We start from the raw sequence: 115,343 nt of genomic DNA on the forward strand, positions 1-115,343 counted from the left end.
AAATCACCGTAGCGTTGCCGTGTTCGTAATAGCCGATGTTGTTATCAATGGAGATCGGATTGATGCTGATGGTGGTGTCCGCCGCCGCGGCGGCCAACAGGCTGCTCTCTCCGGCAACGGCTGCCATCGACGGTTCAGTGACGGCGACAGACGGAACGGCAACCGCTTCAGCGTCGGCGGCAGACGCCAGACTGGTCAGCAGCGTCGTTTCAGAAAAAGGGAGGGCAGCGGCAAGCCGTTGCTGGTTCGTGGTGTTGGCCATAAAACACTCCTGTGGCACCCGTTGAAAAAAGTCGTTAGTAAACGCATCCTGCGGAAAAATCCGGGATGGTCTGCATAACATTATTTATCCTTTCATTACCCGAAAACGGGATCTGGTGCGCACCAGAGCTAAGTCAGCCCAATAACAAGGAATAAAAAGGTTAACTAAAAATCGCTAGTTAGCGAAATGCGCGAACAGATATAAAGAAAAGAGACGGCCGTAGCATCTCTGTCGGCTAATCATATCGATTAATAAAATTAATGGATGGTACCAGGAAAGCTCAGACGGGTTTCTATCTGGTTTTGCTTAAGCGACGCTAAATCCCTGAAAAAATGCAGGCTGTTTTTATACATCCGGCTGCGCTGTGAACGTCCGTTGCCGCTTTCGATCGTGCCGGATATCTCTGGTTAAATGTCGGTACTTTTAGGATTTAACCTGGTCAGGCCAGTTATGGATTTTTTATGGTCTGGCGAAAAGTTGCTTCAAAACAGCATTGCCAGTGAGTTAACGAATAAATCAGCCAGTCAACGACGCTACCTGACTGGCAAAGAAGGTTTAATGTTTAGTGGTATTTGTGACGGCTTTCCGATCCCCCACTATCAAATCTTGATAGCTTTAAGCGCGTTAAAAAACCCTCTGATTTGTGGGACATCACATTAGTACCAGCAAAATAAGGAACCGCTGTGGCATTACATGGAAGAATGATTTTGAATGGCGCTGATTACGCTCCGTTCAATCTGTACGGCGTTGGCGTATTTATGGCGCATTCGGGGTTGAGCGCCTACCGGAACAATGCAAATTGTGGGGCTGTTCCAAACACAGGCCCCATCCCCCCAGGTAAATACTGGATTATTGATCGTAAAGAAAGTAATTGGTTCTCTCAAAAGAAGGAAGAAATCCACGACGAAATTAACCGAATCATTGGGCGGCATGAGTTTGGTAGAACCGATTGGTTTGCACTCTGGCGTGATGACTGGGGAATTGATGATTACACGTGGATTGAAGGTGTAAGAAGGGGAAATTTTAGACTGCACCCCGGCACTATTTCTAAAGGGTGCATAACCATCGCCCATAATTCTGATTTTGCCTCGATCCGTAATGCGCTTATAAATACATCGCTTATGCAGGTTCCCTGTAAACGGACACTTATGGCTCGCGGCTGGGTGGAGGTAGTAGCTGGTGGCTATAAAAACAGCTGTCCGTAGAACCAGTAAAGTTATCTACTTTACTGTTTTGTTATTCTTTGTCGGACATATATTGCCGCCGCCTGAATCCTATATTAATTACGATGCCGCCAGAAAATTTGCGTTATTCATTAACAATAATGAAAATGCAGAATCTATGTATGAAGCTTATTCATACATAGACTGGTTTACGATACTGGTTATTATCGTCACGTTTTACATCTTAACAATGAAGTTAATCAGAAAAATAAGGAACGCATAACATGCCTATCCCTCCGTATATGTGGCTTAAAGATGATGGCGGCGCAGATATTAAGGGTTCTGTCGATGTACAAGACCGCGAAGGAAGCATAGAAATCCTGGGGCTTAGTCACGGCATCACCTCCCGGTAGACAGTACCAACGGGAAAATTACCGGTACACGCCAGCACTCATCTATGATGATTGAAAAGGACGTTGATAGCTCTACGCCCTATTTATATAAAGCTGCGGCCACGGGCCAGACGCTAAAAAGTGCGGAGATTCATTTTTACCATATTAATAACGCCGGGCAGGAAGTTTGCTACTACATAGTGTTTATGGAAAACGTGAAAATTACTGGCGTTAATTGTGGTGTGCCTAACGTTAAATTAGCGGGCAATGACAAAATAAACCATGTTGAGAGCGTCAGTATTCAGTATGAAAAAATTACCTGGCGCATCGTTGATGGAAATATCCAGTATACTGACGCCTGGAGCGAACGCCCTTCTGCCTAAAAAAACGGGGCGCATGGCGCCCCGTTTAACGCACTTTCCTGGCGTTACACCACCTGTACCTGCAGGTTATGCTGCACCAGCACATCGCCCAGCGTATCGTTCGAGGCCAGCGCTGAGTTGTGATAGACATCGTACAGCTGTCCATCTATTTCACGCTCACCGCTGTTACTCCATACGCCATCGCTGGTGTTCGCCAACGTGACGCGGTTGCCGTCGGCACCTTTAATCAGCAGATCGTCCTCCGGCCTGTCGGTGATATTCAACGCCTCATCCAGATCCAGCTTCACGCTGTTAGTGCCTGACAGCCCCAGGTTAAGGATTTCAATATGCTCCACCTTCAGCCCCAGCGCGGTGAGATCAAGTTCCATATGTTCACCATTCAGCACCAGCGTATCGGTGCCGGCGCCGCCGTCGATATGGGTAAAGTTCAAATCATTGACCGTTACCGTATCGCTGCCGCTGCTGCCGGTCACCTCCTCGCCCTGCTGCTGCGTACCGTCGGCCAGCAGGATAGTCACCCCGCCGATGGTAAAGGTTTCCGCGTCGTCCGCCACGGCACCAGGCGCGGCAGCGGTGGTCTCCTCACCGCTGACCACGGCGCCGCTGGCAGAAGTAGTGGTATCCGCCTCGGTAGTCAGCGTGGAATCCACCACCTTACTGGCGGTGACCAGTGTGCCAGTCTGCTCTGTGGTGCTGGTCGTGGCGCTGGTATGCTGGCTTTGATCGGACGCCGCCAGCGCATCGTCTGCCGTGACCGCCATCAGCGACATCGCCGCCACTTCGGTAGTGGACGCCACCGGCAGCAGCGATCCCAGCAGTAGCGTGGTGGTGGTGGACGCCGGGTTGCCCGCCGCATCCACCGCCCTGACCGTTACCAGCGAGTTCAGGTTTAGCGCCGTTAGCAGTCCACCGCTGAATTTCACGCTATAGCGTCCCAGCGCATCGGTGGTGGTTTGCAGCGTGGTGCCGTTTAGCGTAACGTTTACCGTAGTGCCCTGCCGCAGGTTCAGCGTGCCGCCGGTGATCGTCAGTCCGGTAAGCAGTACGCTCACCAGGCTGAGTACCGGATCGACGCCGATCGCCGGCAAGTTATGGGTAATCGCGTTAAAGCTACCGCTGGTGGAAGCGGTATTGCCGACCGCATCGCTGACCGACACGTTAACCGAATGTCCGCCGTCAGAAATATTGCGCAGCGTGCCTGACGGCACACTGACGCTCCAGCTTCCGTTGCTGCCGACCGTGGTGGTGAACTGAGTGCCCGCCACGCTGACGGTTACCGTACGGCCAGCGGCGTTAGTCGCGCTGCCGCTGATGGTTCCTGTAGCGTTCGCCTCCGCCAGGTTGAGATAGCCGTCACCGCCAAAGAAGCTGTTTAAGGTGACGGTCGGCAGCGTATGGGTGCCCACCTGCACCGTGCCGCTGGCGCTGCCGCTGGTGCCGGCGCTGTTGGTCACGCTGACGTTCACCGTCTGCGAACCGTCGGCAATGGCCAGCAGGCTGGCGGACGGTACGGCGATGCTCCATGCGCCGTTCGCGCCTACGGTGCCGGTATAGCGGTTGCCCGCCAGGGTCACGGTGACGGTCGAGCCTTCCGCATTGGTTGATGTCCCGGTAATGGTCTGCGCCGTCAGCGCATCGGCTGCGTTAAGCAAACCATCGCCGAAGATGGAGCCGATGGTTAAGGTCGGCGGCGTATGGGAAATCACGCTCACGTTGCCGGAGGCATTGGCGACGTTGCCATAGGCATCGGTGGCGCGCACGCTGACCGTCTGCGTGCCGTCACTGAGCGCCGCCAGATCGGCCCTCGGCACGCTCAGCGTCCAGCTGCCGTTGCTGCCGACGGTAGTGGTATAGCTGCGTCCGTTGAGCGAAACCACCACGCTGCTGCCGCTGCCAAGGTTGCTGCTGCTACCGCTAATCACCTGTGTGGTGTTGAGATCCGCCGCGCTCAGCACGCCGTCGCCGAATACCGTATTCAGGGTTAATGACGGCGGATTTTTGATGCCCACCTGTACGCCGGTGCTGACGCTGGCAACGTTGCCTACCGGATCGGTTACCGACACGCCCACGGTGAGATTGCCGTTCAACAGCGTACCAAGAATATCGGGGGCGACCGCCGCGCTAAAGCGTCCATCACTGCCAACCGTGGCGCTCACCACCGTGTTGCCAAGATTAATCCGTACCTGGCTGCCCGCTGCCGCGTTCGCCACGGTGCCGGTGATGTTCTGCGTAATCAGCGATTCAGCGATATTCAGAATGCCATTGCCAAACAGCGGATCGAGCGTAATGACCGGCAGATTATGAATGCCGACCAGCGCGCCCGCCGTGGCGCTGGTGCTGTTGCCTGCGCTGTCGGTAACTGTGACGGTGGCCGTCAGGTTGCCGTCCGCCAGCCCCTGTAGCAGCGCTGGCGTCAGCGCCACGCTGAAGGTGCCGTTCGCGTTAGCGGTTGTCGCCAGCGTCTGGCCGCCGATGGCGATAGTTACCCTGGCGCCCGGCTCGACATTGCCGACGGTGCCGCTGATGGTTTGCGTCAACAGCGCATCCGCCGCATTCAGCAGAGCGTCGCCAAACAGCGGATTAATGTTCAGCGTCGGTGGCGTAATATCCACCACCAGCCCGGCGTTAACCTGGCTGGTATTGCCCGCCGCATCGGTCACGCTGGCACCAACGGTAAGGTCGCCTTCGGTCAGCGTTCTCAAAATATCGGGCGCGACGGTGGCGCTGAACACGCCGTTATTGCCAACCACGGCGGTCACCGTGGTACTTCCCAGGTTGATATTTACCGTTGAGCCGGCGGCGACATTCTGTACCACGCCGCTGATGGTCTGGTTAGTCAGCAGATCGGCGGCATCAAGGAAACCATTGCCGAAAATCGGATTGAGGCTAATCACCGGCGCGGTGCCGAAAATACCCACATTGACTGACTGCGAGGCGGTGTTGCCCGCCGGGTCAACCACCGTTACCCCCAGCTCCAGCGTGCCGTCGAGCAAATTCCCCAGATCCGCCGCCGGAATGGTAAGGCCCCAGTTACCGCCAGCGGTCACCTGCGTCTGGTAGCTCTGGCTGCCGAGCGTGACGGTGACCGTTGAGCCGGTCGCCGCGTTCAGCACCCCGCCGATGGTCTGGTTCTGGGCCAGATCGCTGATGTTCAGCAGGTTGTCGCCGCCGAACAGTCCGCTAAGATTGCCGATAACCGGCACGTTATCCACGATGGCCGTTACGGTTTCGCTCGCGGTGCGCTGGTTGCCCGCGGCGTCGGTCAGCGTCAGGTTGAGATCGATATTGCCATCCTGCAACAGCTCCAGCACGCTCGGCGGCACCACGATTGCCCATTTACCATCCTGCCCGACGGCGGCAGTCAGCGTCGTTCCGCCCAGCGTCAGGGCCACGGTCGCGCCGATACCTGCCGAGCTGGCGATACCGCTGATGGTTTGACCGACGGCGGTATCCGCAGCGTTAAGGAAACCGTCGCCAAAGACCGAATCCACCACCAGATTCAGCGCCTGGTTCACCACTTTATTCACGGTCAGCGTGGCGTTGGTCTGGTTGCCCGCCTCATCGCCGACGCGCACACCTAACACCAGCGCCCCTTCCGCCAGGCTGCCCAACACCTCCGGCGTCAAATCGATGCTGAAGGTGCCATTCTCGTCCACTACGGCGGTGGCGATAGGGCTGCCGTCGCCAAGGTAGATGCCGACGGTTTGTCCTTCCGCGCCGCTGGCCCGGCCGGTCAGCACCTGAGTGGTCAGAATATCGGCGGCGTTAAGAATGTTATTGCCTAACAGCGCATCCACTTCCAGCAGCGGCGCGGCGGTATCCAGCGTTACCGTGCTGGTCGTCGTGGCGGTGTTGCCTGCCGCATCGCTCAGGGTGGCGGTAATGGTGCTGGTGCCGCTGTTTAGCGTCTGCAGATCGGCGGCGGGCACGTTGGTACGCCAGCTGCCGTCGGACTGCACAATGGCGTTATAGCTATTGCCGTTCAGCGTGACTGTCACCGTCCGACCGACTTCAGAAGCCGAGGCGGTGCCGCTGATGGGCTGCGAGTTGGCAATCTCGCTGCTGTTAAGGAAGCCGTCGCCGGTAAATTCATTAATTGTCAGCGTCGGCGACGTGCGATCGACAATCACCGTCGAGTTGGTGGAGATATTGCCCGCCGCGCTGGCGGCGGTGACGGAGACGGTATAGCTGCCATCGCTGGGGAAAGCGCCGGCGGCTGGCGTAATGCTCCAACTGCCGTCGGCGCTGGTCACTGTGGTGGTGCCGACCGGCGTGCCGTTCACCAACAGCGTGACGGTGCCGCCCGCGGCGCCAAAGTTAGCAAAGCTGCCGCTAAAGGTCGGCGTGCCTTCGTCTGCGTTAATAATATTGTCGCCAGTTACCGACGCCAGCGTCAGCAGCGGGCCAGCCGGCGGCGTCAGATCGACGCTGACCGTGGCGCTGGCGTTGGCGCTGTTGCCTGCCGGATCGGTAATGGTCACCGCAATGGCGCCACTGGGCGCGCTAAGCTGCGCCAGCGCTTCCGGCGGCACGTTAACGCTCCAGCTGCTGTCAGCGGCGACAATACCGCTAAGCTGGCTGGTGCCGATGGTGACGGTAACCAGCGAGCCGGTTTCCGCGCCGGTACTGGTGCCGCTCAGGGTCTGCGACACAATACTTTCCGCATAGGTCAGCGCGTTGTCGCCGGTAAAATCATTAATGGCGATGGTCGGCACGCTGGTATTGACGGTGAACTGTTCGCTGACGCTGGCGCTGTTGCCGTTGGCATCGGTAGCGGTCACGGTCAGGCTGTTATTGCCCTGCGGCAGCGCGGTAAGCACGCCCGTCGGCACTGCCAGTGTCCAGCTGCCGTCAGCGTTGACGGTAGCCGGATAAGCCGTGCCGCCGAGAGTGACGCTGATGGCGGCCGCGCCACCGGCGGTGCCGGTTAAGGTCGCGCCCGCTGCGGCATCGCTGCTGTTCAGCAGGCTGTCGCCGAAGGCCGGATCGATGGTCGGCGCAGGCGGCGTTAACGCCGTGGTAAAGCTCTCGGTGCGTTCAACTACGTTGCCCGCGCTGTCCACTACCGTCACCACAATGTTATGTGTGCCGTCGCCGAGGCCGCTTAGCGCGCCGTCAGGCAAGTTCACCGTCCAGTCGCCGTTTTCATCAACCGTGCCGGTATACACCGCGCCGCCCACGTCGATGCTTAACTGCACATCCTGATTATTACCGGTGGTGCCAGTGTTGCCGCTCAGCGTCAGCGTGCCGGAGGCTTCATTAATATTCAGCACGCCATCGCCAAACGGCGTATTCACCACCGGTTCCGGTGCGGTTACGGCGGTAATCACCTCCAGCGGTGCGGTGGTGCTGACGTTGCCTGCTGCATCGCTGGCGGTCACCGTAATGGTATGGGTGCCGTTGCCAAGCGTATCCATCTGTTCCGGCGTCAGGTTCAACGACCAGTTGCCCGCGCCATCTACGTTGGCAGCGATCGGCCGGTCGCCGTTCAGTCCGCTAATAACCACGTTGACCGTCTGGCCTGCGCCAGTAATGCCGGTTTTACCGCTCAGGGTTTGCGTAACGTCCGCCTCCGCTGCATTCAGCGCGCCGTTGCCGAACGGCAGATCCAGCGTCGCCGCAGGCAGGGTATTGACGATAACCTGTACCGTGTCGCTATCGGTAGCAGTGTTGCCTGCCGCGTCGGTTACGGTGACGGTGATCGGCAGCGTACCGTCCGGCAGCGACTGCAGCTGTTCCGGCGTTAAGGTAACCGTCCAACCGCCTTCGCCGTCGGTGGTAACCGGATAAGCGCTGCCGTTGATGGTGACCGTCACGGTTTGCTCGCCAACGATGCCAGTATTACCGCTTAAAGTAGCGCCGTTAGCCGCTTCCGTCGCGTTCAGAGAGCCATTACCAAATGGCGTATTCAGCGTTGCTTCCGGCAGATCGTTCACGATGACGGTGAAATCTGTCGAAGCCGTGTCGCTGTTGCCTGCGCGATCGGTGACGGTCACGGTGACGGTATGCGTCCCGTCATTCAGGCTGGCGAGCTGCTGCGGCGTCAGTGCCAGCGACCAGTTGCCATTCGCGCCCACGTCCGCCGTCAGCGGCTGCTCGTTATTCAAACCGCTAATCACGACGCTGACAGTCTGGCCCTCGCCAACAATGCCGGTGGTGCCGCTCAGCACCTGCTCTGTACCCGCCTCCACCGCATTCAACGCAGCGTCAGTAAATGGCGTATTGACCGCTGCTTCCGGCTGGGTCGCGATTACCAGCTCGACGCTGCCCTGCACGCTGGCCGGGTTGCCTGCCGGATCGCTGGCGCTCACGACAATCTGCGCCGTACCGTCCGGCAGCGCGTTCAGCGCATCGGCCGGTACGGTAACCTGCCAGTTGCCGTCCGCATCCACTGTGGTGTTCAGAATCAGCGAACCAACCGTCACCCTTATCGCCGTGCCTTCGGCCAGGTTGGTTGCGCTGCCGCTGAGCGTTTGCTCCACGGCGGCCTCGGCGGCGCTAATGACGCCGTCGCCGAACGGCGCGTTCAACGTCAGCGCTGGCAAGGTGTTGAGCGCAACTGTGATCTCCACGCTGTCGCTGTTGACGTTGCCGTTCGCATCGGTGACCGAGACCACAATGGTTGCCGTGCCATCGCTTAGCTGCTGCAGATCCCCGCTGGGGATCGGTACGCAAGCCGCCGTCGCCGTCGGCGATACCGTTATAAGTGCGGCCATTCAGTGTGACCGTCACCTGCTGGCCTGGCGCGCTGAGACCGACGATATTAATGCCCGCCAGCGCCTCCAGCTGATTAAGAATGCCATCGGCGCCAACGCCTGCCTCGACGTCAAACAGAATCGGACCGGCGGTATCGACGGTAAACGGATAATTAGCCTGCGCCGGGTTGCCGGCCACATCCGCGCCGCTGACGGTAACGCTGTTGTCACCCTGCGGCAACGCCTGCACTGCCGCAGGCGGCACCGTCACGCTCCAGTTGCCGTTAGCGTCAACGCTGGCGGCGTAATCCGGCCGTTCAGCGTCACGGTAATCGGGGTTCCCGCTGGCAGACGCTGGCTGCTGCCGGTGAGGGTCAGCCCCTGTTCCGCCTCCTGCGCGTTAACAATGTCATCGCCCGTAATCGGATTAACGCTGATGGTCGGCTGGCTGGCGGCGCTGGCGACAACGGTGAAGCTGCCTTCCACCGCAGCCGGATTGCCCGCCGCATCCGTTGCCCGCACAATAAAGTTTTGCGTACCGTCGGTCAGCTGCGACACCGCCGCCTGCGGCACCGTCACACTCCAGTTGCCGTTGTCATCTACGGTGCCGGTATAGCTGGCACCGTTCAGCGTCACGGTAACCGTCCGGCCGCTTTGCAGCGCGGTGCTGCTGCCGGTCAGCGTTAATGACTGTCCCGCTTCCGTCTGGTTGAGGTAGCCGTCGGTAGCCACTTCATCCAGCGCCAGCGTGGGCAGCGAGTCCGTACTGGCAACCACGGTTAATGGACGATTAACGGTGGTGCTGTTGCCCGCCGCATCGGTCAGCGTCACGCTGACCGGCGTTTCGCCGTCAGGCAAGGTTTGCAACACGCTGGCAGGCACCGTTACGCGCCAGGTGCCGTTGTTCAGCACCACCGCCTGCAGCGTCTGACCGTTAAAGCTCACCGTTACCGTTTGACCGATATCGCTTTCGCCAGCGGTACCGCTGATAACCAGATCGCGTAGCGACTCCGCCGCGTTAAGGATGTTATCTGTCGCGATGGCATTAAGCGTCAGGCTCGGCGCGTTGTAATCCACCGTCACCGCATGTTCGACCGTGCCGACATTGCCTGCGGCATCGGTGGCGGTAACCACCAACGGCAGCGTGCCGCCAGCAAGGCCCTGGAGCGTGTCGGTATCCAGCGACAGCGTCCAGTTGCCGTTGGCATCCACCGTGGCCGGATAATCAACGCCGTCCAGGGTAACCACGACGCTTTGTCCCGCGCCGGTTGCGCCGCTGTTGCCGCTCAGCGTCTGCGCGCTTTCCGCCTCAATGCTGTTAAGGTAGCCGTCGCCAAATGGCGTCGTGATGGTCGGCGCCAGCACGCTGTTTTGTACCGTCAGGGTGCTGGTGCTGGTGACCGGGTTGCCCGCCGCATCACTTACCGTCACGCTCAGCGGATAATCACCATTGCTGATGCCCGCCAGCGCGCCGGCTGGCAAATCGAGCGTCCAGTCGCCGTCGCTGCCCACCTGGGTGGTCCAGGTTTGGCCATTGAGTGACACGGTGATTGTCTGGCCTTCGCCCGCCGTGGTGCTGCCGCTGATGGTGACCGGTGCGGCGGCTTCTGCGGCGTTAATGCGGTTATCACCCGCGACCGGATCGAGCGTTAAGGTTGGCGGCGTCCTGTCGACCGTTACGCTGCTGTCCACGGTGCTGCTGTTGCCTGCGGCATCGCTGACCGTAACCAACAGTGGCGAATCGCCGGTCGGCAGCGCGCCCAGCGCGGCGGCAGGTAGCGTGACGCTCCAGTTACCGTTCGCGTCAACCGTGCCGCTGTAGTCAACGCCGTTTAAGTTGACCGTAACGCTTTGACCGTCGCCGGTAACGCCGGTGTTGCCCTGAAGTAGCTGCGGCGCGGCGCTCTCCGTCGCATTAAGTATGCCGTCGCCAAACGGCGTTTGCAGCGTGGCGTCAGGCAGCGTATTAACCACAACCGTCAGGTTGCTGCTGTTACTGACCGCATTGCCCGCGGCATCGGTCGCGCTGACCGTCAGCGGCAGCGTGCCGTCAGGCAGACCGGCCAGCGCGGTGGCCGGAATGGTGACGCTCCAGCTGCCGTCGGCAGCAACGGTGGCGGTATAGGTACGATCGTTAAAGGTGACAGTAACCGGCGTGCCGGCAGTCAGATTTGCGCTGCTGCCGTTGACCAATAGATCGCTGGCCGCCTCGCTATAGCTTAAATAGCCGTCGCCGCTGAGCGGCGCGACAGAGATGCCCGACAGCGCATCATTAACGGTAACGTCCAGCGTTTGCGTCGCGGTATTGCCCGCCGCATCGCTGACCGCGGCGCTGATGGTTGCGGTGCCGTTAGCCAGCGCCGCCAGATCGGCAGCAGGTACGCTGACGCTCCAGAGGCCGCTCGACTGCACCACTGCGCTGTAAGTCAGGCCGTTGAGCGTAATAGTAACGGTTTGACCCGGTTCGGTGTTGGTGGTGGAACCGGAAAGCAGCTGAGCCGCTTGCTGCTCTGCGCCGTCCAGAATGTTATTGCCGACAAAGTCATCGATGGTCACCGTGACCTCGCCGCTGGCGGTCACGCTTAGCGTATAGCTGCCGTCCGGCAGGACCCCGAGATCCGTCGCCGGGATTTGCAGCGACCACTGACCGTCGTTGCCCACGGTGGTGGTGTAATCGGTGCCGTTCAGGGAGACGGTAATGGTGCTACCCGCCTCGCCGCTGCCGTTAACATCGAGCGGCTGGGCGACTTCGCTGGCGTTGAGCGTGCCACCGCTGACCGGCGTGGTCAGCGTGACCGGCGGCGCGTTGGTATCCACGGTCACCGTCGCGTTGCCGCTGGCGCTGTTGCCTGCCGCATCGCTGACCGTCACCGCCAGATTATTGCTGCCCTCCTCCAGTGCGCCCAGTGCCGCTGCGGGCAGCGTGACGCTCCAGCTGCCGTCGGCGGCGACCGTACCGGTGTAGGTGTTGCCATCCAGCGTCACCGTCACTGCCTGGCCGTTGCCGCTGACGCCGGTGTTGCCGGTCAGTACGCCATCCTGCGCAACCTCGGCGGCGCCCAGAATACCGTTGCCAAACGGCGTATCCACGGTAAGCGTCGGCTGGGCGGTAACCGCAACATTCAGCGTGGAATTGGTGGTCACCGTCGCGCCGGTTGCATCCGTTACGCTGGCGGTTACGGTGAGCGGCCCGTCGGCCAGGGCGCTCAGGCTGCCTGCCGGAACGGTAAGGCTCCAGCTGCCGTCGGCGTTGACCGTGGCGCTAAAGTTCTCGCCATTGAAGGAGACCTGCACAACGCCACCGGCCGGAACGTTGGCGCTGGTGCCGTTAATCACCAGATCCTGCGCCGCTTCCGCCGCATTCAGGTAGCCGTCGCCCGCCAGCGGAGCCAGCGCAATGCCGCTGCTGGCAGTGTTAACCGTAAAGCTGCCGTCAGCGCTGGCGCTGTTGCCTGCCGCATCATTAACGGTGACGGTCAGCGCCTGGCTGCCGTCGCCGAGGCTGTTCAGCGCCTCCGCCGGCAGCGTCACGCTCCAGTTACCATCGCCGTCCACCACGCCGGTAAAGCTGGCACCGTTCAGGGTGACAGTAACGGTTTGTCCCGCTTCGACATTGCTGGTAGTGCCGGTAAGCACCTGCGCAACCTGCTGTTCAGCGCTGTCCAGCACGCCATTACCGGCAAAAGTATCAACGGTAATCGCTACCGCTGGCAGGCTGGCCTGACCGGCATCCACCGTTAAGGTGGTCTGCTGGCTGGTGACGTTACCGGCGGCGTCGCTCTGCGCAACGGTAATCGTATTCGGGCCGTCACTCAGCGCGGTCAGCGTGGCGGAAGGGATCTCTATCGCCCATTGACCGTTGACGCCGGTAGTGCCGGTAAAGGTCTGGCCGTTAATGGTAACGGTAATGGTGCTGCCCGCCTCGCCGCTGCCGGTCAGCGTTAAAGGTAGTTGCTGTTCCGCGGCGTTGAGCAGGCCGTCGCCCGATGGCGGATCGATGGTTAATGCCGGTGCAGCCGCATCTACGCGCAGCGACGACTGGTCGCTGTTGCGGTTGCCGTTAGCGTCAACGACCAGCACATTTACCGGATAGCTGGTGCCGTCGGTTAAGGCGGCAAGATCGGCAGCAGGCACGTTGACCGACCAGTTTCCGTCACTGCCGACGCTGGTGGCGTAGTTGACGCCGTTCAGCGTAATGGTGACGCTGTCCCCGGCGCTGCCGGTGCCGCTGATGCTCAGCGGCTGCCCCTGTTCGGTAGCGTTAAGAATATTATCGTCCGCCAGCGGATCGAGGGTGAAAGCAGGCGCGGCGGTGGCAATCGCCACCGGCTCCAGCGCCGTCACGCTGCCGCCGTCAGGACGGGTGGCCGTGACGCTAAGATCGTAACGACCGTCGCCCAGCGCCTGAATCACGCTGGCCGGCACGCTTACGCTCCAGCTGCCGTCGGCGGAAACCGCGGCCGGATAATCGACGCCGTTAAAGGTCAGGACAACGCTACTGCCTGCATCGGCCGTCCCGCTGACAATCAACGGATTGCCCTGTTCGCTGGCATTGACTACACCATCGCCGGAAGGCGTATTGATCGTTAAGATCGGCGGCGTGGTATCGACGGTAACCGGCACGCTGCTGCTGGCGGTGTTGCCCGCCGTGTCGGTCACGGTGACCGTCACCGGGTTGCTGCCCGCCGGCAGCGCCTGCAGATCGGCCGACGGGACGGTGACCGTCCAGTTGCCGTCGCCGTCCACCGTGGCCGGATAGTCGGTGCCGTTCAGGGTCACCGTCACCGCCTGGCCGGTACCGCTGATGCCGGTGCTGCCGCTCAGCGTCTGGTCTGTATTCAGCTCCGGCCCCGACAGCACGCCGTCGCCGAACGGCGTGTCCACCACCGGGTCAGGCAGCGGCGCGGTCGCCACGTTCAGGGTGCTGCTGCTGCTCAGCGTGCCGCCGCTGCCGTCCGGCACGCTGGCGGTGATGGTCTGCGGCCCGTCCGCCAGCGCCGCCAGGTCGTCAGCCGGCACCGTCACGCTCCAGCTGCCGTCGCCGCCCACCGTGCCGGTGTAGTCGGTGCCGTTCAGGGTGACGGTGACGGTGGTGCCCGCCGCCACGTTGCTGGCGCTGCCGCTGATGGTCAGCGGCGCGCCCGCCTCCTGGGCGTTCAGGTAGTTATCGTCCGAGACCGGTGCGATGGCCAGCGCGCCGCCGCCCGCCGGCTGCACCGTAAAGGTGTCGCTGGCGCTGGCGCTGTTGCCCGCCGCGTCGCTCACCGTCACGTCCAGCGTCTGGCTGCCGCTGCCCAGCGCCGCCAGGTCCGCCGCCGGGACCGTCACGCTCCAGCCGCCGCCCGCCTGCACCGTGCCGGTGTAGGCGGTGCCGTTCAGGGTCACGGTCACCGTGCTGCCCGCCGCCACGTTGGCGGCGGTGCCGGTCACCGTCTGGTTAACGCCCTGTTCCGCGCCGTCCAGCACGTTGTCGCCGGTGAACGGATCGAGGGTAACCGTCGGCAGGGTGGCCGGATCGGCGATCACCACCAGCGGGCTGCTGTTGGTCGCCACGTTGCCGATAGTATCCGTGGCGCTGACCGCCAGGCTGTAGCTGCCGTCGGGCAGCGCCGCCAGGTCGGCGGCCGGAATGGTGACCGTCCACTGACCGCTCTGCGGCACGGTAACGGTGTAATCAATGCCGTTCAGCGTCACGGTGACGGTGCTGCCCGCCTCCGCGCTGCCGGTAACCGCCAGCGGCTGGCCTGCCTCGGCGTTATTCAGGTAGCCGTCGCCCGCCAGCGGCGCGTCAATGGTAAGCGCCGGTGGTGTGGTATCAACGGTTAACACCGACTGTTCGGTAAAGACAGCGCCTGCGGTACTGGTCGCCGTTGCGCTCAGCAAATAATCGCCATCCGTTAACGCTGCCAGATCGCTGGCGGGAATGGTTACCGACCAGCTGCCATCGCTGCCGACCGTAGTAGCATAAGCAATGCCGTTCAGCGTTACGCTAATCGCATCGCCCGGACTGCCGCTGCCGGTCAGCGTCAGCGGCTGATCCTGTTCGGGGCCACTAAGGATACCGTCGCCCGCGACAGGATCCAGCGTTAGCGTCGGTGAGGAGAGTGATGGATCCACAGTCAGCGGCGTTTCGCTAATTACCGTGGTGGTGCCTGCCGCATTGGTGATGGAAACGGTGAGTGGATAGTCACCGCTGTCCAGGTTGGCCAGCGCGTTGGCCGGAACGGTAACGACCCAACGGCCATTCGCGCCGACAAAGGCAAAATAGCTGACGCCGTTAAAGCTGACCGTGACGCGATCGCCCTCGGTGCCGGTGCCGCCGATCAATAAATCTTGCTGTAGTTCGTCGCCGCTCAGCACGTTATCGCCGGAAATGGGCGTATCTACCGTGCCGCTGGCTGGCGCGGTATTCACATTAACGGTGCTGGTTGTGGTGCCAGTGTTGCCTGCCGCATCGGTTACCGTTACGGAAATGGTATTGGTGCCCTGCGGCAACGCCTGTAGTACCGCTGATGGGATGGTGATGCTCCAGCTGCCGTCGCTGCCGGGCGTAACGGTGTAAGTGTTATCACCGATGGTGACGCTGACGCTTTGTCCTGCGCCAGTAATACCGGTATTGCCGGTGATCGTCTGGTCGCTGCCCGCTTCAGTATCATCCAGCGTGCCGTCGGTGAAAGGCGTATCAATGCTGGGCTGCGGCGTAGTGGTGATTACTGTCAGCTGGCTGCTGTCGCTGACGGTGCCGCCGGAGGCGTCGGTTACGCTGACCGTAATATTCTGGGGGCCGTTCTCCAGCCCTGCCAGCGCTGCCGCCGGTATCGATACGCTCCAGCTGCCGTTGCTGCCTACGGTCGCGGTATAGTTTACGCCGTTAAATGTAAGCGTAACGGTACTGCCTGCGTTAACGCCGGTCGTAGTACCGCTGATCACCAGCGCCGACTGGGTTTCGCCCGCGTTCAGATATCCGTCACCGCTAATGGGCTCGGTAATGGTAATGGTGCCTTCCACCGGTTCTGGCGTGCCGCCGTCTCCGTCTCCGTCTCCATCACCATCGCCGTCTCCGTCTCCATCACCATCGCCGCCGCCGTTATCACCGTCGCCATCTCCGCCGTTATCGCCATCGCCGCCGCCGGGATTATCATCGTCTCCGCCGCCGCCTCCACCGCCGCCTGCAGAGGCTACGCCAATACCCGCCAGTCCTAACACGCCAGCAATACCGGCTGCGGTGGTCAGGTTATCGCCTATCAGCGTGTTATCAGCCAGCAATAAGGGATCAATATCACTAAGGGATTCATAGGTTGGCGTCACGGCCATTGCCGTTGTCGCATCGGCTCCGCCGCTGGTTACCGGGAATAATGCATGTTCAGGCGGATTAACGCCGTCATCAAACACCAGTTCACTGTGCAGACCGTTTTCATCAAGGAAAAAACGCTGATAGCGCACTACGGTGCCGCCCTGCATATGCAGGATCAGATCGTCGCCCTGGCGCTCAAAAGAGGCCACCGTGGCGCGCGTGCCGTTAATTCTGACGACGCTGGGTTCAGTGAGTAAAACATTACGGGAAGCGTTGGTGCTGTTTTGCGAGAGTAAGGTGCCGTTTTCACGTGAAATAATATCCACGCGCCCGGAGGAGGGCTGTGCCATCTGAAACCCCTTTTGCACAAGTTGAGGTAATGTATAGAAATAATCAAAGTAAAGAGATGTTTATGATTTACAGGCGAGCGAGAAAAGTCGCCCCATATCTTTAGATTGAACCTTTCCTGGTGCAAAACAGGCGTACCGCCACAACAGAACCGCTGGCAGTACAGAATAAGTACCTTTTAAAGCGATGATTTTTATTTTTACGTTTCAGATATAATCAAAAACCGCTACGCTGGTCTTGAATAATATTTATCGAAACCATCAACAAATCCGATTGAAAACTTCATATTTACTTATGTTAATTAAGGGGAATCGATAAAATTAACTGGCAATTAAAGAGCAATTATTTGGGTTATGAAAGAGTTAGCGAGTCGTTAGCTTGTTAACGTTTGCGCATAAAACCAGCAAGGTAAACAGCAAAGAAGGTGAAAAGGACCAGCGATTATTTTTGTCAATTGGCGATCTTTTGCACAAAACCTGCAACAGCAGCGGCCCACCAGGGTGACGATCTGGTGGCAAAAACGGCGCGTTTTTATAATAAAAAATTGTTGTGCTTTTCAGCGGCAAAACCGCGCGAGATGAATCATACTTTTGCCTGGTCATTTCGTCGCACAGACGCCTGATTTTGCGCCGTTTCACCAGGAAATTTCCTGAAAAAGCGGACAAGCGGGCAAAACCAATTAACAACCGTGGCTTTATCGTTTAATAAGCTTGCTGGCGCAGACCGGCTGGCGCCGCTTTTGCGCTGGGATGAAACGCTGCTCTGCCGGTTGATTTTGTGTTAAAAAGGAACCCTTTTGCGCACCATGGATAATAAATAATGACATCAGCAGATGTTGAACAAACACGGAAGAGCCAGCCGGCAGTGCAGGTGGCAACGCGAATTGTTTTTCTGATCGCCGGTATTGCTGTTTCTGCCTGGGCGCCGCTGGTGCCCTATGCAAAAACACGGCTTGCGGTGAGCGATGGCGCGCTGGGCGGATTACTGCTGTTTCTGGGCCTCGGCTCACTAATTGCAATGCCGTTAACCGGATCGCTGGTCGGCAAACAGGGCTGCAAGCGCGTCATTATTTGCGGTTCGCTGATCGCCATGCTGATGCTGCCGTTGATGGCAACCCTCTCTTCTCCCGTCACGCTTGCCATGGCGCTGATGCTGTTTGGCGCTGCGATCGGTACGGTGGATGTGGCGATGAATATTCAGGCCGTTGAGGTGGAGAAAGCGGCGGAACGTACCATGATGTCCGGCTTTCACGGCTTTTACAGCGTTGGCGGCATCGCCGGAGCCGGACTGGTCAGCGCGCTGCTCTGGCTGGGCCTTGCGCCGTTATCGGCGGTGCTGTTAGTCGTTGTGCTGCTGGTGGCGCTGCTACTGAGCAGCCAGCGTTGGTTATTGACCGAGCGGATGCAGCAGCAAAATACGCCGCTGTTTGTGGTGCCGCGCGGCTGGGTGCTGTTTCTCGGCCTGCTCTGCTTTATTCTGTTTCTTACCGAAGGCGCGGTGCTGGACTGGAGCGCGCTGTTGCTGACGCAGGAACGGGCGATGCCCGCCGCGCAGGCTGGCCTGGGCTATGCGGTGTTTTCTATCGCGATGAGTATTGGTCGCTTAACCGGCGACCGCGTGGTGAGCCGCTTTACTAACAGCCAGGTGCTGGCTGGCGGCTGCCTATGCGCCGCGCTGGGCGTGTTACTGCTGATTACGGTAGATAACGTGCCGGTTGCGCTGTTCTCTTTTTTGCTGATCGGCTTTGGCGCGGCGAATACCGTGCCGATTTTGTTTAGCGCTGCCGGTCGTCAGACCGCAATGCCGGTGAATATGGCGATCTCTGCCATGACAACTATCGGTTATGCCGGTATTCTGGCAGGTCCGGCGTTAATCGGTTTTGTGGCTCACGGCTTTAGCCTGGTGACCGCCTTTGCTGCCATCGTGGTTCTGCTGGTGGCGGTTGCTGCCAGCGCACGGCTGGTGACACGTTAAAATGGTCAGGTGTTCCCTTTCATCATGATGTATAAGTTTCCTTTGTCCTCCAGCAACGTTACGCGCTTTTTCATGATATTTATTATGCTGCTGTTGCTGGCGCTGGGCTTTATGGTTCATAACGCGGTCAACGCCTGGCTGATGGAAAAGCGCTATGCGATGGCGGATATTACCCGCGCGGTGCAAAAGCGCATCGATACCTATCGCTTCGCCACCTGGCAGATTTATGAAAATCTGGCGGCCAGCGCCGCCGGTAGTACACCTTCAGCCAGCCTGCAGGAGACCCGGCTGCGTCCTGACGTTTACTATCTGGAAAAAATGCGGCGCAAAACCGAGGCGCTGATTTTCGGATCGCACGACAGCAGCACGCTGGATATGACGCTGCGCATGTCCAGCTACCTGGATACGTTGTGGGGTGCAGAGAACAGCACCTGGTCGATGTATTTTCTGAACGGGCAGGATAACAGCCTGATCCTGATCTCGACGCTGCCGTTGAAAGATATGGCGACGCGTTATAAAGAGAGCGCTATTAGTAATATCGTTGACGCGCGCCGCACTGAGATGCTGCAACAGGCCAATGCGCTCGACGAGCGCGAAAGCTTCTCGCCGCTGCGCCGCTTCGCCTGGCAAAACGACCACTACTTTACAATGCGCACCACCTTCAACCAGCCGGGCCATCTGGCTACCGTGGTGGCGTTTGATATGCCGGTTAACGACCTGATCCCGCATAATATGCCGCTGGAGAATTTTCAGCTGAAGCAGGATGGTGCGCTGAGCAGCAGCGTCGTTAGCGACGATGAGTTACAAAATACCCGCATTACCTTAAATAACCCCAATGTCGAGATTGCCGCCTCGTTGCCCAGCACGCCGCTGCAGCTGGTCTATCGCATTCCGATCAGTACGCTTGCGCTGGATACACTGCGCAATCTGATGTGGCCGCTGATGGCGAACCTGCTGTTGCTGCTGCTGTCGCTGGCGGGGCTGTTTTTGTTGCGCCAGCAGTCGCTGCGCCCCGGCGAAAACAAAAGCGTCGAGCTGGACGCGCTGCGGATGCTGAATGAAGAGATTGTCGGTTCCCTGCCGCTCGGTCTGCTGGTGTATGACTTTGCCAGCAATCGCACCATTATCAGCAATAAAATCGCCGAACATCTGTTGCCACACCTGAACCTGCAGAAGATCGTCAATATGTCCGATCAGCATCAGGGCGTGCTGCAAGCGACGGTAAATAACGAAGTGTATGAAATCCGTCACGCCCGTAGCCAACATTCGCCGCATACGCAGCTGTTTTTGATGCGCGATCAGGATCGTGAGCTGCTGGTTAATAAAAAGCTGCAGAAAGCACAGCAGGTGCTGGATCGCAATCATCAGCTGCGTCAACAGCTGTTGCAGAATTTGGGGCATGCGCTGCATCGTCCGCTTCAGCAGGTGGTCGCGCAGCTGCAGGCATTGAGCGAAGCGTGCGAGGATGGCCATGCGCTCGACGCGCTGGAAAACAGCCAGGCGCTGGCGCGTCTGGTGGATGATATTGTGCTGTTGAACCGGCTGGAAACCCACGACTGGGCGCCGGATGCCGCCTCGTTTAATCTGCAGTCGCTGCTGGATGAGTTGACGCTGGAACTGCTGCCGCTATCGCGCCGCAAAGGGCTGACGCTGCTGGTGCGCAATCACCTTAACAGCGATGAGATGCGTTTTGGCGACAGCCGGGCGATCTATAAGGTACTGTCCACGCTGCTGCACTATTCGCTGACCACCACCAGCTGGGGCAAAATCTCGCTGGAAGTGGACTCCCCTGCCGATCGTCCCGACCGTTTGACTATTCATATCGTGGATACCGGTGCCGGACTGACGCGCGATGAGCTGGGCAATAATGATTTCCCGTTTCTTGGCGAAACCTCTGAGGATCGCTTCGGTCAGGCTTCCGGCCTCGCCTTTTTCCTGTGCCGTCAGCTGTGTAAGCAGATGGGCGGTCATCTGGAGATTCTGGCCCGGCCAGAGATTGGTACGCGCTACAGCATTTTGCTGCACGTGCCGCCGGAACATCAACAGCAGCAGGAAGAGAAGCTGCTGGAAGATGTCATCATGCTTATCGACATCGCTGTCGATGACATTCGTAAGATCGTCACCCATCAGCTGGAAAATTGGGGCGCGAAGTGCATTACGCCGGATGAACGTTTTGCCGGTCAACCGCATGATATCCTGATCACCGACGATCCGGCCCGCCTGTCTGGCTGGTCGCTGTTGCTGACGGATAATGAACTGGGCTTTACCGTTCTGAATGAACAGCAGTATCGGGTTAACTTTAACCTGAGTAGCGCGTTGCAGGATGCGCTGTTACAGCTGATTGAGAAACAGCTTTCGCAGGATATGTCACCTGCCGGAGAAGATGAAGAGGAAGAAGCCGTCCCGCTGATTAGCGGTGGTTACTACCAGCTATTTGTCGAGACAGTACCGGAAGATGTACAGAGACTGTATACTGAGGCGTCGAACAGGGATTACGCGGCGCTTGCTCAGACGGCGCATCGCCTGAAAGGGGTATTTGCCATGCTTGATCTGGTACCCGGCAAGGAGCTTTGTGAACAGCTGGAACACTACATTAAAGCGAGTGACGATTTAAACATCAAAAATACCACCAGTGACATTGACGCTTACGTCAACGAACTGCTGCAGCAAGGTAACCAATAAGATGAATAATTTGAACGTAATTATTGCCGATGACCATCCAATTGTTCTGTTTGGCATTCGTAAATCTCTTGAACAGATTGAATGGGTCAACGTAGTTGGTGAGTTTGAAGACTCGACAGCATTGATTAACAGCCTCTCCAAACTGGACGCTAATGTCCTGATTACCGATCTCTCCATGCCTGGCGAAAAATATGGCGACGGCATTACGCTGATCAAATATATCAAACGCCATTACCCGGATCTGTCGATTATTGTTCTGACCATGAACAATAACCCGGCAATTCTCAGCGCCGTGCTGGATCTGGATATTGAAGGCATCGTGCTGAAACAGGGCGCGCCAACCGACCTGCCAAAAGCGCTGGCGGCACTGCAGAAAGGGAAGAAATATACCCCGGAAAGCGTGGCCAAGCTGCTGGAAAAAATCAGCGCCGGTGGCTATGGCGATAAACGCCTGTCGCCGAAAGAGAGTGAAGTGCTGCGCCTGTTCGCCGAAGGCTTTCTGGTGTCGGAAATTGCCAAGAAGCTGAACCGCAGTATTAAAACCATCAGCAGCCAGAAGAAATCAGCCATGATGAAGCTGGGCGTTGATAACGATATTGCTTTGCTGAACTACCTCTCTTCCGTCAGCACCACCGCGCCGATGGATAAAGAGTAATCAGGTAACGCGTCAGGGAAGACGCGTTATGCATGTAACTCCACTACCGACATTATAAATACCAACGCCGTTTCCTCGTTATTGGCGTAACTGTGCGCCACGTCGGTACGCGCAATGGCCGACCTTCCTGCCTCAATCCGTATAACCTGCTCCGCCACCGTTAATGTCAGCGTACCCTGTTCGATATGAAAGAGTTCTGACGTTCCCGCTGGATGCCCCGACGAACTGAATATTTCCCCCGGCTCCATAGTCCAGCGCCAGAGTTCGATCATATTCGGCCCCGCCGTGCCCGCCAGCAGCTGCGCTTTTCCGCCGCGCTCGCCCTGCCACAGCACCGGCATTTGCGCAGGCTCAATAACGTGAACCACCGGCTCGCTGGCGCCGACATCGACAATATCGGCAACGGACACGCCCAGCGCCGCCGAAAGTTTACATAAAATAGCGATGCTTGGATTAGCCACGCCCTTTTCTATTTCAACCAGCATCCCTTTACTGATGGTTGCGCGCCGGGACAGTTCGTCAAGCGAGACTTTTTTCGCTTTACGGTACGCTTTAAGCCGGGCGGCAATTGCCTGGCTCACCTGGGAAACCGTGGCGCCGGCATCGGTCGGTATATTGACTTTTACGGTCATCGGTCACTACTATGCAATAAATTGGTCAATAGAGGATTATCTTGTGGTTTCTGTTTCCCCGTCAATTGATTCAGCGCTGGCGTCTGTCGCGCCGGGTTTCAGGGCGCTCAGCATTGTGGTTGAAGCGGCGCCGGTGACACATCCCGACGTGGCCGCGCAGTTGTTAGCGCAGGCGTGCAAAGCGGTAAGAGAAGACGATTTTGCCTGGGCTGCGGATCATCTTGAGGCATGGAATACGGTATTCAAAGCCTTCGGCGCGAAGCCCAAAAAAACACCCTGCTCCGCAGAGGCCCTGCGTAAAGGCGTATTGAAAGATGGCGGGATGGCCTCGATCGATCCGGTGGTGGATATTTATAACGCGATTAGCATCCGTTATGCGGTGCCGGTTGGCGGTGAAAACCTGACGGCTTATGAAGGCAATCCCCGATTAACGATTGCCGACGGCAGCGAACCTTTCGATACGGTAAAAGCGGGCGAGCCGGCGATGGAATATCCTGAGGTCGGTGAGGTTATCTGGCGCGACGATCGGGGCGTGACCTGCCGCCGCTGGAACTGGCGCCAGGGCGTCAGAACCCGTCTCGACAGCAATGCGCAGCAGATGTGGTTTATTCTGGAAAGCCTGCCGGCAATGCCGTTATCGGCGCTGGAGGAAGCAGGTGATATGCTGATCGCGTCCCTGGAACAGCTGATGCCAGGGATGCAGGCGCAACGCCAGCTGATTGAATTACATGCCTGATGTAAGCGCTCCCGGCCACTATAAGTCGTAAAATTCATAACGCCCAATGGTCCAGGCTGCGTGAGTCAACGCATTAAAAAAGCCGCATCAGCGGCTTTTAAATTTTTTGTGACTTCTTCATCAGGGCATCTTGTAATTTTTTACGCAGCAAACTGGCAGAAGAATGTTTTTTGCCAGAGTCGAGGCTGGCTTTAAGAGCATTAAAACAGGCTGCTGGATCGTCAGCGTGATTTTTTAACTCGGCCGCGACCAACGCCTGAATGATGTTTTGCTTCCTGTTCCCTGGAGTAAGAAACACAGAACGTACCCCTTTATTGTAGTACGACATAGCAGGCTCTCTCCCTGGTAGATCTTTTGTAAGCGCGTAACCCAACCGGCAACAGCGATCGTGGCGTTTTTTTACGCAATCCGGTGCGTCGATTGTAGCGTGGTTCATTTTTCAACCCAAGGAGATAATCATAGATCTCTTCGAGAGATATTTTACGTCCCATATCAACAACCCCACCGGCAGCAGCCTGGAACACAAATCCGCCAACATTAAACTTATCCAGGTGCGCAATCATTGCCAGCGCCACAGACTGCAACACAACCGCACTGCCAAGCCCCGGAAATAGCACATGCCGAAAATCAGCCAGCATATTCATCCCGTGACAGACATCGAAATAAACCTCTGCCACACCATTAAGAGGAAAAGGTATTCCATCTGGCATTTCATAACCGATACGGGTAAATAAATTTTCATTTGTCAGTGTACCTGTGATGACTGTGTACACATTTTTACCGGCAACAAAGACATAACTATGATGAATGCGATGATCGTAGATGAATTCCTTCCGCCTCATCCCATAATCATCAAGCCAGACATCCTCTTCAAAATTAATATGCAACTATCGGCTCCTTCCTGAAGCACGTCATCAATGGGTAAGGCTGATTTTATTGTCTTTATCTGAGCCAACACACCATGCCGTCATCATTTCCTGAAGATGATTCCGAAGATAATTTACGCGTTACAGCTGTTACACAATAATTGCGAGAAAAGAGATAACGATAAGCGTGTTATATACGCTTATCGTTAATGCCCTCGACGTTCTACAATAGGGGGAATTTAATGAAAAGGCGCGGGCGACAGTCGCGCCTTGCTGAATATTAAATTTATACGCCGCGCACTTTCCTCACGCGTTCAGCATAAATAGCCAGTGACGTTTTGAGCGTATCCAGTGTTACCGGTTTCGACAGACAGTTATCCATGCCAGCCTCCATGCAGCGCTGCTTCTCCTCCGCCAGCGCGTTCGCTGTTACGCCAATAATCGGGAAGGTTTGCCCCAGCTGGCGCAGACGCTGCGTCAGACGGTAGCCGTCCATATTCGGCATATTGACGTCGGTCAGTACAATATCGATCTCGCTGCGGCTGATAACGTTCAGCGCATCGACGCCGTCCTGCGCCGTTTTAACCCGATAGCCCAGCGAGCTAAGCTGATCGGAAAGCAGCATCCGGTTGATAGGATGATCGTCTACCACCAGCACCAGAATATCGTGATTATCGATGCCCTGCTGTTCCGGTACTGGCAGCGACGCCAGTCCATCCGGCACTTCCACCACTACGCTGTAAATCCTGCCCAGCAGCGCCGGCAGTTCATGCGGCATGGCGGTGCTGTAGATCCAACGGCCCGGCTTTACTTCATACGGCATGTCGATATGACCGCCGTCGAACATAATCACCGCGCGCACCAGCTGTTCCGGCTGGAAGTCGTAATCGGTAATGACCACATCATCCGCCTGCCACGTCTGATCTTCCAGACGTTTCACCCGGATACCGTGCGCCTGAAGCAGACGCGTCATAAACTCCGCAAGGAAATCGTTCCGCAGCGCCAGCCAGATCTGTTTATCCTGTAAGCCTTCATGCAGCACCGGCGCCATCATCTGGCTGTTGTAGAGCGGAATGCGCACGATAAACTGGCTGCCCATGCCTGGCTCGGATTCCACCTCAATATCGCCATCCATCATGTTGATCAGCTTTTCGCAGATCGCCAGGCCAAGGCCGGTGCCCTGGAAGTTACGCTGTACGCCGGTGCCGACCTGGAAGAAAGGATCAAACAGCCGGGTAATCTCTTTACCGGCGATACCGACGCCGGTATCGCGCACCCGCACCGCCAGATAACCGTCGCGCACATAGGCGTGCAGAATGATGCAACCGGTATGGGTGAATTTAATGGCGTTATTCAGCAGGTTAGAAACCACCTGTTGCAGACGCATCGGATCGCCGTCCAGCGCGACCGGCACGTCATATTCGATAAAACAGTAGAGCGTCAGACGCTTTTTCACCACCAGTGACAGATAGTTGGCGGTGATATGCGTGATAATCTCACGCGGCGCAAAGGGACGCGGCTCGATCTGCAGCTGTTCCGATTCGATTTTGGAGAAGTCGAGAATGTCGCTGATGATTTTCAGCAGCAGGCTGGAGGAGTTGTTCATCGCAGTAACCAGCGACTCCACGCCCTTCGGCAGCTGTTTGGTTTGCAGCAGATCGAGGTTGCCGATAATGCCGTACAGCGGCGTGCGTAGTTCATGGCTGACGGTAGCCAGGAACATCGATTTCGACTGGCTCGCCTGCTCGGCCGCCTGCGCCATTTCCTGTAGCGACTCTTCCATTTTTACGCGCGCGCTGACATCCACCAGCACGCAAATCGCCACGTTTTCATTGCGATAGCGCGAGTGGACAAAGCTGATTTGCAGGTTGGTATTGCTGCCGGTCAGCAGATCAACAAAGTTAACCTGCTGGCCGCTGATAATTTCCGTCAACTTCTGGCGATCTTCCTGCGTCAGCATGGTGAGATAGTTATGCGCCAGCTCATTACTGAGGATATTGGTGCCGTCGCGGGTGCGCAGGATACAGATGCCGACCGGCGCAGAGGCGACAATCTTACGGTTAAACTGCTCATGCTCTTCCAGCCGGTGCGCGTTCTCTTCCGCAGGCAAAAACATGCGACGCTCAAACAGCCACGCCAGGGTAAACAGAATGATGGCGCTGATCAGGTTCAGCAGGATCGCATTAATCATCAGCAGCTTAAGTCTGTCCACCAGCACATCCGTCGGCACCGAATAGATAATGCTCAGGTTGGATGGATGCAGGGTTTTCTTCAGCACCAGCTGTTTGTAGTTATCGACATAGCCAAACCAGGCTTTTTCATTAGGGATATCATCAAGCGAAAACGCCACGCGCCCACGGTTGGAAGAGAGTACCGGCTGATTCGCTTCGTTAATCAGCGTGGCGGTAATCGGCAGGCTGCCCGGCGTAACAAAATCATCAAGGCGGATGTTCTGCTCAATGCCGAGCAGGGCCTCCAGCTTGTTGGCGATATAAATCGGCGTCACCATATAGAAGTAGCCGACGCCTGGCTGGCCATTATTGCTGACCCAGTAGAGGCTGCTTTTGCGCTCGTCCGCGCTGCTGTTGCGGTAACGCAGGATACGGTCATGCAGCGTCGTCACGGTACGCTCGCGATCGACAGAGCCGTTGCCGATACCGAAGTCGGCCATGCACAGCCCTTCTCCGCCAATGAAAAAGACCCGATTCAGCTCATAGGCTGAAGCGAAGTTGGTTCTCCAGTAGTTCAGAAAATAGCTGAGCGATTCCAGCGAGCTACGCCAGGTGTTGCTCATAGAGGAGCAGTTTGAATTGGCCGCCAGCGGATAGAACTGTGGCAGCGTCGCCTTACCGGGGAAAACGCCGTTTAACGGATCTGTCCCGTTAGCGCCGTTGCTCAGGCGGTTTTCCGCGATGTATTTCAGCTCGCGGGTAATGTCGGCGGAATGGCGCACGTACCACTGCGCCTGATCATAGTTGAGCGTAAATTCCTGACGTACCTGCGCTTCCTGTTCGTGCAGGATGCTAATAACGTAAAACGCCGTCAGCAGCGCGCCCAGCGACCAGAGCATCAGCGCCAGCGCGCGAAACAGGTAGCGGGAAATTCGGAGCGTAGTGCGAAACGAAACGAGATATTTCAAGGGAAACCCGGGCGCAACCGCCAATGATTAAAAATTTTTGATCCCGCTACAGTAGCCGCAGGCGGCAAAAAAAGCCAGCCGTTAGCCTTACTTCCCGGCTCGCCTGCGGCAATTTCAGTTTTCTCCGGCTGGGATTGTCGGACGGCACTTGCCGGTCGGGGTCAGGTTATGACAGCGCCGCCTGATTACGGGCGTAAAAAAGGCCGGTTAAACCGGCCTTTTTATGACTGGAGCGGCGATTACTCTTCTTCGCCTTCCGGGATATCATCGTCGTTGTCCACTTCCGGGGCAATATCCTCCTCCCCTTCTGCGACGCTGCCGTCGATGGCGTCCAGCTCTTCTTCTTCCACCGGCTCGGCGACGCGCTGCAGACCTACCACATTTTCGTCCGCGGCGGTACGAATCAGAATCACACCCTGGGTGTTACGGCCCACGATGCTGACTTCCGAAACGCGCGTACGCACCAGCGTACCGGCATCGGTGATCATCATAATCTGATCGCTGTCCTCAACCTGCACCGCACCAATAACCGGCCCGTTGCGATCGGTGACTTTGATCGAGATAACGCCCTGCGTGGCGCGTGATTTGGTCGGGTATTCGCTATTGGCGGTACGTTTACCGTAACCGTTCTGCGTTACCGTCAGAATCGCGCCTTCGTCACGCGGCACAATCAGCGAGACCACGCGATCCCCTTCCGCCAGCTTGATGCCGCGCACGCCGGAAGCGGTACGGCCCATGGCACGCACAGCCTGCTCGGAGAAGCGCACCACTTTACCGGCCGCCGAGAACAGCATCACTTCATTGCTGCCTTCGGTCAGCGCCACGCCGATCAGCTCATCGTCTTCACGCAGGTTGACGGCGATAATACCGGCGCTGCGCGGACGGCTGAACTCGGTCAGCGAGGTTTTCTTCACGGTACCGCTGGCGGTCGCCATAAAGATATTGGTGCCTTCGGTGTATTCACGCACCGGCAGAATGGCGGTGATACGTTCGTTGGCTTCCAGCGGCAGCAGGTTGACGATCGGACGTCCACGCGCGCCACGGCTCGCTTCCGGCAGCTGGTAGACCTTCATCCAGTAGAGACGGCCACGGCTGGAGAAGCAGAGGATCGTATCGTGCGTATTGGCCACCAACAGGCGATCAATAAAGTCCTCTTCCTTGATGCGCGCCGCCGATTTCCCTTTACCACCGCGACGCTGCGCTTCGTAATCAGAAAGCGGCTGATATTTCACGTAGCCCTGATGTGACAGGGTAACCACGACATCTTCCTGATTGATCAGATCTTCGATATTGATATCGGCGCTGTTAGCGGTGATTTCGGTGCGGCGCTGATCGCCAAACTGGTCGCGGATCGCTTCCAGCTCTTCACGGATCACTTCCATCAGGCGCTCGGCGCTTTCCAGAATGTGGATCAGCTCGGCAATTTGCTCCAGCAGCTCTTTGTACTCGTCCAGCAGCTTCTCATGTTCCAGGCCTGTCAGCTTCTGCAGACGTAAATCAAGGATCGCCTGCGCCTGCTGTTCGGTCAGATGATAGCGACCGTCGCGAATACCAAACTGCTCTTCCAGCCATTCAGGGCGCGCCGCGTTATCACCGGCACGCTCCAGCATGGCGGCAACGTGACCCAGTTCCCAGGCCTGCGCAACCAGTCCGGCTTTCGCTTCGGCCGGGTTCGGCGCACGGCGGATCAGCTCGATAATCGGATCGATATTCGCCAGCGCAATCGCCAGACCTTCCAGGATATGCGCCCGATCGCGCGCCTTGCGCAGTTCAAAAATGGTACGGCGCGTGACGACTTCGCGACGATGGCGCACAAAGGCTTCCAGAATATCCTTCAGCGGCATAATCTTCGGCTGGCCCTGATGCAGCGCCACCATGTTGATGCCGAAAGAGACCTGCAGCTGCGTCAGCGAATAGAGGTTATTCAGCACTACTTCCGCTACTGCGTCGCGCTTCACTTCAATCACGATGCGCATGCCGTCTTTATCGGACTCGTCGCGCAGCGCGCTGATGCCTTCGATACGCTTATCTTTCACCAGCTCAGCGATTTTCTCGATCAGGCGCGCTTTGTTGACCTGATAGGGAATTTCGTGAATGACGATAGTTTCGCGACCGGTTTTGGCATCGGTTTCCACTTCGCCACGGGCGCGGATATAAATTTTACCGCGACCGGTACGATAGGCTTCTTCAATACCGCGACGACCGTTGATGATAGCAGCGGTGGGGAAATCCGGTCCTGGGATATGCTCCATCAGCCCTTCGACGCTGATATTCTCATCGTCGATATAGGCCAGACAGCCGTTGATCACCTCAGTAAGGTTATGCGGCGGAATGTTGGTGGCCATACCCACGGCGATACCTGACGAGCCGTTAACCAGCAGGTTAGGCACTTTGGTCGGCAGCACTTCAGGGATCTGCTCGGTGCCGTCGTAGTTCGGCACAAAATCGACGGTCTCTTTTTCGAGATCCGCCAGCAGCTCGTGGGCAATTTTCGCCATACGGACTTCGGTATAACGCATCGCCGCTGCGGAGTCGCCGTCGATGGAACCGAAGTTGCCCTGGCCATCCACCAGCATGTAACGCAGCGAAAACGGCTGCGCCATACGCACGATGGTGTCATAAACGGCGGAATCGCCGTGCGGGTGATATTTACCGATGACGTCGCCAACGACACGGGCAGATTTTTTGTAAGGTTTGTTCCAGTCGTTGCCCAGCACGCTCATGGCAAAAAGCACGCGGCGGTGGACTGGCTTCAGGCCATCGCGAACATCTGGTAATGCACGGCCAACGATGACCGACATGGCGTAATCAAGATAAGAACTCTTCAGTTCTTCCTCAATATTGACCGGTGTGATTTCTCTGGCAAGGTCGCTCATGGAGCCGCTATCCCTCTACATTTATCCCGGATTTAAAGGTGCGAAAGTATATCACATTGCAACCAGCCGGTGAACGGAAAGCAGCGTTTTAAACGCGCTTTAGGCTTTGTCGCGCCGTGCCGATCGCCGCGAGAAGATGTATACTCCGAAAAACTTTGTCAGGAGTAAAAAAGATGGATGCGAGAGCGCAGATGAACAATGTGGATCAGGCGGAAATCGCCAAATTTGAAGCGGTGGCGTCACGCTGGTGGGATCTGGAAGGTGAGTTTAAGCCGCTGCACCGCATTAATCCGCTGCGCCTTGGCTATATCGCGCAACATGCCGGCGGTCTGTTTGGTAAGAAAGTGCTGGATGTGGGCTGCGGCGGCGGCATTCTGGCGGAAAGTATGGCGCGCGAAGGCGCGGAAGTGACCGGACTCGATATGGGCGGCGAGCCGCTGGAAGTGGCGCGTCTGCATGCGCTGGAGAGCGGCGTTACGCTGGATTACGTGCAGCAAACGGTAGAGGATCACGCCGAGCAGCACGCGGGCCGCTACGACGTGGTGACCTGTATGGAGATGCTGGAGCATGTGCCGGATCCCCGTTCGGTGGTGCTGGCCTGCGCGCGTCTGGTGAAACCGGGCGGCGACGTCTTTTTCTCCACCATCAACCGCAACGCCAAATCCTGGCTGATGGCGGTGGTCGGCGCGGAATATGTGCTGCGTATGGTGCCGCGCGGCACACACGATGCGAAAAAATTTATTCGTCCGGCGGAGCTGCTGCACTGGGTGGATGAAACCCCGCTGCGCGAAAAGCATATTATCGGGCTGCACTATAATCCGCTGCGCGACAGCTTCCGTCTCGCCCCAGGCGTGGACGTTAACTATATGCTGCATACGCGCCACGGCGAGGCCTAAGCGCCTGTCGCCGCGCCGGGCGGTTCGAGTCTACAGATGAAACTGGCTGGCGCACAGCTCCTGCTCCAGCCAGCCAAGAAAACGCTTCATTTTGTCCTTCTTTTCGCTGGCGTGCGGAAACACCAGATGATGCGCGCTAACCGGCATAGCGAAGCGGTCGTCGAAAACCGGCACCAGCTTGCCCGTGCGAATATAATCCTGCGCCAGCAGATTGCTCTCCAGAATAAATCCCATATTCATGCAGGCGGCCTCAAAGCTCATATAAGAGCGATCGAAACTAAACACAAAACTTTTGCTTTTATATTCCACGTCGTGCCATGAAAACCAAACGTCCCAGCCAATCAGCGTAATTTCAGAATTAATCAGCTCGCTAAAAACCAGCTGTTCAGGATGCGTAACAGGATGGCGCGCCAGATAGTCCGGCGAGGCCAGCACCACCATTTTTTCATTTTTAATGGTTTTTACGCTTAAGGTCGGCCATTCCGCCAGCCCGTGGCGAATATCAATATCCACATTGTCACGGGCAAACTGCAAATTTTCATAAGAGCAGGTCAGGTTAAGCTGAATATCAGGGTGCGCCTCCCTGAATTTATCCAGCCGTTTCATCAGCCACAGCAGGCCAAAGCTCGGCGAAGAATGCACCCGCAGATGCTCATGATGAATATCGTTAATTGCCTTTTCCGTCGCGCGGCCAATAATATTTAACGGACCGGCAATTTCTTTCAGATAAATCTCACCGGTTAACGTTAGCACTACCCCTTTACCGTTACGGGTAAAGAGTTTTTTCCCTAAAAAACGCTCCAGCGCGGCAATTTGATGGCTCACCGCTGATGAGGTCACATTTAAATTTTCCGCCGCACTATTCAGGCTGCCGCTATTTGCTACCTCGATAAACGCTAAAATATTTTTTAACGAGGGTAGAGGGAGGTTATTTTTTCTGGCCGTCACCGAACGCGTCTCCTGAAGATAATGTTCTGCGCCTGATTGTATCCTGCAAAACGGAGCGGAACAATTTATTAACCAGCCCCCTTAACACACCTCAACAACACCTTTAATCGCTATAAAATGTGACGAGCGTTGCATTTTTAATTCTCGCCATTGACGTTAAACCGTAATGATCATTCTCAGCTAATTGGCAAACCTTTATGAGCCCTCTCACGAATCAAATTTTTCTCAGCCACAACTGAATTTTTTTAACTTCCCATTTCTTTTTTAACGCATATAGTCAACTCACCCTAATTAACCTTCTCTCTTAAAAAAATGTAATTAAAACGTCGTCCGATGCCACGTATTTAAGGGGCTAACGCATGTTCAGAACAGAAGCCACGTCATTAGTACAAACCAGGCAGAGTTATTATCGTTTTGTTGTCCTTGCCTTAATCTTTATTGTTTACGCGGTAAATTATGCCGACAGAACGAATATTGGCGCCGTACTGCCTTTTATCATTAAAGAATTTCATATTAATAATTTCGAAGCCGGCGCTATTGCCAGTATGTTTTTCCTGGGCTATGCGCTGAGCCAAATTCCCGCCGGTTTTTTTATGGCTAAAAAAGGGATTCGCGGCGTGGTCGCGCTCTCCATATTCGGCTTTTCCTTTTTTACCTGGCTAATGGGCACCGCGTCGTCGGTGGTCGGGTTGAAATGGATCCGGCTTGGGCTGGGATTAAGCGAAGGCCCCTGTCCGGTCGGGCTGGCCTCCACCATCAATAACTGGTTTCCCGCCAAAGAGAAAGCGACGGCAACCGGCGTCTTTATCGCTGCCACCATGTTTGCGCCGATTATCGTGCCACCGCTGGCGGTCTGGATTGCGCTGGAGTATGGCTGGCGCTGGGTATTTTTTTCCTTCGCGATTCCCGGCATGATTGTCGCTGTCGCCTGGTATTTACTGGTTAAAACCAAACCCGCGGAAAGCCGTTTTGTTTCCCCTGGCGAGCTGGATATTATTCAGGCGGACAGTAGCAACAGAAATCAAACGCGCCAGAATTTAATTCTGCATCCTAAATTTGCGCGGCTGGATCGCCTTATTCGGGTAAAAAAACTCGCGCCCATCAATAACGCCAAAGATTTGTTTAAATCGAAAAATATTATCGGCGATTTCCTGGCCTATTTTATGATGGTCAGCGTGCTGTACGGTTTACTGACCTGGATTCCGCTTTATTTAGTGCAGGAAAAAGGCTTTACATTTTTAAATATGGGCTTTGTCGCTACCATGCCCTGCCTGGGCGGATTAATCGGCGCCATCGGCGGCGGATATATTTCCGATAAGCTATTAGGGCGCCGTCGTAAACCCACCATGATATTTACCGCCGTCGCCACCGTAATAATGATGTTCATTATGCTGCATATTTCCGGCGACACCTTAACGATTTGCCTCGGCCTGTTTTTTGTCGGTTTCTGCCTGAATATCGGCTGGCCCGCTTTTACCGCTTACGGCATGGCGGTGGCCGACAGTAAAACCTATCCGATCGCCGCCTCCATTATTAACAGCGGCGGCAATTTGGGCGGTTTTGTTTCCCCGATGGTCGCCGGATTTCTGCTGGATAAAACCGGCAGCTTTAATGCGGTATTTACCTATTTTGGCATCTGCGCGGCAATTGGGCTGGTGCTGATCTGCCTGCTCGACGAGCCGGAATAACGCTCACTTTATTATTACCGTTCTTAATGGAGTTAATTATGTTGCTAGAAGACAAAGTCGCCGTCATTACCGGCGCCGCATCCGTACGCGGTTTAGGCTTCGCCACCGCCAAACTGTTCGCCAGCCAGGGCGCGAAAGTGGTGATTATCGATCTCGACGCCGATGCCAGCGCGGCAGCGGCCAGCAAGCTGGGCGCGGGCCATCTCGGCCTGGCCGCTAACGTCGCCTGCGAGCAGCAGGTTAACGCGGCGATTGAGCAGGTGCTGGGCAAATATGGCCGCATCGATGTGCTGGTCAACAATGCCGGGATCACGCAGCCCATTAAGCTGATGGATATTAAACGCGAAAATTACGATGCGGTGCTGGATGTCAGCCTGCGCGGCACGCTGCTGATGTCGCAGGCGGTGATCCCGACGATGCGCAGCCAGCGCGCGGGCAGTATCGTTTGTATCTCCTCCGTTTCTGCCCAGCGCGGCGGCGGTATTTTCGGCGGCCCACACTACAGCGCGGCCAAAGCGGGCGTGCTGGGGTTGATGAAAGCGATGGCGCGCGAATTGGGGCCGGATAACGTGCGCGTCAACGCTATCGCGCCCGGCCTGATCCAGACCGACATTACCGCCGGCAAGCTCTCCGACGAGATGCGGCAGTCTATTCTTTCCGGCATCCCGCTCAACCGTCTCGGAGATGCCGCTGACATCGCTGGCGCGGCGCTGTTCCTTGCCAGTCCCCTTTCCGCTTACTCCACCGGCATTACGCTCGACGTAAACGGCGGAATGCTGATCCATTAATCGATTCCAGGGGAACAACATGTCACAGAGTGAACTACAGAAAGTTGCCGCAGCGGCCTGGCGTATCCGCCGTTACGCCCTGCGCATGGGCGAAGTACAGGGCCAGGGTTATATCGGACAGGCGCTGGGCATTGCCGATGTGCTGGCCACCGCGTTCAGCCATACCATGAACTTTCGACCAGAGGAGCCGGAATGGGAAGGACGCGATCGCTTTTTGCTGTCGCACGGCCATTACGCCATCGCTTATTACGCCGCGCTGATAGAGGCGGGCATCATCCTGGAAAGCGAGCTGGAAACTTACGGCTCGGACGACAGCCGCCTGCCGATGTCCGGCATGGCGACCTACACGCCGGGCATGGAGATCTCCGGCGGCTCGTTGGGCCAGGGATTGAGCATCGCGGTCGGTATGGCGCTGGGTCTGAAGCAGAAGCAGAGCAGCGCGCTGGTGATTAACTCCATGTCCGACGGCGAGCTGGACGAAGGCTCAACCTGGGAAGCGGCGATGTCGGCCGCGCATTATCAGCTCGCCAACCTGATTAACCTGATTGACGTCAACCGCCAGCAGGCGGACGGAAATTCGCAAAACATCCTCGGCTATGAGCCGCTGCAGGATAAATGGTCGGCGTTCGGCTGGTATGTGCAGCGCGTGGATGGCAACGATTTGAAGCAGGTGATCGCCGCGTTCGATAAGGCAAAAAATCATCAGGCCGCCGTCCCGCGCGTCATCATCTGCGACACCCTGATGGGCAAAGGCGTCCCCTTCCTTGAAGAACGGGATAAAAACCATTTTATTCGCGTCGATGCCGATGAGTGGCAGAAAGCGCTGGCAGTACTGGATACGCAACCACAAGGAGTCGCATGATGGCGCAAACGTCAACCAAACCCCGTTTGACTACCTCGGCAATGATCGCTTCTATTGCCGATGAAGGGCAGGAAACGCGCTCCGCGCCCTTTGGCCATGCGCTGGTCGAGCTGGCACGCCAGCGGCAGGATATTGTCGGCATGACCGCCGACCTGGCGAAATATACCGATCTGCATATTTTTGCCCAGGCTTATCCGGATCGCTTTTTCCAGATGGGCATGGCCGAGCAGTTGCTGATGGGCGCTGCGGGCGGCATGGCGAAAGAGGGCTTTGTGCCGTTCGTCACCACCTACGCGGTTTTCGCCACGCGCCGCGCCTACGATTTTATTCATCAGGTGATCGCCGAAGAGCATCTGAACGTCAAGATCGCCGCCGCCCTGCCCGGCCTGACAACCGGCTATGGCCCAAGCCATCAGGCGACCGAAGATGTAGCGATCATGCGCGGCATTCCCGGCATGACAATTATCGATCCCTGCGACGCGCTGGATATTGAACAGGCGGTACCGGCGATCGCTGCCCATAACGGCCCGGTTTATATGCGCCTGCTGCGCGGTAAGGTGCCGGTGGTGCTGGATAAATATGATTACCAGTTTGAAATCGGCAAAGCCAGGCTGCTGGAGGAAGGCCAGGATGTACTGTTAATCGCCTCCGGGATCATGACCATGCGCGCGCTGGCGGTGGCGGAACAGCTGCGGCGCGACAATATCAGCGTAGCGGTGCTGCATTCGCCCACCATTAAGCCGCTGGATGAAACAACCATCCTGGCGCAGGCCGCCAAACCGGGTCGCCTGGTGATGACGGTGGAAAACCACACTGCCGTCGGCGGGCTGAGCGAGGCGGTCGCCACGCTGCTGCTGCGTAACGGCGTTCATGTGGATTTCGATGCCATCACCCTGCCCGATGCGTTTCTCGATGCGGGCGCGCTGCCAACGCTACACGATCGTTACGGGATCTCCACCGCCGCCATGATCGCGCGGATCAAAGCACGCCTGGGCTGACACGCTGGCCGCTGGTAACGCCAGCGGCCTCTTTTGATCTTCACAAAAAGTTATCAATCGTTTTACTTCCACCCGCGCCGCTTTCGGCGTTAAGCCCCTTTTTACAGGCCAATTCAGCGTTCTGTTAGCAGAAAACACGTCCGGCGCAAGTTACAAAAAAGAGCAATGTTCATAAAATCGGCGTTCGATCAAAATTTCATTTTTTTTTCCCCTGGCATTGACAAGCCAGCGGCCCTTGCGAAACGCGGACTTAAGAAAAAAGCTGAAAAAAGCAAGCGCTCAACAATACAAAATCAGTATTGTGCTGAGGCGAGAACTTACTAGAATACTCACCATCTTGTTGTTCATTTACTCTTCACCCCCTATATATAGTGTTTATCCACAGAGTTACTCACAAAGAGCAAGCTGTGTATAAACGGGGGATATTTTTTCACGGACAGGTATAACGCGACATGAATCAGAGTCTGCTCGTCACTAAACGCGATGGCCGCAAAGAGCGCATCAATCTGGACAAAATCCACCGGGTTCTCGACTGGGCTGCGGAAGGTTTACAAAATGTTTCCGTTTCTCAGGTTGAGCTGCGTTCCCACATCCAGTTCTACGACGGCATTAAAACCTCCGACATTCACGAGACCGTCATCAAAGCGGCCGCCGACTTGATCTCGCGTGACGCGCCGGATTATCAGTATATGGCCGCTCGCCTGGCCATTTTCCACCTGCGTAAAAAAGCCTACGGCCAGTTTGAGCCGCCGGCGCTTTACGATCAGGTGGTGCGTATGGTCGATATGGGTAAATACGACCGCCATCTGCTGGAAGATTACAGCCGCGAAGAGTTCGAACAGATGGACGGCTTTATCGACCACTGGCGCGATATGAATTTCTCCTACGCGGCGGTGAAGCAGCTGGAAGGCAAATATCTGGTGCAGAACCGCGTCAGCGGCGAAATCTATGAGAGCGCGCAGTTCCTCTATATTCTGGTTGCCGCCTGCCTGTTCTCCAACTATCCGCGCGAAACCCGCCTGGATTACGTGAAGCGTTTTTATGACGCGGTATCGACCTTTAAAATTTCCCTGCCGACGCCGATTATGTCCGGCGTGCGTACCCCGACTCGCCAGTTCAGCTCCTGCGTGCTGATCGAGTGCGGCGACAGCCTGGATTCCATTAACGCCACCTCCAGCGCGATTGTGAAATATGTTTCCCAGCGCCGGTATCGGCATCAACGCCGGACGTATTCGCGCGCTGGGCAGCCCGATTCGCGGCGGCGAAGCGTTCCATACCGGCTGTATCCCGTTCTACAAACATTTCCAGACCGCAGTGAAATCCTGCTCACAGGGCGGCGTGCGCGGCGGTGCGGCGACGCTGTTCTATCCGATGTGGCATCTGGAAGTGGAAAGCCTGCTGGTACTGAAAAACAACCGCGGCGTGGAAGGCAACCGCGTGCGTCATATGGACTACGGCGTGCAGATCAACAAGCTGATGTATCAGCGCCTGCTGAAAGGCCAGGACATTACCCTGTTCAGCCCGTCTGACGTCCCAGGCCTGTATGACGCTTTCTTCGCCGATCAGGATGAATTTGAGCGCCTGTACACCAAATATGAGCAGGACGACAGCATCCGCAAACAGCGCGTGAAGGCGGTCGATCTCTTCTCGCTGATGATGCAGGAACGCGCTTCAACTGGCCGTATCTATATTCAGAACGTCGATCACTGCAACACCCATAGCCCGTTCGATCCCGCTATTGCACCGGTGCGTCAGTCCAACCTGTGCCTGGAGATCGCGCTGCCGACCAAGCCGCTGATGGATGTTAACGACGAAAACGGCGAAATCGCGCTCTGTACGCTCTCTGCCTTTAACCTGGGCGCAATTGAGAGCCTGGACGATCTGGAAGAGCTGGCAACGCTGGCGGTACGCGCGCTGGATGCCCTGCTCGACTATCAGGATTACCCGATTCCAGCGGCGAAACGCGGCGCAATGGGCCGTCGTACTTTGGGGATCGGCGTGATCAACTTCGCTTACTATCTGGCGAAGCATGGCGTGCGCTACTCCGACGGCAGCGCCAACAACCTGACGCACCAGACCTTCGAAGCGATTCAGTATTACCTGCTGAAAGCCTCTAATGAGCTGGCGAAAGAGCAAGGTGCCTGTCCGTGGTTCAACGAAACCACCTATGCGCAGGGCATTATGCCGATCGACACCTACAAGAAAGATCTGGATGCGATCTGCAACGAGCCGCTGCATCTCGACTGGGATACGCTACGTGAAGAGATCAAAACCCACGGCCTGCGTAACTCCACGCTCTCCGCGCTGATGCCGTCTGAGACCTCATCGCAGATCTCTAACGCCACCAACGGCATTGAGCCGCCGCGCGGTCATATCAGTATTAAAGCGTCGAAAGACGGTATTCTGCGCCAGGTGGTGCCGGAGTATGAGCGCCTGAAGGAGAGCTACGAGCTGCTGTGGGAAATGCCGAGCAACGACGGCTATCTGCAACTGGTCGGCGTGATGCAGAAGTTTATCGATCAGGCGATCTCCGCCAACACCAACTACGATCCGTCGCGCTTTGCTAATAACAAAGTGCCGATGAAACAGCTGCTGAAAGATCTGCTCACCGCCTATAAATTCGGCGTGAAAACGCTCTATTACCAAAACACCCGCGACGGTGCGGAAGATGCGCAGGACGATCTGGCGCCATCCATTCAGGATGACGGCTGCGAAAGCGGCGCCTGTAAGATTTAATCGGGTCTGGCCGGACACATCCGGCCACGACGCTTCTTTTGGTCAGGCTGCATGGCCTGACCGCAACATGGCAGGCCGTGCGATGCGCGGTCAAAACGGCTGTCAGCGCCTCGCCCCCTGCGGCAAGGCCAGCCTCCGTTAGCATGTGGAATCAACTATGGCTTACACCACTTTTTCTCAGAATAAAAACGATCAGCTGCTGGAGCCGATGTTTTTCGGCCAGTCGGTTAACGTGGCGCGTTACGATCAGCAGAAATATGACATTTTTGAAAAGCTGATTGAGAAGCAGCTCTCCTTCTTCTGGCGCCCGGAAGAGGTTGACGTTTCACGCGATCGCATCGATTTCCAGGCGCTGCCGGATCACGAAAAGCATATCTTTATCAGCAATCTGAAATATCAGACGCTGCTGGATTCCATTCAGGGCCGCAGCCCGAACGTGGCGCTGCTGCCGCTGATCTCTATCCCGGAACTGGAAACCTGGGTGGAAACCTGGGCCTTCTCTGAAACCATCCATTCCCGCTCCTACACGCATATTATTCGTAATATCGTCAACGATCCGGCGATCGTGTTCGATGACATCGTGACCAACGAGCAGATCCTGAAGCGTGCCAGCGATATTTCCGGCTATTACGACGATTTGATCGAGATGACCAGCTACTGGCATCTGCTGGGTGAAGGCACGCACCAGGTCAACGGCAAAACCGTTACCGTGAATCTGCGCGCGCTGAAAAAGCAGCTTTATCTCTGCCTGATGAGCGTCAACGCGCTGGAAGCGATTCGCTTCTACGTCAGCTTCGCCTGCTCCTTCGCCTTTGCCGAGCGCGAACTGATGGAAGGCAACGCGAAAATCATCCGCCTGATTGCGCGTGATGAAGCGCTGCACCTGACCGGCACCCAGCATATGCTGAACCTGATGCGCAGCGGCGAAGATGACCCGGAAATGGCTGAGATTGCCCAGGAGTGCCGTCAGGAGTGCTACGAGCTGTTTAAACTGGCAGCGGTGCAGGAAAAAGAGTGGGCGGAATATCTGTTCCGCGACGGCTCGATGATCGGCCTGAACAAAGATATTCTCTGCCAGTACATTGAATATATTACCAATATCCGTATGCAGGCAGTTGGGCTGGATCTGCCGTTCCAGACGCGCTCGAACCCGATTCCGTGGATCAACGCCTGGCTGGTTTCGGATAACGTACAGGTGGCGCCGCAGGAAGTGGAAGTCAGTTCTTACCTGGTGGGTCAGATTGACTCCGAAGTGGGCGAAAACGACTTCGACGATTTCCAGCTGTAATCATGGCCGGCCAGCGAATAAAGCTGTGCGTTTCCGGCGCGCAGCTTGAATGTACCGACGAGCATCCCTCCCTGCTGGCGGCGCTGGAAGCGCATAATATCTGCGTGGAATATCAGTGTCGCGAAGGCTATTGCGGCTCCTGCCGCACGCGCCTGATTAAGGGCGAGGTCAGCTATGCCGGACAGCCGTTAGCCTTTATTCAGCAGGGTGAGATTCTGCCCTGCTGCTGTAAAGCCAACGGTGATATTGAGATTGAGCTGTAGTAACAAAACGGTCGTTATCACCCCAAAGCCCAACTTCTCGTTGGGCTTTGGCATTTTATGCCTTCAGGGTTTCCACCACATCCACCCAACCGTGACCGACGGAAACGTCCATGCCGTGCAGCCAGCGGCGCAGCATATTCAACGCCATCATTGCCACCAGCTCCTGCCGCGTTTGGCGGGTGTGACGCTGGTTATTGAATTTCACCTGCTGACCAAAGGTGCCTTCCGGCGTATACAGCGCAAAGCTCAACTGTTCATCCTGCAACGCACCGATCGCCAGCGCCAGCGAAGCCTGCTGCGCCTGCGCCCGTTGCTGCGCGTGCTGGGCCAGCTCATCCAGCGTCCGGTTCTCTGCAGTCAGCACCTCGCCTGCGCGACACGGCGCATCGCCCGACGCCAGCTGCCACTGCACCAGACCGGCGGTGAACTGCTCGCTGACGGTTAAGGTCAGCTGACGCGCACGCAGCTGCTGTGCCAGCAGCGCCGGCAGCCCCTGCGTGCCTTCAAACAGCGTGCATTCCGCCAGCTGTAAACGCACCTGCTGCCAGACCTGCTCCATCGCCACCTTCTGTTCCGCCGGACCGGTCAGTTTGATTTCAATGATCGGCATCGAAGAACGGTAGCCCATCACCACGCCGTCCGGCAGCGCCAGTGGCTCCAGCTCCGCCGCCAGATCGCTCTCGCCGCGGCCAAAAGTGGTTAAGCGCAGGCAGAGCGGCGGCTCCGGCAGCGTAAAACGCGCCTTCAGGCGCGGCAGGATCTGCTGCTCCACCATCACTTTAAATTCCGACGGCACGCCGGGCGTAAAGACAATCCAGCAATCATTCAGCGTAACCGCAAAGCCGCAGGCGGTGCCGACCGGGTTATCAATGAGTTCGCTGCCCGCCGGGATCTCCGCCTGCTTGCGATTGCTGGGCGCCATCGGACGTCCGCGGCTGGCGAAAAAGGCTTCGATTTTCTCCAGCCAGGCGGGCTGCAGCTCCAGCTCAACGCCGCAGGCAGTAGCCGCCGCCTGCGCGCTCAGATCGTCGCTGGTCGGCCCCAGCCCGCCGTTTACGATCAGGACATCGGCAATGCGGCTGCGCTCGGTGAGCGCATCGACCAGCGAGGAGAGGCTGTCGCCTACGGTCGCGCGACTGGTCATCGGCAGCCCCTGCTGAAACAGCACGTCCGCCAGCCAGGCAGCATTGGTATCAATAATCTGACCGTGCAGCACTTCATCGCCCGTTGAGAGCATTTCCACTCTAATCACGTCACGTCCTCCTGTGGTTAAGACTTTTACTGTAGAAAGGCGCGCCGGTGAATACAACGTAAATATCCGGTTATGAACAGTTTCAGGGATAGCAGCAATAGCTTCTGCCAGATTGTCAGCGCACCGCTTTGGGCAGCAAAATAGCGCAAACAATAGGTTTCCCCAATTAAAAACAAGTTTTACCTCGGTAAAACCTTTGACAATCACACCGATAGAGAACAGCCTCATGAATAAAAAAGGTCTCACTACTGCTTCAGGCGCGCCGGTTGCCCATAACAATAACTCTATGTCTGCCGGTCGCCGTGGCCCGCTGCTGTTGCAAGACGTTTGGCTGCTGGAAAAATTGGCCCATTTCGATCGTGAAGTGATCCCCGAACGTCGTATGCACGCCAAAGGATCGGGCGCTTACGGCACCTTTACCGTGACGCAAGATATTACCCGCTTTACCCGCGCTAAGCTGTTCTCCGAGGTAGGCAAAAAAACCGATCTCTTTATTCGTTTCTCTACGGTTGCCGGTGAGCGCGGCGGCGCCGACGCCGAGCGTGATATTCGCGGCTTCTCGCTGAAATTTTATACCGAAGAGGGCAACTGGGATCTGGTCGGCAACAATACGCCGGTCTTCTACCTGCGCGATCCGCTGAAATTCCCGGACCTGAACCACGTGGTCAAACGCGATCCGCGTACTAACCTGCGTAACCCACTTATAAATGGGATTTCTTCTCGCACCTGCCGGAATCGCTGCACCAGCTGACCATTGACTTCAGCGATCGCGGCCTGCCGCGCTCTTATCGTCATATTCACGGTTTCGGCAGTCATACCTACAGCTTTATCAATGCGCAACAGGAACGCTTCTGGGTGAAATTCCATATGCGCTGTCAGCAGGGCATCGAAAACCTGATGGATGATGAAGCGCAGCTGTTGATCGGTCGCGATCGCGAAAGTTCGCAGCGCGATCTGTTTGAATCCATCGAGCGCGGCGATTTTCCCCGCTGGAAGTTTTATGTGCAGGTGATGCCGGAACATGAGGCGTCACAAACGCCTTATAACCCGTTCGATCTGACTAAAGTGTGGCCGCATGCCGATTATCCGCTGATTGAAGTGGGCGAATTCGAGCTGAACCGTAACCCGGACAACTACTTTGCCGAGGTTGAGCAGGTGGCGATGAGCCCGGCTAACGTGGTGCCCGGCATCGGCTTCTCGCCGGATCGCATGCTGCAGGGCCGTCTGTTCTCTTATGGCGACGCGCACCGCTATCGTCTGGGAGTGAATCACCATCAGATCCCGGTCAACGCGCCGAAGTGCCCGTTCCACAGCTATCACCGTGACGGCGCGATGCGCGTGGACGGCAACAGCGGCAACGGCGCAACCTACGAGCCGAACAGCTTTGGCGTATTCCAGGAACAGCCGGACTTTAGCGAGCCGCCGCTGTCGCTGGAAGGCGCGGCCGATCACTGGAATCATCGTGAAGATGACGACTATTTCAGCCAGCCGCGCGCGCTGTTTAATTTGCTGAGCGAAGAAGAACACCAGCGTATGTTTGCGCGTATTGCCGGCGAGCTGGTGCATGTTCCTGAGTTTATTCAGCAGCGTCAGATCGCCCTGTTCCGTCAGGTTGACGAAGCCTACGGCGCGGGCGTGGAAAATGCCCTGCGCGCCCTGCAGGGTTAAGTCAGGCGATCGCTGTTGCCGTGGTTATGCCTGCGTGCCGATCGCGGCACTGCGGCCTGCAACGTAATGATAAGCCCGACCGCAAGGTCGGGCTTTTTTATGTCCGCTGGCTGATGAGGGTGAAGTAACTTATGATCCAGAACATATGGACATCAATCTGATCGGCTTTCTTCCTGCTCTGTTACCCGTTGCGCTTTCCCCTGGCGCAAGTTTTACGCTTGCCATCAACAGTGCGCTGGCCGACGGGCGCCGGGGACTTATCGCCACGCTGCTCGGTACGGCGTTGGGCATCTATACCCATGCGTTTTTTATCGGCCTCGGCATTACGGCCATACTGGTTAGTCAACCAGCAATATTTACGCTGCTGAAGATTGCCGGAACCCTCTATCTTCTCTGGCTGGGTTGCCAGCTGATTCGCAGCGGCGTACGTGCTGACGCGCTGGATTTTACACATGACGGCGGCACGATTACGGTAAAAGCAGCCTGGCTGGCTAACGTGCTGAACCCAAAAGCCGTCCTGTTTTACCTGACCGTCGTTTCACAGTTCGCTGGCAGACAGGGCGATATTAGTCATTATTTGATTCTGGCTTCGCTCCACGTTTTTGTGATGGTCGTTTGGCTGTTGGTTATCAGCAAGGCGCTGGTTTTCTCCGCACGCCGGTTCAACCCCTTGATGCTGAAAAAAGGGGTGAATATCGCGGGCGGTCTGCTGCTTATCCTGTTTTCACTGCACGCTTTTCTGCCTTGATTCGGATAGCCTGCCCCGTTTATTCAGATGTCCCAGCGGCTATTTTGTAGCACAAGGCGATACCCGTCCCGATCCTGAAAGGTTGTTCCCTGCTTGTCCCAGTAAGGATTAAACGATGGCACCGGAATAAAACCTGCCTCTGCAAGTGTGCGGCATGCCGCCGCCCATGCTGCCTGTTCCGGGATATATAAAACCAATAAGTCTTCCGGGGAGGAAGCAGGTGAAACAGGATGGTCATGGCACAGCGTAAATTCTATATGCCATGGCAGATCGTCACGTCCTACCATGCAGCCGCTAAAACCGTCGTGATCGCTGAACTCGCCAATTTTGCGCAGCGCTAATCCACGGCAGTACATTTCACAGCTTTTTTCCAAATCGGTAACCGGGCGGGCAATACGTAAATGTTGCAGGTTCATGTTTTATCCTTCAGCCATCAGATTGACAAAAACCTTAGCACTTCACCTGCTTCCTGATGTGATCCTTTCTGCTTTGCACTCAGGAAGCCGACAAGTTAGCGCTCTCCGGGGCCGTTGCGTGACTTTGCGCCTGCAGCCACTGCGCCAGCCGCTGGCGCGATAACTTAATACCGCCCTGGTTAAGATCCTCCGGCAGCAACAGCCAGCGGTGCGGCCGCTGAAAGTTAGCCAGCTGCGGTTGCGCCCAACTGGCGACGCTTTCCAGTTGCCAGCCAGCAGCCAGCGCCAGCAGCGCCACCGGCCTGGCGCCCCACTCCTCATCAGTCTGCGGCAGAACAAACGCCTGTATCACGGCGGGATGCTGTAACAGCAGGCTTTCAATAGCTTCAGGCTGTACCGCCTCGCCGCCGCTGAAGAACAGATTATCTTTTCTGCCCAGCACCTGTAGTTCGCCATCGTGCCAGCGCCCCACATCGCGCGTAGCAAGCCAGCCGTTTTCATCGGTTAAGGGCCACAGCTGGCCGTTACGCCAGTAGCCGCTGGCTAAGGCGGCGCTACGGATCCAGATTTCATTATCAACCAGCCGTACTTCACGCCCGGCCAGCGGCCGCCCGACGCCCGGTTTGCCGTCGGCCCGTTTGCCGCAAACCGTGGCAGCGCTTTCCGTCATGCCGTAACCACACCAGCAGCGGATGCCCGCCGCTTCTGCGCGCGCCACCAGCTCCGGCGCAATAAACGCGCCGCCGAGCAGCACCGCCTTCAGTCCGGCAGGCCGCTGCGGCAGCTTGAGCAAACGCCACAGCTGCGTGGGCACCAGCGAAGTGAAGCTACACTCATCAAGCGCCTGCGCCAGCTCAGTGGTCGGTAAAACCAGACAGGCGCCCGCCAGCAGCCAGCGCCAGACGATGCCCTGGCCGGACACATGACAGAGCGGCAGCGAAAGCAGCCAGCTCTCCGCCGCGTTGAAATCCATCAGCTGATTGACGCCCGCCGCGCTGAGCAGTAAGGCCTGAAAGGTATGCGCCGCCGCCTTCGGCAGGCCGCCAGAGCCGGACGTCAGCGTGAGGGTAGCGATCGCTGCAGGCCGCCAGGCCATCTGCGGCTCGTCGGCGGCGCTGAGCAACACTATCGGCGGGATCTTCTGGTTGATCGAGGAGACCGTCTGGCTGGTGGTAAATTCTGGTGTCAGCGGCTCCGCCAGATTCAGCATAAAATCGGGCGCCAGCGCATGCAGTAGCGGCTGCAGCGTGGCGGGCGGCAGCTGGGGATTTAGCGGTAAGACGCGCGCGCCCGCCTGCAACAACGCCAGCCACGCCAGCAGCAGCGACAGGCTGTTTTTACCGCGCAGCGCGACCAGCGCATCCGTCTTTATTCCCTGCTGCTGGAAACCAGCGCACAGCCGATCCAGCCGCTGCGTCAGCGCCCGCCAGCTTAGCTGCTCGCCGCCTGCCCGTAGCGCAATGGCTTCAGGTGTCGCCTGCGCCTGGGCGCGCCATGGAAAATCATTTAAAAAACTCGCGTCCATTCTGTCTGTTCCTGTAGCGGTAATTCACAGCCGGGCCAGCGCCGCAGCAGTTGTTGACGCATCAGCGTTAAGGTGTCCAACCCCGGCAGCGACTGCGGCGTCAGCCAGTGCGCCAGACGCGCCAGTTGCGTCAGGCCGAGGCTCGACTCCAGCGCCGAGCTGATAACCGTCTGTAATCCCAGCCGCTGCGCCTCGTCGATCAGTCGCTGGATACGGGCGAGACTGCCGGTCAGGGTCGGTTTGATGACGATCGCCGCCAGTTCCGGCTGCGGCTGAAGCGTAAATCCCGGCTGACGCAGGCTTTCATCCCAGGCGATAGCAATGCCGGTTTCGGCAGCAAAATCCAGGCTTTCGGCAGGCGTACGGCAGGGTTCTTCAATAAAGGCGATGCGCGCGCGCTGCGCTGGCGACAGACGACGAGCGAACTGTCGCGCCTTTTCCGGCGTCCAGCTGCGGTTGGCGTCCAGTCGCAGCTGCAAATCGGGCAGCGCCTCCAGCAGCAGACTAATCTGCAAGCTGTCGCGCGCCGCTTCACAGAGGCCAACTTTTATTTTGGCGCAGGGGACGTTTTGTAGCTGCAACAGCAGCGCATCCGGGTCGCCATGACAGAGCGGCGCGCTCTGCCAGCTGCCCGTCTGCGGCAGTTCGTCCGCCAGCTCGGCACTGGCGCAGCTCAGGCCGAACGCCGCCGACGGCAGCAGACTGTCGCTGACCGGCTGACCGGCCAGCCACGCGGTTAGCCAGCTTTCACAGGCCTGCTGAGCCTGTTCCAGCGTTTCACCGCTGAAGCCCGGCAACGGCGCGATTTCGCCCCAGCCCTGCCGATCCTCCTGCTGAAGCAGCACTATCAATCCTTCCCGCTGCGTCAGGCGACGGTCGCGCAGCACCACGCCGCTCTCCATCGGGATGGCATAGCGCCAGAGTTTTGCCTGGCGCATCAGGGATTACGCCGGAACTGGCTGAAGTCAGGCTGACGTTTCTGATTAAAGGCGTTGCGCCCTTCCTGCCCTTCTTCCGTCATATAAAACAGCATGGTGGCGTTGCCGGCCAGCTCCTGCAGCCCCGCCTGTCCGTCGCAGTCGGCATTCAGCGCCGCCTTCAGACAGCGCAGCGCCATCGGGCTGTTGTGCAGCATTTCGCGGCACCACTGCACCGTTTCCTGCTCAAGCCTTGCCAGCGGCACCACGGTATTGACCAGCCCCATTTCCAGCGCCTGTTGCGCATCGTACATGCGGCATAAAAACCAGATCTCGCGCGCCTTTTTCTGACCGACAATGCGCGCCATATAGGAGGCGCCCCAGCCGCCGTCAAAGGAGCCAACTTTCGGGCCGGTTTGCCCGAAACGGGCGTTATCGGCCGCGATAGTGAGATCGCACAGCATATGCAGTACATGACCGCCGCCTACCGCGTAGCCCGCCACCATCGCTACCACCGGCTTCGGACAGTTGCGGATCTGGCGCTGGAAATCGAGAACGTTCAGATGATGCACGCCGCCCTCGTCCTGATAACCACCATAGTCGCCGCGTACCTTTTGATCGCCGCCCGCGCAAAAGGCCAGCTCGCCTGCGCCGGTAAGAATAATTACGCCGATGCCTTCATCATAGCGCGCGTCCTGTAACGCCAGCATCATCTCCTGCACGGTCAGCGGGCGAAACGCGTTGCGCACCTGAGGGCGGTTAATGGTGATTTTGGCGATGCCTTCCGGCGATTTGTGATAGCGAATATCAACAAAATCGCCGCTGCAATCGTGCCATTCGACAGGAGCGGTAAGCCGTTGTTGATCGGGATAAAGCATAAGGTTCTCGGGTTTCACACAGGCTGACGCAGCAGCTGCGTCAGGCGATCGCTAAAGGCGACAGGGTTGGCGCGATGGGCATTGTGCCCGGCGCCCGGAATGGTTTGCAGCGGCAAACGGGACGCCGTCGCCAGCGCGATAAACCGGCTATCCCATTCGCCACACAGATAATTAAATGGCACGGCAAGCTGATGCAGTTCCGGCAGCAAATTGGGCTGCTGGCTCAATGAAGTAGCGCACAGCATTGCCGCCAGCGACGGGCCGTGACCGGCGCTGCGGCAATCAATCAACTCGTTACGCTGCTGCCCGGTCAGGTCGCTAAACAGCGGCTGACGGTACCAGGCTTCCAGCACGCTACTGAGCGGCAGATCGCGAAAGCGGCTGCTCCACAGGCGATCGCTGGCCCGGCGCGCCTGGCGTTGCGCCTCATCCGTCAGCCCGGGGTGCCCCGCCTCCACTATCAGACCGCAAAGACCCGGCAGCGCGGCGCGGCAGGCGTAATACATCGCTACGCGACCGCCGAGCGAATAGCCGATCAGCCAGTAGTGATTGATTTGATGGTGGCGCAGCGTGGCGCTCAGCCGCTCGCTCAGCTCGGCGAAACCGCTGACGCGCTGCTCGCGGGAACCGCCGTGACCAGGCAGATCGATGCTTAACATCGGCCAGTCGATAAACGCCTGTTGCACTGGCTGCCAGTCTGTCATCGATCCGAGAAAGCCGTGCAGCCAGACCAGCGTCGGCTTGCTGCTGCGATGGTGGCCCTGCCAGCGGGCATGCAGGATCACAGCGTCGCTCCCAGCGCCACCAGGCGGGCAAAGGTTTCTGCCCCGCGATCAGGCGGCACGCAAAACTCCACCAGCGTGGCGCGGCGTTGAGCAAACCCCTGCTCCACCGCTTGCTGTAACGCTTCCCAGCGTGAGGCTGACACATAATCGAGGCCGAACATCTCCGCCGCTGGCGCAAAGCTGACCGCCTGCGGCAGCGTAAAAAATCGTTCCCGCTCGCGCGGCGGCGTGGGCAGCAGCGAAAAAATACGCCCGCCATTATTGTTCACTACCACCAGCATCAGCGGCGCGGGCACCTGACGCAGCAGCGCCAGGCTGTTCAAATCGTACAGCGCGGAGATATCACCGAGCAGCGCCAGCGTGGGACGCGGCTGCGCGCGCTGCAATCCGGTCAGAGTGGCAATCAGGCCATCGATGCCGCTGGCGCCGCGATTGGCGTAAACCGGATAGCCCGCCGGCAGTTGGGCCATCGCGTCAATCAACCGCACCAGCAGGCTATTGCCTAAAAACAACTGTCCGTTCTCCGGCAGTAAGGACGCCAGCCGGTGCGCCAGCTGCGCCTCCGGCTCATCGGCAGTCAATTCGCTGACCTGATGCTGCATCGCTTGTGCCAACGTCTCCAGCTCCGGCGCCCAGGCGGGAAAATGTTCTGCCGGATGCGCCTGCAGCCAACTGCCGACAGAGCTAAGGATACGGCGGCCCGGCTGACTGGCCGGATCGCTGCGCCCCGGCAGCGCATCGATCAGCCACCACTGCTGCGGGCGCGCCTGCTGCTGCCATTGCAGCAGCCTTTTACCCGTCAGCCGGGCGCCAAACTGCACTACCAGCTCCGCCTGTTGCAGTAAGCTCTGCGCCCGTGGGCTGTTGAGCCACAGATCCACACAGGGCAGCGGCTGACCGGTTTGCGACTGGATATCCGCCAGCACCGGCCAGCCAAGCGTAGCCGCCCACTGCGCCACCGCCGCGCCCTCGTCCGCGCTCATTTTGCCCGCCACCACCACGCCGCGCTTTTGTCGCCAGGCGGGCCAGTCGTTCTGCTGCGCCTGCCAGACGGGTGCGCTGTGCGTAACCCAGGGTGTCTCCTGTGGACTCGCTGCCAGCGGCGCCAGCCATTCGCGCCACTCATCGTCTTCCGGCCCATATAACGGCTCGGCAAAAGGACAGTTAACGTGCAGCGCGCCTGTGCGCGTGGCGGCGATCGCCTCATCCAGCGTCGCTGCCAGCCAGCGGGCGGCGATCTCCGGCGTCGGTCGCGGCAGATCGCAGCGGCGCGCAAAATGGGAGAAGATGCCCGGCTGGGTAATCGCCTGGTTCGCGCCGCAGTTAATCAGTTCTGGCGGGCGATCGGCGCTGAGAACAATCAGCCGTTCGCCGGTCAGCTGCGCTTCGATAACCGCTGGCAGTAAATTGGCGACAGCGGTACCGGAGGTGACGATCAACGCTACCGGCGCGGCCGCCGCCTTTGCCAGCCCCAGCGCCAGAAAACCCAGCCCGCGCTCATCAAAATGGGTATGGCAGGTCAACGCCGGTTCAGCGGCTGCGGCCAGCGTCAGCGGCGCGGAGCGCGAGCCTGGCGCAATACAGATATGACGCACCTGGTGGCGCGTCAGGGCGGCAATAATTACCTGCGCCCAGCGGCGGTTAAAACTCGCTGACATCTTTCCCCCAAAATCGTGATGGCGTGTAACCAGTTCAGCACGGCAGCAGCGCGGCAAGCGCCGCCATTTTGTTTTCCGTCTCCTGCCATTCCAGCGTTGCATCGGAACCGGCGACAATGCCCGCGCCGCCATACAGCCGCACGCTTTGGCCTTTGAACAGCGCGCAGCGCAGCGTGACGCAAAATTCGCTTTTCTGACGTGAGATAAAACCAACAGAACCGGCATACCAGTCGCGATCCGCCGTTTCGTGCCGTTGCAAAAAGGCGCGCGCCGCTGCGCGCGGCAGGCCCGCTACTGCCGCCGTGGGCTGCAAACGCTGTAAACAGCGCGCGTCGCTGCGGTTGCGCAGCTCGCCACGAATACGACGGCGTAAATGCTGCAGATTGCGCAGGCGGACAACATCAACTGGCATCACCTCCAGCCCACTGACAATCTCCTGCAGCCGCTGGCAGATATCCTCCATCACCAGAGCGTTTTCATGCCGGTTTTTGGCATCCTCCAACAGCCATTGCGCCTGCTGGTGGGCGTGTAGCGGATCGGCGGCGCGCGCGACGGTGCCCGCCAGCGCCTCGGTCAGCAGCGTATTTTGCTGCCGCAGCCAGAGCCGCTCCGGGCTGGCGCAGACCAACGCGCTGTCGTTATCAAAGCGCAGCATAATTTGATAGCTGTGAGGATTGGCGCGGCGGCTGGCCGCCAGCAGCGCCTCCGGTGGAAGCGGACGATCCCAGACCAGATCCATCGTGCGCGCCAGTACCACCTTTTCTATCTCTCCGGCGGCGATATCCGCCAGCGCCGTTGCGACGCGCCGGCGCCATTCAGGCGCCTCCGGCTGACGCAGACGCTGTTGTAAGGTTCCCTGCATGGTGGGCAAAGGTCTGGAGGGCAACAGGTCACGCAGAAAACGGGCGGCGGCCAGCGCATCTTCACGCAGGCTAAGGTCGCTGGCGATAAACAACGTCAGTCGTTCGCCGCTGCGATCGCGACGCCACATCAGACGCGGCAAAAAGAAAAAGCTGTTGGCTGCCTCAAAGCGATTGGCACCCCAGATACGCCAGTTAGCGGGTAAATGCCGACTCGCCAGCTCAGCCTGATGCAGCGTGCTGTAGCGCTGAACGGCGCCGCACAGCGCGACCTGCTCGCGACCATTGCGATGCTGCCACCAGAGCTGAGGCCGGTGCGGCTGGGCGCTGAGCCAGGCCAGTGAGTCCTGTCCAGATTCAAGGGGAACGGTAAGCGCGCGATAGCCCGCTGCGGGACTATTAATTTGCGTTAGCTGAGCGAGCAACGCGGCACAGGCGGCAGGAAGCGAATACACGAACACCCCCATAATCAAAAAGAGGTAGCTAGTGTAAAAGGGAGAGGGGCCGGGATTTTGACGCAGAACAGTTCGGATAACGTTTTGTCGGCGTTTACGGCGGGTTGTCACCAGCGCCGGTGACAAGAAAGAAGCGCTATGTTAAGAAAATAAACCAGCCTCTGACCAGGCGGCCAGAGGCTGTGACAGTCAAAAACGCGCCGCCGCGTAACAAACCATGCTTATCGCCAACAACCGGCCTCAAAAAGCGGCCAAAGATGGTTGGGCAACGAGCCAGCTGACGCTTAGCGGCGAGCCAGTAGCAGGCCCAGGATCAGGCCAGCGGCTGCGCCGACGCCGATACCCTGCCACGGTTTCTCATGCACGTAATCGTCGGCGCGGCAGGCAACCTGTTTCGCACGATAGTAGTAAGAATCCGACGCCGCGCTAACGCGGGTCTTCACATCATGCAGCGCCTGTTCAGCCTTGGCTTTCAGCTCGATATACTTTTGATCGGCCGGATCGCCGGAGGATTTCAATACTTCTTCCAGCGTTTCAGTCAGCAGCGTCAGGTCGTCATCCAGACGCGTTTCCTGCGGTTCACCGGTTACTTTAGGCTCATCCGTTAACAGCGGATCGCGCTTGTCTTGCGGGTCAGTTGATACAGCCATTTTCTTCCTCCGTGTGAATAACATCTATGTTCAGTAACTATAGACACTTTTTACACACCTGCCCGCACAGGCCGCCAGGAATTAACTGATAACGCCGCGTGGAAATCCATTGGTTTATATGATTAATCTGATAAATTTCCTGCGTACCGAATTTTTAGCGCTACCCTCTGTCGTAGCTGACTGTACCCCTGGAGCGCACCTGCACAGGCAAAGGGGGCAGATGCTCGGCCACTATAAACTCATTCAGCACAAGGGAATCGTTTCTGGCATGAATCGAAGAATGTTTATGAAAACCTCAATGGCTTTCGCTGCCGTTAGCGGGATGTCCGGCTTATCCACGCTATTTGCGCAGTCTGCCTGGGCTGACGATGGCATCGCAGACGGTACCGCGACGCGCTTCGACTTCGAAGTGCTGAAGAAAAAAGCGGCCGCGCTGGCGCAAAAGCCCTGGAGCGGCGCGCCTGGCCCGCTACCGGATACGCTGGCGACCATGACGCCGCAGGCCTATAACGCCATTCAGTATGATGCCAATCATTCACTCTGGAGCGGTATCGATAACCGCCAGCTGGACGTGCAGTTTTTCCACGTCGGCATGGGATTTAAGCGCCGTATCCGCATGTTTTCGGTAGATAAAAGCAGCCGCGAAGCGCGTGAGATTCACTTCCGCCCGGAGCTGTTCAACTATCAGAATACCAGCGTCGATACCAAACAGCTGGAAGGTAAAACCGATCTCGGCTTCGCCGGTTTCCGCGCGTTTAAACAGCCGGAACTGGCGCGCCGCGATATTGTGTCGTTCCTCGGCGCCAGCTATTTCCGCGCCGTCGATGAAACCTATCAGTACGGGTTGTCGGCACGCGGCGTAGCGGTCAATACCTTCAGCAATGGCCAGGAGGAGTTCCCCGATTTCGTCGCCTTCTGGTTTGAGACGCCAAAAGCAGATGACACCACCTTTACCGTTTACGCGCTACTCGACGGCGCCAGCCTGACCGGCGCCTATAAATTTATTATCCACTGTGAGCCGAAGCGCGTGGTGATGGAGGTTGAGAACCATCTTTATGCGCGCAAGGATATTCGTCAGCTCGGCATCGCGCCAATGACCAGTATGTTCAGCTGCGGCAACAGCGAACGCCGCATGTGCAACACCTATCACCCACAGATCCACGACTCCGATCGCCTGGCGATGTGGACCGGCAAAGGTGAATGGATCGCCCGTCCGCTGAATAACCCGCGTAAGCTGCAGTTTAACGCTTATGACGATGAAAACCCGCGCGGTTTCGGCCTGCTGCAGTTGAACCACGATTTTGAAGATTATCAGGATGTCATCGGCTGGTATGACAAACGCCCCAGCTTGTGGGTCGAGCCGGTCGGAAAATGGGGCAAAGGCGCTATCAACCTGATGGAGATCCCGACCACCGGCGAAACGCTGGATAATGTGGTCTGCTTCTGGCAGCCGGAGCAGCCGGTAAAAGCGGGCAGCGAACTCTCTTTCCAGTACAAGCTCTACTGGAGCGGCCTGCCGCCGGTGCGTAGCGAGCTGGCGCGCGTCGAAGCCACCCGTTCCGGCATCGGCGGTTTCCCGGAAGGCTGGGCGCCGGGCGAACATTTCCCCGATGTCTGGTGTCGTCGCTTCGCCGTTGATTTTGTCGGTGGCGATCTGAAAAATGCAGCGGCGAAAGGCATTGAGCCGGTTATTACCGTCTCGGCAGGCACCCTTAAACAGGTGGAAATTCTCTACGTTGAGCCGCTGAACGGCTATCGCATCCTGTTTGACTGGTATCCCACCAGCGACTCAACCGATCCGGTCGATATGCGCATGTTCCTGCGTACCAAAGATGAGACGCTGAGCGAAACCTGGCTTTATCAATATTTCCCGCCGCCGCCGGACCAGCGGAAGTATGTGGATGACCGCCAGATGACGGTCAGCTAATCCAGAACGGCGAGGCAAATCCTCGCCGTTTTACTGTCTGCCTGCCGTGCGTTAACAGATTTGCCCTTCACTACTGACGTTTTTTTAACGTGCCTGATAAAAAAGTTAGAAAAAACGTAAAGTCTCATCGCAGCGCGCCGATAAAAAAGCGTCTTTTTTATTATAGGGATATTACATGCGTAAAATTATCAGCAGTATTGGACTCATGTTGGGAATGACAGGGGCAACGTTACCTGTTTACGCCAACACGTTGACGCAAAGCCTGACGCATTGCGACACAACATTTTTCAGTGAGATTTATCATCAGCGAACCACACTCAGCCGCATAGCGCCTTTAACGGTTGACCGGCACTCTCATGCCTGGTTCAAAGCGCCGGCTGACGGTAATGGCACCGTCTGGTTTGCCCAGCCTCTGAATGAATTGAATCTGACGTTAGCAGGATATTTTCTGCAGACCAGCAACCTCAGTGAAATCAATTACGGTAAGTACTATTACTGGGGGCTGATTTTCAAAGAATCCCCTGAAGAGGTTATGTCCAGGCTTGATCATATTACCTGGATCAAGGCCGGAGACGATTACATCTCTCAGGCGATGATTAAAACAGACCCAAAAAGCGGCTGGGAAAAAAATGCGCAGGCTGTTTCGGGTATTGCTCCGGCAAAAGAAAGCACTGAAAAGCTGTTAATGCTCAGCAAAGGCAAAGAAGGGACATTATTGCTCTGTTCAATTCAGGGAAATGTAACGCCTGACATGCTCGCGCCATTACGACCTGATTTGACCGGCGGGGTAGCCAAATGAAAAAGCTGACATGGCTGGCATTACTTATGCTGACGGGCTGTGCCGGAAACAGCACGCCACTGCCGCAAACATCTGCCAAAGCCCCGGCTGGTTTAATAAAAATTCTCGAACATGATGGAGTAACTTCGTATATCGATGCCAGGGTGATTTCAACTTACCAGGGTAACAGCCACCTGCGCCGGTTTTATTTCATCAATAACTACGCGAAGCGGACACTGATTATGGAAAATCCAGCCGTCTACGTTTCCAGTTCCCGGGCAATCGATGTGATTAACTGCGACAAAAATCAGCGTGCCGTTATGGGGCGTACGCTGTTTTCCGAACCCTTCGCGGAAGGCGATCTTATACATGCCGATCTGGATGTAGGCCAATGGGAAACTTTCCCGAAAGATTCCCTCATTGGCATAATGGCTGAAAGCATGTGCAGTATTCCCGTTGAAAAACTCAAGCCAGAGCCGGCGAAAGAAACCCGCAAACCGCTACTGGATTGATTCCGGTTGATTCGCACACCATGATGTTTAACACCCGCATCTGGCACAGAGTTGACTAATACGCAGGCTGACGTCCGCTATGAGCGAGGAGCGAGGAGCGAGGAGCGAGGAGCGGACATTATGACCATCTTCAAATCGAATTGTCAGGCTTTAACGAATCTTAAATACAGAAGCGATAAATTCATTTTACTCGGGTATCAGCAAACTATGTCAGCGTTTACCTCTTACCCTTTCAAGCAGCGGAGCTTTTCACACCAACAACCTGCCACCCTTTATCCGTCTTCGCCCAGGTGCGTAAGTAATGGAACCGGCCATTCGCGCTCTGACCGGCGTAGGTGCCAGTAACTGACAAACATGTATTTACAACCAGACAGCCACTGTATTCGCAGGCGTCAAACGATTCACGCGTCACAGCCTCAATATGAATCTGGCCAGAAGCGTGCATTGCCAAATCCTCTGTTTTCGTGACCCGTTGCCCGACGTGATTGATGAATATCAGCGAATCTGCGATGAGAGCGTTAAGCGATTCGCAGTCTGAACGAATTATTGCCTCAATAAGCCTCGTCTCAAGCTTCAGTGCCTCTTGCATAATGGTCTCCTGTAGAAATTTACTGAGTACGGCATAGCCTGCCGCCGCGCAAAAACAATGCGCCGCTCACTGTCCATGATAATGCGCTACTGATACAGGACAGCGTCAACTATAGCGAACAACGAGGCCGCTGGCGCATCTTCTCTTGTTAGCCGATCGCATGATGTAACCGCATTTGCAGCGTTTACCGCCATCGCGTCGCGGCCAATAAAGGGATATGCACTTTGATTACGCCTTTCAGGACGACCTGAATCCTGTTCCAGGACGCGGCCATTGCGGATTTCTATTATGAATACTCACTCATTCATCCGAGGAGTGCAGTCATATGTTTATCAAATCAGGGTTTCTTTTGCTTTTGCTTTTCGCCATGGAGGTCAATGCTTATCCCGGCTTTCGGCAGCTCGAGCTTACCGATCGTCAGGAAAGGACGTTGAAGCTGGCAGTATGGTATCCCTCGGCGACGCCGGGCAAGATTGAAAAGGCGGGAGACAATTCCGCTTTTGAGGGCGTGTCCGTTATTCGCGATGCGTCGCCTGCGCAGGGGCGACACCCTATTTTGGTTATCTCGCACGGTTACAATGGCAGCTGGCGAAATTTATCCTGGCTTGCGCAGATTATGGCTATGCAGGGTTATATTGTGGCTGCCCCCGATCATCCCGGCACCACCACCTTTAATCAGAACCCGGATGAAGCGAGAAAGCTGTGGCAGCGTCCGCTGGATATTAGCCGAATTATCGATTTTGTTACTGGTTCTCCCCAGCTATTTGGCGAAACCGATAATAGCCGTATTGCCGCTTTAGGTCATTCACTCGGCGGCTGGACCGTACTCTCGCTGGCTGGCACGCAATTTGACGCAAGGCAATTTATAGATGACTGCCAGTCACGGCCACAGCGGAGTGATTGCGTGTTAATCGAAAAGCTGGGAATTAATTCGGATCTGACGCGCAAGAAGCTATCGGCAAATTACCGGGACGCAAGGATTAACGCCATTGTTTCGCTCGATTTGGGCTTAGCGCCGGGTTTTACTCAGCAGAGTTTGCGCCAGATAGATATACCCGTTCTGATCCTTGCCGCGCAGGGAGATAATGTAATCAGGCTGCCGGCGGCGCAAGAATCTGGTTATCTGGCCGCCTGGATAAAACCGCAGTGGAGAGAGTATGGCATCATCGCCGGGGCAACGCATTTCAGCTTTATCCAGCTATGCAAAACGGGTGCGGAAACACTGCTTAATAAAGAATCGCCGGGCGACGGCATTGTCTGCCGCGACCAGAAAGGGTTTAACAGAATCGACCTGCATCAGGAACTGGCAGGTAAAATCAGCGCATTTCTGAACGCGTCGCTAAACTATCCGCTGCTGCTGACGGAAAGCCGTCGGAGAGCGCCAACAACGCGTTGAAACTCGCGATTAAAATTCGATTTTGTGGTGAATCCAGACTCCAGCATGATTTCCGTAACGGGCAACGTGGTGCTTACCAGCAACGCCTTTGCCCTTTCGATACGGAAACCGTTTATCCACTGAGAGAGATTTCCCTGGCTGACCGCGTTAACCGAACCGGAAAGCTGGCGAGCGGGTATCCCCGTTTTCCTGGCCAAAAGCGCAAGTGTCAGGTCGGGGTTAAGGTAAAGCTGGCTATCCCGCACCTTTTTTTCTAGAGCTTTGAAGGTGATGACCGCCTCATCCTCTGCGACAACAGGACGCGCCGGGGCAACTTTTGCGCCGATATCAGCCAGATCCACGCGTTTTCCGGCAGCCAGGATCGCCGCGCCAATCAAGGGCAACAGCATTGTCTGTGCAACTACGATAATGGCCGGCGCGAGTTCACCGCCCGTCATCCCGAAATCAAACAGGATCAGCAGATCGGTAATGGCGGAGAGGCACAGGAAACATCCCGCCAGAAAAGCCATTCTTTTCGTTTGCTCCAGTTGGCCCAGCCGACACGAGGTCAACCGGCGCTCTCCCTGCCGGGCAAGGCTAAGCAGGCTACACCCGTACCCGGTAAACAGCAGTATCAGAAGCCAGTCGGTCGAGGCGGGCCACACGATTCTGATGCAAAAAGAGAGCGTCGCCGGCGCCAGCAGCTGTATTAAATAGCGTTGCCTGTTGACTGAGGCCATGGAGATAAAGCTGTGCCAGACAACAGGCGGCAAAAGCATCGCCAGGATCGGCTGAAGATGCCTCAGCAAGGCGAGATTATATTCCCAGCGCAGCGTGCTGACGGTAATAAGAAGAATGCAGGCAACCAGGAAACAGATCGTGCCGCGATGACGTTGATTCGCGGGAAACAGCGCCCGCACCAGCAACAGCGTTAAGGTCAACAGCGTTAATGCAGGAAAGGGCACAGAGGGCATGGTGGCGAAATTAATCAAGAAATTGGCTGGCCATCATTGCATATCTCCCAAACACTGTCTCCTCTTATAAAAAGCAGGTGAACTACCCCAGTAAGCTATATGTCAATGTCCGCTTTCTGCCTTGATGTCAGCAGGGCCGCAACCAGGGGACCCATGACCTCAATTGATATGGCGATGCTGACCGGGATATAGGCAAAAGCACAGTAAATCAGCAAATTCATGAACACAAGGACGATGCCATACAGCATCAATGAGCCCATGAAATAACAGTTTTACGTAATGTCCACGGGCGAAACATCATCATCAAAATAATGGCAGATATGCCAAGCCGTAGGGCTGCCATACCTTCGCTGCCGACAGCAGGAAACAGTGTCCTGGCAAATGCCGCGCCTGTCTGAACAGAAACCATCCCGGTAAAAGCAGCAAGGAATAAAAATCTTTGATTTTGTTGCATGAGCCAGTCTGTAAGGAAAACTGGAAAACAAAATTTTACAGCGCAGGCCTGATTAGTTTTCTCATAAAAAACTTCTGAATCAGTTTTCTGATTGATATTTTCCCGAAAACTTGCAAAAAACTCACGGCCGTTGAAATCCTATAAGTTCCGCACCGGTTCACACAGCCAGAGACAGCGTCCCGCAAAACAAGCTGCAGGCCTGACATATCTGTACCGCTTCTTACATGGTCAGCTCCTGTCTGTTCAGCCCGATCAGTGCCTGCACTCTATGCAAAAAGCTGATGGTGCATTCAGACTGGCGCGCCACGAACGGCGCACCAGAACACTTTAAGGTTTCCAGCGACGAAGAGAGGTCTGGTCTTCATACGGAAGCTTCGAGGGCAGAGAAATCAGTTCAATCACGCTGCCCCATGGTGTGCGGCCATAGCAGAAAAAGTTATTCTCTCCGACCTCGGTCGGAAACATCAGGGGCTGGGGAGAGGTAAACATTTTACCGCCGGCCCGTTCGAAAAGGCTGACGGCTTCATTAATGTCATCAACGTATACGGCAAAATGCTGCAGGCCGAAATCGCTGGGGCGTACGGGCTGACTTTGCTCCGGGCCCTTCATTTCAAACAGCTCCAGTCCCGGACCGTGCTTCAGCTTCATCATTCTGACCGTGGTAATTTTCGTGCCCGGGAACAGATTCAGAATGCTTTCCGTATCTTCGCCTTTTACGTCGTCATCTGACGGCGAGACGGAGTCATAAATAACTTCGGCGCCAAAAGCCTCAGAAAAGAAGCGGGTGGCCTCATCAATATCGGAAACGGTAATGCCGACGTGGTCCATACCGCGAATAATGTCGGTAGACATAATTTTCTCCCTGTGGTTTTACAGATATGTGTGACGTTAAAAATCAGCCCTGCCTGCCCGCCATTTCCGCGAGCGCACTGAGCTGAGCCGTAATCAGGCTGCGGGTGTCCGCATCCGTTATGCTGCCGGTTTCCGGGTCAAGCCGGGACGGCGCCTGTCCAATCATGACCTCCGGCTTGTTAAGCACTCTGCCATCCAGAAAGACCAGAATCTGGCGAAGGTGATACTGCGCCCGCGCACCGCCTATGGCACCAGGTGACGCCGTGAGTATGGCAACGGGCTTACCGGCGACAGGGGTGTCCGGCAGACGTGAAAGCCAGTCCAGCGCGTTCTTCATCGCGCCCGGCACGGAATAGTTATATTCAGGCGTGACGATAACCAGACCGTCCGCTGCCGCTATCGCTTTTCCCATTTCCACAACTGTTTCAGGGAAGCCCTGAGCCTGCAGATCTGCGTCATAGTGGGGGATATCTCTGACAGAGCTAAGTGCGCTGACGTCCACACCTTCCGGCGCCAGCAGATCCAGATTGCGGGCCACAACGGCGTTAAAAGAACCCGTGCGAAGACTACCCAGCAGTGAGACAAATTTCAGCGGTTTTGCCTGTGACATGACTGCTCCCTGTGTTTTTAAAACGTATATTCCGGCAAATGCCGGAGCTTTTTTTACGAACTGACTTAAGCCTGGTATAGAATTAGACATCAATAAACGCACTATGAGTCGTCAGAGAGTCAACTTTATGTCTACCGGGTTTACCGCTGAATCCCTGCGGGGAATTACAACTTTTGTCACGACGGCCAGGTCGAGCAGCTTTACTGAAGCTGCAGAGCAGCTGGGCATCACAAAATCGGCCGTCGGAAAAAGCGTGGCGCGACTTGAGGAAAGGCTGGGAACGCGGCTGTTTCACCGTTCAACCCGTAAGCTGAGCCTGACCAGTGATGGTGAGGCTTATTTCATCAGCTGTCTGTCTGCGCTGGAGATACTGGATTCAGCTGAAAATACGCTCAGCAGGCTCCAGGACAACCCCGCCGGAACGGTCCGTATAGACATGCCGGCATCATTCGGACGCAATCTGATGATGCCGGTGCTGCTTGACGTGATGTCCCGTTATCCGGCTCTGCGCCTGGCGCTGACCTTTAATGATCGGCTGATCGACCCGGTAGAAGAAGGTGTGGACCTGGTACTGCGTCTGGGCGATCTGCAGAACACCGATGAGCTGATTGCGCGTCGCCTGAGCCGGCAGCGCCTCATGCTGTGCGCGTCTCCCGCGTATATTGAGCGGCACGGCCAGCCCGGCGATATTGATGCGCTGAAAAAGCACTGCTGCATTATGGGCTATCGAGGCGGGGCGCCTCTTGCCTGGCGACTGCGACCGGCCGGGGAGCGGGAGATAAAGTTTATCTCTGGCTCGGCGCACCAGATAAGCGACGGAGACGCCATGCTTCAGGCCTGTCTGGCGGGAGCCGGGATTGCTCAGTTTCCGGAATCGATGGTGAATAACCATATTGATGAAGGCAGCCTTGTTGCCGTTATGCCCGATCATATGCCCGTTCCGGTCGAGCTTAATGTCGTCTGGCCCCGCACAAGACACCTGATCCCCAAAGTCAGGCTTATCGTCGATGAGCTGCTCAGGAAGGCCGGCGAGGGATATTTTGGCGCGCTGAGGTAGAGTTTTTGTCATCACTCAGGCGATTTCAGGGGTATTTATCAACTTTCGGCAAACTTATATTCTGCACGTCTCGCTGCTGCCAATAAGTACCGCACCGGTCTTTTAACGGAAGCCGGCCGGTGCCATGCGCAGTTCAGACACAATCATATTTAACTGACAGGATATTTGTTATGCCATTTGCTCTCTGGGCGCTGGCGATTGGTGCATTCGGTATCGGAACCACTGAATTCATCATTGCCGGCCTGCTTCCCGTTATTGCCGCTGATTTCAGCGTCACTATTCCCGTGGCCGGAAACCTGGCGACGGCCTATGCCCTGGGCGTTTTTGTCGGCGCGCCGGCCCTGATTATTCTTGGCTCAAAAGTCCCCCGTAAAGCCATGCTGGTTTTTCTGATGCTGTTGTTTGTGGCGGGTAACCTCGTCACGGCCTTTGCGCCGAAGCTGGGCATTGCTATTCTTGGCAGGATTATCACGTCCATGACCCACGGCGCCTTTTTTGGCATCGGTTCGATTATTGCCGCAGATATGGTCGCGCCGTCCAGGCGCGTCAGAGCGATTGCCTTTATGTTTATGGGGCTGACCGTGGCGAACCTTATCGGGGTTCCCGCCGGCACCTGGATTGGACAGCATCTCTCATGGCGGGAAGCCTTTATGGCCATTGCCGCGATCGGCGCCATTACGGTTGTCAGCATCGGTATGCTCATCCCGCATCAGCCCCGTCCGGACAACCATAATTTTGCGCATGAGTTTAATGCCTTCCGCAACATTAACGTTCTGCTGGCAATGGGCATCACGGTCTTCGGACCGGGCGCATTTTTTACCTCAATTACCTATATCGCACCCATGATGACCGAGCTGGCAGGGTACAGTGAAAGTAGCCTGGCATGGCTGATGTTGCTGTTTGGTCTGAGGCTGTTTGTCGGCAACCAGCTGGGCGGCAGATATGCCGATCGCGCGCTAATGCCAATGCTTTATGTGACACTGGCCGCTCAGGCCGTCGTTTTGCTGGTATTTAACTTCACCGCCCACAGTCAGGTTATGTCGGCAGTCTGTATTTTCCTGATGGCGGCTTTCGGGTTTGCGACCGTGTCTCCCATCCAGAAACTGGTCATGGATAAAGCGCGGACAGCCGGCGCGCCAACGCTGGCCGCTGCCGTTAATATCGGTCTTTTCAATCTCGGCAATGCCGTCGGTGCCTGGCTGGGCGGTGCGGTTATAGCCGCCGGCTTTGGTCTTCAGGCGCCTAACTGGGCGGGAGCGATACTTTCTGTGATAGCGCTGATTCTGGCGGTTTTATCGGGATTAACTGACAAGACAGGGCATACTGCAGTAGTACATCCGACAGGCAAAGCTTAAGCGCAGTAAATTGTCGTCTAAATAAGCCTGCCAGCATTCTGCTTTTTACAATAAGCAAGGTCCGCTTTTGGCACAAAGCGGACTGACACGCAGGCCTGTGTCCGCTGTGAGCGAAAAGCGGACGTTCGGCATGAGTTCTTCCTGGTGAACAGTAATGCCAGTTAATGGAGTAAATACGTAGCCGCGCGTCTTGACGGCCATACTCCCAGATGATTATCGATGAGGTTTGGCTCGGCAATTAAATGCGGTCCGCATTTTTCAGCCTCACACTTCCGTCATTTCTGCTGTCTCAAGCCGTTTATCTATACTGACTATTACAGTGGTCATTTGCGAAGGCCGCGCCGTAGTCAACATTTTCATTCTGCGGACAAACTAAGACACGCATCGGCTGCAAAAATCTTTATGGCATTGCAAGATGCAACCCAGCGTTCAAAGGAAAAGCGTTTAAATAACGTGACCGTGTAAATGCGTTAATTAAACAGAGTGTCTCTGGCTTACACCCTAACAAAGCTTAAAGAATAAAAACTCTTACTTATCCGGGAGATAATTAATGAAAATAACTAAGTTTGTTTATTCTGCCTTAATTGGCCTTGTCGCCAGCTGCCGTTCCATGACGCCGATGGCGTCCCTCGCTGCAGCACGTGTTGCCGGGCGCGACACATCGGGCAGTCTCCTGCTGCTGGACCGTCCGCTATTCAAATACGGCGCGTTAGCGATGGGTGTAGGTGAACTATTTGGCGACAAGATGAAGTCAGCGCCAGACCGCACCGTGTTTTTGGGCTTGTCAGCACGCGTGGCCAGTGCAGGGATTGCGGGCGCCGCGTTGGCACCCAGCGGAGAAGAAAAAACCGGGGCAGCGATCGCTATCTCTGCCGCTGTGCCACTTGCCTATGCCACGCTTGCGGCACGCAAAAAGGCTATGGCAGGGATGGGACAGACCAGGAGTGGCCTGATTGAAGATACGCTCATTGTCGCTGTCGGTGCAGCAGTGGTCTTCTTCGCAACGCGCCCAAAACGTATTTAAACGTACTCAGTCTTCAAAAGGTACTCTCGGCGAGCAATCATGGAAGGGGCGGTGACTGCTTCTGGTCTGGCAACCGGCAGCGAGTCAGCGAATGGAGGCGGAGTTATACAACCCTGTGCAGAATGGGAAGGCGCGATGACAGGGCTTGCGCCAGACCGGGTAGATTAAAAAGCCTGAACGGGTATAAAAAATGGGGCGCTAAGGCCCCACGCAGTTCTCATTGATAACCTTATTAACGACTACTCAGGCAGAGCGTAAACCACCACCTGGTCGCCCACCTGATCCTTCAGAATAGTATTACCACCCGCGACGAACGCCACATACTGGCGGCCTTTATACTCATAGACCGACGGATTCGCTACCGCAGGTGCTTCAACCTGATCGGACCACAGCTCTTCACCATTATCCACTGAGTAGGCGCGAACTTTGGCATCCATTGAGGCGCCGATAAAGATCACGCCGCCCGCCGTCACTGCCGGGCCGCCGATGGTTGGTGAGCCCCAGCTTTCCGGCATAAAGAAGCCATACTGCTGCGATGCGCCAATTGGACGACGCCACTTCACGTCACCCGTATGCATATCCAGCGCCACGATTTCACCAAATGGCGGCTGCCAGCACGGCATGCCAAGCCAGTTATTCGCCACCATCAGACGCATCCCGTAAGGGGCGCCTTCCTGTGCAGCAAAACCGCTTTCGTTGCCGGAACCATTATCCGCTTTTTCGTAATCTTCGCGGCTGTAGAGCTTCACATACTGCACAATGTGTGAGGTGTTGACGATCGCAATCTGTTTTTGTGGATCGTATGCCACACCGCCCCACTGGACGCCCCCGGCACTGTCTGGATAGGTTAGCGTCCCCTCGCCTTTCGTGGTTGGCGGCGTGTACATACCTTCATAAGACAGCTTATCCCACAGTCGTGAACACTGGCCGGCACCCACAATATCCGCCAGTTTCCAGATTTCCGGTTTTTTCGACTGATCGAGCAGCGGCGCTGGTTTAGTCGGGAATGGCTGCGTTGGCGAAAGAACTTCACCCTGCACCGAACCATCGCCCTGCGGTACAGGACGCTCTTCAATAGGCCAGACATCCTCACCCGTTAGACGGTTCACTACAAACAAAAAGCCCTGCTTGGTAGCCTGAATCAGTGCCGGGATCTGTTTGCCGTTTACGGTGATATCCATCAGCGTCGGTGCAGAGTTAATATCGTAATCCCACACGTCGTGATGCACCCACTGGCGAGACCAGACCACTTTACCGGTATTGATGTCCAGCGCGGTGGTAGAGGTGCCGAGCGGAATAGAATCGACACGGTTACCGCCCCAGTAGTTGGGAGACGGGGATGAGACCGGCAGATAAACCAGGCCATGCGCCTCATCGGCAGACATATGTGTCCAGACATTGGCTGTACCGGTGCGTTTGCGGATTTCTGCCGGAATGGCTTCAAACGTCCATTCACGCTCGCCGGTCTGCGCATTGATTGAAAACACGGTGCCCGGAGGCGCTTCAGCATAAGCCCAGTCCTTGCCAGCCCAGCCCACCAGCAGATGGTTGCCGACTACGGTTGGCGGCTGCAGCACAGATAGCGGGTATTTGGCGTTAACCGTGTTCCACTGATTGAGATTCAGCACGCCATTGTCAGCAAAGTCACTGCACGGCTTACCTGAATCGGCGTCCAGCGCAAAGAGCTTGCCATCGACGGTACCCATATAGACGATCTTCTGACATGCTTGCCCGGCGACCGGGTTTTTCGCCTGCCAGTATGAGACGCCACGGTTTTTCAGTACCGGTTGCGTTAACGCTTTGCGCGAGGATTTAGTGTCATAGTGCCATTTCTCTTTTCCTGTACCGGGATCCAGCGCAATCAGGCGATCAAAAGGTGTACCGATATAGAGCGTCTCGTTGGCAAAAACAGGCGTTGCGGACCAGACGGTGGCGGGAGTGTCACCTTTGCCATCCGAGACATCGCCGGTATGAAATTCCCAAACTTTCGTTAATTTGCTGACGTTATCAGTGGTGATCTGTTTCAGCGGGCTATATTTTTGAGCGTTAAGCTGACCATGAAAGCTGTCCCAGGTGGCAGAAGATGGCACCAGTGATGTCCCTGGATTACTGGCAGATTCAACTTTCTTTCCGTCATTCTTGCCAGTTGATGCATCGCCAGTGGTTTTAGTGGTTCCTGACTCTTGTTGATTGGCCGCATCTACGTTGAGTTTTTCCTGCGTACCCATAGAGGCTTCAGCCGCTTTGTCCTGGGCCTGCAGCGTCAGCGGGGTAACCAGCAGCGCCAGCGCCGTGAAGCTGACTTTCATTAATGGAGCGTATTTATCATTATGCACGGGCGGTTCCTCAGGCGTTGACGCGATGATGATGACGAACGGAATTGCTGCTCAGCGCAATCAGACCAATCAGGCCGACCACCATGGCTGCCGTAATGATGTACTGATGCAGCAGCGCGGCGGCAAAACCAATCCCGCACAACACCACAAGCGTGACAATAATCCAGAAAATACGGGCACCGCGACGGGATGCGCCACGTAAAATAAAGGTCAGTAGCGCCAGTACTGCGCTGGCGATGGCCACACCCAGCGCGCCGATAGTGCCGGTAACGCCGGTGAGTGGCGTCAGCCACGCGTATAAAGCCACCGCGAAGCCGATCACGGCTGCCAGCAGCAGCAGTAAAGTGCCCAGGCGTGAGGGTTGAGATTGCAACATACCAGGAAGTCCCCTACGAAAATGAACAATTAATAACTATGGCGTATCGGTGGGTTTATGCGGATGTTTTTCGCGCAAGGCAATGATTAAAAAGCCAACGTAGCGCGAAGTGCAGCGGCATAGTTCACTGAACGTAACAGAGTATAGAAGAGAGTTTTTTTAACGGGGCTGAACAGGGCTACCGCTCTTTTGTTGTGGCATCGCTCTGCTCGCAACTGAGCAGCCATAAGCGCCGTCTTTGAGAGGTGCCTTTCATGCATGCTGGCCTGTGGGGGAAATCTCACTATCGCCTCAGGCAGCATAGGCGAATATGGTCGCCAGCAGCCTGCGCTACTGGCGGTAAAAAATTAACGCAAGTCGGCACGATCCAGGCCGTAAGCACTATCCAGCGCGCCCGGTGCCATTTGTGACAATATTTGCAGACGATTCCAGGCGTTGATCACCGCAATGCTAAAGGTCAGCTCTGAAATCTCCACTTCAGAGAAGTGTTCGCGCAGTTCGTTGTACAGTGCTTCACTCACACCCTGATCGCCGATGTGGGTCAGGGCTTCGGTCAGCGCCAGTGCCGCTTTCTCTTTGGCGCTGAATAACGGTGATTCGCGCCAAATCGCTACATGATAAAGGCGCAATTCACGCTCCCCGTGCAGTTTCGCCTCTTTAACATGCATATCCAGGCAGAACGCACAGTGATTCAGCTGTGAAGCTCGAATATCCATCAGATGCTTGAGTTTTTTATCCAGCGAGGCTTTACCTAACGCCATGGAAGCATCGCCCAGGGTTTTTGCCAGTGCAGGGATAGTTTTGAAATGGTTCACACGTGATGACATGATGTTTTCCTCTTTTAAAATAAGCGGTCGATGGTTTGCAATGCATGGGGTAAAGCGCTAGCGCGGCTGACGGGATCGTGCGTGCCATCCACGCGAATAAACTGCACGTTGGTAATGCCGATGTATTCAAGCGCCACGCGGATATACGGTGTGAACTGGTCGTCCTGCACAAAGGGCCCGTGGGCAAATACGCTGCCGCTGGCGACGATGCAGTACACCTTTTTGCCGCTGACCAGCCCAACCTTGGTTCCCTCTGGCGTAAAGGCGAACGTGCGTCCGGCACGGGTAATATGATCGAACCAGGCTTTCAGCACTGACGGCAGGCCAAGGTTCCACATCGGTGATGAGATAATCAGGGTGTCGCAGGCAAACAGCTGATCCACCAGCTGTTCTGAGTTCTGTATCGCAGCGAGCTGTGCTTCATTACGTAACGCCGGCTGGGTAAAAAAAGCGCCGATAGTAAAAGCATCAAGATGCGGCAACGGCTGTTGCGCCAGATCCAGCACCGTTTCTTCAAGATCGACATGCTGCGTGCGCAGTTTCTCCACCAGACGTGCAGACGCGGCGCGCGATGCCGATCCAGCCAAATCGGGACTGACTTTAATGTGCAACAGTTTCATCTGTTTCTTCCTCAGGTAGATCGCGATAAAAATGCAGGCCGAGCGCGATCGATCCGACGCGCTGATAAAACGCCTGGGCCCGGGTGTTGTTGATGCTGGATAACGTATTTGATGGCGCTATCTTAAACGGGCATGTCCAGGTAAAAAGGGTCAAAATTAAAGAGAACAGGTAGGACATAGCAGAAAACAGCGCATGGGATACAAAGAGATCTATACCCGTTATCGCCAGCAAATCCTGGCCGGGCAATTAAAACCGGGCGATCGCGTACCGGCGATTCGCGTGCTGGCCAGCGAGCTGCAGGTAGCGCGTAAAACGGTGGAAACCGCTTATGAAATTCTTATTGGCGAAGGCTATTTTGTCAGTCAGGGAGCGAAGGGTACACGCGTCAACCCGGACCTCCAGCTGGCCTCAACAGTCAAGGTCCCCACCGCTGCCCCGCCCCTTTCGCCTAATCTGCCGGTTATCGAAAGCAAAGGCGAACTGCGTCTCGGCATTCCGGCACTGGATGAGTTTCCGCATAAAAAATGGTTACTGATCTCAGGAAAAGCGGCGCGCAGTTTGCGCCCGGAAGAGATGATTATGCCCCCGGTGATGGGCTATCAGCCGCTGCGTGAGGCCATTGCCAGCTACCTCAACATCTCGCGCGGCCTCAATTGCCAGCCGGAGCAGATCTTCATTACCAGCGGCTATCGCGCCAATCTCCGGCTGATTCTGTCAGTGCTGGCACAGCCGAACGATAAAGTGCTGTTTGAAGATCCCGGCTACTTCTTCGGTCAGCAACTGCTAAAGCGAATCGCGCCTAGCCTGCACTATGTGCCGGTAGATCGGCAGGGAGTGGATGTTGATTATCTTCAGCGCTATCACGCCGATGCGCGCTTCGCCATCGTAACGCCGACCCATCAAAGTCCGCTGGCGGTCAGCCTCTCATTACCGCGCAAGCATCAGCTGCTGGCATGGGCGCAGCAAAACAGTAGCTGGATTATTGAGGATGATTACGACGGTGAGTTTCACTACACGCGGAAAGTGATCCCGGCGCTGAAAAGCCTCGATGTGTACGATCGGGTGATCTATACCGGGACGTTCAGCAAAACCATGATGCCTGCGATGCGTATCGGCTACCTGGTGATGCCGCAGGAGACAGTGACGCGCTTTAGCGAACTGGGTGAAATTCTTGAAGCCGGCCTGCCGCTGTTGCCGCAAAAGATCCTCACGCAGTTTCTCAGCGAAGGGCACTTCTACCGCCATATAAAAAAAATGCGCATTCTTTATCAGCAGCGCCGCCGCATGATGCTGGAGGCTATTGAAGCGATCTTTCCGGGGCTGTTTGAATTTGAGCTAACCGATGGCGGCATGCATATTGTTGCTTTCCTGCAACGTGGCATTCAGGACACGGCGCTGGCCGCAATCTGGAGGCAGCATGAACTCTATGTGCGACCACTCTCCAGCTGGTATGCACAATCGCAGAAGCGTTACGGACTGGTGATTGGCTACACCAATATTCAATCATTTGAACAGGCGCAGAAAATTTTGCAGCCTGTGGCGGCAGAAACGTGGGCATTGATGCAGTCGTAACGGAACTCTTTTACAGAAGTAAGGTGCGGCGACCTGCCCGCGCCTGCTGCCTGAAATGGAACGGGATGTTAACCTCATTTCCGGGACGACCGGTCGGTTACCCGGATTGCCATAACATTCATTATTAATCCAAAGCGCTAAGGTTGGCTTCTGGCACATAACGGTTCTCAGAGAGAACACATGATTTTGGTTATGAGCGAAAAGCAGACACAGCGTGTTTTTTGAAGCTTAAGAAAGCTAAAGTCACTCATTCTACTGTTCCGACCACGCATTGAAGGCGCAGCCGGAAAAATGTTCTAGCGTTGCTTGTTCTGATAAAGATCCCAGCGGTTGCCGTAAAGATCTTCAAATACAACGACCGTGCCGTACTCTTCTTCGCGAGGCTCCTGACAAAATGTCACGCCTTTTGCTTTCATGGCATTGTAGTCGCGCCAGAAGTCATCCGTCTGGAGAAACAGAAATACCCGGCCGCCACACTGATTGCCAATAAAGCTTTCCTGCCTCTCGTTTGAGGCTCGGGCCAGAAGAAGGTTGCAGTCGCTTTCTGGATTTGGTGTCACCACGACCCAGCGTTTACCCGGCTGAGGCGTGTCCTCAACAAGCGTAAAGCCCAGCTTGTCCGTATAATATTCAATCGCTCGATCGTAATCATCAACTACTACGGCCACATACCCCATGCATCGCTTCTGCGTTCTCATTTTCTGCTCCGTCAGGTTTCAGGCATAACTGCCTGGACATTTTCTTTTATCACAGATGAACCTTATTCACCGTCTGGATTTTTTAAATACTGACGTCCGCCTCTGGCACAAAGCGGACGTGACTGTTATTTCCGCTCTGAACAGCATGGTTGAACATCTGGCGTATCGTTCTGAAAAAGGGTGCGCAGACGATCGTAATTCGCAAATTCTGTTGAATAAAGCCGGTAAGCAATACGCAGCCGTTTATAACCTGCTTACAATCAGGCGAGACGGCACTGTGGCGCTTATACTTGTTGGCTAACCTTCAGAACGTAAACGGAGAGCAACAGATGAGTGAGAAAAAACATTTTGTGACGCTGGTCGGCAGCCTGCGCAAAGGATCCTTTAACGCGGCGGTCGCGCATACGCTGCCGGAGCTGGCGCCTGAAGGCGTGACCATCAGCCACCTGGGATCGGTGGGCGATTTCCCCCATTACAATGCAGATGTACAGGCGGAAGGCTTTCCGGCGCCAGTCCTGAGCATGGCGGAAGAAATCGCGAAGGCGGATGGCGTGATTATCGTCACGCCGGAATATAACTATTCAGTACCGGGCGTACTGAAAAATGCGCTCGACTGGCTCTCGCGCGTATCGCCCGCGCCCTTTGCCGGTAAGCCGGTACTGATTCAGAGTGCGTCGCCGGGCAACATCGGCGGCGCGCGCGCGCAATATCACCTGCGCCAAATTTTAGTATTTTTTGATGCCCGCGTGATGAATAAACCTGAAGCGATGATTGGCCAAGTCACAGATAAAGTTAAAGATGGCGTGCTGACCGACGAGGCGACGCGCACCTTTCTGAGCAAGCAGCTGCAGGCCTTTACCGACTTTAGCGCCTGATCGGTCGGCGGAGCCGCGCGCTCCGCCCGTTATCACCTGTCTGCTTCCCCGCCGCCTATTTCACCATATCGATATGCGGAATATTGTCTTCCAGATAAACCTCGCCCACCGGCGTAAAACCCATGCGGCCATAGAATGGCTGCAGATGCGCCTGCGCGGAAAGATATTGCTGGTGGCGCGGCCAGTAACGTTCACAGCTCACTAAGACCTGTTCCATCAAACGATAGCCCAGGTGCAGGCCGCGTGCTTCGCTGGTCACAATCACCCGACCGATTTTAACTGGATTGTTTTCATCGAGCGGCGTCAGAATTCGCGCGCAGGCCAGCATTCGACCTTCACCGATGGCAAAGATATGGCGGTTATCGCGCACCAAATCCTGACCATCAATATCTTCATAAGGACATTGCTGCTCCACAATAAAGACACGGTTGCGCAACGCCAGAATTTCATAAAGCTGATGCACGTTGAGCTTGCTGTGATGCAGATCGTACCAGGTTAACTCCATGTTCTTGCCATCCCCTTCCCGTTAACCGACTTGTTCCGATTGAATATTTTACTGGCTAATAATACGTATGATGTCGGCTTAATATAACCTCAATCATCGTGCAAAAATCCAACATCGCTTTAAAAACCAGGGGAAAATAGCCGCGCTTTTATATCGACTGGAGGTTGAAAATGAAAACAATAAAAGCGCTGCTATACGGAACGACATATTTGATCCTGACGCTGACCAGCCCGCTGAGCCTTGCAGACGCCACGCCCTTATCACCCGTTAAACTTACCCCAGGCACCGGCTGGCTCGGGGGGTACTATATTTATAATAACGGCGCTGATACCGGCAGTTTTCCAGCCGTGAGCGAAGCGTCGTTATCAGCAGCATTTTTCCACACCGTGGCTCGGCATAGTCGGACAGTATCGCTATAAGAAAGTAGAGCTGAATGCGCAGGTTAAATATTCTCCCTTCGCCACTGCTCATGACAACGATAAACGCTACTATGGCAGCGCTACGTTTCGCGTCAAAACCCAACGCGGCGACTACGCGTCAGCCAGCCTGACGGCGGGCCTGCAATACCAGTTCTGAACCCATAAAAAAAGCCCTGTAGCGATACAGGGCTTTTTTACGTTCAGGACACTTACATCAGCGGCTGCGCCATCTGCACCAGCGTGATAAGCGGCTGCGGATAAACACCCAACAGCAGTACCAGGATTGCGGAGATCAGCACCACAATGCCGCCTGCGGTAAAGCCCCAGTTGGCGGGCGTATCGCGCGTATGCAGTTCCGGCGGGCTGAGATACAGGCTGACAGTCACACGCAGATAGTAGTAGAGGCCAATAGCGCTGCCTAATACCACCGCGCCGGTCAGCCACCACAGCGAGGCGTTAACGCCCAGCGCGATCACATAGAACTTACCGATAAAGCCCAGCGTCATCGGGATACCGGCCAGCGACAGCATCATCACCGTCATCACTGCCGACAGCACCGGACGATGCCAGAACAGGCCGCGATAAGAGTAAAGCGAATCGGCGTCCGGGCCACGATACGGGCTGGACATCAGGCTTACCACGCCGAACGCACCGATGCTGCTGAACAGGTAACCGGCCAGATAAACGCCAGCGGTTTCCAGCGACATCTGATGCGACTGTACCGCAATCAGCGCAACCAGCAGATAGCCCAGATGCGAGATAGAGGAGTAGCCCAGCAGACGCTTGATGTTGCTCTGACTGATTGCCAGCAGGTTACCAAACAGGATGGAAACCACGGCGATAATCGCCAGCACATTGCGTACTGCTTCGCTGTCGGTCGCCGGCGCGTACATAAACAGACGCATCAGCGCGCCAAAAATGGCGATTTTGCTGGCGGTCGCGAGGAAAGTTGAGACCGGCGCAGGCGCGCCCTGATAGACGTCCGGCGTCCAGAGATGGAACGGCACCAGCGACAGTTTAAAGCCCAGACCGATGATCATCATGCCCAGCCCGGCCAGCAGCAGCGGCTGATGCAGCATGCTGTCGTTCAGACTTTTGCCCAGATTGACGAAGCTCAGGCTGCCTGCGTCGGCATAGATAAGCGCAATGCCAAACAGTAGGAAGGATGAGGCGGCCGCCGACAGAATAGTGTATTTCAGCGCCGCTTCCAGCGAACGTTTTTGACGGAAGGCGTAGCCGATCAAACCAAACAGCGGCAGCGACAGCAGTTCAACACCAATAAACAGCGAGGCCATATGGTTGGCGCTTGCCAGCACCACGCCACCCAGCGCGGCAATCAGCACCAGCAGATAGAACTCGTCGCAGTTATCGCTGAAGCCCTGCAGCCAGGGATAGGCAAAGGTACAGGTTGCCAGGCTCGCCAGCATCACCAGACCGGTATAGAACATCGAGAAGCCGTCCACACGCAGCAGCGGCGTGACGTCCATCGGCCCTGCCTGGCCCACAAACCAGAGTGACAACAGCGCCAGGTTAAGGCCAATCACGGTCAGCGTCGCATTGGCAAAATGGTTGCGTCGCCACGCAATGGACAGCATCACAACCACCACCGTCAATCCGACGATCAACAGCGGCAGCAGCGCGATCAGTTGTTGAGGAGTTATTGTCATGGCGAATTACGGCCTTGTAGTTGAAATTGAAGCGGTAAACCACTGCTGAATGTTGCTCATCGCAGCGTGTGAGGTGTCCAGAATCGGTTGTGGGTAAACCCCCAGCAACACCAGCAGAACCACCAGCACCATGATCATAATGAATTCACGCGCGGACATGCCGCGCAGCGGCGTCTCCGACTTCGGCGCACCGTAATAGGCGCGCTGCATCATGATCAGCGAGTAAACAGAAGCAAACACCAGACCAAAGGTAGCGATAACGATAATGGTCGGCACTACCTGGAAGCTGCCGGTCAGAATCATAAACTCACCGGCAAAGTTACCGGTGCCCGGCATACCGAGATTCGCGACCGCAAAGAACAGTGACAGGCCGGGGATCCATTTGATACGCGACCACAGACCGCCCATTTCACGCATATCGCGTGTGTGCAGACGTTCGTACAGCTGACCGCACAGAATAAACAGCGCCGCCGCTGACAGACCGTGTGCAATCATCTGTACCACCGCGCCCTGGAACGCCAGCTGGTTGCCGGTATAGATAGCAATCAGCACGAAGCCCATATGGGAAATGGAGGTGTAGGCGATTAAACGTTTAATATCGGTCTGAGAGAAGGCCATCCAGGCGCCATAGAAGATGCCGATAATCCCCAGCCACATGGCAATCGGCGCAAACTCCGCCGAGGCATTCGGGAACAGCGGCAGGCTAAAGCGCAGCAGACCGTAGGCGGCGGTTTTCAACAGAATACCGGCCAGATCCACGGAGCCTGCGGTTGGTGCCTGACTGTGCGCATCCGGCAGCCAGCCGTGTAGTGGTACCACCGGCATTTTTACCGCGAAGGCGATAAAGAAGCCGAGCATCAGCAGATATTCAACCGTCTGCGACATTGGCGTATGCAGCAGCACTTCATAGTTGAAGCTCCAGACGCCGGTCGCACGGTAATGCACAAACACCAGGCCCAGAATGGCGATCAGCATCACCAGGCCGGATGCCTGGGTATAAATAAAGAACTTGGTTGCAGCGGTAATACGCGTTTTACCGTCGGACGCCTTATGACCCCAGAGCGCGATGAGAAAATACATCGGCACCAGCATCATTTCCCAGAAGAAGAAGAACAGGAACATATCGATGGCCAGGAACACACCGATTACACCACCAAGGATCCACATCAGGTTGAGGTGGAAAAAGCCCTGATACTTCTCAATCTCATTCCAGGAACAGAGCACCGCCATCAGGCCCAGCAGGCCGGTCAGCACCACCATCAGCAGCGACAGACCATCCAGCGCAAGGTGGAAAGCGATGCCGAAGCGCGGGATCCAGGGAACAGAAAACTCAGACTGCCATTGCGGAATGCCCGCCGCCTGGGTCAGTGAATAGCCTCTCTGCAACCAGAGTTGCAGCGAAAGCGCCAGCGTCAAGCCCATCGTAATCAGGGCAATCCAGCGCGGCGTCTTCGCGCCTAAGCGCTCAGCCAGCCAGCACAGAAAGCCGCCGACAAACGGGATAACAATTAGCCAAGGTAATAACATGGCGGTTACGGTCCCTTTTCCAGTCCTGCATGAGCCGCCGGTAAACATTACCGGTCACGCCCAACCTCAGGTTTTTTCACAAGCTTATCGGGTGGGATGCGGCGAGCCGCATCCCGCTCACTAACCTTACATCACCAGCAGCAGCGCCAGCACCACAACGGCGCCCACGCTCATGGAAGCGACATACCAGCGCAGATAACCATTCTCGCTTACCACCAGCCCTTTATTCGCCAGGCGTGAAACCAGAGCTGGCGTATTCATCAGGGCATTCAGCGGATCGCGCGACAGTAGCCAGGCGATGCCCAAATAAGGCTTAACGAAAATTTTGTCATACAGCCAGTCGAAGCCCCAGGCGGCAAACCACCAGGTGCCGAAGAAGCGGCCCGGCGCACTGCGCGCCACGCTGGACACCAGCGAACGCTTGCCAAGCCACAGCCAGGCAGCGATCAGGATACCGACAATCGCCACCACGCCCGATGCGATCTCCAGCCCCATTTTGCCCGCTTCGCCATGTTCGCTTGCAGGCAGAACGCCAGCCAGCGGCGGCGTAATCAGCGCGCCAATAAAGGTGGACAGCACCAGCAGCACAATCAGCGGCAGATGATGGGTAATGCCTTTGCCCGCGTGCGCATGAATTTTTTCTTCGCCGTGGAAGACGATAAAAATCATGCGGAAGGTGTAGACAGAGGTCAGGAAAGCACCGACCAGTCCGGCAACCATCAGGTTGACGTGACCGTTAGCCAGCGCGCCGAACAAAATCTCATCCTTACTGTAGAAGCCAGCGGTGACCAGCGGCAGCGCAGCCAGCGCGGCGCCACCCACCAGGAAGCAGACATAAACCAGCGGAATGCTTTTACGCAGGCCGCCCATTTTGAAAATGTTCTGCTCGTGATGACAGGCCAGAATCACCGAACCGGATGAGAGGAACAGCAGCGCCTTGAAGAACGCATGGGTCATCAGGTGGAAAATCGCTGCATCCCACGCCTGCACGCCCAGCGCCAGGAACATATAACCGATCTGGCTCATGGTTGAGTAAGCCAGCACGCGCTTGATGTCGGTTTGCACCAGCGCGGCGAAGCCCGCCAGCACCAGCGTGACCGCACCGACGATGCCGACCAGATGCAGCACTTCCGGCGTCATCAGGAACAGACCGTGGGTACGGGCGATCAGGTAAACGCCCGCGGTCACCATGGTTGCCGCGTGGATCAGCGCAGAAACCGGCGTCGGGCCCGCCATCGCATCGGCCAGCCAGGTTTGCAGCGGCAGCTGTGCGGATTTACCGACCGCACCACCCAACAGCATCAGCGTCGCCCATTGCAGCATATGGTTATCAGTGGCAAAGTGCGCCGGCGCCAGTTCGACCATTTCGCGGAAGTTCAGCGTGCCCAGCTCGTTGTAGAGAATGAACAGCGCGAACGCGAGGAATACGTCGCCGACACGGGTAATGATAAACGCCTTCATCGCCGCCTTGCCGTTATCTGGATTGGTGTAATAGAAACCAATCAGCAGATAAGAGCAGAGGCCCACGCCTTCCCAGCCGAGGTACATCAGCAGCAGGTTATCGGCCAGCACCAGAACCACCATGCTGGCGATAAACAGGTTGGTATAGGCGAAGAAGCGTGAATAGCCCTCTTCCCCGCGCATATACCAGGAGGCGAACATATGGATAAAGAAGCCGACGCCGGTCACTACCGACAGCATGGTGAACGACAGGCCGTCCAGCGTCAGGGTAACGCCGATGTTAAAGTTGCCGACCTGCATCCAGGTCCACAGCGCCTGGGTAAACAGCGCTTTGCCGTTGGCAAAGAAATCGATGCCAACGTAGAGCGTGACCAGCGCCGCCAGACCAATGGAGCCCACGCCCACTGTAGCAGACAGGTTTTCTGACCAGCGGCCGCGGGAAAACGCCAGCAGCAAGAAGCCGATCAGCGGCAGCAGTATGGTTAAGTAAAGAAGATTCATCCGCGCATCTCGCTCACTGTGTCAATGTTCAGGGTTTGACGACGGCGGTAGAGCTGCAGCAGCAGCGCCAGGCCAATGCTGGCCTCGGCTGCGGCAAGGCTGATCGCCAGGATATACATCACCTGGCCATCCGCCTGCCCCCAGTAGCTTCCCGCCACCACTAACGCCAGAGCCGCGGCGTTAATCATGATTTCCAGACCGATTAACATAAACAGCAGATTGCGACGCAGTACTAGCGAAGTCAGTCCGAGGACAAACAGCACGGCGGCCAGAATCAGTCCATGTTGCAGAGGGATCATGCGCGCTCCTCCTTAGTTTTTGCTTCGGCAGCATCACTGACGCGGTTGCTCAGCACTTCGCCGTGACGATCTTCACGTCCGATATGGAACGCGACCACCAGCCCCGCCAGCAGCAGCATGGAAGCCAGTTCCACCGCCAGAACGTAAGGACCAAACAGGCTGATACCGACCGCTTTCGCATCGATAACCGTGCCGTCAATGCCCTGATCGTTAGCCGTCATAATGGCGTAGACCAGCACCACCAGCAGCAGCAGCGATACCAGGCCCGGGCCAATCCACAGCGAAGGCTGCAGCCACTGGCGCTCCTGCTCTTCTACCGTTTTGCCGAGGTTGAGCATCATCACCACGAAGACGAACAGCACCATAATGGCGCCCGCATAGACGATGATCTCCAGCGCGCCGGCAAAGTAAGCGCCGAGCGAGAAGAAGACGCCGGCAACCGACAGCAGCGAGACGATCAGGTACAGCAACGCATGTACCGGGTTGGTGTGGGTAATCACGCGAAGCGTGGTTAGCACCGCCACCAGACCACAAAGATAAAACGCAAATTCCATGCCTGGCTCCTTAAGGTAACAAGCCTTTGACGTCGATGGGTTTGGCTTCGTTTTCCGCTTCGCCCTTGTCTTTCCCTTCGATCGCCATGCCTGCCATACGGTAGAAGTTGTATTCCGGGTATTTGCCCGGCCCTGAAATCAACAGGTCTTCTTTCTCGTACACCAGATCCTGACGCTTGAACTCGCCCAGTTCGAAATCCGGCGTTAGCTGGATCGCGGTGGTCGGGCAGGCCTCTTCGCACATGCCGCAGAAAATGCAGCGTGAAAAGTTGATGCGGAAGAACTCCGGGTACCAGCGGCCATCAACCGTCTCAGCCTTCTGCAGCGAAATGCAGCTGACCGGACAGGCCACGGCGCACAGGTTACAGGCAACGCAACGTTCCGCGCCGTCGGGATCGCGCGTCAGCACGATGCGTCCGCGATAACGGGGCGGCAGATAGACCGGCTCTTCCGGGTACATCTGGGTTTCGCGCTTCGCGAAGGCATGCAGGCTCATTAACCAGATACTGCGTACCTGGGTGCCGAAACCGACAATAATGTCTTTTAATGTCATGGTTACAACCCCTTTACTGCGCGTTGTACAGAATCACTGCGGCAGTCGCCAGCAGGTTCAACAGCGTCAACGGCAGACATACTTTCCAGCCGAACGACATCACCTGGTCATAGCGCGGACGCGGCAGCGCAGCACGAATCAGAATAAACATCATCATGAAGAACGCCGTTTTAATCGCGAACCAGATAAAGGGCGGCAGCCATGGACCGTGCCAGCCGCCAAAGAACAGCGTCACAATTAGCGCCGAAACGGTGGTAATCGCCACATATTCGCCGACGAAGAACAGACCGAACTTCATACCGGAATATTCGATGTGGTAACCATCCGCCAGCTCCTGCTCCGCTTCCGGCTGGTCGAACGGGTGGCGGTGACAAACCGCGACGCCAGCAATACAGAAGGTAATGAAGCCGAAGAACTGCGGAATGATATTCCACAGGTGCGTCTGGCTGTTGACGATGTCGTTCATATTGAACGAGCCCGCCTGCGCCACTACGCCCATCAGCGACAGGCCGAGGAACACTTCGTAGCTCAGCGTCTGCGCAGAGGCGCGCATCGCGCCCAGCAGCGAGTATTTGTTATTACTCGCCCAGCCCGCGAACAGCACCGCATAAACTGCCAGGCCCGCCATCATCAGGAAGAACAGCAGACCGATGTTCAGGTCTGTGACACTCCAGGTCGGGCTGACCGGCACGATGGCAAAGGCTAACAGCAGCGAGACAAAGGCGATAACTGGCGCCAGGGTGTAAATAAAACGGTCGGTGAACGGCGGGATCCAGTCCTCTTTAAAGAACATTTTGATCATATCCGCTACCAGCTGCAGCGAGCCGCCCCAGCCGACACGGTTAGGCCCGTAGCGGTTCTGGAACAGACCGAGCAGACGACGCTCGGCGAAACTCATAAAGGCGCCGCAGGAGACCACCACCAGCAGGATGACGATCGCCTTCAGGATGCCCAGCAGAATATCGATAACATCCGGTGTCAACCAGCTCATTGTGCCGCCTCCCGCAGAGTGTCAATGTTGGCGCCTGACAGGAACGGCGGTACGCCCGGCATGCCGAGCGGCAGACCCACCTGCCCTGCCTGTAGCGCTTCGGAGAAGCGGACTGGCAAGCGCAGCGTTTCGCCGGCGCAGCTGAACTCTACCGCTGATCCGGCATTAACGCCGAGCGTGGCGGCGTCGGCCGGGTTAATCACCACCGCAGGCTGCGGCATGCGCTGCTGAATAACCGGCGCGCGCTGCGTCATCTCTTCGCTGCCGAACAGGTTGTAGTAAGGCGCCACACGCCAGCCGCCGTTGCGGGCAAAAGCTGTCGGCACGCGCGTAAACCAGTCAAGCTGGCCCGCCGCCTCAAACAAACGCACGCCCGGATCGCCGTTGCGCAGATGGCCGCCGACTTCATCCTGGAACTTGTTCCACGCCTGCGGTGAGTTCCAGCCTGGCGCCCAGGCGAACGGAATCTCAGAGCGCGGCGCGCTCGGCTGGTTGTTCCCTTCCATGGAGAAGGAGAACATGGTGTCCTTATCCTGCGGCTGACGCGGCTCATGCACGCTGATATTGGCGCGTGCGGCGGTACGGCCGCTGGAGCGATGCGGCGAACGCGACAGCTTCTGTCCGCGAATGCGGAAGGAGGCGTCCGGCGCGGCATCTTTAATGCCTTTCAACTGCGGGAACGCGGCAATCACGGCATCGATCACGTGATCCAGCTGCGTCCAGTCAACGTGGCGGCTTTCCAGCGTGCTGTGCAGCGAATGCAGCCAGCGCCAGCTTTCCAGCATCACTATCTTGTTGTCGTAGTAAGCAGGATCGTAAACCTGGAAGAAGCGCTGGGCGCGGCCTTCCTGGTTAATCAGCGTGCCATCGCTTTCGGCAAAGCTGGCGCCTGACAGAATCAGTCCCGCTTTTTCCAAAGTGGCGGTGCGCTGATGATCGACCACGATAATGTTGTCGGCGTTGCGTAGCGCAGCATCAACCCGTGCTTTCGGCGCGTGACGATAGAGATCGTTTTCCAGGATGACTACCGCATCGGCGCTGCCGTTTTCCAGCTGCTCCAGCGCGTCATCCAGGGTTGCGCCGCCCATCATGCCAAGACCGACGCTGTTCGCCGCCGAAGCCAGCAGCGTAATGCCGACGTCGGCGCCACGCCCTTTCAGCGCTTTCGCCACGTTGGCCGCCGCTTCGATCATCGCTTCGCTGCCGGCGTGCGTACCGGAGATAATCAGCGGTTTTTTCGCGCCAGCTAACGCCTGCACGATCACGTCCAGTTTGCCGTTCAGCGCGCTGTCGAAATCGCTAACCGCCGGTGCGCTTTCATCCAGCGCATGGGCGATGGCGAAGCCAAGACGCGCCTGATCTTCAACCGGGGCGCGGTAGCTCCAGGCTGCAATATCATCCAGACGGGTTTCATCAACGTTAGTGACAAACAGCGGATGTTTAGCGTGCTGACCGATGTTCATGATCGCCGCAATCTGCCAGTCGGCGACTTTCTGCGCCGCCGCCATTTCGCGCGCTTTGCCTTTTACCGCCTGACGCACCGCCAGCGCGACGCGCGCGCCGGTCTGGGTCAAATCTTCGCCCAGCACCAGCACCGCATCGTAGCTTTCGATTTCACGCAGCGCAGGCGTGTGAATGCCGCCTTCGCGCAGCACTTTCAGCATCAGTTCCAGACGCGCCTGCTCCCCTGCCGGCATGCCGGTTGAGAAGTTTGCCGCGCCCACTAACTCGCGCAGCGCAAAGTTGCTTTCGACGCTGGCGCGCGGAGAGCCGATCCCGATCACTTTTTTCGCCTGGCGCAGAATATCTGCCGCGCCCTGCATCGCCTGTTCAGCGTTCAGCGCCACCCAGTTATCGCCACGGCGCTGCATCGGCTGGCGTGGACGATCTTTGCGGTTAACGTAGCCATAGCCGAAGCGGCCGCGATCGCAGAGGAAATAGTGATTTACGCTGCCGTTATAGCGGTTTTCAATACGGCGCAGTTCGCCATAGCGTTCACCGGGGCTGGTGTTACAGCCGACGCTGCACTGCTGGCAGATGCTCGGCGCGAACTGCATATCCCATTTACGGTTATAGCGTTCGGAGTGGGTTTTATCGGTGAAGACGCCGGTCGGACAGATTTCTACCAGGTTGCCGGAGAATTCGCTTTCCAGCGTGCCATCTTCCGGGCGACCGAAGTAGACGTTGTCGTGCGCGCCGTAGACGCCGAGATCTTTACCGTCCGCGTAATCTTTGTAATAACGCACGCAGCGATAGCAGGCGATACAGCGGTTCATCTCATGAGAGATAAACGGCCCAAGGTCCTGATTGCGGTGAGTACGCTTGGTGAAGCGATAGCGGCGGAAACTGTGGCCGGTCATGACCGTCATATCCTGAAGATGGCAGTTGCCACCCTCTTCACAGACCGGGCAATCGTGCGGATGGTTGGTCATCAGCCACTCAACCACGCTTTCACGGAACTCTTTCGCTTCGCCATCGTCAATGGAAATAAAGGTGCCGTCGGCAGCGGGCGTCATGCAGGACATGACGAGGCGACCGCGGGTATCCTCAGCGTTTTGATATTGCTTTACCGCGCACTGGCGGCAGGCGCCCACGCTTCCCAGCGCCGGGTGCCAGCAAAAATAAGGAATATCCAGGCCAAGGGAGAGACACGCCTGTAGCAGGTTGTCTGCACCATCCACCTCATATTCTTTACCGTCTACATGAATTGTAGCCATAGTGAACATGCTTCCGTAAGGCTCGGCAGAACCGAGCGTTAAACATAAATTTTGGCTATATATCTCGCGCTATGGCGCGACAGGATCGCTTTAGCGATCCGTTATAGTTACCAGCGCGCTTTCAGCAGGTTTGGCTGGATACCGTTAATGGCTCGTGTGTTGCCAAACACCTGCGGCGCAATGCCAGCTTCAAACTCTTCACGGAAATATTTAATCGCGCTCTGTAAAGGCTCAACCGCGCCCGGTGCATGGGCGCAAAAGGTTTTGCCTGGGCCCAGCTGGCGGCACAGCTGCTGCAGCGTTTCAATATCGCCCGGCTGCCCTTTGCCCTGCTCCAGCGCGCGCAGAATTTTCACGCTCCACGGCAGGCCATCGCGACAAGGCGTACACCAGCCGCAGGATTCACGGGCAAAAAACTCTTCCAGATTGCGCACCAGCGAAACCATATTGATTTCGTGGTCGACGGCCATCGCCAGCGCGGTGCCGAGACGGCTGCCCGCCTTACCAATGCTGGCGAACTCCATCGGCAGATCAAGATGCTCCCCGGTCAGGAAATCGGTCCCGGCGCCGCCCGGCTGCCAGGCTTTGAATTTCAGTCCGTCACGCATTCCGCCCGCGTAATCTTCGAGGATTTCGCGCGCCGTAATACCAAACGGCAGCTCCCATACGCCCGGATTTTTAACCCGACCGGAGAAGCCCATCATTTTGGTGCCCGCGTCTTCGCTCTTCGACAGCCCTTTGTACCACTCCACGCCGTTAGCCAGGATGGCCGGCACGTTGGACAAGGTTTCCACGTTGTTTACGCAAGTCGGCTTGCCCCAGACGCCAGCGGATGCCGGGAACGGTGGCTTGGAGCGCGGATTCGCGCGGCGGCCTTCCAGCGAGTTGATCAGCGCTGTCTCTTCGCCACAGATATAGCGGCCAGCGCCGGTATGCACAATCAGCTCGAAGTCAAAACCGGTGCCGAGAATGTTTTTGCCGAGGAAGCCCGCTTCGGTAGCTTCCGCGATCGCACGGCGCAGATGCACCGCCGCTTCAATATATTCGCCGCGCAGGAAGATATAGCCGCGATACGCTTTCAGCGCGAAGGCGCTGATCAGCATGCCTTCTACCAGCTGGTGAGGCATTTGCTCCATCAGCAGACGGTCTTTATAGGTGCCCGGCTCCATTTCATCAGCGTTACACAGCAGGTAACGGATGTTCATGGATTCATCTTTCGGCATCAGACTCCACTTCAAACCGGTGGAGAAGCCTGCGCCGCCGCGCCCTTTCAGACCGGAATCCTTAACCAGCGCGACGATTTCGTCAGGCGCCAGGCCTTTTAACGCTTTTTCCGCGCCGGCATAACCGTTTTTGCTGCGGTATTCGTCAAACCAGACCGGCTGTTTGTCGTCGCGCATACGCCAGGTGAGCGGATGCGTTTCCGCAGTACGAATGATCTCTTTAACTGTCATTGATACTGCTCCAGTAACGAGGAAATAGATTCCGGCGTCAGGTGAACATGGGTATCTTCATCCACCATCATGGTCGGGCCTTTATCACAGTTACCGAGGCAACAGGTCGGCAGCAAGGTAAAACGACCGTCCGCCGTGGTCTGGCCGGGCTTGATGTTCAGCGACTGCTCTAACGCCGCCTGAATGCCCTGATAGCCGGTAATATGACAAACCACGCTGTCGCAATAGCGAATAACGTGGCGGCCAACCGGCTGACGGAAAATCTGGCTGTAAAAAGTGGCAACGCCTTCCACATCGCTGGCGGGAATGCCCAGCACCTCGGCGATAGCATTGATGGCACCATCCGGCACCCAGCCGCGCTGTTTCTGCACGATCTTCAGCGCTTCGATAGAGGCTGCGCGTGCATCTTCATAATGGTGTTTTTCATGCTCAATCGCGTCGCGTTCTGCCGCACTCAGCTCAAAGACCTCAGTCGGGTCGATCGTTTCGATGGCAATTTTTTGATCGTGCATAATTAGCGGTCCACGTCTGACATAACAAAATCGATACTACCCAGGTAAACGATCAGGTCGGATACCAGGCTGCCGCGGATCACCGAAGGGATCTGCTGCAAATGCGGGAAGCTTGGCGTACGAATACGCGTGCGATAGCTCACGGTGCTGCCGTCGCTGGTCAGGTAGTAACTGTTGATACCCTTCGTCGCTTCGATCATCTGGAAAGATTCATTGGCTGGCATCACTGGCCCCCAGGAAACCTGCAGGAAGTGGGTGATCAGCGTTTCAATGTGCTGTAACGTGCGCTCTTTCGGCGGCGGCGTCGTCAGCGGATGATCGGCTTTGAACGGGCCGGCCGGCATGTTGTTCAGGCACTGCTCCAGAATGCGCAAGCTCTGCCACATCTCTTCCACTTTCAGCATTACGCGGGTATAGGCATCACTGACGCCGCTGCCCACCGGGATCTCAAAATCGAAGTTTTCGTAGCCGGAATAGGGACGCCATTTACGCACGTCGAAATCAAGGCCGGTCGCGCGCAGACCCGCGCCGGTGGTGCCCCAGGCCAGCGCTTCATCTTTGCCATAAGCCGCCACGCCTTTGGCGCGTCCGACCAGCACGCTGTTTCTCAGCGCCACGGTCTCATATTCCTTCAGACGCTTCGGCATCCAGTCGAGGAACTCACGCAGCAGACGCTCCCAGCCGTTCGGCAGGTCGTGCGCGACACCGCCGATACGGAACCAGGCCGGATGCATACGGAAACCGGTAATCGCCTCAACCACATCGTAAATTTTCTGACGGTCGGTAAAGGCGAAGAACACCGGCGACATGGCACCGACGTCCTGAATAAAGGTCGAGATATAGAGTAGATGGCTGTTGATACGGAACAGCTCGGACAGCATTACGCGAATCACGTTAACGCGATCCGGCACCACAATGCCCGCCAGCTTTTCTACCGCCAACACATAAGGCATCTCATTGACGCAGCCGCCGAGATACTCCACGCGATCGGTATAAGGAATGTAGCTGTGCCAGGACTGGCGCTCGCCCATTTTCTCCGCGCCGCGATGGTGGTAACCGATATCAGGCACGCAGTCGACAATCTCTTCACCGTCCAGCTGCATCACAATACGGAACGCACCGTGCGCTGACGGGTGGTTCGGGCCGAGGTTGAGGAACATAAAGTCCTCGTTTTCGGTACCGCGCTTCATGCCCCACTCTTCCGGCTTGAAACGCAGCGCTTCCATCTCCAGATCTTCTTTCTGCTTCGTCAGCTCGAACGGATCGAATTCGGTGGCGCGCGCCGGGTAATCTTTCCGCAGCGGGTGGCCTTCCCAGGTCGGCGGCATCATGATGCGCGTCAGATGCGGGTGCCCTTCAAAGGTGACGCCAAACATCTCCCAGGTTTCACGCTCATACCAGTTGGCGTTAGGGAAGAGTTTGGTAAAGGTCGGCAGGCGCAGATCGTTTTCGGACAATGCCACCTTGAGCATAATGTCGCGATTGCGCTCAATAGAGAGCAGATGATAGAAAACAGAATAATCAGCGGCAGGCAGGCCCTGACGGTGGGTGCGCAGACGCTCATCCATGCCGTGCAGGTCATACAGCATTACATAGGGTTTCGGCAGCTTACGCAGAAATTCCCCAATTTCCAGTAACTGTTCACGTTTCACCCAAACCACCGGAATGCCGGTGCGGGTTGACTGAACGGTAAAGGCATCCGGCCCAAAACGGTTACGCAACTCGCCGATCACTGGATCATCCAGATGATCCCGGGTTTGCCATGCAGGCTGAGCGAGATCTTGCGTGGTCAAATCTGTCATACGTTACTCACCATTCTGGCCTGAAAACAGGCGCGAAGTCGTTGGTGTCAGGATGAGGTGCGCGCGTTGGTTGGTAGTATTATTGCGCAGCAGTCAGGCCCCATCCATAAACAGTTGATTTAAATTTCGTCGGGCGTACGCAGGTTAGTTACCGCAATACGATCGTCGCGCTTCCTTTCGCGCTCGGACTGCATGTTGGCGCGGTAAACGCCCTGATCGCCAACGACCCACGAAAGCGGGCGACGTTCTTTACCAATCGATTCCTGTAGCAGCAACAGCGCCTGCATATAGGCTTCCGGGCGTGGCGGGCAGCCAGGAATGTAAACGTCCACCGGCAGGAATTTATCCACGCCCTGCACCACGGAATAGATGTCATACATGCCGCCGGAGTTGGCGCAGGCGCCCATGGAGATCACCCATTTCGGCTCCAGCATCTGATCGTACAAACGCTGAATAACCGGGGCCATTTTGGTAAACGGCGTACCGGCAACTACCATAAAGTCTGCCTGACGTGGCGAGGCGCGAATAACTTCGGAGCCAAAGCGGGCAACGTCATGAACGGACGTAAAAGAGGTGGTCATTTCCACATAACAACAGGAAAGGCCGAAGTTAAACGGCCAGAGTGAGTTCTTGCGACCCCAGTTCACCATGTCATGTAGCGCATGTTCCAGTTTGCCCATATAAACGCTGCGGTGGACATGCTGCTCGAGTGGGTCGGAAACGATCTCCTGTTTTTGCAGGGGATAACGGTCATTCTCACCGTTGGGGTCTATGCGGGTGAGCGTATAGTCCATCTTAATGCCTCGCTGTTACTGCTTTTGAGGGTTGGTGTTAGTGACCTTACCGGTATCAACGTCCACGCGACGACGCGCAGGCGCCCAATCCAGCGCACCAATACGCACCAGATAAACCAGTCCAGCCAACAGCACCAAAATGAAAATTGTCGCTTCAACAAAGCCGACCCAGCCGCTTTCACGGATTGATGTCGACCATGCATATAAAAAGAGGGCTTCCACGTCGAAGATGACGAAGAACATGGCCACCAGGTAGAACTTGGCAGAAAGACGAAGATGTGTGGTACCAACCGGCGCAATACCGGATTCAAAAGGCGTGTTTTTATGGCGTGCGCGGGCGCGACCGCCTAACAGCCAGCCACCGGCCAGCATAAAGACGCATAGCCCAAAAGCGACAACGATAAAAACAGCGAATGCCCAGTGATGAGCGATAACTTCTGTGGTTGTTGACATACTCTCTGCTTACTCATCAAAAAGTGGCGTTTAGCGTCCTGCGAAGCCGATAGCGAAGAACACACCACATTAATTCAAGGGAAGGATGAAAAACCTTATAAACTATGCTGTCATTAACTTATAAGCAGCAATTTAATGGGGTTTTTTACCCCTTTCCATAACCTTTTGTCAACTTTGACAAAAGTATCCACACGTTAATTTACACTTGCATCATTTTATTAACATATGATGCGCCATGCGAGGCTAAATCGTGTCAGTTTTACAATGTAAATTAAGTGTAGTGGGTTATTGCGCGAATGGATCGTGCATTTAACAAACATATTTTGACAGGAAACAGGCAGATTTCCTGCCCCTTTACAGGGTTATTTTTTTGATCCAGAACACAGTTTTGCCCTTTTTGACAAAATAACAGACAAATCAGATGGTCTTTTTTTGGGCAAAAAAGATAAATGCAGGGCTTTTAGCGGCGGCAGACAGGACGGGGTAAAGTGTTTCATTTTTACAAAGCAATACTAATAAACTTCTGCTCAAATCCCCTTTAAACTGTCAAAAAAGAGTAATAAAAAGGCCTCTTAGCGGTAAAATGCGTTAAGAGGCCTTTTTTTGGTGCTTTTAAAAGTTATTTAGCATTCTGAATGAGAAAAGATCTCATTTTTATTACTTATTCTTCGTCATCCAATAACATCGTATCGCCCTGCCCCTCTAAGGAGAGGTTATACGGATCGTTGCTGGATTCCATCGCATTGAAAATTGCCAACGCCAGTTCGTTTTCGCTGTCCGGGTTGCGGCAGAGCAGATACTGCGTATCCGGCAACACCGGCAGGCCTTCAGCTGCCCCCATGACGCGCAGTTCCGGGCTCATCATTTCTACCGGACGGGCAGTCACGCCCAGGCCCGCTTTTACCGCAGCGCGAACCGCAGCCAGCGTCGAGGCGACATACGAGATGCGCCATGGAATGCCGGCTTCATTAAGGTGATCGATAGCCATGTCGCGATACGGGCTTGGCTCATCCAGCAGAACCAAAGGAATTGCTTCGCCGCGCTGGAAAATATAGTCAGCCGCGCAGTACCACAGCGTTGGAGAAGTACGCAGCACCTGATGAGTAAAATTGCCCGGGCTTGACGTAGTGACGACCAGGTCAACTTCGCCCTGGTTCAGCATTTCCATCATGAACGGGTTGCGCTTCACGCGCACGTCGATCGCCAGTTTTGGATAAACGGACGTCACGCGGTTCAGCAGGAACGGCAAAATAGTATCTGACGTATCGTCAGACGCGCCGATTGTCAGCACGCCCTGAACATTGCTGTACATCAGCGACGTACAGGCCTCGTCATTAAAGCGTAAGATTTTGCGTGCATAACCGAGCAGCTGAATGCCATGTTCGGTGAGCAGCTTGTTACGGCCATGACGGGCAAACAGCTCTTTGCCGACCAGCTGTTCCAGACGTTGCATTTGCTGGCTGACGGCTGATTGCGTTCTGCATACGGCGGCAGCGGCTGCGGCAAAAGTATTAAGGTCTGCGACAGCCACGAACGTTCTCAGCAGATCGAGATCGAGATTAAGTATCGGACGATTTGCATTAGTCATATTTTTCTTCACTTATAAGTTTTTAAGAACAACTACCCTGGTGTTACATCCGTCGATCAAATGTCGGACGGAGATTAAGATGGCAACAATGACGTTTCCGCATAGCAGAAGCGACAGCTCAACACTGCACAAAGAAAAGCTGCTTTTCACAATACCGCTGGAGGAATGCATGCAAACCAGCCAGTGCCGCCGGTATTAAAGAATGATAACCGCTCGGCGCATACGCGCTGATACTCTGAACGCCATATGCGTTCTGCTTATTGATGGAAACCGAGCCAACTTCAGGCAAGCTAACGTCGGGGCCGCTGGTTCATAACTTCAATAAACTGCATTAGCAAAAACGCTTAACGCAAAAAAACTAACGTTCAACCGGACTTAACCTTTACCGCCGCTGCATTCATATTTTTCCGCAGTCTGACAAGCAGGTTTTATCACAAAGTCCGTTGATGGATATCCTGCCACATTGACGCTTAATTTTTAAGCCCCAATCGCATTTTTCTTATCAATAAAGGCGCCTTTGAGCAATATTGTGCTTTTTTTAACGATTGCTTTTTCCGGCTCGTTGCCTGAAAAGCATCCTGAAGCGCATCAGGGTAAATGATACTGCTTACAGGGTAAACGTCCATGAGGAGCAACCATTATAGCTGCAATTCGTTATCGGCACTTTAAGTAGTAAAATTTAACTGTTTCATTGCGTATCAATCTACTATTTTTGTAGTGATTTGCTTCTTTTTCTGATCCAGCTCTCATGCCGTGAAGATTTTTTTACACTCAGCCAAACCCATCAGATAATTATGCTGTTTTTTCTCTTTTATCTGGTTTTTAAATCCAGATAATCCAGACAAGTTAATGCTGCGTTCCAGCTTGCCCATCATTGATTCCCGGTTGCGCCAAAAGCGCCCCCTGCCCTTCAAAAGTCCCAGTCAGGAGAGTAGATTAGGCGGGTTTATTTCCACGGCAGGAACGCAGTTCTGTCAGTTAAGGCGCAAGTAATGAATACAATTATCGAAAAATCGTCAAAGCTGGATAATGTTTGTTATGACATTCGCGGCCCGGTGTTAAAAGAAGCTAAACGCCTGGAAGAAGAAGGCAATAAAGTCCTGAAATTAAATATCGGCAACCCGGCGCCTTTCGGCTTTGAAGCCCCCGATGAAATTCTGGTCGACGTGATTCGCAACCTGCCCAGCGCTCAGGGATATTGCGACTCGAAAGGGCTCTATTCAGCGCGCAAAGCCATAATGCAGCACTATCAGGCGCGCAATATGCGTGATGTGACCGTGGAAGATATTTATATCGGCAACGGCGTATCTGAGCTGATTGTGCAATCTATGCAGGCATTGCTGAACAGCGGCGATGAAATGCTGGTTCCGGCACCCGATTATCCGCTGTGGACCGCAGCGGTTTCCCTCTCCAGCGGTAAAGCGGTGCATTATCTGTGCGATGAATCTGCCGGCTGGTTTCCCGATCTGGACGATATTCGCAGCAAAATCACGCCGCGCACGCGCGGTATTGTGATCATCAACCCCAATAACCCTACCGGCGCCGTCTACAGCAAAGAACTGCTGATGGAAATCGTTGAAATCGCGCGCCAGCATAACCTGATTATTTTTGCTGACGAGATTTACGACAAAATTCTCTATGACGCGGCACAGCACCACTCTATCGCTGCGCTGGCACCAGACCTGCTTACCGTTACGTTTAATGGGTTGTCAAAAACCTATCGCGTCGCCGGATTCCGTCAGGGCTGGATGGTGCTTAACGGTCCGAAAAAGCACGCCAAAGGCTATATTGAAGGGCTGGAGATGCTGGCCTCTATGCGTCTGTGCGCCAACGTGCCGGCGCAGCACGCCATTCAGACGGCGCTGGGCGGCTATCAGAGCATCAGCGAATTCATCATGCCCGGCGGACGGCTGTATGAGCAGCGTCAGCGCGCCTGGGAACTGATTAATGATATTCCCGGCGTCAGCTGTGTGAAACCGCAGGGCGCGCTCTATATGTTCCCGCGCATCGATGCGAAAAAATTTAATCTGCATGACGATCAGAAAATGGTGCTGGATTTTCTGCTGCAGGAAAAAGTGCTGCTGGTTCAGGGCTCCGCCTTTAACTGGCCATGGCCGGATCATGTGCGTATCGTAACGCTGCCGCGCGTGGACGATCTGGAAATGGCGATCAACAAATTCGGCCGTTTCCTTGAAGGATACCGTCAGTAAAACAGGCGGTTCAGGCTGGCTGCGGCCAGCTTAATGCTGTCTGTAGCGAAATTGATGAAAAGGCTATACTGTCGGCGGAGATCGGGTTGCCGGTTTCCGCCGTTCGCTTACAGGAGAACCTTTTTCAATGCAGCAGAGCCACTTTTTTGCCCACCTTTCCCGCCTGAAATTAATCAACCGCTGGCCGCTGATGCGCAACGTGCGCACGGAAAATGTCTCTGAGCATAGTTTGCAAGTCGCTATGGTGGCCCATGCGCTGGCGCTGATTAAAAACCAGATGTTTAACGGTAACCTGAATGCGGAACGCATCGCGTTGATCGCCCTTTACCATGACGCCAGCGAAGTGCTGACCGGCGATCTGCCCACGCCGGTAAAATATTACAACGCGCAAATCGCTCACGAATATAAAAAAATCGAAGAAATCGCCCGTCATAAACTGATTGAGATGCTGCCTGCCGAGTTGCAGGATGCCTGGCGACCGCTGCTGGATGAACAGCTGCAAAGCGAGGCGGAAAACGCCATTTTGAAGCAGGCTGACGCGCTGTGCGCCTACCTGAAATGCCTTGAAGAACTCTCTGCGGGCAATAATGAGTTTCTGTTAGCGAAAGCGCGCCTGGAGAAAACGCTGGAGCGGCGACGCAGCGAGGAGATGGACTACTTTATTGAGGTCTTTGTGCCGAGCTTTAGCCTCTCGCTGGATGAAATATCGCAGGATACGCCGCTGTAATTCAGAACGGAAACAGCAGCGGTACCAGCAGGACGCTGACCACCATTACCACCAGCGTAAAAGGCACGCCGATTTTGACAAAATCAACGAAGCGATAGCCGCCGGGCCCCAGTACCAGGGTATTTACCGGCGAAGATACCGGCGTCATAAAGGCGGCGGATGCGGCAATCGCGATAATCATCGTAAAAGGATAAGGCGATACGCCCATTTGCTGGGCTGCCGCCACGCCAATCGGCGCCATCAGCACCGCTGTCGCCGTGTTGGAGATAAAGAGCCCGATGGTGGCGCACAAAATAAACAGGCAGAGCAGCATAATATGTGGGCCCTTGCCGCCGGCAATATCCATCAAACCCTGCACCGCCAGCGCTACGCCGCCGGTTTTTTGTAACGCCAGCGCAAACGGCATCATGCCAGCAATCAGAATCAAACCGGGCCAGTGAATTGCTTTATAGGCGCTCTCCATATCGATACAGCGGAATTTGCCCATCAGCAGACAGGCGATAATGGCGGCAATCGGGCCGGGAATCACGTCGGTGATCATTAACGCCACCATTAACGCCAGGCAGAACAAAGCATGAGGCGCCTGGCTGTGCGCCGGTACCGCTTCATCAATTTCCGCAGGCAACGCCAGTAACAGCAAATCGCGTTTTTGTTGCTGTAGCTGTTGAATGCGGCGCCAGTCGCCAATAACCAGCAGAATATCGCCCGACTCCAACGTTTCATCCGCCAGCGCACCTTCCAGTATGCTATTGCGCCGCCGAATACCGATCACGCTTAGCCCGTAACGCTGGCGAAAACCCAGCTCGCGCACGCTTTTGCCCAGCAGTTCAGAATCAGGGATCAGCGATACCTCCGCCATGCCGACGTCACGTGCGCGATCGGAGAAATAATCGCCGCGCAGTATCATCGGCTCCAGCAGCTGTTCGCTGCAAAACTGGCGCAGGTCGATTTCCGCCGCCGACATATCAATAAGCAGCACGTCGCCGGCACGAAAGGTCGTTTCCCCGGTTACGGGAACCATTACGCGACGAAATTTACGCCAGCGCTCCAGGCCGACCACGTTGGCACCATGTTTTTCACGCAATTTTAGATCGTCCAGCCGATGCCCTATCAACGGTGATTCAGGACGAATCGCCAGACGACGAGCGCGCCCGCTAAGACGGTATTCACGGATTAAGTCGCGGAAATTGCGGCGGCGTGTAGTGCCAGCCGCGCTGTCAGAAGGGGAACTGGCCAGCCAGTAACGCGCCACCAGCATATAGCCGATGCCCAATACCAGCACAACCAGCCCGACGGGCGTCACTGCGAAAAAGCTGAAGCCGTCCAGACCTTCACGTTGTAACTCACTGTTAACCACCAGGTTCGGCGGTGTAGCTACCAGCGTCATCATACCGCTGATTAAGGCCGCCACGCTGAGCGGCATCATCAGCCGCGCTGGTGAGGAGCCGATTTTTGCGGCGACGCTTAACACAACCGGTATAAAGATAGCCACCACGCCAGTTGAACTCATAAAGGCGCCCAGCCCGGCCACGGTCAGCATCAGCCAGAAGATCATTTTGCTTTCGCTATTGCCGGCGATTTTCATTAGCCACTCGCCGGTTTGCAACGCCACGCCGGTACGTACCAGGCCTTCGCCAATCACAAACAGAGCGGCAATCAAAATTACGTTAGGATCGCTAAAACCGATGGTGGCTTCCTGCAGCGTTAGCGTACCGCTAAGCACGAACGCCACGATAACCAGCAGCGCCACCACATCCATACGCAGCCTGCCGGAAGCAAACAGCCAGACGGTGATCGCCAGCAAACCGATGACCCACAGAAGTTGATTATTCACAGCCTGTCCCGCACCCGCTCAATCCTCAATGCGCGCAGCATGCCATAAAATAAACCCCGCTATAGCGGGGTTAAATCAATCAGCTTTGGGTTAATACTTCCACCGTTCCGTCATCAGCTTTGGTGATATGCAGCGCTTGCAGGGTGGTGAGCTGGAAGGCCGTTTCGGTCAGCCGCGGCGTATCCGCCGGTGCATTAACGGCGATGACCGCACAGTTGGCGGCCAGACCGGAGAGAATGCCGGCAGGCGCATCTTCCACCACAACGCAGTCGGTCGGCGGCAGACCAAGCAACTCTGCGCCGATCAAATAAGCATCCGGCTCCGGCTTACCGCGTTTTACGCGCTCTGCGGTAACAAAGTGCGCCGGAAGCGGCAGTCCGGCAGCTTCACGACGCGCGGAAGCGACCGGCATCGAGCCTGACGTAACAATCGCCCAGGGAATTGCCAGCGCGTTAAGCTGCTCCAGCAGTTCACAAGCGCCCGGCAACGCCGTTACGCCGTCAGTATCTTCAGCTTCGGTTTGCTCCAGCAGGCGGAACTCCTGTTGAATTTCCTCTTCGCTGCTGCCGCGCATAAAGTGACGCAGTGAAGTGATGGCCTGTTTGCCATGAATAAAACCCAGGATTTCGTCCGCCTCGATGCCGTGACGTTTTCCCCAGTTGCTCCATGCGCGCTCCACGGCCGGTAATGAATCGACCAGTGTGCCATCCAGATCAAACAAAAAACCTCTACACTTCACTTGCGTTTCCTTCTTATGCGTTAATGATTTGCGCAATCTCAGTCGCGCACAGGTGATACTGTCGCGGGCAGGTTTGCCAGACGGCAAGCATACTTTGATATTTTTCCCACATGGGCGTTTGAGCGTTAAAGCCGTGCGTTCCGGCATCGAAATGGGTGTAGCGCCCTTCTGTATTCACCATAAAACGTACATAGCCCAGATAGCGCGCTTCCGTTGCCGCGTCAAAGCCCAAAAACTGTAACCGCCGCTCATCAATGTCGGCATTTTCTTTCAGATTTTCAAAGGAAACCCGCAGCGCATGATGCATTTCCATAATCGTAATGATGGTGCGGCAAACCTCTTCGCTTAGCTCGCCGAAGTCGCGGTCCAGCTCACGCATTTGCAGGCTGTAGCCACGTTCAATAATGGTTTGCAGCCGACGATAACGTTCACCGTTGTCGGGATCAAGCAGGGTCATTAATTTGTACTGATTGGAAAGAATTAAGCGCTGAGCGTGCGTCATGTCCATCTTCAACTCCTGTATCACGGCAAAAAAAGGATGTTCAAGAATCGCACAGCATAAAAAAAGGCGGTATCGCAAGCCCGCCTTTCTTTGATTTAAGCCGGGTTGCCGTGAAAAAATTTTCAGCAACCCGTAATAGCGTTAAAGATCGTCGAGGAAGGTATTGTCCAGCTGACGAAACGCGCGTTTTAACAGATCCGCCAGCGCCTGATAGGTTGGCTTCCCTTCAACCGGGGCGATGGCCTGCCCTGCCTGTTGCAGCTTTTCGCGCACTTCATGAAACCAGCTAAGCAGCGCGGGCGGCAGCGGCGTAACGGAGCGGCGGCCTAACCACCACAGTCCCTGCATCGGCAGGCTGCAGGCAAACAGCGCGATAGCAACCGCCGGGCCTAACTGCCCGCCCAGCGCAATTTGCCAGGTTAATGTGAAGATGGCCAATGGCGGCATAAAGCGTATGGCAAAGCGCGTTACGCTGCTGATGCGGTTTTCCGGGAAAACCGGCGCGAGGCGTTTATCGTTCGGCCATGTTTTCATGTAGTGCTGTCCAAGCTGGAATGTTTTAAACCAACCGACGCTGGATTCATTTGCCATGGCTCACCTCAACTTCTTTTGCAAGATTTAAAAAATTTAAGCAACGAAACAACTTTATGTGACATCATTCAAAAAATTTTGTTTTTACGTGGGAGCGCCGTTATTCTGAGCGCGTTTTTTTACGCCTCCAGCAAGGCCGATCCCTATTATTCCGAGGTCGAGCCACTGAAAGCCATGCAGCTTTCAAATTTTTACGTAAAATTACCGTCTTTTTTTGCTGTCGGATAACTTTTTGCTGGCAGTATGATGATAATCATTAATGTACCAGCTTTCATACTTTAGGATGATAGACTGATTGCGTTTTTTTTAGCCACTTTTGACTAATAGGTACTTCCATGTCGAGTAAGTTAGTACTGGTTCTGAACTGCGGTAGTTCTTCTCTTAAGTTTGCCATCATCAACCCGGCGGATGGGAAAGAATACCTGTCAGGTCTGGCCGAATGCTTCCATTTGCCCGAAGCGCGCATTAAATGGAAACTGGACGGCTCCAAGCAGGAAGCTGAGCTGGGTGCGGGCGCTGCCCACAGCGAAGCCCTGAACTTCATTGTTAAAAACATTCTGGCACAAAAACCTGAGCTGTCGGCACAAATTGCTGCAATCGGTCATCGTATCGTTCACGGCGGTGAAAAGCTGACTCAGTCCGTGGTCATTAATGATGCGATTGTGCAGGATATTAAGGAGGCTTCGCCTTTTGCTCCGCTGCATAACCCGGCGCATCTGATCGGTATCGATGAAGCGCTGAAAAACTTCCCGCACCTTTCTGATAAAAACGTAGCGGTTTTCGATACGGCTTTCCATCAGACGATGCCTGAAGAATCTTACCTCTACGCCCTGCCTTATAATCTGTATAAAGAACACGGCATTCGTCGCTACGGCTTCCACGGTACCAGCCACTACTATGTTTCAGTTGAAGCAGCACGTATGCTGAACAAACCGGTCGAAGAGCTGAACGTGATCACCTGCCACCTGGGCAATGGTGCTTCTGTCTCTGCGATTCGCAACGGCAAGTGCGTGGACACCTCCATGGGTCTGACGCCGCTCGAAGGTCTGGTGATGGGCACGCGCAGCGGCGACATCGATCCGGCGATCATTTTCTTCCTGCACGATACGCTGGGCATGAACATTGACGCCATCAACAAGCTGCTGACCAAAGAATCGGGCCTGCTGGGCCTGACCGGCGTAACCAGCGACTGCCGCTACGTGGAAGAAAATTTCACCACTAAAGACGATGCGAAACGCGCAATGAACGTCTTCTGCCATCGCCTGGCCAAATATATCGGCTCTTACACCGCGATGATGGATGGCCGCCTGGACGCCGTCGTATTTACCGGCGGTATCGGTGAAAACGCAGCGATGGTGCGCGAACTGTCGCTGGCGAAGCTGGCGCTGCTGGGCTTTGAAGTGGATCATGAGCGTAACCTGGCGGCACGTTTCGGTCAGGAAGGCTTTATTAATAAAGAAGGCACCCGTCCGGCGCTGGTGATTCCAACCAATGAAGAGTTGGTTATCGCTCGCGACGCCGCGCGCCTTACCGCATAAGACTCTCTCCGTCAGCCCAGGCTGACGGAGTTGTTTTGACACCCCTGAAATACCTGAGAGGTTTACTGTGTCACGTACCATTATGCTTATTCCTACCGGCACCAGCGTCGGCCTGACCAGCGTCAGCCTCGGCGTCATCCGGGCGATGGAGCGCAAAGGGGTTCGCCTCAGCGTGTTCAAACCCATCGCACAGCCGCGTGCCGGCGGCAATGCGCCTGACCAGACCACCACTATTATCCGTAAAAACTCCTCCATTCCCGCCGCTGAGCCGCTGCTGATGTCGCGCGTTGAATCCCTGCTGGGTTCTAACCAGCAGGACGTGCTGATGGAAGAGATTATTGCCCGCTACCATGCCAATACCCAGGATGCCGAAGTGGTGCTGGTTGAAGGCCTGGTGCCAACCCGCAAACATCAGTTCGCCAACGCGCTTAACTATGAAATCGCGAAAACGCTGAATGCGGAAATTATTTTTGTTACCGCGCTGGGCAACGATTCGCCGGCACAGCTGAAAGAGCGTATCGAAGTGACGCAAAGTAGCTTTGGCGGCAACAAAAATAAAAGCATCACCGGCGTTATCATCAACAAACTGAATGCGCCGGTTGACGAACAGGGACGTACCCGTCCCGATCTGTCAGAAATCTTTGATGACTCCACCAAAGCCAGCGTCGCCAATATCGATCCGAAGGCGCTGTTCGCTAACAGCCCGCTGCCGGTACTGGGCTGCATTCCGTGGAGCTTCGATCTGATCGCTACCCGCGCCATTGATATGTGCCGTCACCTGAACGCGCGCGTAATCAATGAAGGCGAAATTCAGACGCGTCGCGTTAAATCAGTCACCTTCTGCGCGCGCAGCCTGCCGCATATGCTGGAGCATTTCCGTCCGGGCTCGCTGCTGGTGACCTCGGCGGATCGTCCTGACGTACTGGTCGCGGCCTGTCTGGCAGCGATGAACGGCATTGAAATCGGCGCAATTCTGCTGACTGGCGGTTATGAAATGGATGAGCGTATTCGTAAACTTTGCGAACGCGCCTTCCAGACCGGCCTGCCGGTATTTATGGTGAATACCAATACCTGGCAAACCTCGCTCAGCCTGCAGAGTTTCAATCTGGAAGTGCCCAGCGACGATACCCAGCGCATTGAGAAAGTGCAGGAATATGTCGCCAGCCATATCAGCAGCGACTGGATTGAATCCCTGACCGCAGCTTCAGAGCGCACCCGTCGTCTTTCCCCACCGGCTTTCCGCTATCAGCTTACCGAGCTGGCGCGCAAAGCGGGCAAACGCATCGTGCTGCCGGAAGGCGATGAGCCGCGTACCGTTAAAGCGGCGGCTATTTGTGCCGAACGCGGCATTGCGCAGTGCGTTCTGCTGGGTAACCCGGATGAAATTAAACGCGTGGCGGCGGCGCAAGGTGTCGAACTGGGCGAAGGCATTGAGATTATCGACCCGGAAGAGGCGCGTAATGATTATGTCGCCCGCCTGGTTGAGCTGCGTAAAAACAAAGGCATGACCGAAGTTGTGGCGCAGGAACAGCTGGAGGATAACGTGGTGCTGGGCACCATGATGCTGGAACGCGATCGGGTAGACGGCCTGGTTTCCGGTGCGGTACATACCACTGCTAACACTATCCGTCCGCCGTTACAGCTGATTAAAACCGCGCCGAACAGCTCGCTGGTGTCTTCCGTATTCTTTATGCTGCTGCCGGAGCAGGTGCTGGTTTACGGCGATTGCGCGATCAACCCGGATCCGACCGCGGAACAGCTGGCGGAAATCGCTATTCAGTCAGCGGATTCTGCCGCGGCGTTCGGCATTGAGCCGCGCGTGGCGATGATCTCCTACTCCACCGGTAACTCAGGCGCAGGCAGCGACGTTGAGAAAGTGCGTGAAGCAACGCGCATTGCGCAGGAAAAACGCCCGGATCTGGTTATTGATGGTCCGCTACAGTATGACGCGGCGATCATGGAAGACGTGGCAAAATCCAAAGCGCCGAACTCTCAGGTTGCCGGTCGCGCAACGGTATTTATTTTCCCGGATCTGAATACCGGTAATACCACTTATAAAGCGGTACAGCGTTCCGCAGATCTCATTTCCATTGGTCCTATGCTGCAAGGCATGCGTAAGCCAGTTAACGATCTGTCTCGTGGCGCGCTGGTTGATGATATTGTTTATACCATCGCTCTGACCGCTATTCAGGCAGCACAGGCGGCAGAACAGCAGAGCTAATTCTGTATGACCTGTTAAAGGCGGCTGAGGCCGCCTTTTTTATTTCCACTAATCACCTGTTTTCTCTGTCCAGGGCGTTTTCTTTTTACCCTGGTTCTTATTTTCAGTTTTAAAATAAGGCGGACAACCTTGAAAGATTTGGTAATGACTCCAACTTACTGATAGTGTTTTATGTTCAGATAATGCCCGATGACCTTGTCATGCAGCTCCACCGATTTTGAGAACGACAGTGACTTCCGTCCCAGCCTTGCCAGATGTTGTCTCAGATTCAGGTTATGTCGCTCAATGCGCTGAGTGTAACGCTTGCTGATAACGTGCAGCTTTCCCTTCAGGTGTGATTCGTACAGCGGCCAGCCATCCGTCATCCATACCACGACCTCAAAGGCCGACAGCAGGCTCAGAAGACGCTCCAGTGTGGCCAGAGTGCGTTCACCGAAGACGTGCGCCACAACCGTCCTCCGTATCCTGTCATACGCGTAAAACAGCCAGCGCTGACGTGATTTAGCACCGACGTAGCCCCACTGTTCGTCCATTTCAGCGCAGACAATCACATCACTGCCCGGTTGTATGCGCGAGGTTACCGACTGCGGCCTGAGTTTTTTAAGTGACGTAAAACCGTGTTGAGGCCAACGCCCATAATGCGTGCACTGGCGCGACATCCGACGCCATTCATGGCCATATCAATGATTTTCTGGTGCGTACCGGGCTGAGAGGCGGTGTAAGTGAACTGTAGTTGCCATGTTTTACGGCAATGAGAGCAGAGATAGCGCTGATGTCCGGCAGTGCTTTTGCCGTTACGCACCACGCCTTCAGTAGCGGAGCAGGAAGGACATCTGATGGAAATGGAAGCCACGCAAGCACCTTAAAATCACCATCATACACTAAATCAGTAAGTTGGCAGCATTACCAAAGATTTCACTATGAAACTGTCAGCATTATAACCCACTTTAAAATATAGCCTTTTCGCCGTTCCATCATAAAAAATAAGCGAAGCGGCTTTGATAAGCCCTTACAAAAAATAAGCGAAACCGCGCATTTTCATATTAAAGAAATAAATAGCCGCTTGCCGCTTCGCTTATTTTCCTGTCACAAACCTTAAAATTATTTTGGTCAAATCTGCATTCCCTACTAGCCTTAAATTACCTGAAATAAGAGGTATCGCTATTTTTCACGCATGTTGAAAAATTAATTCTGTGGCAACGGGTTAAAAGATAAAGATAGGGAGTCAATATTATGAGTGAACATCCTGAGCATCTCCGCAACCGGCATGATACGGCCTGGGTGGAACCGGTGAATGGTGTACCGCTGAAGCGCATTTCATGGAGCGCTATCTTTGCCGGCGTTATCGCTGCGATATTAATTCATCTGCTATTAACACTGTTGGGTACGGCAATTGGTACCACCAGCATCGATCCTATGAAAGAACAAAATCCGCTGGACGGCATTGGTACCGGCGCGGCTATCTGGACCGGCATCAGCATGCTGGTTTCAATCGCCGTGGGTGCCTGGGTGAGCGGACGGCTGGCCCAACGCGAAGGAATGCTGCATGGCCTGCTGATGTTTGGCGTAAATACGCTGTTTAGTCTGTGGCTGGCGGTAATGCTGGTGAACTCGGCCATGCATGGTGCAATGAACGTCATGGGTGCAGGCCTGAACGTTATCGGTAGCAGCATTTCAGCCGTTGCGCCGCAGGCAAAACAAATGGCGCAGGATAAATTGCAGGAGAGCGGCATTAACCTGAATGATTTGCAGAATGAATTAGAAACCACGCTGCGCCAGACGGGTAAACCTGAACTCCAGCCGGAAAATCTGCAAAATGATGCGCAGAATGCCGCTGACAGCGCACAGAATCAGGCACAGGCTACGGCCAATAATCCGCAAAACGCCGATACTGATATTGCCAACTGGGTTAAAGGATTAATTAACAGCAACCAGGATACTTTACAGGCTGCCGACCGTGACGCGCTGAAAAATATTATTAAAGCCCGTACCGGAAAAACCGATGCTGAAGCGGAACAGATTGTCGATCAGACAGAGAAAAGCTATCAGCAGGCTCGTCAGAAATATAATGAGTTAAAACAGCAGGCGGAACAGAAAGCGCGTGAAGCAGCGGATAAAGCCGCCGCCGCCACTGCGAAAGCCAGCTGGTTTGCCTTCTTTATGCTGATTATTGAAGCCATTCTGGCCGGCGTAATGGGTATGGTAGGTCGTCGTACTCAGCCGCGTGAGGTACTGAGCCATCAGCGTCCAACCAAACGTGACTAAATCCTGGTAAAAAAAGGGCGGGATGAATTCCCGCCTTTTTTATTAGCCTTATTCCCGCTTTTCTCAGAGTAACTCTCGCGCCGCCGCGACAATATCCTGCATCGTCAGGCCATACTCTTTCTGTAAAAATTCCTGCGTACCGACCTGACCGTAGCGCTCTTTCACACCCACGCGCCGCATCGGCACCGGACAGGTTTCCACCAGGACTTCTGCGACCGCCGATCCCAGCCCGTTATGAATGCTGTGATTTTCACAGGTCACGATACGTCCGGTTTTCTCAGCATAATTTTTCACCAGAATGCGATCGATGGGTTTCAGGGTAAACATATCGATAACCGCCGCGCTGACGCCTTCGCGCTCCAGCTGGCGCGCCGCCTCCAGCGCTTCTGCCACCATAATGCCGTTAGCAATCAGTGTAATATCCTCACCCTCGCGCAGCACGTTGCCCTTGCCGATGGTAAAGGTTGAGCCTGGCGCATAAACGCTCGGCGCCTGCTTACGGATGGTGCGCACCCAGTAAAAGCCGTCAAGATCGATAAGCTGGCGCAGCACATCCTCAAACATCACCGCATCAGTCACCTCCAGCACCACCGAGTGCGCCAGCCCGCGCACAATGCCCATATCCTCAAATGACATATGGGTGCCGCCGTTATGGCAGGCGGTAACGCCCGCATCGGACGCGATAACCTTAACGTTGTTGCGCGCATAATCCAGCGACATAAACAGCTGGTCGAAGCAGCGACGGCTGGCAAAGGCGGTAAAGGTATGAACAAAGGGCTTACGTCCGGTCAGCGACAGCCCGGCGGCCGTGCCTATAACGTTGGCCTCCATAATCCCGCAGTTGATTACGTGCTTTGGATGCGCGCGCGCCACGCCGTCCATCGCCATTGAACTCATCAGGTCCGCCTCAAGGGCGATAATCGGGCTTCCCGCTTCAATCTGTGCCGCAACGAAGCTGGCATACACTTTGCGCATCTCCGTAGCATCTTTTTGTCCTGCCGGTGCAACCTTAATCATGGACAGCCTCCAGTTGGCGAATGGTCTCGTTCAGCGTCTGTTTCATCTCTTCGGTCAGCCGCAGGTGGTGAGAGTTGCTCAGCTGCTCCAGATACGGCACGCCCTGCCCTTTAATGCTGTCGAGAATAATGACGCGAGGAGGGGCCTCCGCTGGCGGAACCGGCAGCGTCTGCTCCAGCAGTCCGGCAATGTCATCGCCTTTTACAGTCACCACATCAAAGCCGAAAGCGCGGAATTTTCCCGCCAGATCGAACGCGCAGATAATTTCGTCCAGCTCGCCATCAAGCTGCTGTTTATTCCAGTCGACGAATATCGTCAGGTTGTTGAGGCGGTGATGAGCAATAAACTGGAATGCCTCCCAGCACTGACCTTCGTTCAGTTCGCCATCCCCAACGATACAGAACACCCGATTCGGACGCCCCGCCAGCCGGTGCGACAGCGCCATGCCGCCAGCGATAGAGATCCCCTGCCCCAGCGATCCGGTAGTGGCGTCCACGCCGCGGGTTTTCAGCCGATCCGGGTGGCTGGGCAGCCGGGTGCCGTTTTGGTTCAGCGTGCTTAACGCCTCCTGCGGAAAATAGCCTTTAAGAGCTAAGGTGCTGTAGAGTGCTGGCCCCGCGTGACCTTTCGACAATACGAAGTAATCCCGCTCCGGCCAGTCCGGGTTTGCCGGGTCGATTTTCATTACTGCGCCATAGAGAACCGCCAGCGTTTCTACTACCGACATGCTGCCACCGTAGTGTCCGAAACCAAGTTGCGTCAGTGATTTAAGTGTGGCGATGCGGATCTCGCGCGCCAGTTGTGTGACTTCTTTCACATTCATGATTTAGCTCCGCTATTTTGCTGCGTGTTACCGTCTGGTGTTCTGTTTTTCGCCAACAGGTTGTACGCCACCAGCAATACGAACAGCCCAACAACCAGCCCGGTAATAGCTAGCGGCGGCAGATAGCGCGCCAGATTACCCAGCACAATGCCGATCGCGCCAAAGTCCGCGTCTGAGAAGGTGGTATTGGCAAAACCGATGGCGCCCAGCACCGGAAGCAACAGAACCGGCAGGAAGGTGATCAGCAGCCCGTTGGCAAAGGCGCCAATCATCGCGCCGCGCCGTCCGCCGGTCGCATTGCCGAACACGCCTGCCGTCGCGCCGGTAAAGAAGTGCGGCACTACACCCGGTAAAATCAGCACCAGCTTGACCTGCCCCAGCAGGAACAGCCCAACCAGCCCGCCGAGGAAACTGAACAGAAAGCCGATCAGCACCGCATTGGGGGCGTATGGATAGACAACCGGACAGTCGAGCGCGGGACGCGCATTGGGCACCAGCTTTTCGGAAAATCCGGTAAAGGCGGGCACGATCTCCGCCAGAATCAGGCGTACGCCCTGCAGAATGATGAATACGCCCGCCGCGAAGGTGATGGCCATAATGATGGCGTAAACCAGGTAGTGCTGGCCGCCGCTGTACTGGCTTTCGACATACTCTCTGCCAGCGCTCACCGCCATAATCAGATAAATAATCATCATGGTCAGAGAGATAGAAATAGAGCTATCGCGCAGGAAGCTCAGATTTTTCGGCAGGTTCATCTCTTCCGTAGAACGGGAGCCTTTACCGCACTTGCTGCCGATCCAGCCGGACAGCACATAGCCCAACGTGCCGAAGTGACCAAAAGCGATATCATCCGTTCCAGTAATGCGCTTCATATAGCGCTGCGCCAGCGCCGGGAAGAACGCCATCACCAGCCCCAGAATAAGCGAACCGGTAAACACCAACCCTACGCTGCCAAAACCCGCCACGGTCAGGATTACGCTGATCATACAGGCCATATAGAACGTGTGATGTCCGGTCAGGAAGATATATTTCAGACGCGTAAATCGCGCGACAATAATATTCGCTACCATGCCGAACGCCATAATCAGCGCGGTCGAGGCGCCATATTTTTCCAGCGCGATTGAAACAATCGCTTCGTTATTGGGAATGATCCCCTGGATATTAAATGCGTGTTCAAACATGCCGCCTAGTGGATTTAATGAGCCCACCAATACCGTCGCGCCGCCGCCTAAAACAATAAAGCCGAGAATAGTTTTAATCGTGCCCTTAACCACGTCAGAAAAAGCTTTTTTCTGTGCCACCAGGCCAATTAACGCAATTAAGCCCACCAGCACCGAAGGGACCTTTAGAATATCAACAACAAAATTCAGCGTTTCCAGGATAAACATATCCACCTCGCTACAGACATTTTATCGTTCAGGCTTTTTATTAAATGGCTGCCCGCGCTTTTCCTGCTTATTGGGATAAGCAAGGAAATGCGTCCGGTTGCCGCACCCTGAATTTTTTGTCTTTACAGTTATTGTTTATCGAACCAGGCGCGCAGCTGCGTCTCCAGTTCATTGATGTCGATGATATTGCTGATCACCACCAGCTGGCCTGGCGGTACGCTGGCACTGGCGGCTATATCTTTAGCCATAACAAACAGATCCGCAGCGCCAGGCGTTGCGGAGGAGAGATCGGCATGTTCAACCTCAGCTTCAATGTCGAGCTTTTTAAGCACCTTTTTAATATTCATTTCGACCATAAAACTGCTGCCCAGACCGGAACCGCAAATAGCCATAATTTTCATTATTATCACCTTTTTAAGTAGAGTACGCCCCATCACGCCTGCGCGTAATGTATTCACAAACCGAATTACCTGATTAAATTAGAAGCGTGCGATAATCTTTTTAATTTCCTCCAACGTTTTCGCCTGATGTAATAAATTCATATCCTCTTCGCTGGAAAATAATTCCGCCAGCGCAGAGAGCATGGCAATATGGCTATGTTTATCTGGCGCCGCGAGCATCACAATAATATCTACCGGATCAAATTCCCCGGCGCCAAATGCCACGCCGCGCTTCAGTTTTAATAGCGACAAGCCTAAACCTTTCGCCCCTTCTTCCGGCCTGGCATGCGGCATAGCCAATCCCGGCGCCAGCACATAATAAGGTCCCAGTTTGTTATGCAGCTCGACAATGGCCGTAACATAGTCAGGCACAATCGTCCCTGCATTCAGTAGCGGCCTGGCGCAAAGCTCCAGCGCCTGCGGCCATGCCTCAACGCTCTCCTGAATCCTGATGGTCTCATCATGTAACCATTGGTTAAGCACTTTTCTACTCCGCCACCCAGCAAACGATGAGCAAACTTTATGCAAGGAGGAAACTGTTAACCGTGATAACAATCACAAAGATAGCGCTACCAAAGACCAACATACTGAATTGTGATAGCGCTATCAAAATACAATCTTCGCATCAATTCACAGTAAAAAAAGGGGTTTAGCGCGTATACTCCCTGTCACGTAAAGCGAAGGAAGACAATCAGCGTCTGGTCAGCAGGAATTTGTATGTCTCTAACCCGAAAACGGCGTAGTACCGGTAAAGTCACTCTCGCCGATGTTGCTCAGCTTGCCGGTGTGGGCACCATGACCGTATCGCGGGCGCTACGCACGCCTGAACAGGTTTCAGATAAGCTACGTGAAAAAATCGAGGCGGCGGTACAGGAACTGGGATATATGCCCAACCTTGCCGCCAGCGCGCTGGCATCAGCGTCGTCGAGAACCATTGCGATGGTTGTGCCAAACCTTGCCGAAGCGGGCTGTTCGGAAATGTTCGCCGGGCTTCAGCAGACGCTGCAGCCCGCCGGCTATCAGATTATGCTGGCGGAATCGCGCCATCGCCTCGATCAGGAAGAGACGCTGCTGGAAACGCTGCTCGCCTCCAATATCGCTGCGGCGATTCTGCTCAGCGTTGAACACAGCGACACCGTACGCCACTGGCTGCAAAACGCCTCGATTCCGGTGATGGAAATAGGCGCAATGCGCGCCGATCCTATCGATATGAATATCGGCATTGATAATGTCGCAGCGATGTTCGAACTCACCGAAATGCTGATTCAGCGCGGGTATCAGAATATCGGGATGCTGTGCGCGAATCAGGAACAGTGGATTTTTCAGCAGCATTTACAGGGCTGGTATAAGGCCATGCTGCGCCATCATCTGTCGCCCAACCGGGTGATTAACGCCGCGCTGCCACCTAATTTTTCTACCGGCGCATCTCAGCTGCCGGAGTTTTTGCTGGCGTGGCCGGAGCTGGACGCGCTGGTCTGCGTATCTGACGAACTGGCCTGCGGCGCATTGTATGAATGCCAGCGCAGGCGCATCAAAGTCCCGGACGATCTGGCGGTGGTGGGCTTTGGCGACAGTGATGTCAGCCGCGTATGCCAGCCGCCGTTAACCACGATGGCGGTGCCGCACCGTAAGATCGGTATTGAAGCCGGACGTGCGTTGCTGGCGCGGATGAACGATGGGGACTGGCGCGATCGGCAACCGATCGCATCCAGTTTATGTTTGCGGGATAGCTGCTGAGCCGTTACTCCGCCTTAATCGGCTTTTCCTGTTTCACCGGTTCGTTGTTAGCATTGCGGCTCATCCACAGCGACAACGCCTTCAGCGAATCGGGCGTAAACTCATCGCAGCGGGCAGTAATCTCTTCCGGCGTCAGCCAGAAAACCTCATCAACCTCTTCCGGCTGCATGGCGAACGGCCCGTGCGATACGCAGCTAAACAGCGCACCCCAAACGCGGCAATGTTCATCTTCAAAATAGAACTGTCCATGCTCGGCGAAAGGTACCGCGGCAATGCCCAGCTCCTCTTCCGCTTCGCGACGCGCGGATTCCAGAAAGCCTTCGCCGCTTTGCACTACGCCGCCTGCGCAGGCATCCAGCATCCCCGGCAGAAAATCTTTATTTTCCGTGCGGCGCTGCACCAGAATTTTCCCCATGCCGTCATGCACCACGATATAGGTGGCGCGATGACGCAAATGTTGTGCCCGCATCTGGGCACGGCTGGACTGAGCGATAACTTCATTGTCTTCGTTAACAATATCTACCCATTCAGTACCGGCATCCTGACCTTGCTCCACCATCGGTAACCCTTTTTCGTTCTGGCGCCAATTGCGCGATGTTTCCCACAGGTTTTGCGTTACGTTGACGCAAACCGCCATAAATTAAAGGCTTCGCCGGGCGGACGCAAGCCGCGCGATCACCCTTTTTTAACCGACTCCCGCAGCCAGAGCTGGACAGAGGCGCGCTGCCATTGAAACCAGGCATATTCCGCCAGATTTTCCGGCAGCGCATCGCCGTGCAGGGCGAGCCGATTAAGCATAATCGCCAAATCGGTATCGGCGATTGACCATTCGCCAAACAGATTCTGCTGGCCTGCACTGAGCAGACGCTGCGCACCCTCAATCAGTTTAGCGGCGCTCTGACGGCCTTCCTCAGTCAACGGCGAATATTTTTTATCGGCAAACAGTACCTCGGTAGGCCGCTGCTGACGCAAAGGCATAAAATCACTGCGTAACCAGGCCTGCAGCTCACGCGCGCGGGCGCGCTTTTCCCGATCGCGCGGGTAGAGCCGTTCATAATCCGGGGCCGGGAAGCACTCTTCGAGATATTCGGTAATCGCCGACGATTCACTAAGCAGGATATTATTCAGCGCCAGCGTCGGTACGCGGCGCGTCAGTGAAATAGCAGCATAATCGTCGGACAGCTGTTGCTGCTGCGCAAGATCGACCGGCTGCAATGTGAACGGCAGCCCTTTTTCCCGCAGGGCAACATAAACGGACATCACATAAGGACTGTAACAATTGGCATCTGACCACAGCTTAATGGCGGGATACTGCATACTGTCACTCTCCTGTAAAAGGGCCGCCAATAACGGCGATAAGTTTCAGGACAACGCCAGCCTGTTACCCTGAGCCGGATGTCCAACAGCGCGTACGGTTAGCGAGACGCCGTCCGATATTAGCACTATTCACGGCGTTCTCTTCTATGCTGAATAAACAGCAATAACACAGACATAGAGGCTGGCATGCAAATATTAATTACCGGCGGAACCGGACTGATTGGCCGTCACCTGGTGGCGCGTCTGCTGGCGCGCGGCGATCGGGTCAGCGTGGTCTCGCGCAATGTCGAAGCGGCGCGCGATCTGCTGGGATCGCAGGTCAACATCTGGTCTGGCCTGGATCAACAGCGCGATCTGAACGGCATCGACGCGGTGATTAATCTGGCCGGCGAACCCATCGCCAGCAAACGCTGGACGCCGCAGCATAAACAATTACTGTGCGAAAGCCGCTGGCAGATCACTGAGCGGCTCGCCTCATTAATCAACGCCAGCAGCGAGCCGCCGGCGGTGCTGATTTCTGGCTCGGCAACCGGCTATTACGGCGATAGCGGCGAGCTGGTTCTGACCGAAGATGATAGCGGTCACGATGAGTTTACCCACCAGCTTTGCGCCCGCTGGGAACGGCTGGCAATGGCCGCCGCCAGCGACCGCACCCGCGTTTGTCTGCTGCGCACCGGCGTAGTGCTGGCAAAGCAAGGCGGCGCGCTGGCACAAATGAAAAAGCCCTTTCTGCTGGGTCTCGGCGGCCCTGTTGGCAATGGTCGGCAATATATGCCGTGGATTCATCTGGATGACATGCTGGCAGGTATCCTCTGGCTGCTGGATCATCCGCTGAGCGGCCCCTTTAATCTGGTAGCGCCTTACGCAGTACGTAACGAACAATTTACCGCCACGCTGGGCAAGGTTATGCACCGCCCGGCAATCATCAGGACGCCTGCGTCGGCGGTAAAACTGCTGATGGGAGAATCCTCGGTGCTGGTGCTGGGCGGACAACATGTGCTGCCGAAACGGCTGGAGGCATCCGGCTTTCGCTTTAAATGGTATGAGCTGGATAAGGCGCTGGCGGACGTGACTTAACGGACGCGATAAAACTTTCTGCGCCGTGACACGCCTGTCAGCCCGGCAGTTTCCACCTCAGTCTCGCTTACCGAAGCGGAAACCGGTCCCAGGGCCGATGTTTAATGTTATTTCAGCGCACCGGAGAGAAACTGCTTAAGCCGCGCGCTTTTCGGCGCGTTAAACAGCTCTGCTGGCGGCCCTTCCTCTTCGATTTTCCCCTGATGCAGGAAAATCACGTGGCTGGAAACATGGCGGGCAAACTCCATTTCATGGGTCACCACCACCATAGTTTTCCCCTCTTCCGCCAGCTTTTGCATGATGCGCAGCACTTCGCCCACCAGTTCAGGATCAAGCGCCGAGGTTGGCTCATCGAACAGCAACACTTCCGGCTCCATCGCCAGTGCGCGCGCAATGGAGACTCGCTGCTGCTGCCCGCCGGAAAGGTTGACCGGATATTTCGCCTGTGCCCGTTCGTCGATACCGACCTTATTGAGATAGCGCTGCGCACGTTCACGCGCTTCCGCCTTACTCAGCCCCAGCACCTGAATCGGTGCTTCCATCACATTCTCCAGCACTGTCATATGGCTCCAGAGATTAAAGTGCTGGAACACCATGGTCAGCCGGGTGCGCAGCAGACGTAGCTGCTCTTTATCCGCCACCTTAAGCTGTCCGTCGCCGTCGCGCACCAGATTAATTTGCTGGTTGCTGACCGCAATGGAGCCTTCGCTCGGTTTTTCCAGAAAGTTAATGCAGCGCAAAAAGGTGCTTTTGCCGGAGCCGGACGATCCAATAATGGTAATCACATCGCCAGCGTTAGCCTGCAGCGATACGCCCTTCAGCACCTCATGCTCACCATAGCGTTTATGCAGTTCAGTCACGTTCAGTTTATTTTCAGCCATAGTCGTACTCAGTGGGACGAAGAAGGTTTGAGGTGCGCCAGCCAGCGTTTTTCCGCCTTGCGGAACAGGCTAATCAACACGTAAGAGATAATCAGATAGAGCGCCGCCGCTATGCCGAAAGCGACAAAGGGTTGATAGGTGGCGGCGTTAATATCACGCGCAACTTTTAGCAGATCGGGCACCGTGGCGGTAAAAGCCAGCGCCGTCGAGTGCAGCATCAAAATCACCTCATTGCTGTAGGCAGGCAGCGCAATACGCAGCGCCGCGGGCAGAATAATGCAGCGGTAAAGTTTAAAGGTGGAGAAGCCGTAGGCGCGCGCCGCCTCAATTTCACCGTGTGGCACTGAACGGATCGCGCCAGCGAAAATTTCCGTGGTATAGGCGCAGGTATTTAAAGTAAAGGCCAGCAGCGTACAGTTCAGGCCGCTGCGGAAAAAGGCGCTCAGCAGCTCCGATCCCTTCACCACCTCCAGCGTATACATGCCGGAGTAGATCACCAGCAGCTGCACATAAAGCGGCGTGCCGCGGAAAATATAAGTGAACAGCCAGACCGGCCCACTCACCGCTTTGTTCGGCGATACGCGGGCGATAGCCAACAGCACCGCCAGGCAACCACCTATCACGACGGAAATGATCAGCAGCCATAGCGTGATCGCCACGCCGGTAAAGCGGTAGCCGTCACTCCAGAGCAGCGCTTTCCAGTACTCCTGTAAAATATCAATCATAGCTCCGCCTTCTTCACGCCTACTGAATAACGGCGCTCCAGCCACCACAGCACGCCGTTCGACAGCGTGGTAAACAGCAGATAAATAATGCCGGCAACGATAGCGAACCAGAACGGCTGCCAGGTGCTTTTCCCGGCCAGCTGGGTCGCTTTCACCACATCCTCCAGCCCCAGCAGCGAAACCAGCGCCGTTGCCTTCAGCACCACCTGCCAGTTATTGCCGATGCCCGGCAGCGCAAAACGCATCATGGAAGGAAACAGAATGCGCCGGAACACCTGCGCGCCGGTAAAGCCAAAGGCGGTCGCCGCCTCGATCTGCCCTTTCGGCACCGCCATAAACGCGCCGCGAAAGGTTTCAGTAAAATAGGCGCCATAGATAAAGCCGAGGGTAATAATCCCCGCGACCATTGGATCAATATCGAACTGGGTGATCCCCAACGCTTCGGTAATCTGGTTCAGGACGATCTGCAAACCGTAAAAGATCAGCAACATCAGCACCAGATCCGGCACGCCACGGATCAGCGTCGTGTAAGCCTCAGAGAGCAGTGCCAAAGGTCGGTGGCGCGAGAGACGCGCGCCCGCGCCCAGCAGCCCCAGAATCACTGCGAGCAGCACTGAGCTGAGCGCCAGCTCCAGCGTCACCAGCGCGCCGCGCAAGATAACTTCAGAATAGCCATACAGCATCAACGAAATCCTGGCGTAACAGAAGAAATAAAATGCCGCCCGCCAGAGACGAGCGGCCAGAACGGTCGGCGGTTAATCGCCGTAAACGTTAAAATCAAAATACTTTTTCGCAATCTTGTCGTAGGTGCCATCTTTGCGCATGTCAGCGAAAGCTTTATTAATCGCCTCTTTCAGTTCGTTATCCTCTTTACGCAGCCCGATACCGGTGCCGACGCCAAAGATCTTGTCATCTTTTACCGCCGGACCGGCAAAGCCGTAATCTTTGCCGACCGGCTGTTTCAGGAAGCCTCCGCTGGCCTGTACTTCATCCTGGAAGGCAGCATCGATGCGGCCTGCCGTCAGATCCTGATAGACCAAATCCTGGTTGGCATAAGGAGTAACCGTTACGCCTTTGGGCCGCCAGTACTGATTGGCGTAGGTTTCCTGCGTCGTACCCTGCAACAGGCCGATATTTTTTCCTTTCAGCGATTCCGGCGTTGGCTCCAGCTTCGATCCTTTCGGCGCCACCAGGCGGGCATTTGCCGCATAGAGTTTGTCCGAGAAGGCGATCTCCTGCTGACGTTTCTCCGTAATAGAGAGCGACGAAATAATGAAGTCAATTTTCTTCGCCTTCAGAGACGGAATCAGCGCGTCAAAATCGCTTTCTACATAGCTACAGCTCGCCTCGATGCGTTTACAGATCTCATTCGCCAGATCGATATCAAAGCCCACCAGCTCTCCCTGCGCGTTTTTCGATTCAAACGGCGGATAGGTGGGATCGTTGCCGATGCGTAGCGTTTTCGGTACGGCAGCGCCAGCAACGCCTGCGAAAGCCAGCAGCAAAGAGAGAGCCAGAACTCGCTTTTTCATGGGTTATCCTCAAGTGAAGAGCTTATAGTTATGTGATATGTGACGGGTTTGCATTCAGGAAACTGCACTTTTCATGCCAGTTTACGCAGCGGCGGCAGGCGCCTTAACCGCAGCGAAAAACGGGCACAGGCGCTTCGTTTGTGAAGAAAATATAGCAGGGTTGATACGGGGAAAAAGCGACATTGTTACGTTTTGGTGCATGAGCTGCACGAAAAGTGATCCAGGCTGGATTAATGCACCAAAACAGAACTTTTTATGTGATGTTATGCACCTTGCCAGCGCGTAAAGAGATCTTCCGGCAGCTCAATATCAAACTGATCGAGTACCCGATTCAGCGTTTGATCTACCACGTCCATCAGCGACTGCGGGCGATGATAAAATGCCGGTACCGGCGGCATAATGACCGCGCCCAGTTCAGCAGCGCTGGTCATCAACCGTAAATGACCCAGATGCAGCGGCGTTTCACGCACGCATAACACCAAGCGGCGACGCTCTTTCAGCACCACATCGGCGGCGCGCGTTAGCAGGCCGTCGCTGTAGCTGTGAACGATGCCGGACAGCGTTTTCATCGAACAGGGCAAAATCGCCATGCCGGCGGTTTTAAACGAGCCGGAGGAGATGCTGGCGGCAATATCCCGCACGTCATGCACCACATCGGCAAAGCTTTGCACTTCGCGCAGGGTAAAGTCCGTTTCCAGCGCCAGCGTCTGGCGCGCGGCGTTACTCATTACCAGGTGCGTTTCGATCTCCGAAAGCGGCTGTAACAGCTGTAACATGCGAATGCCGTAAATTACCCCGCTGGCGCCGGAGATGCCGACGATCACTCTTTTCATGGTCATGCCTTCCTTATTCGTGGGGCGTTAAGTTTGGACGTCCGCCAGCAAGATTACAACTAACCGGTAAGCTGCATCGCCAGTAACGACCTGGCTACGCATCGCCCTTCAGCGCCGTCGCCTGCGCCGCAAAAAGCGCAATAAGATGATCGGCAACCACCCTGACGCGACGTGAATGCGCTAAATCGGAATGAAGCACCAGCCAAATCGGCTGTTCGACGCCCAGATCGTTTTGCAGACACTGCAGCCCGGCCTGACGGGCCAGGAAATGCGGCAATACCGCTAATCCCATACCGGCGACAACCGCAGAAAGCTGTGCGGAGAGCGTGTTGGTTTCCAGCCGACAGGGACGGTTGCGTAACGTGCGCAACGTCCATTTCGCGGCGGGCAAATGATGATGCGTTTCCGTCCAGCCAATAAAGTCGTCGTTGTCATACGCGGCGCGCGGTTCACGCTGCTGACGCGTTGCCAGATAGTGCGCCGATCCATACAGGCCGAACCCGAGTGTACCCAGCCGCTTAATCGTCAGGTTACCTGTATTCGGACGCACCATTCTTACCGCCAGATCGGCATCGCGGCGGTGTAAATTCACGGTTTGCAAACCGCTGACCACTTCCACCCGCAGCTCTGGATGCTGTGACAGTAGCGGCCCCAGCGCAGGAATGATTAACGGATTCGCCAGATTTTCCGCCGTTGCCAGGCGTACCAGCCCTGCCGCCTCGCCTTCTCTCCGCGCCGCCTCGCCAAAAGTAAGCCCGGCCTGCTCCAGCATCTCAGCACGTTGCAACAGCGCTTCGCCGTCATCAGTAAGCCGGTAGCCGGTTTGATGGCGGCTAAAAAGTGGGATACCAAGCCCGGCCTCTAACCGATCAAGCCGACGTGAAAGCGTGGCAATACCCATCTTCAACTCGTTGGCGGCGCGACTTAACGTACCGCAACGGGCAACGGCAAGAAACACGCGGGCATCATTCCAGTTAACATCAGGCTGCATGATATTTTTCAATAATGGAAAACAGAACCCCGATTTTAGCGCTACTTTACCGAAATAGAAAAACTCATACTTCCTGCAGCTAACAGGAGGAACACATATGCAGCAGCGCACGTTAACAGCAAATTTTCAGGTTTCCGCTCTGGGACTCGGCTGTATGGGTATGAGCGAATTTTACGGACCGCGCGATGATGACGCCTCACTACGCGTACTGGAGCAGGCGGTAGCCAGCGGCATTAATTTTTTCGATACCGCTGATATGTATGGCCCTTACCACAACGAGGAGATCATCGGGCGCTTTCTGGCGTCACATCGACAGCAGATAAAGATCGCCACTAAATTTGGCATTGTACGTCAACCGGGCGAATACCATCGCCGCATTGACAACAGCGCCGATTATATTCGTCGTAGCTGTGAAGGTTCGCTGCGGCGGCTGGGAGTGGAACAGATTGATCTCTATTATGTTCACCGTCTGGATACGGCGACGCCGGTGGAAGAAACCATGGAAGCGTTGGCGCAACTGGTGCGTGCCGGAAAAATTGCCCATATCGGCCTGTGCGAGGTGAGCGCCGCAACCTTAAGACGCGCCCATACCGTTCATCCGGTCACCGCCGTCCAGACCGAATATTCCCTGTGGACGCGTGAGGTTGAAAACAGTGTGCTTCCTGCCTGCCGTGAACTGGGCATTGCCCTGGTAGCCTACTCTCCGCTCGGACGCGGCTTCCTTACCGGTCGCTTTCAGCAAACGGCGACCTTTGCAGCGGGCGATTTTCGCGCCAGCCTGCCGCGTTTTCAGGCGGACAATCTGGAGAAGAACCGTTCGCTGGTCGAGATCATTGCTAAAATGACTGCGGAAAAAGCCTGTACACCGGCCCAGCTCACACTTGCCTGGCTACTGGCGCAGGGCGACAATATTGTTCCGATTCCCGGTACCTGCAACCCTAAACACTTGCAGGAAAATGCGGCGGCGCTA

Annotated in this window: 95 protein-coding genes and 3 pseudogenes (2 of these 98 cut by a window edge); 34 read left to right on the forward strand and 64 right to left on the reverse strand. The window is 55.8% G+C overall.

Features of this window, described 5'->3' with window-relative positions; translation table 11 throughout:
• On the reverse strand, nt 1–262 hold the 5' end (the start) of the coding sequence (locus P3C52_RS03490) for a hypothetical protein (RefSeq protein ID WP_275553823.1). 2,993 nt of this gene lie to the left of the window's left edge; 262 of the gene's 3,255 nt are visible here — the first part of the coding sequence; it begins with the start codon at nt 260–262; its stop codon lies beyond the left edge, outside the window.
• Nucleotides 263–945: 683 nt separating this feature from the next.
• Between P3C52_RS03490 and P3C52_RS03495 the strand changes: the two genes are divergently transcribed.
• Nucleotides 946–1,467: a DUF2778 domain-containing protein gene (locus tag P3C52_RS03495; RefSeq protein WP_275553824.1), complete on the forward strand. Its 522-nt coding sequence runs from the start codon at nt 946–948 to the stop codon at nt 1,465–1,467.
• A 242-nt stretch (nt 1,468–1,709) separates the two neighbouring features.
• Nucleotides 1,710–2,200 (forward strand): annotated as a pseudogene (tssD, locus tag P3C52_RS03500) (type VI secretion system tube protein TssD).
• Between the two features lie 44 nt (nt 2,201–2,244).
• Here tssD and P3C52_RS03505 read toward each other — a convergent pair.
• From P3C52_RS03505 to P3C52_RS03520, 4 genes are all read right to left on the reverse strand, one after another.
• A complete protein-coding gene (locus P3C52_RS03505) occupies nt 2,245–8,817 on the reverse strand; it encodes an Ig-like domain-containing protein (protein ID WP_275553825.1) in 6,573 nt (2,190 codons plus the stop codon).
• Nucleotides 8,699–9,160 carry a hypothetical protein gene (locus tag P3C52_RS03510; protein WP_275553826.1) on the reverse strand — a complete coding sequence of 154 codons (462 nt, stop codon included), beginning with the start codon at nt 9,158–9,160 and terminating at the stop codon, nt 8,699–8,701. The genes P3C52_RS03505 and P3C52_RS03510 overlap by 119 nt, the downstream gene beginning before the upstream one ends.
• Before the next feature lie 2 nt (nt 9,161–9,162).
• A complete protein-coding gene (locus P3C52_RS03515; RefSeq protein ID WP_275553827.1) occupies nt 9,163–16,539 on the reverse strand; it encodes an Ig-like domain-containing protein in 7,377 nt (2,458 codons plus the stop codon).
• Between the two features lie 360 nt (nt 16,540–16,899).
• Nucleotides 16,900–17,175 (reverse strand): hypothetical protein, encoded by a 276-nt coding sequence (locus P3C52_RS03520; RefSeq protein WP_275553828.1) that lies wholly within the window; start codon nt 17,173–17,175, stop codon nt 16,900–16,902.
• A 181-nt stretch (nt 17,176–17,356) separates the two neighbouring features.
• On the opposite strand from P3C52_RS03520, the gene P3C52_RS03525 reads away from it, so the two are divergent.
• Genes P3C52_RS03525 through rcsB form a run of 3 tightly spaced genes read left to right on the forward strand, consistent with a single transcriptional unit; the run spans nt 17,357 to nt 21,848 of the window.
• Nucleotides 17,357–18,511, forward strand: coding sequence for an MFS transporter (locus P3C52_RS03525; protein WP_275553829.1), 1,155 nt, complete (start codon nt 17,357–17,359; stop codon nt 18,509–18,511).
• Nucleotides 18,512–18,535: 24 nt separating this feature from the next.
• Nucleotides 18,536–21,193, forward strand: a complete 2,658-nt coding sequence (gene rcsD, locus P3C52_RS03530; protein WP_275553830.1) for a phosphotransferase RcsD — start codon at nt 18,536–18,538, stop codon at nt 21,191–21,193.
• Between the two features lies 1 nt (nt 21,194).
• Nucleotides 21,195–21,848 (forward strand): response regulator transcription factor RcsB, encoded by a 654-nt coding sequence (gene rcsB / locus P3C52_RS03535; RefSeq protein WP_275553831.1) that lies wholly within the window; start codon nt 21,195–21,197, stop codon nt 21,846–21,848.
• A 26-nt stretch (nt 21,849–21,874) separates the two neighbouring features.
• On the opposite strand, the gene P3C52_RS03540 is transcribed toward rcsB, so the two are convergent.
• Nucleotides 21,875–22,480, reverse strand: a complete 606-nt coding sequence (locus tag P3C52_RS03540; RefSeq protein WP_275553832.1) for a helix-turn-helix domain-containing protein — start codon at nt 22,478–22,480, stop codon at nt 21,875–21,877.
• 43 nt (nt 22,481–22,523) lie between these two features.
• On the opposite strand from P3C52_RS03540, the gene P3C52_RS03545 reads away from it, so the two are divergent.
• Nucleotides 22,524–23,216 carry a B3/4 domain-containing protein gene (locus tag P3C52_RS03545; RefSeq protein WP_275553833.1) on the forward strand — a complete coding sequence of 231 codons (693 nt, stop codon included), beginning with the start codon at nt 22,524–22,526 and terminating at the stop codon, nt 23,214–23,216.
• A 97-nt stretch (nt 23,217–23,313) separates the two neighbouring features.
• Here P3C52_RS03545 and P3C52_RS03550 read toward each other — a convergent pair whose 3' ends face one another.
• The 4 genes from P3C52_RS03550 to gyrA all read right to left on the reverse strand — a co-directional run bounded on the left by P3C52_RS03550 (nt 23,314) and on the right by gyrA (nt 30,097).
• Nucleotides 23,314–23,544, reverse strand: coding sequence for a hypothetical protein (locus P3C52_RS03550; protein WP_275553834.1), 231 nt, complete (start codon nt 23,542–23,544; stop codon nt 23,314–23,316).
• A complete protein-coding gene (locus tag P3C52_RS03555) occupies nt 23,528–24,103 on the reverse strand; it encodes a hypothetical protein (protein ID WP_275553835.1) in 576 nt (191 codons plus the stop codon). The genes P3C52_RS03550 and P3C52_RS03555 overlap by 17 nt, the downstream gene beginning before the upstream one ends.
• A 265-nt stretch (nt 24,104–24,368) precedes the next feature.
• Nucleotides 24,369–27,221, reverse strand: coding sequence for a two-component system sensor histidine kinase RcsC (rcsC, locus tag P3C52_RS03560; protein WP_275553836.1), 2,853 nt, complete (start codon nt 27,219–27,221; stop codon nt 24,369–24,371).
• 239 nt (nt 27,222–27,460) lie between these two features.
• The gene (gyrA, locus tag P3C52_RS03565; RefSeq protein ID WP_275553837.1) at nt 27,461–30,097 is read right to left on the reverse strand and encodes a DNA topoisomerase (ATP-hydrolyzing) subunit A; all 2,637 of its coding nucleotides are present in this window, start codon (nt 30,095–30,097) and stop codon (nt 27,461–27,463) included.
• 173 nt (nt 30,098–30,270) lie between these two features.
• On the opposite strand from gyrA, the gene ubiG reads away from it, so the two are divergent.
• Nucleotides 30,271–30,993: a bifunctional 2-polyprenyl-6-hydroxyphenol methylase/3-demethylubiquinol 3-O-methyltransferase UbiG gene (gene ubiG / locus P3C52_RS03570; RefSeq protein WP_275553838.1), complete on the forward strand. Its 723-nt coding sequence runs from the start codon at nt 30,271–30,273 to the stop codon at nt 30,991–30,993.
• 30 nt (nt 30,994–31,023) lie between these two features.
• Here the strand turns inward: ubiG and P3C52_RS03575 are convergent, their stop codons facing one another.
• Nucleotides 31,024–31,941, reverse strand: coding sequence for a LysR substrate-binding domain-containing protein (locus tag P3C52_RS03575; RefSeq protein ID WP_275553839.1), 918 nt, complete (start codon nt 31,939–31,941; stop codon nt 31,024–31,026).
• 359 nt (nt 31,942–32,300) lie between these two features.
• Here P3C52_RS03575 and P3C52_RS03580 point away from each other — a divergent pair, with 359 nt between their 5' ends.
• The 7 genes and pseudogenes from P3C52_RS03580 (at nt 32,301) to yfaE (ending at nt 40,564) form a co-directional block, all read left to right on the forward strand.
• Nucleotides 32,301–33,629: an MFS transporter gene (locus P3C52_RS03580; protein ID WP_275553840.1), complete on the forward strand. Its 1,329-nt coding sequence runs from the start codon at nt 32,301–32,303 to the stop codon at nt 33,627–33,629.
• Nucleotides 33,630–33,667: 38 nt separating this feature from the next.
• On the forward strand, nt 33,668–34,417 hold the full coding sequence (locus tag P3C52_RS03585) for a glucose 1-dehydrogenase (protein ID WP_275553841.1): 750 nt from the start codon (nt 33,668–33,670) through the stop codon (nt 34,415–34,417).
• A 19-nt stretch (nt 34,418–34,436) separates the two neighbouring features.
• Nucleotides 34,437–35,279, forward strand: a complete 843-nt coding sequence (locus P3C52_RS03590) for a transketolase (RefSeq protein ID WP_275553842.1) — start codon at nt 34,437–34,439, stop codon at nt 35,277–35,279.
• Nucleotides 35,279–36,277, forward strand: a complete 999-nt coding sequence (locus P3C52_RS03595) for a transketolase family protein (protein ID WP_275553947.1) — start codon at nt 35,279–35,281, stop codon at nt 36,275–36,277. The genes P3C52_RS03590 and P3C52_RS03595 overlap by 1 nt, the downstream gene beginning before the upstream one ends.
• 452 nt (nt 36,278–36,729) lie before the next feature.
• Nucleotides 36,730–39,013 (forward strand): annotated as a pseudogene (gene nrdA, locus P3C52_RS03600) (class 1a ribonucleoside-diphosphate reductase subunit alpha).
• A 157-nt stretch (nt 39,014–39,170) separates the two neighbouring features.
• Nucleotides 39,171–40,301, forward strand: a complete 1,131-nt coding sequence (gene nrdB, locus P3C52_RS03605) for a class Ia ribonucleoside-diphosphate reductase subunit beta (RefSeq protein ID WP_275553843.1) — start codon at nt 39,171–39,173, stop codon at nt 40,299–40,301.
• Nucleotides 40,302–40,303: 2 nt separating this feature from the next.
• Nucleotides 40,304–40,564 (forward strand): class I ribonucleotide reductase maintenance protein YfaE, encoded by a 261-nt coding sequence (gene yfaE, locus P3C52_RS03610; protein WP_275553844.1) that lies wholly within the window; start codon nt 40,304–40,306, stop codon nt 40,562–40,564.
• Nucleotides 40,565–40,619: 55 nt separating this feature from the next.
• On the opposite strand, the gene P3C52_RS03615 is transcribed toward yfaE, so the two are convergent.
• The gene (locus P3C52_RS03615; RefSeq protein WP_275553845.1) at nt 40,620–41,816 is read right to left on the reverse strand and encodes a nicotinamide mononucleotide deamidase-related protein YfaY; all 1,197 of its coding nucleotides are present in this window, start codon (nt 41,814–41,816) and stop codon (nt 40,620–40,622) included.
• Between the two features lie 226 nt (nt 41,817–42,042).
• On the opposite strand from P3C52_RS03615, the pseudogene P3C52_RS03620 reads away from it, so the two are divergent.
• Nucleotides 42,043–43,484: pseudogene (locus tag P3C52_RS03620) on the forward strand (catalase).
• Between the two features lie 145 nt (nt 43,485–43,629).
• Entirely contained in the window at nt 43,630–44,232 is a 603-nt protein-coding gene (locus P3C52_RS03625; RefSeq protein ID WP_275553846.1) for a LysE family translocator, read from the forward strand.
• A gap of 23 nt (nt 44,233–44,255) precedes the next feature.
• On the opposite strand, the gene P3C52_RS03630 is transcribed toward P3C52_RS03625, so the two are convergent.
• The 8 genes from P3C52_RS03630 to elaB all read right to left on the reverse strand — a co-directional run bounded on the left by P3C52_RS03630 (nt 44,256) and on the right by elaB (nt 52,376).
• Entirely contained in the window at nt 44,256–44,648 is a 393-nt protein-coding gene (locus tag P3C52_RS03630) for a VOC family protein (RefSeq protein ID WP_275553847.1), read from the reverse strand.
• Nucleotides 44,649–44,727: 79 nt separating this feature from the next.
• Nucleotides 44,728–46,173, reverse strand: coding sequence for an o-succinylbenzoate--CoA ligase (gene menE / locus P3C52_RS03635; protein WP_275553848.1), 1,446 nt, complete (start codon nt 46,171–46,173; stop codon nt 44,728–44,730).
• Nucleotides 46,155–47,111, reverse strand: a complete 957-nt coding sequence (gene menC, locus P3C52_RS03640) for an o-succinylbenzoate synthase (RefSeq protein ID WP_275553849.1) — start codon at nt 47,109–47,111, stop codon at nt 46,155–46,157. Before menC ends, menE begins: the two co-directional genes overlap by 19 nt.
• Nucleotides 47,111–47,968: a 1,4-dihydroxy-2-naphthoyl-CoA synthase gene (gene menB / locus P3C52_RS03645; RefSeq protein ID WP_275553850.1), complete on the reverse strand. Its 858-nt coding sequence runs from the start codon at nt 47,966–47,968 to the stop codon at nt 47,111–47,113. Before menB ends, menC begins: the two co-directional genes overlap by 1 nt.
• A gap of 14 nt (nt 47,969–47,982) precedes the next feature.
• Nucleotides 47,983–48,672, reverse strand: coding sequence for a 2-succinyl-6-hydroxy-2,4-cyclohexadiene-1-carboxylate synthase (gene menH / locus P3C52_RS03650; protein ID WP_343252006.1), 690 nt, complete (start codon nt 48,670–48,672; stop codon nt 47,983–47,985).
• A 77-nt stretch (nt 48,673–48,749) separates the two neighbouring features.
• Nucleotides 48,750–50,411 (reverse strand): 2-succinyl-5-enolpyruvyl-6-hydroxy-3-cyclohexene-1-carboxylic-acid synthase, encoded by a 1,662-nt coding sequence (gene menD, locus P3C52_RS03655; RefSeq protein WP_275553851.1) that lies wholly within the window; start codon nt 50,409–50,411, stop codon nt 48,750–48,752.
• A gap of 34 nt (nt 50,412–50,445) precedes the next feature.
• On the reverse strand, nt 50,446–51,726 hold the full coding sequence (locus P3C52_RS03660) for an isochorismate synthase (RefSeq protein ID WP_275553852.1): 1,281 nt from the start codon (nt 51,724–51,726) through the stop codon (nt 50,446–50,448).
• A gap of 284 nt (nt 51,727–52,010) precedes the next feature.
• On the reverse strand, nt 52,011–52,376 hold the full coding sequence (gene elaB, locus P3C52_RS03665; protein WP_275553853.1) for a stress response protein ElaB: 366 nt from the start codon (nt 52,374–52,376) through the stop codon (nt 52,011–52,013).
• 268 nt (nt 52,377–52,644) lie between these two features.
• On the opposite strand from elaB, the gene P3C52_RS03670 reads away from it, so the two are divergent.
• The 3 genes from P3C52_RS03670 (at nt 52,645) to P3C52_RS03680 (ending at nt 55,593) form a co-directional block, all read left to right on the forward strand.
• Nucleotides 52,645–54,303: a glucan biosynthesis protein gene (locus P3C52_RS03670; RefSeq protein ID WP_275553854.1), complete on the forward strand. Its 1,659-nt coding sequence runs from the start codon at nt 52,645–52,647 to the stop codon at nt 54,301–54,303.
• 175 nt (nt 54,304–54,478) lie between these two features.
• Nucleotides 54,479–55,102 carry a hypothetical protein gene (locus P3C52_RS03675; RefSeq protein WP_275553855.1) on the forward strand — a complete coding sequence of 208 codons (624 nt, stop codon included), beginning with the start codon at nt 54,479–54,481 and terminating at the stop codon, nt 55,100–55,102.
• Nucleotides 55,099–55,593 carry a surface-adhesin E family protein gene (locus P3C52_RS03680; protein WP_275553856.1) on the forward strand — a complete coding sequence of 165 codons (495 nt, stop codon included), beginning with the start codon at nt 55,099–55,101 and terminating at the stop codon, nt 55,591–55,593. Before P3C52_RS03675 ends, P3C52_RS03680 begins: the two co-directional genes overlap by 4 nt.
• A 232-nt stretch (nt 55,594–55,825) precedes the next feature.
• Here the strand turns inward: P3C52_RS03680 and P3C52_RS03685 are convergent, their stop codons facing one another.
• The gene (locus tag P3C52_RS03685) at nt 55,826–56,182 is read right to left on the reverse strand and encodes a nuclear transport factor 2 family protein (RefSeq protein WP_275553857.1); all 357 of its coding nucleotides are present in this window, start codon (nt 56,180–56,182) and stop codon (nt 55,826–55,828) included.
• A gap of 325 nt (nt 56,183–56,507) precedes the next feature.
• On the opposite strand from P3C52_RS03685, the gene P3C52_RS03690 reads away from it, so the two are divergent.
• Nucleotides 56,508–57,578, forward strand: a complete 1,071-nt coding sequence (locus P3C52_RS03690) for a prolyl oligopeptidase family serine peptidase (protein ID WP_275553858.1) — start codon at nt 56,508–56,510, stop codon at nt 57,576–57,578.
• Here the strand turns inward: P3C52_RS03690 and P3C52_RS03695 are convergent.
• The 4 genes from P3C52_RS03695 to P3C52_RS03710 all read right to left on the reverse strand — a co-directional run bounded on the left by P3C52_RS03695 (nt 57,527) and on the right by P3C52_RS03710 (nt 60,447).
• Nucleotides 57,527–58,549 (reverse strand): AraC family transcriptional regulator, encoded by a 1,023-nt coding sequence (locus tag P3C52_RS03695; protein WP_275553859.1) that lies wholly within the window; start codon nt 58,547–58,549, stop codon nt 57,527–57,529. The two genes, P3C52_RS03690 and P3C52_RS03695, sit on opposite strands and share 52 nt — an antisense overlap.
• Before the next feature lie 229 nt (nt 58,550–58,778).
• Nucleotides 58,779–58,985, reverse strand: coding sequence for a hypothetical protein (locus tag P3C52_RS03700; RefSeq protein ID WP_275553860.1), 207 nt, complete (start codon nt 58,983–58,985; stop codon nt 58,779–58,781).
• A 327-nt stretch (nt 58,986–59,312) separates the two neighbouring features.
• Nucleotides 59,313–59,837 (reverse strand): VOC family protein, encoded by a 525-nt coding sequence (locus tag P3C52_RS03705; RefSeq protein ID WP_275553861.1) that lies wholly within the window; start codon nt 59,835–59,837, stop codon nt 59,313–59,315.
• Nucleotides 59,838–59,880: 43 nt separating this feature from the next.
• Nucleotides 59,881–60,447 (reverse strand): NADPH-dependent FMN reductase, encoded by a 567-nt coding sequence (locus tag P3C52_RS03710; protein WP_275553862.1) that lies wholly within the window; start codon nt 60,445–60,447, stop codon nt 59,881–59,883.
• A gap of 127 nt (nt 60,448–60,574) precedes the next feature.
• Between P3C52_RS03710 and P3C52_RS03715 the strand changes: the two genes are divergently transcribed.
• From P3C52_RS03715 to P3C52_RS03725, 3 genes are all read left to right on the forward strand, one after another.
• Nucleotides 60,575–61,504 (forward strand): LysR family transcriptional regulator, encoded by a 930-nt coding sequence (locus P3C52_RS03715; RefSeq protein WP_275553863.1) that lies wholly within the window; start codon nt 60,575–60,577, stop codon nt 61,502–61,504.
• Nucleotides 61,505–61,674: 170 nt separating this feature from the next.
• The gene (locus P3C52_RS03720) at nt 61,675–62,859 is read left to right on the forward strand and encodes an MFS transporter (protein ID WP_275553864.1); all 1,185 of its coding nucleotides are present in this window, start codon (nt 61,675–61,677) and stop codon (nt 62,857–62,859) included.
• Nucleotides 62,860–63,409: 550 nt separating this feature from the next.
• Nucleotides 63,410–63,883, forward strand: a complete 474-nt coding sequence (locus P3C52_RS03725; protein WP_275553865.1) for a hypothetical protein — start codon at nt 63,410–63,412, stop codon at nt 63,881–63,883.
• Nucleotides 63,884–64,122: 239 nt separating this feature from the next.
• Here the strand turns inward: P3C52_RS03725 and P3C52_RS03730 are convergent, their stop codons facing one another.
• The 4 genes from P3C52_RS03730 to P3C52_RS03745 form a co-directional block, all read right to left on the reverse strand.
• A complete protein-coding gene (locus P3C52_RS03730; protein WP_275553866.1) occupies nt 64,123–66,219 on the reverse strand; it encodes a pyrroloquinoline quinone-dependent dehydrogenase in 2,097 nt (698 codons plus the stop codon).
• Between the two features lie 10 nt (nt 66,220–66,229).
• Nucleotides 66,230–66,595, reverse strand: coding sequence for a hypothetical protein (locus P3C52_RS03735; RefSeq protein WP_275553867.1), 366 nt, complete (start codon nt 66,593–66,595; stop codon nt 66,230–66,232).
• 347 nt (nt 66,596–66,942) lie between these two features.
• The gene (locus P3C52_RS03740) at nt 66,943–67,422 is read right to left on the reverse strand and encodes a carboxymuconolactone decarboxylase family protein (protein ID WP_275553868.1); all 480 of its coding nucleotides are present in this window, start codon (nt 67,420–67,422) and stop codon (nt 66,943–66,945) included.
• 14 nt (nt 67,423–67,436) lie between these two features.
• Entirely contained in the window at nt 67,437–68,042 is a 606-nt protein-coding gene (locus P3C52_RS03745) for an NAD(P)H-dependent oxidoreductase (RefSeq protein ID WP_275553869.1), read from the reverse strand.
• Nucleotides 68,043–68,235: 193 nt separating this feature from the next.
• Here P3C52_RS03745 and P3C52_RS03750 point away from each other — a divergent pair, with 193 nt between their 5' ends.
• Entirely contained in the window at nt 68,236–69,615 is a 1,380-nt protein-coding gene (locus P3C52_RS03750; RefSeq protein ID WP_275553870.1) for a PLP-dependent aminotransferase family protein, read from the forward strand.
• Nucleotides 69,616–69,911: 296 nt separating this feature from the next.
• On the opposite strand, the gene P3C52_RS03755 is transcribed toward P3C52_RS03750, so the two are convergent.
• On the reverse strand, nt 69,912–70,313 hold the full coding sequence (locus tag P3C52_RS03755) for a VOC family protein (protein ID WP_275553871.1): 402 nt from the start codon (nt 70,311–70,313) through the stop codon (nt 69,912–69,914).
• A 329-nt stretch (nt 70,314–70,642) separates the two neighbouring features.
• On the opposite strand from P3C52_RS03755, the gene P3C52_RS03760 reads away from it, so the two are divergent.
• On the forward strand, nt 70,643–71,188 hold the full coding sequence (locus tag P3C52_RS03760) for an NADPH-dependent FMN reductase (RefSeq protein ID WP_275553872.1): 546 nt from the start codon (nt 70,643–70,645) through the stop codon (nt 71,186–71,188).
• A gap of 55 nt (nt 71,189–71,243) precedes the next feature.
• Here P3C52_RS03760 and P3C52_RS03765 read toward each other — a convergent pair whose 3' ends face one another.
• Complete coding sequence (locus tag P3C52_RS03765) at nt 71,244–71,693, reverse strand: GNAT family N-acetyltransferase (protein WP_275553873.1); 450 nt, start codon at nt 71,691–71,693, stop codon at nt 71,244–71,246.
• A 170-nt stretch (nt 71,694–71,863) separates the two neighbouring features.
• Between P3C52_RS03765 and P3C52_RS03770 the strand changes: the two genes are divergently transcribed.
• Nucleotides 71,864–72,112, forward strand: coding sequence for a hypothetical protein (locus P3C52_RS03770; protein WP_275553874.1), 249 nt, complete (start codon nt 71,864–71,866; stop codon nt 72,110–72,112).
• A 209-nt stretch (nt 72,113–72,321) separates the two neighbouring features.
• Here the strand turns inward: P3C52_RS03770 and nuoN are convergent, their stop codons facing one another.
• The 15 genes from nuoN to P3C52_RS03845 all read right to left on the reverse strand — a co-directional run bounded on the left by nuoN (nt 72,322) and on the right by P3C52_RS03845 (nt 89,860).
• Entirely contained in the window at nt 72,322–73,779 is a 1,458-nt protein-coding gene (gene nuoN / locus P3C52_RS03775) for an NADH-quinone oxidoreductase subunit NuoN (RefSeq protein WP_275553875.1), read from the reverse strand.
• Between the two features lie 6 nt (nt 73,780–73,785).
• A complete protein-coding gene (gene nuoM, locus P3C52_RS03780; RefSeq protein WP_275553876.1) occupies nt 73,786–75,306 on the reverse strand; it encodes an NADH-quinone oxidoreductase subunit M in 1,521 nt (506 codons plus the stop codon).
• Between the two features lie 126 nt (nt 75,307–75,432).
• A complete protein-coding gene (gene nuoL, locus P3C52_RS03785; protein WP_275553877.1) occupies nt 75,433–77,268 on the reverse strand; it encodes an NADH-quinone oxidoreductase subunit L in 1,836 nt (611 codons plus the stop codon).
• A complete protein-coding gene (gene nuoK, locus P3C52_RS03790; RefSeq protein ID WP_013509877.1) occupies nt 77,265–77,567 on the reverse strand; it encodes an NADH-quinone oxidoreductase subunit NuoK in 303 nt (100 codons plus the stop codon). Before nuoK ends, nuoL begins: the two co-directional genes overlap by 4 nt.
• Nucleotides 77,564–78,121, reverse strand: a complete 558-nt coding sequence (gene nuoJ, locus P3C52_RS03795; protein ID WP_275553878.1) for an NADH-quinone oxidoreductase subunit J — start codon at nt 78,119–78,121, stop codon at nt 77,564–77,566. Before nuoJ ends, nuoK begins: the two co-directional genes overlap by 4 nt.
• A gap of 10 nt (nt 78,122–78,131) precedes the next feature.
• Nucleotides 78,132–78,674 carry an NADH-quinone oxidoreductase subunit NuoI gene (nuoI, locus tag P3C52_RS03800; protein WP_275553879.1) on the reverse strand — a complete coding sequence of 181 codons (543 nt, stop codon included), beginning with the start codon at nt 78,672–78,674 and terminating at the stop codon, nt 78,132–78,134.
• A gap of 13 nt (nt 78,675–78,687) precedes the next feature.
• Nucleotides 78,688–79,665, reverse strand: a complete 978-nt coding sequence (gene nuoH, locus P3C52_RS03805) for an NADH-quinone oxidoreductase subunit NuoH (RefSeq protein WP_275553880.1) — start codon at nt 79,663–79,665, stop codon at nt 78,688–78,690.
• Complete coding sequence (gene nuoG, locus P3C52_RS03810; RefSeq protein WP_275553881.1) at nt 79,662–82,382, reverse strand: NADH-quinone oxidoreductase subunit NuoG; 2,721 nt, start codon at nt 82,380–82,382, stop codon at nt 79,662–79,664. The genes nuoH and nuoG overlap by 4 nt, the downstream gene beginning before the upstream one ends.
• Before the next feature lie 107 nt (nt 82,383–82,489).
• Nucleotides 82,490–83,836 carry an NADH-quinone oxidoreductase subunit NuoF gene (gene nuoF / locus P3C52_RS03815; RefSeq protein ID WP_275553882.1) on the reverse strand — a complete coding sequence of 449 codons (1,347 nt, stop codon included), beginning with the start codon at nt 83,834–83,836 and terminating at the stop codon, nt 82,490–82,492.
• A complete protein-coding gene (gene nuoE / locus P3C52_RS03820; protein ID WP_275553883.1) occupies nt 83,833–84,348 on the reverse strand; it encodes an NADH-quinone oxidoreductase subunit NuoE in 516 nt (171 codons plus the stop codon). The genes nuoF and nuoE overlap by 4 nt, the downstream gene beginning before the upstream one ends.
• A 2-nt stretch (nt 84,349–84,350) precedes the next feature.
• Nucleotides 84,351–86,150, reverse strand: a complete 1,800-nt coding sequence (gene nuoC / locus P3C52_RS03825) for an NADH-quinone oxidoreductase subunit C/D (RefSeq protein WP_275553884.1) — start codon at nt 86,148–86,150, stop codon at nt 84,351–84,353.
• 119 nt (nt 86,151–86,269) lie between these two features.
• Nucleotides 86,270–86,944, reverse strand: a complete 675-nt coding sequence (locus P3C52_RS03830) for an NADH-quinone oxidoreductase subunit B (protein WP_275553885.1) — start codon at nt 86,942–86,944, stop codon at nt 86,270–86,272.
• 15 nt (nt 86,945–86,959) lie between these two features.
• Nucleotides 86,960–87,397 carry an NADH-quinone oxidoreductase subunit A gene (locus P3C52_RS03835; protein ID WP_275553886.1) on the reverse strand — a complete coding sequence of 146 codons (438 nt, stop codon included), beginning with the start codon at nt 87,395–87,397 and terminating at the stop codon, nt 86,960–86,962.
• A 661-nt stretch (nt 87,398–88,058) separates the two neighbouring features.
• A complete protein-coding gene (lrhA, locus tag P3C52_RS03840; protein ID WP_275553887.1) occupies nt 88,059–88,985 on the reverse strand; it encodes a transcriptional regulator LrhA in 927 nt (308 codons plus the stop codon).
• 746 nt (nt 88,986–89,731) lie between these two features.
• Nucleotides 89,732–89,860, reverse strand: coding sequence for a hypothetical protein (locus P3C52_RS03845; RefSeq protein WP_275553888.1), 129 nt, complete (start codon nt 89,858–89,860; stop codon nt 89,732–89,734).
• Nucleotides 89,861–89,977: 117 nt separating this feature from the next.
• Between P3C52_RS03845 and P3C52_RS03850 the strand changes: the two genes are divergently transcribed.
• Both P3C52_RS03850 and yfbR read left to right on the forward strand, forming a co-directional pair.
• Entirely contained in the window at nt 89,978–91,195 is a 1,218-nt protein-coding gene (locus tag P3C52_RS03850) for a pyridoxal phosphate-dependent aminotransferase (RefSeq protein WP_275553889.1), read from the forward strand.
• Nucleotides 91,196–91,322: 127 nt separating this feature from the next.
• Entirely contained in the window at nt 91,323–91,922 is a 600-nt protein-coding gene (gene yfbR, locus P3C52_RS03855) for a 5'-deoxynucleotidase (RefSeq protein ID WP_275553890.1), read from the forward strand.
• A 1-nt stretch (nt 91,923) separates the two neighbouring features.
• On the opposite strand, the gene P3C52_RS03860 is transcribed toward yfbR, so the two are convergent.
• The 4 genes from P3C52_RS03860 to yfbV form a co-directional block, all read right to left on the reverse strand.
• Nucleotides 91,924–93,756 carry an SLC13 family permease gene (locus tag P3C52_RS03860; RefSeq protein ID WP_275553891.1) on the reverse strand — a complete coding sequence of 611 codons (1,833 nt, stop codon included), beginning with the start codon at nt 93,754–93,756 and terminating at the stop codon, nt 91,924–91,926.
• 79 nt (nt 93,757–93,835) lie between these two features.
• Complete coding sequence (locus tag P3C52_RS03865) at nt 93,836–94,495, reverse strand: sugar phosphatase (protein WP_275553892.1); 660 nt, start codon at nt 94,493–94,495, stop codon at nt 93,836–93,838.
• 13 nt (nt 94,496–94,508) lie between these two features.
• A complete protein-coding gene (locus tag P3C52_RS03870) occupies nt 94,509–95,003 on the reverse strand; it encodes a YfbU family protein (RefSeq protein WP_275553893.1) in 495 nt (164 codons plus the stop codon).
• Between the two features lie 135 nt (nt 95,004–95,138).
• Nucleotides 95,139–95,588 carry a terminus macrodomain insulation protein YfbV gene (gene yfbV / locus P3C52_RS03875; protein ID WP_275553894.1) on the reverse strand — a complete coding sequence of 150 codons (450 nt, stop codon included), beginning with the start codon at nt 95,586–95,588 and terminating at the stop codon, nt 95,139–95,141.
• A gap of 335 nt (nt 95,589–95,923) precedes the next feature.
• Here yfbV and ackA point away from each other — a divergent pair, with 335 nt between their 5' ends.
• Entirely contained in the window at nt 95,924–97,126 is a 1,203-nt protein-coding gene (gene ackA, locus P3C52_RS03880) for an acetate kinase (protein ID WP_275553895.1), read from the forward strand.
• Between the two features lie 67 nt (nt 97,127–97,193).
• On the forward strand, nt 97,194–99,347 hold the full coding sequence (pta, locus tag P3C52_RS03885) for a phosphate acetyltransferase (protein WP_275553896.1): 2,154 nt from the start codon (nt 97,194–97,196) through the stop codon (nt 99,345–99,347).
• Nucleotides 99,348–99,502: 155 nt separating this feature from the next.
• Here pta and P3C52_RS03890 read toward each other — a convergent pair.
• A protein-coding gene (locus P3C52_RS03890) for an IS1 family transposase (protein WP_275553408.1) occupies nt 99,503–100,200 on the reverse strand; the annotation gives its coding sequence in 2 pieces (ribosomal slippage) (nt 99,503–99,951 and nt 99,951–100,200; 699 coding nt in all).
• Nucleotides 100,201–100,580: 380 nt separating this feature from the next.
• On the opposite strand from P3C52_RS03890, the gene P3C52_RS03895 reads away from it, so the two are divergent.
• Entirely contained in the window at nt 100,581–101,612 is a 1,032-nt protein-coding gene (locus P3C52_RS03895) for a hypothetical protein (RefSeq protein WP_275553897.1), read from the forward strand.
• Nucleotides 101,613–101,675: 63 nt separating this feature from the next.
• Here P3C52_RS03895 and P3C52_RS03900 read toward each other — a convergent pair whose 3' ends face one another.
• From P3C52_RS03900 to P3C52_RS03920, 5 genes are all read right to left on the reverse strand, one after another.
• Nucleotides 101,676–102,629: a transketolase family protein gene (locus tag P3C52_RS03900; protein WP_275553898.1), complete on the reverse strand. Its 954-nt coding sequence runs from the start codon at nt 102,627–102,629 to the stop codon at nt 101,676–101,678.
• On the reverse strand, nt 102,622–103,452 hold the full coding sequence (locus P3C52_RS03905) for a transketolase (RefSeq protein ID WP_275553899.1): 831 nt from the start codon (nt 103,450–103,452) through the stop codon (nt 102,622–102,624). Before P3C52_RS03905 ends, P3C52_RS03900 begins: the two co-directional genes overlap by 8 nt.
• Nucleotides 103,449–104,840 carry a PTS ascorbate transporter subunit IIC gene (locus P3C52_RS03910; protein ID WP_275553900.1) on the reverse strand — a complete coding sequence of 464 codons (1,392 nt, stop codon included), beginning with the start codon at nt 104,838–104,840 and terminating at the stop codon, nt 103,449–103,451. The genes P3C52_RS03905 and P3C52_RS03910 overlap by 4 nt, the downstream gene beginning before the upstream one ends.
• Nucleotides 104,841–104,968: 128 nt before the next feature.
• A complete protein-coding gene (locus P3C52_RS03915; protein ID WP_275553901.1) occupies nt 104,969–105,241 on the reverse strand; it encodes a PTS sugar transporter subunit IIB in 273 nt (90 codons plus the stop codon).
• A 78-nt stretch (nt 105,242–105,319) separates the two neighbouring features.
• Entirely contained in the window at nt 105,320–105,763 is a 444-nt protein-coding gene (locus P3C52_RS03920; RefSeq protein ID WP_275553902.1) for a PTS sugar transporter subunit IIA, read from the reverse strand.
• 234 nt (nt 105,764–105,997) lie between these two features.
• Here P3C52_RS03920 and P3C52_RS03925 point away from each other — a divergent pair, with 234 nt between their 5' ends.
• Nucleotides 105,998–107,017 carry a LacI family DNA-binding transcriptional regulator gene (locus P3C52_RS03925; protein WP_275553903.1) on the forward strand — a complete coding sequence of 340 codons (1,020 nt, stop codon included), beginning with the start codon at nt 105,998–106,000 and terminating at the stop codon, nt 107,015–107,017.
• A 4-nt stretch (nt 107,018–107,021) separates the two neighbouring features.
• Here P3C52_RS03925 and yfcD read toward each other — a convergent pair whose 3' ends face one another.
• Nucleotides 107,022–107,576, reverse strand: coding sequence for an NUDIX hydrolase YfcD (gene yfcD / locus P3C52_RS03930; protein ID WP_275553904.1), 555 nt, complete (start codon nt 107,574–107,576; stop codon nt 107,022–107,024).
• Between the two features lie 116 nt (nt 107,577–107,692).
• A complete protein-coding gene (gene yfcF, locus P3C52_RS03935; RefSeq protein ID WP_275553905.1) occupies nt 107,693–108,334 on the reverse strand; it encodes a glutathione transferase in 642 nt (213 codons plus the stop codon).
• A 186-nt stretch (nt 108,335–108,520) separates the two neighbouring features.
• On the opposite strand from yfcF, the gene P3C52_RS03940 reads away from it, so the two are divergent.
• Complete coding sequence (locus tag P3C52_RS03940; protein ID WP_275553906.1) at nt 108,521–109,411, forward strand: TIGR01777 family oxidoreductase; 891 nt, start codon at nt 108,521–108,523, stop codon at nt 109,409–109,411.
• 107 nt (nt 109,412–109,518) lie between these two features.
• Here P3C52_RS03940 and hisP read toward each other — a convergent pair whose 3' ends face one another.
• The 6 genes from hisP to P3C52_RS03970 form a co-directional block, all read right to left on the reverse strand.
• Nucleotides 109,519–110,292 carry a histidine ABC transporter ATP-binding protein HisP gene (gene hisP / locus P3C52_RS03945; RefSeq protein WP_275553907.1) on the reverse strand — a complete coding sequence of 258 codons (774 nt, stop codon included), beginning with the start codon at nt 110,290–110,292 and terminating at the stop codon, nt 109,519–109,521.
• Nucleotides 110,293–110,300: 8 nt separating this feature from the next.
• Nucleotides 110,301–111,017 carry an ABC transporter permease gene (locus P3C52_RS03950; RefSeq protein WP_275553908.1) on the reverse strand — a complete coding sequence of 239 codons (717 nt, stop codon included), beginning with the start codon at nt 111,015–111,017 and terminating at the stop codon, nt 110,301–110,303.
• Nucleotides 111,014–111,700 carry a histidine ABC transporter permease HisQ gene (locus P3C52_RS03955; RefSeq protein WP_275553909.1) on the reverse strand — a complete coding sequence of 229 codons (687 nt, stop codon included), beginning with the start codon at nt 111,698–111,700 and terminating at the stop codon, nt 111,014–111,016. The genes P3C52_RS03950 and P3C52_RS03955 overlap by 4 nt, the downstream gene beginning before the upstream one ends.
• Before the next feature lie 72 nt (nt 111,701–111,772).
• Nucleotides 111,773–112,549, reverse strand: a complete 777-nt coding sequence (locus P3C52_RS03960; protein WP_275553910.1) for a lysine/arginine/ornithine ABC transporter substrate-binding protein — start codon at nt 112,547–112,549, stop codon at nt 111,773–111,775.
• 263 nt (nt 112,550–112,812) lie between these two features.
• The gene (locus tag P3C52_RS03965) at nt 112,813–113,382 is read right to left on the reverse strand and encodes a UbiX family flavin prenyltransferase (protein WP_275553948.1); all 570 of its coding nucleotides are present in this window, start codon (nt 113,380–113,382) and stop codon (nt 112,813–112,815) included.
• A gap of 94 nt (nt 113,383–113,476) precedes the next feature.
• Nucleotides 113,477–114,373 carry a LysR family transcriptional regulator gene (locus P3C52_RS03970; protein WP_275553911.1) on the reverse strand — a complete coding sequence of 299 codons (897 nt, stop codon included), beginning with the start codon at nt 114,371–114,373 and terminating at the stop codon, nt 113,477–113,479.
• Nucleotides 114,374–114,470: 97 nt separating this feature from the next.
• Here P3C52_RS03970 and P3C52_RS03975 point away from each other — a divergent pair, with 97 nt between their 5' ends.
• On the forward strand, nt 114,471–115,343 hold the 5' portion of the coding sequence (locus P3C52_RS03975) for an aldo/keto reductase (protein WP_275553912.1). It continues 111 nt past the right edge of the window; 873 of the gene's 984 nt are visible here — the first part of the coding sequence; its start codon is at nt 114,471–114,473; its stop codon lies beyond the right edge, outside the window.

The sequence above is a fragment of the Mixta sp. Marseille-Q2659 genome, assembly GCF_940807255.1.
Lineage (GTDB): Bacteria > Pseudomonadota > Gammaproteobacteria > Enterobacterales > Enterobacteriaceae > Mixta.

Coding starts and splice junctions, on each gene's coding strand:
- P3C52_RS03515 (WP_275553827.1), bottom strand. CDS start 16,539: ATGGCACAGCCCTCCTCCGGGCGCGTGGATATTATTTCACGTGAAAAC.
- P3C52_RS03525 (WP_275553829.1), top strand. CDS start 17,357: ATGACATCAGCAGATGTTGAACAAACACGGAAGAGCCAGCCGGCAGTG.
- rcsD (WP_275553830.1), top strand. CDS start 18,536: ATGATGTATAAGTTTCCTTTGTCCTCCAGCAACGTTACGCGCTTTTTC.
- rcsB (WP_275553831.1), top strand. CDS start 21,195: ATGAATAATTTGAACGTAATTATTGCCGATGACCATCCAATTGTTCTG.
- P3C52_RS03540 (WP_275553832.1), bottom strand. CDS start 22,480: ATGACCGTAAAAGTCAATATACCGACCGATGCCGGCGCCACGGTTTCC.
- P3C52_RS03550 (WP_275553834.1), bottom strand. CDS start 23,544: ATGTCGTACTACAATAAAGGGGTACGTTCTGTGTTTCTTACTCCAGGG.
- gyrA (WP_275553837.1), bottom strand. CDS start 30,097: ATGAGCGACCTTGCCAGAGAAATCACACCGGTCAATATTGAGGAAGAA.
- ubiG (WP_275553838.1), top strand. CDS start 30,271: ATGGATGCGAGAGCGCAGATGAACAATGTGGATCAGGCGGAAATCGCC.
- P3C52_RS03580 (WP_275553840.1), top strand. CDS start 32,301: ATGTTCAGAACAGAAGCCACGTCATTAGTACAAACCAGGCAGAGTTAT.
- P3C52_RS03585 (WP_275553841.1), top strand. CDS start 33,668: ATGTTGCTAGAAGACAAAGTCGCCGTCATTACCGGCGCCGCATCCGTA.
- P3C52_RS03590 (WP_275553842.1), top strand. CDS start 34,437: ATGTCACAGAGTGAACTACAGAAAGTTGCCGCAGCGGCCTGGCGTATC.
- P3C52_RS03595 (WP_275553947.1), top strand. CDS start 35,279: ATGGCGCAAACGTCAACCAAACCCCGTTTGACTACCTCGGCAATGATC.
- nrdB (WP_275553843.1), top strand. CDS start 39,171: ATGGCTTACACCACTTTTTCTCAGAATAAAAACGATCAGCTGCTGGAG.
- yfaE (WP_275553844.1), top strand. CDS start 40,304: ATGGCCGGCCAGCGAATAAAGCTGTGCGTTTCCGGCGCGCAGCTTGAA.
- P3C52_RS03625 (WP_275553846.1), top strand. CDS start 43,630: ATGGACATCAATCTGATCGGCTTTCTTCCTGCTCTGTTACCCGTTGCG.
- P3C52_RS03630 (WP_275553847.1), bottom strand. CDS start 44,648: ATGAACCTGCAACATTTACGTATTGCCCGCCCGGTTACCGATTTGGAA.
- menE (WP_275553848.1), bottom strand. CDS start 46,173: ATGGACGCGAGTTTTTTAAATGATTTTCCATGGCGCGCCCAGGCGCAG.
- menC (WP_275553849.1), bottom strand. CDS start 47,111: ATGCGCCAGGCAAAACTCTGGCGCTATGCCATCCCGATGGAGAGCGGC.
- menB (WP_275553850.1), bottom strand. CDS start 47,968: ATGCTTTATCCCGATCAACAACGGCTTACCGCTCCTGTCGAATGGCAC.
- menH (WP_343252006.1), bottom strand. CDS start 48,672: ATGACAGACTGGCAGCCAGTGCAACAGGCGTTTATCGACTGGCCGATG.
- menD (WP_275553851.1), bottom strand. CDS start 50,411: ATGTCAGCGAGTTTTAACCGCCGCTGGGCGCAGGTAATTATTGCCGCC.
- elaB (WP_275553853.1), bottom strand. CDS start 52,376: ATGGCTGTATCAACTGACCCGCAAGACAAGCGCGATCCGCTGTTAACG.
- P3C52_RS03670 (WP_275553854.1), top strand. CDS start 52,645: ATGAATCGAAGAATGTTTATGAAAACCTCAATGGCTTTCGCTGCCGTT.
- P3C52_RS03675 (WP_275553855.1), top strand. CDS start 54,479: ATGCGTAAAATTATCAGCAGTATTGGACTCATGTTGGGAATGACAGGG.
- P3C52_RS03680 (WP_275553856.1), top strand. CDS start 55,099: ATGAAAAAGCTGACATGGCTGGCATTACTTATGCTGACGGGCTGTGCC.
- P3C52_RS03685 (WP_275553857.1), bottom strand. CDS start 56,182: ATGCAAGAGGCACTGAAGCTTGAGACGAGGCTTATTGAGGCAATAATT.
- P3C52_RS03690 (WP_275553858.1), top strand. CDS start 56,508: ATGTTTATCAAATCAGGGTTTCTTTTGCTTTTGCTTTTCGCCATGGAG.
- P3C52_RS03700 (WP_275553860.1), bottom strand. CDS start 58,985: ATGCAACAAAATCAAAGATTTTTATTCCTTGCTGCTTTTACCGGGATG.
- P3C52_RS03705 (WP_275553861.1), bottom strand. CDS start 59,837: ATGTCTACCGACATTATTCGCGGTATGGACCACGTCGGCATTACCGTT.
- P3C52_RS03710 (WP_275553862.1), bottom strand. CDS start 60,447: ATGTCACAGGCAAAACCGCTGAAATTTGTCTCACTGCTGGGTAGTCTT.
- P3C52_RS03715 (WP_275553863.1), top strand. CDS start 60,575: ATGTCTACCGGGTTTACCGCTGAATCCCTGCGGGGAATTACAACTTTT.
- P3C52_RS03720 (WP_275553864.1), top strand. CDS start 61,675: ATGCCATTTGCTCTCTGGGCGCTGGCGATTGGTGCATTCGGTATCGGA.
- P3C52_RS03725 (WP_275553865.1), top strand. CDS start 63,410: ATGAAAATAACTAAGTTTGTTTATTCTGCCTTAATTGGCCTTGTCGCC.
- P3C52_RS03735 (WP_275553867.1), bottom strand. CDS start 66,595: ATGTTGCAATCTCAACCCTCACGCCTGGGCACTTTACTGCTGCTGCTG.
- P3C52_RS03740 (WP_275553868.1), bottom strand. CDS start 67,422: ATGTCATCACGTGTGAACCATTTCAAAACTATCCCTGCACTGGCAAAA.
- P3C52_RS03745 (WP_275553869.1), bottom strand. CDS start 68,042: ATGAAACTGTTGCACATTAAAGTCAGTCCCGATTTGGCTGGATCGGCA.
- P3C52_RS03750 (WP_275553870.1), top strand. CDS start 68,236: ATGGGATACAAAGAGATCTATACCCGTTATCGCCAGCAAATCCTGGCC.
- P3C52_RS03755 (WP_275553871.1), bottom strand. CDS start 70,313: ATGAGAACGCAGAAGCGATGCATGGGGTATGTGGCCGTAGTAGTTGAT.
- P3C52_RS03760 (WP_275553872.1), top strand. CDS start 70,643: ATGAGTGAGAAAAAACATTTTGTGACGCTGGTCGGCAGCCTGCGCAAA.
- P3C52_RS03765 (WP_275553873.1), bottom strand. CDS start 71,693: ATGGAGTTAACCTGGTACGATCTGCATCACAGCAAGCTCAACGTGCAT.
- P3C52_RS03770 (WP_275553874.1), top strand. CDS start 71,864: ATGAAAACAATAAAAGCGCTGCTATACGGAACGACATATTTGATCCTG.
- nuoN (WP_275553875.1), bottom strand. CDS start 73,779: ATGACAATAACTCCTCAACAACTGATCGCGCTGCTGCCGCTGTTGATC.
- nuoM (WP_275553876.1), bottom strand. CDS start 75,306: ATGTTATTACCTTGGCTAATTGTTATCCCGTTTGTCGGCGGCTTTCTG.
- nuoL (WP_275553877.1), bottom strand. CDS start 77,268: ATGAATCTTCTTTACTTAACCATACTGCTGCCGCTGATCGGCTTCTTG.
- nuoK (WP_013509877.1), bottom strand. CDS start 77,567: ATGATCCCTCTGCAACATGGACTGATTCTGGCCGCCGTGCTGTTTGTC.
- nuoJ (WP_275553878.1), bottom strand. CDS start 78,121: ATGGAATTTGCGTTTTATCTTTGTGGTCTGGTGGCGGTGCTAACCACG.
- nuoI (WP_275553879.1), bottom strand. CDS start 78,674: ATGACATTAAAAGACATTATTGTCGGTTTCGGCACCCAGGTACGCAGT.
- nuoH (WP_275553880.1), bottom strand. CDS start 79,665: ATGAGCTGGTTGACACCGGATGTTATCGATATTCTGCTGGGCATCCTG.
- nuoG (WP_275553881.1), bottom strand. CDS start 82,382: ATGGCTACAATTCATGTAGACGGTAAAGAATATGAGGTGGATGGTGCA.
- nuoF (WP_275553882.1), bottom strand. CDS start 83,836: ATGACAGTTAAAGAGATCATTCGTACTGCGGAAACGCATCCGCTCACC.
- nuoE (WP_275553883.1), bottom strand. CDS start 84,348: ATGCACGATCAAAAAATTGCCATCGAAACGATCGACCCGACTGAGGTC.
- nuoC (WP_275553884.1), bottom strand. CDS start 86,150: ATGACAGATTTGACCACGCAAGATCTCGCTCAGCCTGCATGGCAAACC.
- P3C52_RS03830 (WP_275553885.1), bottom strand. CDS start 86,944: ATGGACTATACGCTCACCCGCATAGACCCCAACGGTGAGAATGACCGT.
- P3C52_RS03835 (WP_275553886.1), bottom strand. CDS start 87,397: ATGTCAACAACCACAGAAGTTATCGCTCATCACTGGGCATTCGCTGTT.
- lrhA (WP_275553887.1), bottom strand. CDS start 88,985: ATGACTAATGCAAATCGTCCGATACTTAATCTCGATCTCGATCTGCTG.
- P3C52_RS03845 (WP_275553888.1), bottom strand. CDS start 89,860: ATGATGGGCAAGCTGGAACGCAGCATTAACTTGTCTGGATTATCTGGA.
- P3C52_RS03850 (WP_275553889.1), top strand. CDS start 89,978: ATGAATACAATTATCGAAAAATCGTCAAAGCTGGATAATGTTTGTTAT.
- yfbR (WP_275553890.1), top strand. CDS start 91,323: ATGCAGCAGAGCCACTTTTTTGCCCACCTTTCCCGCCTGAAATTAATC.
- P3C52_RS03870 (WP_275553893.1), bottom strand. CDS start 95,003: ATGGACATGACGCACGCTCAGCGCTTAATTCTTTCCAATCAGTACAAA.
- yfbV (WP_275553894.1), bottom strand. CDS start 95,588: ATGGCAAATGAATCCAGCGTCGGTTGGTTTAAAACATTCCAGCTTGGA.
- ackA (WP_275553895.1), top strand. CDS start 95,924: ATGTCGAGTAAGTTAGTACTGGTTCTGAACTGCGGTAGTTCTTCTCTT.
- P3C52_RS03895 (WP_275553897.1), top strand. CDS start 100,581: ATGAGTGAACATCCTGAGCATCTCCGCAACCGGCATGATACGGCCTGG.
- P3C52_RS03900 (WP_275553898.1), bottom strand. CDS start 102,629: ATGATTAAGGTTGCACCGGCAGGACAAAAAGATGCTACGGAGATGCGC.
- P3C52_RS03905 (WP_275553899.1), bottom strand. CDS start 103,452: ATGAATGTGAAAGAAGTCACACAACTGGCGCGCGAGATCCGCATCGCC.
- P3C52_RS03910 (WP_275553900.1), bottom strand. CDS start 104,840: ATGTTTATCCTGGAAACGCTGAATTTTGTTGTTGATATTCTAAAGGTC.
- P3C52_RS03915 (WP_275553901.1), bottom strand. CDS start 105,241: ATGAAAATTATGGCTATTTGCGGTTCCGGTCTGGGCAGCAGTTTTATG.
- P3C52_RS03925 (WP_275553903.1), top strand. CDS start 105,998: ATGTCTCTAACCCGAAAACGGCGTAGTACCGGTAAAGTCACTCTCGCC.
- yfcD (WP_275553904.1), bottom strand. CDS start 107,576: ATGGTGGAGCAAGGTCAGGATGCCGGTACTGAATGGGTAGATATTGTT.
- yfcF (WP_275553905.1), bottom strand. CDS start 108,334: ATGCAGTATCCCGCCATTAAGCTGTGGTCAGATGCCAATTGTTACAGT.
- P3C52_RS03940 (WP_275553906.1), top strand. CDS start 108,521: ATGCAAATATTAATTACCGGCGGAACCGGACTGATTGGCCGTCACCTG.
- hisP (WP_275553907.1), bottom strand. CDS start 110,292: ATGGCTGAAAATAAACTGAACGTGACTGAACTGCATAAACGCTATGGT.
- P3C52_RS03950 (WP_275553908.1), bottom strand. CDS start 111,017: ATGATTGATATTTTACAGGAGTACTGGAAAGCGCTGCTCTGGAGTGAC.
- P3C52_RS03955 (WP_275553909.1), bottom strand. CDS start 111,700: ATGCTGTATGGCTATTCTGAAGTTATCTTGCGCGGCGCGCTGGTGACG.
- P3C52_RS03960 (WP_275553910.1), bottom strand. CDS start 112,549: ATGAAAAAGCGAGTTCTGGCTCTCTCTTTGCTGCTGGCTTTCGCAGGC.
- P3C52_RS03965 (WP_275553948.1), bottom strand. CDS start 113,382: ATGAAAAGAGTGATCGTCGGCATCTCCGGCGCCAGCGGGGTAATTTAC.
- P3C52_RS03970 (WP_275553911.1), bottom strand. CDS start 114,373: ATGCAGCCTGATGTTAACTGGAATGATGCCCGCGTGTTTCTTGCCGTT.